The organism is Agrobacterium sp. B1(2019) (genome assembly GCF_008274755.1).
GTDB classification, from domain to species: Bacteria; Pseudomonadota; Alphaproteobacteria; order Rhizobiales; family Rhizobiaceae; genus Agrobacterium; species Agrobacterium salinitolerans.
Window position 1 is genome coordinate 2,781,187 of the sequence record NZ_VTPB01000001.1, and the last position, 115,343, is coordinate 2,896,529.

At 59.4% G+C, this 115,343-nt stretch carries 96 protein-coding genes and 2 riboswitches (2 of these 98 only partly in view); of the genes, 38 read left to right on the forward strand and 58 right to left on the reverse strand.

The features are described from left to right. Together AGR1_RS13885 and AGR1_RS13890 are read left to right on the forward strand one after the other, a co-directional pair. A protein-coding gene (locus AGR1_RS13885) for an HlyD family type I secretion periplasmic adaptor subunit (protein WP_149147155.1) crosses the window boundary here: on the forward strand, positions 1-173 show its 3' end. Its footprint begins 1,141 nt before the window's first position; the window shows 173 of its 1,314 coding nt (coding positions 1,142-1,314); the start codon falls outside the window, past its left edge; it ends in the stop codon at positions 171-173. A gap of 181 nt (positions 174-354) precedes the next feature. Continuing rightward, positions 355-1,296 carry a rhizobiocin gene (locus AGR1_RS13890; protein ID WP_080792359.1) on the forward strand — a complete coding sequence of 314 codons (942 nt, stop codon included), beginning with the start codon at positions 355-357 and terminating at the stop codon, positions 1,294-1,296. A 122-nt stretch (positions 1,297-1,418) separates the two neighbouring features. On the opposite strand, the gene AGR1_RS13895 is transcribed toward AGR1_RS13890, so the two are convergent. Next, positions 1,419-2,696 (reverse strand): MFS transporter, encoded by a 1,278-nt coding sequence (locus AGR1_RS13895; protein ID WP_149147156.1) that lies wholly within the window; start codon positions 2,694-2,696, stop codon positions 1,419-1,421. 424 nt (positions 2,697-3,120) lie between these two features. On the opposite strand from AGR1_RS13895, the gene leuC reads away from it, so the two are divergent. Next, the gene (gene leuC, locus AGR1_RS13905; protein WP_149147157.1) at positions 3,121-4,530 is read left to right on the forward strand and encodes a 3-isopropylmalate dehydratase large subunit; all 1,410 of its coding nucleotides are present in this window, start codon (positions 3,121-3,123) and stop codon (positions 4,528-4,530) included. A 51-nt stretch (positions 4,531-4,581) separates the two neighbouring features. Here leuC and AGR1_RS13910 read toward each other — a convergent pair whose 3' ends face one another. The 7 genes from AGR1_RS13910 to AGR1_RS13945 form a co-directional block, all read right to left on the reverse strand. Further along, positions 4,582-6,042: a M48 family metalloprotease gene (locus AGR1_RS13910; RefSeq protein WP_348640586.1), complete on the reverse strand. Its 1,461-nt coding sequence runs from the start codon at positions 6,040-6,042 to the stop codon at positions 4,582-4,584. Between the two features lie 307 nt (positions 6,043-6,349). Then, on the reverse strand, positions 6,350-7,066 hold the full coding sequence (locus tag AGR1_RS13920) for an ATP-binding cassette domain-containing protein (protein WP_149147159.1): 717 nt from the start codon (positions 7,064-7,066) through the stop codon (positions 6,350-6,352). Then, a complete protein-coding gene (gene thiP, locus AGR1_RS13925; protein ID WP_149147160.1) occupies positions 7,063-8,688 on the reverse strand; it encodes a thiamine/thiamine pyrophosphate ABC transporter permease ThiP in 1,626 nt (541 codons plus the stop codon). The genes AGR1_RS13920 and thiP overlap by 4 nt, the downstream gene beginning before the upstream one ends. Before the next feature lie 19 nt (positions 8,689-8,707). Beyond that, positions 8,708-9,721: a thiamine ABC transporter substrate binding subunit gene (gene thiB, locus AGR1_RS13930; RefSeq protein ID WP_149147161.1), complete on the reverse strand. Its 1,014-nt coding sequence runs from the start codon at positions 9,719-9,721 to the stop codon at positions 8,708-8,710. 39 nt (positions 9,722-9,760) lie between these two features. Then, positions 9,761-9,871, reverse strand: a riboswitch (TPP riboswitch). A 45-nt stretch (positions 9,872-9,916) separates the two neighbouring features. Then, positions 9,917-10,309 (reverse strand): VOC family protein, encoded by a 393-nt coding sequence (locus tag AGR1_RS13935; protein WP_080792330.1) that lies wholly within the window; start codon positions 10,307-10,309, stop codon positions 9,917-9,919. Between the two features lie 95 nt (positions 10,310-10,404). Then, positions 10,405-12,231 carry an ABC-F family ATP-binding cassette domain-containing protein gene (locus AGR1_RS13940; protein WP_080792328.1) on the reverse strand — a complete coding sequence of 609 codons (1,827 nt, stop codon included), beginning with the start codon at positions 12,229-12,231 and terminating at the stop codon, positions 10,405-10,407. Positions 12,232-12,235: 4 nt separating this feature from the next. Further along, positions 12,236-12,889, reverse strand: coding sequence for a thiamine diphosphokinase (locus AGR1_RS13945; protein ID WP_149147162.1), 654 nt, complete (start codon positions 12,887-12,889; stop codon positions 12,236-12,238). Positions 12,890-12,978: 89 nt separating this feature from the next. Beyond that, positions 12,979-13,055, forward strand: a riboswitch (SAM riboswitch). Positions 13,056-13,138: 83 nt separating this feature from the next. Between AGR1_RS13945 and metA the strand changes: the two genes are divergently transcribed. Then, positions 13,139-14,065 (forward strand): homoserine O-succinyltransferase, encoded by a 927-nt coding sequence (gene metA / locus AGR1_RS13950; RefSeq protein WP_080792322.1) that lies wholly within the window; start codon positions 13,139-13,141, stop codon positions 14,063-14,065. Positions 14,066-14,138: 73 nt separating this feature from the next. Continuing rightward, a complete protein-coding gene (locus tag AGR1_RS13955) occupies positions 14,139-15,158 on the forward strand; it encodes an aldose epimerase family protein (RefSeq protein ID WP_149147163.1) in 1,020 nt (339 codons plus the stop codon). 15 nt (positions 15,159-15,173) lie between these two features. Here AGR1_RS13955 and mtgA read toward each other — a convergent pair whose 3' ends face one another. After that, complete coding sequence (gene mtgA, locus AGR1_RS13960) at positions 15,174-15,821, reverse strand: monofunctional biosynthetic peptidoglycan transglycosylase (protein WP_236760877.1); 648 nt, start codon at positions 15,819-15,821, stop codon at positions 15,174-15,176. A gap of 236 nt (positions 15,822-16,057) precedes the next feature. On the opposite strand from mtgA, the gene AGR1_RS13965 reads away from it, so the two are divergent. After that, the gene (locus tag AGR1_RS13965; protein ID WP_080793363.1) at positions 16,058-16,972 is read left to right on the forward strand and encodes a polyprenyl synthetase family protein; all 915 of its coding nucleotides are present in this window, start codon (positions 16,058-16,060) and stop codon (positions 16,970-16,972) included. A 30-nt stretch (positions 16,973-17,002) separates the two neighbouring features. Here the strand turns inward: AGR1_RS13965 and AGR1_RS13970 are convergent, their stop codons facing one another. The 6 genes from AGR1_RS13970 to AGR1_RS13995 all read right to left on the reverse strand — a co-directional run bounded on the left by AGR1_RS13970 (position 17,003) and on the right by AGR1_RS13995 (position 25,539). Continuing rightward, entirely contained in the window at positions 17,003-17,665 is a 663-nt protein-coding gene (locus tag AGR1_RS13970; RefSeq protein ID WP_077985445.1) for an OmpA family protein, read from the reverse strand. A gap of 66 nt (positions 17,666-17,731) precedes the next feature. Further along, positions 17,732-18,982 (reverse strand): flavodoxin-dependent (E)-4-hydroxy-3-methylbut-2-enyl-diphosphate synthase, encoded by a 1,251-nt coding sequence (gene ispG / locus AGR1_RS13975; RefSeq protein ID WP_080792314.1) that lies wholly within the window; start codon positions 18,980-18,982, stop codon positions 17,732-17,734. A 120-nt stretch (positions 18,983-19,102) separates the two neighbouring features. Further along, positions 19,103-20,293, reverse strand: coding sequence for an MFS transporter (locus AGR1_RS13980; RefSeq protein ID WP_149147164.1), 1,191 nt, complete (start codon positions 20,291-20,293; stop codon positions 19,103-19,105). A 12-nt stretch (positions 20,294-20,305) separates the two neighbouring features. Continuing rightward, positions 20,306-21,106 carry a DeoR/GlpR family DNA-binding transcription regulator gene (locus tag AGR1_RS13985; RefSeq protein WP_080792310.1) on the reverse strand — a complete coding sequence of 267 codons (801 nt, stop codon included), beginning with the start codon at positions 21,104-21,106 and terminating at the stop codon, positions 20,306-20,308. Positions 21,107-21,233: 127 nt separating this feature from the next. Then, positions 21,234-24,695 carry a pyruvate carboxylase gene (gene pyc / locus AGR1_RS13990; protein WP_149147165.1) on the reverse strand — a complete coding sequence of 1,154 codons (3,462 nt, stop codon included), beginning with the start codon at positions 24,693-24,695 and terminating at the stop codon, positions 21,234-21,236. Between the two features lie 106 nt (positions 24,696-24,801). Continuing rightward, complete coding sequence (locus AGR1_RS13995) at positions 24,802-25,539, reverse strand: LuxR family transcriptional regulator (protein ID WP_080792304.1); 738 nt, start codon at positions 25,537-25,539, stop codon at positions 24,802-24,804. A gap of 339 nt (positions 25,540-25,878) precedes the next feature. Here AGR1_RS13995 and AGR1_RS14000 point away from each other — a divergent pair, with 339 nt between their 5' ends. After that, complete coding sequence (locus AGR1_RS14000) at positions 25,879-27,645, forward strand: glucan ABC transporter ATP-binding protein/ permease (RefSeq protein ID WP_080792301.1); 1,767 nt, start codon at positions 25,879-25,881, stop codon at positions 27,643-27,645. 543 nt (positions 27,646-28,188) lie between these two features. On the opposite strand, the gene AGR1_RS14005 is transcribed toward AGR1_RS14000, so the two are convergent. After that, entirely contained in the window at positions 28,189-36,684 is an 8,496-nt protein-coding gene (locus tag AGR1_RS14005) for a glucoamylase family protein (RefSeq protein WP_149147166.1), read from the reverse strand. Positions 36,685-37,259: 575 nt separating this feature from the next. On the opposite strand from AGR1_RS14005, the gene AGR1_RS14010 reads away from it, so the two are divergent. Then, a complete protein-coding gene (locus AGR1_RS14010; protein WP_187772142.1) occupies positions 37,260-38,438 on the forward strand; it encodes a M20 aminoacylase family protein in 1,179 nt (392 codons plus the stop codon). 76 nt (positions 38,439-38,514) lie between these two features. Here the strand turns inward: AGR1_RS14010 and AGR1_RS14015 are convergent, their stop codons facing one another. Then, positions 38,515-38,658 carry a hypothetical protein gene (locus tag AGR1_RS14015; RefSeq protein WP_003505150.1) on the reverse strand — a complete coding sequence of 48 codons (144 nt, stop codon included), beginning with the start codon at positions 38,656-38,658 and terminating at the stop codon, positions 38,515-38,517. Positions 38,659-38,887: 229 nt separating this feature from the next. Here AGR1_RS14015 and AGR1_RS14020 point away from each other — a divergent pair, with 229 nt between their 5' ends. After that, positions 38,888-39,991 (forward strand): NAD(P)/FAD-dependent oxidoreductase, encoded by a 1,104-nt coding sequence (locus AGR1_RS14020; RefSeq protein WP_149147167.1) that lies wholly within the window; start codon positions 38,888-38,890, stop codon positions 39,989-39,991. Positions 39,992-39,999: 8 nt separating this feature from the next. On the opposite strand, the gene AGR1_RS14025 is transcribed toward AGR1_RS14020, so the two are convergent. The 4 genes from AGR1_RS14025 to denD all read right to left on the reverse strand — a co-directional run bounded on the left by AGR1_RS14025 (position 40,000) and on the right by denD (position 44,766). Continuing rightward, a complete protein-coding gene (locus AGR1_RS14025; protein ID WP_149147168.1) occupies positions 40,000-40,974 on the reverse strand; it encodes a threonine/serine dehydratase in 975 nt (324 codons plus the stop codon). 112 nt (positions 40,975-41,086) lie between these two features. Continuing rightward, the gene (locus tag AGR1_RS14030; protein ID WP_149147169.1) at positions 41,087-42,871 is read right to left on the reverse strand and encodes an IlvD/Edd family dehydratase; all 1,785 of its coding nucleotides are present in this window, start codon (positions 42,869-42,871) and stop codon (positions 41,087-41,089) included. A gap of 9 nt (positions 42,872-42,880) precedes the next feature. Then, the gene (locus AGR1_RS14035; RefSeq protein ID WP_149147170.1) at positions 42,881-43,783 is read right to left on the reverse strand and encodes an NAD(P)-dependent oxidoreductase; all 903 of its coding nucleotides are present in this window, start codon (positions 43,781-43,783) and stop codon (positions 42,881-42,883) included. Next, positions 43,780-44,766 carry a D-erythronate dehydrogenase gene (denD, locus tag AGR1_RS14040; protein WP_077981325.1) on the reverse strand — a complete coding sequence of 329 codons (987 nt, stop codon included), beginning with the start codon at positions 44,764-44,766 and terminating at the stop codon, positions 43,780-43,782. Before denD ends, AGR1_RS14035 begins: the two co-directional genes overlap by 4 nt. A gap of 215 nt (positions 44,767-44,981) precedes the next feature. Here denD and AGR1_RS14045 point away from each other — a divergent pair, with 215 nt between their 5' ends. The 6 genes from AGR1_RS14045 to AGR1_RS14070 all read left to right on the forward strand — a co-directional run bounded on the left by AGR1_RS14045 (position 44,982) and on the right by AGR1_RS14070 (position 51,506). Then, positions 44,982-46,427 carry an FAD-binding oxidoreductase gene (locus AGR1_RS14045; RefSeq protein ID WP_080792290.1) on the forward strand — a complete coding sequence of 482 codons (1,446 nt, stop codon included), beginning with the start codon at positions 44,982-44,984 and terminating at the stop codon, positions 46,425-46,427. A 117-nt stretch (positions 46,428-46,544) separates the two neighbouring features. After that, positions 46,545-47,261, forward strand: coding sequence for a FadR/GntR family transcriptional regulator (locus tag AGR1_RS14050; protein WP_077981316.1), 717 nt, complete (start codon positions 46,545-46,547; stop codon positions 47,259-47,261). 201 nt (positions 47,262-47,462) lie between these two features. Continuing rightward, positions 47,463-48,623 carry a fumarylacetoacetate hydrolase family protein gene (locus AGR1_RS14055; protein WP_149147171.1) on the forward strand — a complete coding sequence of 387 codons (1,161 nt, stop codon included), beginning with the start codon at positions 47,463-47,465 and terminating at the stop codon, positions 48,621-48,623. 21 nt (positions 48,624-48,644) lie between these two features. Then, entirely contained in the window at positions 48,645-49,175 is a 531-nt protein-coding gene (locus AGR1_RS14060) for a TRAP transporter small permease (RefSeq protein WP_077981314.1), read from the forward strand. Between the two features lie 4 nt (positions 49,176-49,179). Further along, positions 49,180-50,457: a TRAP transporter large permease subunit gene (locus AGR1_RS14065; RefSeq protein WP_080792281.1), complete on the forward strand. Its 1,278-nt coding sequence runs from the start codon at positions 49,180-49,182 to the stop codon at positions 50,455-50,457. 41 nt (positions 50,458-50,498) lie between these two features. After that, positions 50,499-51,506 (forward strand): TRAP transporter substrate-binding protein, encoded by a 1,008-nt coding sequence (locus AGR1_RS14070; RefSeq protein ID WP_149147172.1) that lies wholly within the window; start codon positions 50,499-50,501, stop codon positions 51,504-51,506. Positions 51,507-51,612: 106 nt separating this feature from the next. Here AGR1_RS14070 and acs read toward each other — a convergent pair whose 3' ends face one another. After that, positions 51,613-53,565 (reverse strand): acetate--CoA ligase, encoded by a 1,953-nt coding sequence (gene acs / locus AGR1_RS14075; protein WP_077981324.1) that lies wholly within the window; start codon positions 53,563-53,565, stop codon positions 51,613-51,615. Between the two features lie 230 nt (positions 53,566-53,795). Between acs and AGR1_RS14080 the strand changes: the two genes are divergently transcribed. After that, a complete protein-coding gene (locus AGR1_RS14080; protein ID WP_162927482.1) occupies positions 53,796-54,503 on the forward strand; it encodes a DUF1013 domain-containing protein in 708 nt (235 codons plus the stop codon). A gap of 59 nt (positions 54,504-54,562) precedes the next feature. Here the strand turns inward: AGR1_RS14080 and AGR1_RS14085 are convergent, their stop codons facing one another. After that, the gene (locus AGR1_RS14085; protein ID WP_080792271.1) at positions 54,563-55,222 is read right to left on the reverse strand and encodes a YggS family pyridoxal phosphate-dependent enzyme; all 660 of its coding nucleotides are present in this window, start codon (positions 55,220-55,222) and stop codon (positions 54,563-54,565) included. Positions 55,223-55,415: 193 nt separating this feature from the next. On the opposite strand from AGR1_RS14085, the gene leuS reads away from it, so the two are divergent. Genes leuS through holA form a run of 3 tightly spaced genes read left to right on the forward strand, consistent with a single transcriptional unit; the run spans position 55,416 to position 59,633 of the window. Next, positions 55,416-58,046, forward strand: coding sequence for a leucine--tRNA ligase (leuS, locus tag AGR1_RS14090; protein WP_149147173.1), 2,631 nt, complete (start codon positions 55,416-55,418; stop codon positions 58,044-58,046). After that, positions 58,039-58,584, forward strand: a complete 546-nt coding sequence (gene lptE, locus AGR1_RS14095; protein WP_162927481.1) for an LPS assembly lipoprotein LptE — start codon at positions 58,039-58,041, stop codon at positions 58,582-58,584. Before leuS ends, lptE begins: the two co-directional genes overlap by 8 nt. Positions 58,585-58,595: 11 nt before the next feature. Beyond that, the gene (gene holA, locus AGR1_RS14100) at positions 58,596-59,633 is read left to right on the forward strand and encodes a DNA polymerase III subunit delta (protein ID WP_149147174.1); all 1,038 of its coding nucleotides are present in this window, start codon (positions 58,596-58,598) and stop codon (positions 59,631-59,633) included. Positions 59,634-59,707: 74 nt separating this feature from the next. Here the strand turns inward: holA and fdxA are convergent, their stop codons facing one another. From fdxA to AGR1_RS14125, 4 genes are all read right to left on the reverse strand, one after another. Beyond that, complete coding sequence (gene fdxA / locus AGR1_RS14105) at positions 59,708-60,046, reverse strand: ferredoxin FdxA (RefSeq protein WP_080793355.1); 339 nt, start codon at positions 60,044-60,046, stop codon at positions 59,708-59,710. Between the two features lie 158 nt (positions 60,047-60,204). After that, a complete protein-coding gene (locus tag AGR1_RS14110) occupies positions 60,205-60,621 on the reverse strand; it encodes an RNA-binding S4 domain-containing protein (RefSeq protein WP_149147175.1) in 417 nt (138 codons plus the stop codon). 4 nt (positions 60,622-60,625) lie between these two features. After that, positions 60,626-63,700 carry a helicase-related protein gene (locus AGR1_RS14115; protein WP_149147361.1) on the reverse strand — a complete coding sequence of 1,025 codons (3,075 nt, stop codon included), beginning with the start codon at positions 63,698-63,700 and terminating at the stop codon, positions 60,626-60,628. A gap of 456 nt (positions 63,701-64,156) precedes the next feature. Continuing rightward, the gene (locus AGR1_RS14125; protein ID WP_149147362.1) at positions 64,157-65,401 is read right to left on the reverse strand and encodes a ubiquinone biosynthesis hydroxylase; all 1,245 of its coding nucleotides are present in this window, start codon (positions 65,399-65,401) and stop codon (positions 64,157-64,159) included. Positions 65,402-65,457: 56 nt separating this feature from the next. Between AGR1_RS14125 and tesB the strand changes: the two genes are divergently transcribed. From tesB to AGR1_RS14155, 6 genes are all read left to right on the forward strand, one after another. Beyond that, positions 65,458-66,342, forward strand: coding sequence for an acyl-CoA thioesterase II (gene tesB, locus AGR1_RS14130; RefSeq protein WP_149147176.1), 885 nt, complete (start codon positions 65,458-65,460; stop codon positions 66,340-66,342). Positions 66,343-66,553: 211 nt separating this feature from the next. Next, entirely contained in the window at positions 66,554-66,904 is a 351-nt protein-coding gene (locus AGR1_RS14135; protein ID WP_004444057.1) for a P-II family nitrogen regulator, read from the forward strand. A 29-nt stretch (positions 66,905-66,933) separates the two neighbouring features. Further along, positions 66,934-68,280 carry an ammonium transporter gene (locus AGR1_RS14140; protein WP_121459712.1) on the forward strand — a complete coding sequence of 449 codons (1,347 nt, stop codon included), beginning with the start codon at positions 66,934-66,936 and terminating at the stop codon, positions 68,278-68,280. A gap of 214 nt (positions 68,281-68,494) precedes the next feature. Further along, a complete protein-coding gene (locus AGR1_RS14145) occupies positions 68,495-71,161 on the forward strand; it encodes a DNA translocase FtsK (RefSeq protein WP_187772143.1) in 2,667 nt (888 codons plus the stop codon). A 50-nt stretch (positions 71,162-71,211) separates the two neighbouring features. Next, complete coding sequence (locus AGR1_RS14150; protein WP_162927537.1) at positions 71,212-71,937, forward strand: outer membrane lipoprotein carrier protein LolA; 726 nt, start codon at positions 71,212-71,214, stop codon at positions 71,935-71,937. Between the two features lie 162 nt (positions 71,938-72,099). Beyond that, entirely contained in the window at positions 72,100-72,903 is an 804-nt protein-coding gene (locus AGR1_RS14155; protein WP_080792256.1) for an exodeoxyribonuclease III, read from the forward strand. Between the two features lie 20 nt (positions 72,904-72,923). On the opposite strand, the gene AGR1_RS14160 is transcribed toward AGR1_RS14155, so the two are convergent. Continuing rightward, positions 72,924-73,379: a cyclic nucleotide-binding domain-containing protein gene (locus AGR1_RS14160; protein WP_149147178.1), complete on the reverse strand. Its 456-nt coding sequence runs from the start codon at positions 73,377-73,379 to the stop codon at positions 72,924-72,926. A 147-nt stretch (positions 73,380-73,526) separates the two neighbouring features. Continuing rightward, complete coding sequence (locus tag AGR1_RS14165; protein ID WP_080792252.1) at positions 73,527-74,210, reverse strand: response regulator transcription factor; 684 nt, start codon at positions 74,208-74,210, stop codon at positions 73,527-73,529. Positions 74,211-74,496: 286 nt separating this feature from the next. On the opposite strand from AGR1_RS14165, the gene AGR1_RS14170 reads away from it, so the two are divergent. Further along, entirely contained in the window at positions 74,497-75,000 is a 504-nt protein-coding gene (locus tag AGR1_RS14170) for a L,D-transpeptidase (RefSeq protein ID WP_121459730.1), read from the forward strand. A 72-nt stretch (positions 75,001-75,072) separates the two neighbouring features. Here the strand turns inward: AGR1_RS14170 and AGR1_RS14175 are convergent, their stop codons facing one another. Next, positions 75,073-75,642, reverse strand: coding sequence for a CarD family transcriptional regulator (locus AGR1_RS14175; RefSeq protein ID WP_004444078.1), 570 nt, complete (start codon positions 75,640-75,642; stop codon positions 75,073-75,075). A gap of 542 nt (positions 75,643-76,184) precedes the next feature. Here AGR1_RS14175 and AGR1_RS14180 point away from each other — a divergent pair. Both AGR1_RS14180 and AGR1_RS14185 read left to right on the forward strand, forming a co-directional pair. Next, on the forward strand, positions 76,185-80,945 hold the full coding sequence (locus tag AGR1_RS14180; RefSeq protein WP_149147179.1) for an NAD-glutamate dehydrogenase: 4,761 nt from the start codon (positions 76,185-76,187) through the stop codon (positions 80,943-80,945). A gap of 103 nt (positions 80,946-81,048) precedes the next feature. Then, the gene (locus AGR1_RS14185) at positions 81,049-82,425 is read left to right on the forward strand and encodes an MFS transporter (RefSeq protein ID WP_149147180.1); all 1,377 of its coding nucleotides are present in this window, start codon (positions 81,049-81,051) and stop codon (positions 82,423-82,425) included. Between the two features lie 56 nt (positions 82,426-82,481). Here AGR1_RS14185 and phaR read toward each other — a convergent pair whose 3' ends face one another. Next, complete coding sequence (gene phaR, locus AGR1_RS14190; protein ID WP_003520279.1) at positions 82,482-83,057, reverse strand: polyhydroxyalkanoate synthesis repressor PhaR; 576 nt, start codon at positions 83,055-83,057, stop codon at positions 82,482-82,484. A gap of 243 nt (positions 83,058-83,300) precedes the next feature. Between phaR and AGR1_RS14195 the strand changes: the two genes are divergently transcribed. The 4 genes from AGR1_RS14195 to bfr all read left to right on the forward strand — a co-directional run bounded on the left by AGR1_RS14195 (position 83,301) and on the right by bfr (position 86,407). Continuing rightward, positions 83,301-84,482 carry an acetyl-CoA C-acetyltransferase gene (locus AGR1_RS14195; RefSeq protein ID WP_149147181.1) on the forward strand — a complete coding sequence of 394 codons (1,182 nt, stop codon included), beginning with the start codon at positions 83,301-83,303 and terminating at the stop codon, positions 84,480-84,482. A gap of 171 nt (positions 84,483-84,653) precedes the next feature. After that, positions 84,654-85,379, forward strand: a complete 726-nt coding sequence (phbB, locus tag AGR1_RS14200; protein WP_149147182.1) for an acetoacetyl-CoA reductase — start codon at positions 84,654-84,656, stop codon at positions 85,377-85,379. A 265-nt stretch (positions 85,380-85,644) separates the two neighbouring features. After that, the gene (locus AGR1_RS30155) at positions 85,645-85,956 is read left to right on the forward strand and encodes a (2Fe-2S)-binding protein (RefSeq protein WP_149147183.1); all 312 of its coding nucleotides are present in this window, start codon (positions 85,645-85,647) and stop codon (positions 85,954-85,956) included. Further along, positions 85,922-86,407 carry a bacterioferritin gene (bfr, locus tag AGR1_RS14210; RefSeq protein WP_080792240.1) on the forward strand — a complete coding sequence of 162 codons (486 nt, stop codon included), beginning with the start codon at positions 85,922-85,924 and terminating at the stop codon, positions 86,405-86,407. The genes AGR1_RS30155 and bfr overlap by 35 nt, the downstream gene beginning before the upstream one ends. A gap of 42 nt (positions 86,408-86,449) precedes the next feature. Here the strand turns inward: bfr and AGR1_RS14215 are convergent, their stop codons facing one another. The 14 genes from AGR1_RS14215 to rplU all read right to left on the reverse strand — a co-directional run bounded on the left by AGR1_RS14215 (position 86,450) and on the right by rplU (position 98,630). Next, entirely contained in the window at positions 86,450-86,962 is a 513-nt protein-coding gene (locus tag AGR1_RS14215) for an RNA pyrophosphohydrolase (protein ID WP_080792238.1), read from the reverse strand. A 46-nt stretch (positions 86,963-87,008) separates the two neighbouring features. Next, on the reverse strand, positions 87,009-88,208 hold the full coding sequence (locus tag AGR1_RS14220; RefSeq protein WP_149147184.1) for a divergent polysaccharide deacetylase family protein: 1,200 nt from the start codon (positions 88,206-88,208) through the stop codon (positions 87,009-87,011). A gap of 62 nt (positions 88,209-88,270) precedes the next feature. Continuing rightward, positions 88,271-89,599: a S41 family peptidase gene (locus AGR1_RS14225; protein WP_149147185.1), complete on the reverse strand. Its 1,329-nt coding sequence runs from the start codon at positions 89,597-89,599 to the stop codon at positions 88,271-88,273. Further along, on the reverse strand, positions 89,589-90,986 hold the full coding sequence (locus AGR1_RS14230; RefSeq protein WP_080793348.1) for a murein hydrolase activator EnvC: 1,398 nt from the start codon (positions 90,984-90,986) through the stop codon (positions 89,589-89,591). The genes AGR1_RS14225 and AGR1_RS14230 overlap by 11 nt, the downstream gene beginning before the upstream one ends. Before the next feature lie 159 nt (positions 90,987-91,145). Further along, positions 91,146-91,628, reverse strand: a complete 483-nt coding sequence (rlmH, locus tag AGR1_RS14235) for a 23S rRNA (pseudouridine(1915)-N(3))-methyltransferase RlmH (RefSeq protein ID WP_035265250.1) — start codon at positions 91,626-91,628, stop codon at positions 91,146-91,148. Positions 91,629-91,783: 155 nt separating this feature from the next. After that, entirely contained in the window at positions 91,784-92,227 is a 444-nt protein-coding gene (rsfS, locus tag AGR1_RS14240) for a ribosome silencing factor (protein ID WP_035236703.1), read from the reverse strand. Positions 92,228-92,340: 113 nt separating this feature from the next. Next, positions 92,341-92,964 carry a nicotinate-nucleotide adenylyltransferase gene (locus AGR1_RS14245; protein ID WP_187772145.1) on the reverse strand — a complete coding sequence of 208 codons (624 nt, stop codon included), beginning with the start codon at positions 92,962-92,964 and terminating at the stop codon, positions 92,341-92,343. Positions 92,965-92,967: 3 nt separating this feature from the next. Further along, positions 92,968-94,254 (reverse strand): glutamate-5-semialdehyde dehydrogenase, encoded by a 1,287-nt coding sequence (locus AGR1_RS14250; protein ID WP_187772146.1) that lies wholly within the window; start codon positions 94,252-94,254, stop codon positions 92,968-92,970. Then, positions 94,247-95,416, reverse strand: a complete 1,170-nt coding sequence (gene proB, locus AGR1_RS14255; protein WP_149147186.1) for a glutamate 5-kinase — start codon at positions 95,414-95,416, stop codon at positions 94,247-94,249. The genes AGR1_RS14250 and proB overlap by 8 nt, the downstream gene beginning before the upstream one ends. Continuing rightward, positions 95,413-96,483: a GTPase ObgE gene (gene obgE, locus AGR1_RS14260; RefSeq protein WP_077983635.1), complete on the reverse strand. Its 1,071-nt coding sequence runs from the start codon at positions 96,481-96,483 to the stop codon at positions 95,413-95,415. Before obgE ends, proB begins: the two co-directional genes overlap by 4 nt. 168 nt (positions 96,484-96,651) lie before the next feature. After that, positions 96,652-97,245: a GNAT family N-acetyltransferase gene (locus AGR1_RS14265; RefSeq protein WP_149147187.1), complete on the reverse strand. Its 594-nt coding sequence runs from the start codon at positions 97,243-97,245 to the stop codon at positions 96,652-96,654. Continuing rightward, positions 97,242-97,874, reverse strand: a complete 633-nt coding sequence (locus AGR1_RS14270; RefSeq protein ID WP_003505256.1) for a GNAT family protein — start codon at positions 97,872-97,874, stop codon at positions 97,242-97,244. The genes AGR1_RS14265 and AGR1_RS14270 overlap by 4 nt, the downstream gene beginning before the upstream one ends. 131 nt (positions 97,875-98,005) lie before the next feature. Then, positions 98,006-98,275: a 50S ribosomal protein L27 gene (gene rpmA / locus AGR1_RS14275; protein ID WP_003492686.1), complete on the reverse strand. Its 270-nt coding sequence runs from the start codon at positions 98,273-98,275 to the stop codon at positions 98,006-98,008. 40 nt (positions 98,276-98,315) lie between these two features. Next, complete coding sequence (gene rplU, locus AGR1_RS14280; protein ID WP_003492690.1) at positions 98,316-98,630, reverse strand: 50S ribosomal protein L21; 315 nt, start codon at positions 98,628-98,630, stop codon at positions 98,316-98,318. Positions 98,631-98,959: 329 nt separating this feature from the next. Between rplU and AGR1_RS14285 the strand changes: the two genes are divergently transcribed. Continuing rightward, on the forward strand, positions 98,960-99,400 hold the full coding sequence (locus tag AGR1_RS14285) for a metallopeptidase family protein (RefSeq protein WP_149147188.1): 441 nt from the start codon (positions 98,960-98,962) through the stop codon (positions 99,398-99,400). Positions 99,401-99,418: 18 nt separating this feature from the next. On the opposite strand, the gene AGR1_RS14290 is transcribed toward AGR1_RS14285, so the two are convergent. Both AGR1_RS14290 and AGR1_RS14295 read right to left on the reverse strand, forming a co-directional pair. Beyond that, positions 99,419-99,625 (reverse strand): DUF1737 domain-containing protein, encoded by a 207-nt coding sequence (locus tag AGR1_RS14290; protein ID WP_063951515.1) that lies wholly within the window; start codon positions 99,623-99,625, stop codon positions 99,419-99,421. Continuing rightward, on the reverse strand, positions 99,622-100,533 hold the full coding sequence (locus AGR1_RS14295; RefSeq protein ID WP_149147189.1) for a CoA ester lyase: 912 nt from the start codon (positions 100,531-100,533) through the stop codon (positions 99,622-99,624). Before AGR1_RS14295 ends, AGR1_RS14290 begins: the two co-directional genes overlap by 4 nt. Positions 100,534-100,642: 109 nt before the next feature. Here AGR1_RS14295 and AGR1_RS14300 point away from each other — a divergent pair, with 109 nt between their 5' ends. From AGR1_RS14300 to leuB, 3 genes are all read left to right on the forward strand, one after another. Next, a complete protein-coding gene (locus tag AGR1_RS14300) occupies positions 100,643-100,873 on the forward strand; it encodes a hypothetical protein (protein WP_080792227.1) in 231 nt (76 codons plus the stop codon). Between the two features lie 160 nt (positions 100,874-101,033). After that, on the forward strand, positions 101,034-101,639 hold the full coding sequence (gene leuD, locus AGR1_RS14305) for a 3-isopropylmalate dehydratase small subunit (RefSeq protein ID WP_080792224.1): 606 nt from the start codon (positions 101,034-101,036) through the stop codon (positions 101,637-101,639). Between the two features lie 222 nt (positions 101,640-101,861). Beyond that, positions 101,862-102,974, forward strand: coding sequence for a 3-isopropylmalate dehydrogenase (leuB, locus tag AGR1_RS14310; protein WP_080792222.1), 1,113 nt, complete (start codon positions 101,862-101,864; stop codon positions 102,972-102,974). Here leuB and AGR1_RS14315 read toward each other — a convergent pair. From AGR1_RS14315 to cobA, 3 genes are all read right to left on the reverse strand, one after another. Next, on the reverse strand, positions 102,955-104,199 hold the full coding sequence (locus AGR1_RS14315; protein ID WP_149147190.1) for a cytochrome-c peroxidase: 1,245 nt from the start codon (positions 104,197-104,199) through the stop codon (positions 102,955-102,957). The two genes, leuB and AGR1_RS14315, sit on opposite strands and share 20 nt — an antisense overlap. A gap of 222 nt (positions 104,200-104,421) precedes the next feature. Next, on the reverse strand, positions 104,422-105,738 hold the full coding sequence (locus AGR1_RS14320; protein ID WP_149147191.1) for a cobyrinate a,c-diamide synthase: 1,317 nt from the start codon (positions 105,736-105,738) through the stop codon (positions 104,422-104,424). After that, positions 105,735-106,523 carry a uroporphyrinogen-III C-methyltransferase gene (gene cobA / locus AGR1_RS14325; RefSeq protein ID WP_080792216.1) on the reverse strand — a complete coding sequence of 263 codons (789 nt, stop codon included), beginning with the start codon at positions 106,521-106,523 and terminating at the stop codon, positions 105,735-105,737. Before cobA ends, AGR1_RS14320 begins: the two co-directional genes overlap by 4 nt. Before the next feature lie 57 nt (positions 106,524-106,580). On the opposite strand from cobA, the gene AGR1_RS14330 reads away from it, so the two are divergent. Further along, positions 106,581-107,711 carry a cobalt-precorrin-5B (C(1))-methyltransferase gene (locus AGR1_RS14330; protein ID WP_187772147.1) on the forward strand — a complete coding sequence of 377 codons (1,131 nt, stop codon included), beginning with the start codon at positions 106,581-106,583 and terminating at the stop codon, positions 107,709-107,711. Here AGR1_RS14330 and cobM read toward each other — a convergent pair. The 3 genes from cobM to cbiE are packed head-to-tail and all read right to left on the reverse strand — an operon-like array spanning position 107,666 to position 110,126. Further along, positions 107,666-108,439, reverse strand: coding sequence for a precorrin-4 C(11)-methyltransferase (gene cobM, locus AGR1_RS14335; protein ID WP_149147192.1), 774 nt, complete (start codon positions 108,437-108,439; stop codon positions 107,666-107,668). The genes AGR1_RS14330 and cobM overlap by 46 nt on opposite strands. After that, the gene (locus tag AGR1_RS14340; protein ID WP_187772186.1) at positions 108,439-108,855 is read right to left on the reverse strand and encodes a cobalamin biosynthesis protein; all 417 of its coding nucleotides are present in this window, start codon (positions 108,853-108,855) and stop codon (positions 108,439-108,441) included. The genes cobM and AGR1_RS14340 overlap by 1 nt, the downstream gene beginning before the upstream one ends. After that, a complete protein-coding gene (gene cbiE / locus AGR1_RS14345) occupies positions 108,849-110,126 on the reverse strand; it encodes a precorrin-6y C5,15-methyltransferase (decarboxylating) subunit CbiE (RefSeq protein ID WP_149147194.1) in 1,278 nt (425 codons plus the stop codon). Before cbiE ends, AGR1_RS14340 begins: the two co-directional genes overlap by 7 nt. Here cbiE and AGR1_RS14350 point away from each other — a divergent pair. After that, on the forward strand, positions 110,125-110,907 hold the full coding sequence (locus AGR1_RS14350; RefSeq protein ID WP_149147195.1) for a cobalt-precorrin-6A reductase: 783 nt from the start codon (positions 110,125-110,127) through the stop codon (positions 110,905-110,907). The two genes, cbiE and AGR1_RS14350, sit on opposite strands and share 2 nt — an antisense overlap. Here AGR1_RS14350 and AGR1_RS14355 read toward each other — a convergent pair. The 5 genes in view from AGR1_RS14355 to cobN are tightly spaced (each overlapping or abutting the next) and all read right to left on the reverse strand, a layout consistent with a single transcriptional unit that may run on beyond the window. Beyond that, positions 110,874-111,635, reverse strand: a complete 762-nt coding sequence (locus AGR1_RS14355; protein ID WP_149147196.1) for a precorrin-3B C(17)-methyltransferase — start codon at positions 111,633-111,635, stop codon at positions 110,874-110,876. The two genes, AGR1_RS14350 and AGR1_RS14355, sit on opposite strands and share 34 nt — an antisense overlap. Next, a complete protein-coding gene (locus AGR1_RS14360) occupies positions 111,632-112,399 on the reverse strand; it encodes a precorrin-2 C(20)-methyltransferase (protein WP_149147197.1) in 768 nt (255 codons plus the stop codon). The genes AGR1_RS14355 and AGR1_RS14360 overlap by 4 nt, the downstream gene beginning before the upstream one ends. Beyond that, the gene (locus AGR1_RS14365; RefSeq protein WP_077983649.1) at positions 112,396-113,028 is read right to left on the reverse strand and encodes a precorrin-8X methylmutase; all 633 of its coding nucleotides are present in this window, start codon (positions 113,026-113,028) and stop codon (positions 112,396-112,398) included. The genes AGR1_RS14360 and AGR1_RS14365 overlap by 4 nt, the downstream gene beginning before the upstream one ends. Then, a complete protein-coding gene (cobG, locus tag AGR1_RS14370) occupies positions 113,028-114,380 on the reverse strand; it encodes a precorrin-3B synthase (protein ID WP_149147365.1) in 1,353 nt (450 codons plus the stop codon). The genes AGR1_RS14365 and cobG overlap by 1 nt, the downstream gene beginning before the upstream one ends. Then, positions 114,380-115,343 carry the final stretch of a cobaltochelatase subunit CobN gene (gene cobN, locus AGR1_RS14375; RefSeq protein ID WP_149147198.1) on the reverse strand. It continues 2,387 nt past the right edge of the window, so only the last 964 of its 3,351 coding nucleotides appear in the window; its start codon lies off the right edge, out of view; it ends in the stop codon at positions 114,380-114,382. Before cobN ends, cobG begins: the two co-directional genes overlap by 1 nt.

The window sequence follows — 115,343 nt, forward strand, 5'->3', positions numbered from 1 at the left end:
ATTACGCGCTGCGCATCAAACCCGACAAGGCCGGAATGGGTCATCTGCCCGGCGGGAAATTATATCCCGGCATGCCGGCCGAAGTATTCATACAAACCAGCGAAAGGAGCGTTCTTTCTTATTTTGTCAAGCCGTTCCAGGACAGGCTCAAAAAGACCTTCGTACAGGAATAAGCAGTTTCCATTGCATAATTTTTCGAAAGGAATTTTCGCAACACGTTAAAGACGCACTTTATTCAAAAAAACAATTTCTTATATTGTATTATCATTTTTTACGTATTAAATATTACCCGCAATATTTATTATAAATTTAATTTCAATTCATCGATTTCTCAAAAATTTATGGGAGTGTAAAATGGCGTTAAAAGTAACTTTTGGTAATGGTGGCGCTGCTTCAGTCTCTTCGCTCACCAACCTGGTCGATCAGGAAGCTTATAAGCTCCTCACCGAATCCACAGCACAGGTCAAAAACGGTTCTTCGCTCGACTCCGGCGTGGTCAATGTCGGCGCGGTATCCGTTCCCGGCACCGGCGCGGGCGGCACGGTCGATGTCGGCTATGACCCCAGCTCGAACGGCTTCAAATTTGACGTGTCGTCGGCATGGAATTCGGTAAAGAACGCTCTCGCCCAGTCCGACACTTCTGAAAACCTTATCTTCAAGGATTTCGTTCAGGTCGACGTTCATCTCGGCGGCACCGGTTCTTCCACCGTGGAAGTTCTCAATGCCAAGCGTGGCAACATCTCGACCGGCGCAGGCAACGACACGGTCACCGTCTCTGTCATTTCGAACGACAAGGCTTGGGTAAATGCCTTCAACATCGACACGGGCGCCGGCAACGACACCATCGTGGTCAAGGCGGGCACGGCGTTCGATGGCGGCGTTGCTGCCGGTACCAACGTCGTGAACGGTGGCGCTGGCGTCACCGACGGCAGCTTCACCTCCGTCAAGATCGACGCCGGCGCAGGCAACGACTCTATCGACCTGAGTGGCGTAAACCTCGCCTCCTCGCTGGTAACCGGCGGTAAGGGCATCGACCACATAAAGGCAAGCGGTGGTGCCGATACCTTCGTTTTCAATCTCGGCGACATGGCCAAGAGCTTGGCGACCGACACCATCGAAGGCTTCAACGTCGCCATGGACAAGCTCAAGCTGGTCGGTACGGTACTCGACAACTGGGCGGTGTCGACGATCGATAACGACACCATCCTCACCTACAACGTCACTGGCGAGCACAAGGGCGAAAAGATCGTTGTCGCCGGTGTTCACCTGACCGGTAGCGACTGGTTCACCGCATAATTCTCTCGAAGAGAATTCATTATTTGCCGCTAAAGATGATCGTGGCCCGGAAACATCCGGGCCACGATTTTTTTGCATATGCGACGGTCGGCAACCGCTTCAGATGTCGCAATATTCCAGAATCAGGCCGCTTTGACCTGATTGCCCATTCTACGCGTTGCGATGATGACGAGCACGCCTGCTAGCGCCAGGCAGAAGGCAAGGAAGAACATCGGCGCAATGGTGCTGCCGGTCTCATCCTTGATCCAGGGCACCACGTTCTGCGCCACGAAGCCACCCAGGTTGCCGACGGAATTGATCGCGGCGATGCCGGCGGCCGCACCTGCTCCCTTGAGGAAGCGACCGGGCAGACTCCAGAACACCGGCTGACCGGCAAAGATACCGGCAGCGGCGATGCAGAGGAAGGCGAACTGCAGCACCGGGTCACTGAGCAAGGCCGACATCAACAGGCAAAAGGCGCCGATGAAGGCGGGGCCGACGATATAGGGCGTCTTGTTCTTTGCCTTGTCGGCTGCCAAAGGCACGATGAACAGGGCAACGGCAACGATCACCCAGGGGATGATGTTGATGAAGCCATTGGCGGTGTTGGAAACGCCGAAGCTCTTCACAATGGTCGGAAGCCAGTAGCTGAGACCATACGCGGCCAGCGGGAATCCGACATAGCAAAGCGCCATGAACAGAACGCGCGGATTGACCAGCGCCTTGAAGCCATCCTCTGCATGCTCTTCCATGCCTTTGTTCTCTTGGGCCAGCTGGTTCTTCAACCAGTCCTTTTCATCCCGGCTCAGGAACTTCGCCTTTTCGGGTGTATCGTCCAGATAAAAGAAGGTGACGATACCGGCGATCACCGCCGGAATACCGGTCGCGAGAAACACCCATTCCCATCCGGCATAACCGAGGAAACCATCCAGATCGAGCAGCATGCCGCCGAGCGGCGCGCCGATGGCATTGGCAAGCGCGCTGAAAATCATGAACAGGCCGATCATGCGGCCGCGATAATCACGCGGGAACCAGAGCGTCATCAGGAACAATACACCGGGGAAGAAGCCCGCCTCGCAGAGCCCGAGCAGGAAGCGCAGGATGTAAAACATCGTGGCGTTCTGCGTGTAGGCAAGCGCGATGGTGACGGCGCCCCAGGAAACCAGAATGCGGGCGAACCATTTGCTGGCGCCGAAACGGTTGAGGAACAGATTGCTCGGCACCTCAAAGAGGAAATAGCCGATGAAGAACAGCGAAGCGCCAAGGCCGTAGGCGTATTCGCTGAGGCTCAGCGCATCGACCATCTGCAGCTTTGCGAAGCTGACATTTTGGCGGTCGATATAGGCAATGAGATAGAGAAGGCCAAGAAACGGCATCAGCCGCCAGGTGATCTTCGAGATAAGGGCTTTTTCGGATACCATATGCTTTCCCTCCCTTCGATTTCTCGTCGAAACGCAAATGATAAGGGAACCCATCTATATGTGCGCCGCAAAATAGGCAAGTTGCATTGCACCATAACCATTGACGCCCCCCTGCAAGACAAGACTGTTGAGGCCATTCAGCAATGATGCAGCGCACGTGGAAAATGCCTAACCGTCGCGTTCCGTGCTTTGCGCATTCATATTGCCGTTAAACCGGCGATCTGCTATGAAGGCTGCCATGGGATCTAAATTCGGATGTCTCGCGCAGAATGTTTATGTGCTGCAGGACCACAAGCGTCTGCCGGCACGGTTCTTTGCGCGCGTTTCCGGGGCGCTCACCAGCCGACTTAGGCTCGCCTGACAGCACCGCTGTCCACGCCTTTCTGAACCCTGATTACCCTTTTCCATGACAAGGCATAGAGCCATGAGCGCACCCCGCACCTTATATGACAAGATCTGGGACGACCACGTCGTCAATCGTGACCCGGACGGAACCTGTCTTCTCTACATCGACCGTCACCTCGTCCATGAGGTGACGAGCCCGCAGGCCTTCGAAGGTCTGCGCATGGCCGGCCGCCCCGTGCATTCGCCTGCCCGCACGCTGGCCGTCGTGGACCACAACGTTCCGACCACGGCCGACAGGCTGGAAGGCATCAAGAACGAGGAAAGCCGCATTCAGGTGGAAGCGCTTGCGCAGAACGCCAAGGATTTCGGCGTCGAATATTATTCCGAGCGCGACAAGCGCCAGGGCATCGTCCATATCGTCGGCCCCGAACAGGGCTTCACCCTGCCGGGAATGACGATCGTCTGCGGCGACAGCCATACCTCGACCCACGGCGCCTTTGGCGCACTGGCGCATGGCATCGGCACCTCGGAAGTGGAGCATGTTCTGGCGACGCAGACGCTGATCCAGAAGAAAGCCAAGAACATGCTGGTGCGTGTCGACGGTAAAATTCCTGATGGCGTTACCGCCAAGGACATTATCCTCGCCATCATCGGTGAGATCGGCACGGCTGGCGGCACCGGCCACGTCATCGAATTTGCCGGCGAGGCGATCCGTTCGCTCTCCATGGAAGGCCGCATGACGGTCTGTAACATGACCATTGAGGGCGGCGCGCGTGCGGGTCTTATCGCACCGGATGAAACCACCTTCGATTATATCAAGGACAAGCCGCGCTCGCCGAAGGGCGAAACGCTAGAACAGGCCATCGCCTATTGGAAAACGCTGAAATCCGACGAAGGCGCCCATTACGACAAGGTCGTGGTGCTGGATGCGGCCAACCTGCCGCCCATCGTCTCCTGGGGTTCGTCTCCGGAAGACGTGACCTCCGTTGAAGGCATTGTTCCTAATCCCGATGATATCGAGGAGGAAAACAAGCGCGCCTCCAAGTGGCGTGCGCTTGAGTATATGGGCCTGAAGCCCGGCACGCGCATCACCGATATCGCCATCGACCGCGTCTTCATCGGCTCCTGCACCAATGGCCGCATCGAGGATTTGCGCGCAGCGGCGAAGATCGTCGACGGACGCAAGGTCGCCCCCACGGTCTCGGCAATGATCGTGCCCGGCTCCGGTCTCGTGAAGGAACAGGCGGAACAGGAAGGTCTGGACAGGATTTTCCTCGAAGCCGGTTTCGAATGGCGCGAGCCCGGATGTTCCATGTGCCTTGCCATGAATGATGACCGCCTGAAACCCGGCGAACGCTGCGCCTCCACCTCGAACCGCAATTTTGAGGGTCGTCAGGGCTATAAGAGCCGCACTCACCTCGTCTCGCCAGCTATGGCGGCAGCGGCCGCAATCGCCGGTCATTTCGTCGACGTGCGTGAGTGGCAATAATTGCCGCAGATGGCTTGAACAGCAAACCCCGGAGCGATCCGGGGTTTTTGTTTATTCAGAAATAATCTTCACCCGTTGACCCGGCTGAATGGTGGCCGTGGCGCTCATGGCGTTGATCATGCGGAACATGTCGAGCTTCCGGTCGGTTCCCATCATCCGCGCCGCCATCGTCGCCACGGTTTCACCGGGCTTCACCGTCACCACCCGCACCCTCAGCGGCTTCAGCGAGGCAATTTCCTGCGGCGTCATCTTGCGGAAGCTGGTGCGCAATATGTTGGCGATAGAATCGAGCTGGGTATTGCCCTTCGGCACGGCCGTCAGGAAACGGAATATCTGCTGGCCGACGCGAATGACGGTCACGTCGAAGTCCCATTTATCCGCGCTTGCCCGCGCCGTCGCAGCCTCCAGACCGTTGATCTTCGTTTCCTTGACGGTTTCCGGCAACAGGCCGGCAACCCAGCCGCTGGTCAGGTAATTGGCAAGGCTTGTCTGTTTCGGATCGGCCACGCCGTCGAAACGGATCGCCATATCGCCCGGCCCCGTCGCCAGAACGGCCTCGACCTTATTGTCGATGACGAAACCTTCCGGCACATCGAAACGAATGCCAAGCGTTCCGTGCAGGAATGTCTGGCCACGGACATAACCCTCCTGCGGGCTATCGCCATAAAGCAGGCCGTCTATGCCATCCAGAAACCAGTCGCGACCACGATCCCCGACCTGGCCGTCCTGGCCGAAGGCACGGGCATGACGCCGCGCAAGCTCGATGCGCTGCGGCGTGTTGGGGTGGCTGGAAAGGAAGTCGAGGCTCTGGTCGTTTTCGGGATCGGCAGAGGAGAAGCGCGCATAGGCCGCCATGGAATCCAGAAAACGGGGCGAGGCAAAGGGGTCATAACCGGCCTCGCCCAGCATGCGCACGCCGATCACATCCGCCTGCAATTCCTGCTGGCGCGAAAAGGCCGCGAGCCGCAGCTTGCCGCGTGCAAGCGCCTGCTTGCCGGCGAGATCGCTCGACAGCACTTCGGCAACCACGCGGCTGGCAATCACCTCCGCTTCTTCCCTACGCTGGCGTTCGATGCCGTGATTGGCGGTGACATGGCCCATTTCATGCGAAAGCACGGCGGCCACTTCCGAAGCATCGTTGGCAAGGGCCAACAGTCCGCGCGTCACGTAAAGATATCCGCCCGGCAGCGCAAAGGCATTGATGGCCGGCGAGTTAAGGATAGTGATGCGGTAGGACTGTTGTGGGTTTTCCGAAACGGCCGTCAGAGCGCCGGCAATACGGGCGACAAGCCGCTCCGTCTTGGCGTCACGATATTCGCCGCCATAACTTGCCACGATGCGCGGATGTTCGCGTGCACCCATCTGGGCGCGCGGATCATTCTTCTGCACCTGTTCCACGGTTTGCGGATTATCCGACGGGCGCAGGGTGGACTGGTATGCCGGGCTGAAGAGAGACTGGCACGACGACAGGAACACGGCAGACGCCGTCAGCACGGAACAGGCTGCAACCATCCTGGCCGAACGGCGAAGTCCTGAACGGGAGAAGAACCTCCACTGTGCAGTCATGCTATTTCTCATTCTCTATGCCCGCCCCTAACGTTCCTGATCATCCGTTAATTGCGGACCAGAATAACAGATTCGCCCCAACGGGCGATGAATGCCGAAACGGTAAAAACGATCCATCAAGTCCGGATTATTCCTGAAGAACGCAATAATTCCCATCTTTTCTCGGGCAACAACTTGAAACTCGCAAGTGCAAATTAGCGCCATTGAAGTCATCTAAAGCGATTGCCAGCGGCACACGTCGAAAATAAGGCGATCACCCGTTCAGAAAACTGTCCACCGCCTTCACATTTTGTGTGGCGAAGAAATCTGCGGTCGTGCCGACATAGACAACCCGGCCGCGATCAAGAAAAACCACCTGCTGCGCCAGCTTTTTTATGTCTTCGGGATGGTGAGTAACGATGATCACCGTGTTTTTTGTTTCTCCATGCAAGTCGAGAAGTAGGGAGGTCATACCCGCGCGCAGTCCCGGATCGAGTGCTGCAAAAGGCTCGTCGAGCAGCATGATCGGTTTTTTCCTGACCAGCGCGCGCGCCAGCGCCGCCCTCTGCCTTTCTCCGCCGGAAAGCGTGCCCGGCAAACGTTTGTCGAAACCCGCCAGACCAACACGCGCAAGCCCCATCTCAATCCGTTCCCGGTCTTCCACCCGTAATTTCAGCCCGGGGCTGACACCGAGAGCGACATTGGTGAAGATATCGAGATGTGCAAACAGATTATTATCCTGAAAGATCGATGAGACCGGTCTTTCCGAAGGATCGAGCGCGGTCATGTCCTGCCCGCCAATCATCACACGGCCGGAATCCGGCGCCTCGAAACCGGCGACGAGGTTGAGAAGCGTCGACTTGCCCGAACCGGACGCGCCGACGACGGCGATTATCCGGCTCTGCGGGAATGTGCAATCGAGGTCGAAATCCTGTGTTCCAAGCCGTAGCCTGACCTTGTCCAGTTCAACGGCAAAATCATCGCCTGTCATATGCTCGCCCTTGCTGATGGGGATTGCCGCGCAACACCGCCTGCGGCAAGCAACAGGCAGACGATACCGAGAAGGAAGGCATAACCGGCGGCGTCATTGGTGCGATAGCTGCCCATGCTGCTGTAAACCAGCCATGGCAGGGTGACGAAACTTTCCGACCCGAACAGGGCAACGGCACCTAAATCGCCGAGAGACAGGGCCATGGCGAAGGAAAACGCCATGGCCAGCGGCCGCCACAGAACCGGAAGATCGGCGAACCGCAGCCGCGTCAAGCCCTGAAGCCCGAGACTGGCGGAAAGCCGGCCGGTGCGCAAAAGATGACTGGTGAAAGCCGGTTCCAGCACCCGCATGGCAAGCGGCAAAGCCATCAGCATATTGATGAGCGCCACGAGGACCGGCGCATAGAAGCTGACATCGCCGAAAACCCGCAATAACAGGAACCACCCGCTTCCCAATACGACAGGCGGCACCAAAAGCACCAGCGAAGACCCTGCCCCCAGCATAGCGGAGAGGAAGCGCAGGGGTTGCCCCGCCTGCCGCCTGGAGCCTATCGCCTGGCGCGCGCCGATGATCGCCATGCAGCAGAGCACAACAAGGGCTGCGGACAGTACGGCAATTGCAAGACTGGTCACCGCCGCGCGCAGGAAAATCGGCGCGGACAGAAGGCGCGGCAGATCGGCCCTCAAACCCGAGAAAGCGATGGCGGCAAGCGGCAGGCCGAGCAGCAGAACAGCGAACACGATTGCCACGCCATCCCCAAGGCGGGCGCCGACGCCTTTTCCATCGAAACGGCGAAGGGAACGGCCAAGCGAGGGAATCTCCGCTTCGGCCGACGGCAAAAAGGCAAGAAGGCCGAGCAGAATTGCGGTGAGGGCAATATGCAAAACCGAAAGCGCAATCGCCCGCTGCGGATCGAAATCGAACCGCAGCGCCTGATAGATCGCCACCTCCAGCGTCGTTGCCGCCGGCCCGCCCCCCAAAAGAAGAACGAGCGTGAAGCTGGTGGCGCACAGCATGAAGACAAGCCCGGCAATGCCGGGGACGAGACGCGCGACCGCCGGCCATTCGATAAAACGGAAAATCGAAACCGGACCCATGCCGAGGCTCGCCGCCATGTGCCAATATTCGCCCGGAATGCGCTCCAGCCCGGCCAGCATCAGCCGCACCGAAAGCGGCAGATTGAAAAACACGTGGGCAATAAGAATGCCGGAAAGACCGTAAATACTGAACGGCTCATCTGCCCCGGCAAAAACGAGGGCCGAATTCAAAACGCCCTGCCTACCCCAGATAGTGATGATACCGAAGGCGCCGACGATCACAGGCAGACCCATCGGCACCGCCATCAGCCTGATGATCCAGATCCTTCCCGGAAACTCGCGTCGCCGGCAAAGCGCCAGCGCCACCGGCAGGCCGAGAACAATGGAAAGAAGGGTGGAAAGCGTCGCCTGATAAAGCGTGAAACGCAGGATGCGTAGCGTATAGGCATCCATGATACCGGCAGCGGACGCGCCCGCATCAAAAGAAAGGAGAGCTGCAACGGCGAGCGCCATGAACAGGAAAACGGCGGCAAAAGCCGCCGTTCCGAAAATGATCGACCGCCGGTAATCGCGACGCAGCATCATGCGTGGGTGTGCCCCTTCCTCAATTCATGCTCATGGCGACAAGCCATTCATCGATCCATGCCTTGCGGTTCTTCGCCACCTCTTCCGGAGCCATCAGGAAAGTCTTCTGCGGCGCGACGAGTTTGGAAAACGCCTCCGGCAAAGGCTTAGAGGTCGCCGCGACCGGCATCATCCAGTTGTTTTCCGGAATGGCATCCTGAAAACCTGACGTCAGCGTAAAAGCGAGGAACTGCTTTGCCAGTTCCTTGTGCGGCGCGTTTTTGAGGAGACCGGAAACCTCGATCTGGATGTAATGTCCTTCGGAAAAGGCGGCGGCCTGATAACGATCCGTTTTTTCAGCGACCATGTGATAGGCGGGCGAGGTGGTGTAGGAGAGCACCATCGGCACCTCCCCCTTGGTGAAGAGGCCATAGGATTCCGACCAGCCCGGCGTAACGGTGAGAATGCGCTTCCTGAGCTTTGCCCAGGCCTCGGGCGCCTTGTCGCCATAAACCGATTTCACCCATAACAGCAGGCCAAGGCCCGGCGTGGAGGTGCGCGGATCCTGAATAACGATTTTCTGCGAGGGATCGCCTTCCACAAGGTCTTTCAGGCTCGTCGGCGGGCTTTTCACCGTCTGCGTGTCATAGATGACAGCGAAATGACCGTAATCATAGGGAATGAAAACATCGTCCGTATAACCGCCGGGCACTTTGGCCGCCGATGCATCGATGCCGCTGACATCGAAGAGACCGGTCTGTTTTGCTTCCGCGACAAGATTGGTGTCGAGACCGACGACGACATCCGCCTTGGACCCCGCCCCTTCAAGCTTCAGACGATTGAGCAGCGCCACGCCATCGGCCACGCCAACGAAATTGACCGTGCAATTACAAACCTTCTCGAAGGCCTCCTTCACCTTGGGGCCGGGACCCCATTCGGAAACGAAGCTTTCATAGGTGTAGACGGTCAGTTCCTGTCTATCCTGTGCAACGGCAAGACCGGGCAGAAACAGCGAGGCGGCGACGAGGGAATTCAGGAAACGACGACGGCGCACGGGTATCTCCTCAAAAAAACGATAGGGAAATAGCCGCCTGCGTTAAAGCCGTCTAATCCCTCCGCCGGTATGAACCGGATCAGGTTCTTCGGGTTGGCAAGCCTCTCAGCCTTTTGCAGCCAAGCGCAAAAGACACCCCGTTAGATCAAGATGATGGTGTAATCCCGCCGTCCCCGATTGGCAAGATGGCCGAGGTCAGCCCTGTTCCGTCATATGCACCAGTTCCCAGACATGTCCGTCGGGATCCTGAAAGCTTCCGGCATACATGAAGCCATGGTCCTGCACGGGCTTCCAGCTGCTACCGCCGGAGGCGAGCGCCGTGGCGATCATCCGGTCGATTTCCTCCCTGCTTCCAGCGGAAAGACAGGTCAGAACCTCGGTGGTTCGCGTCGCATCGGCAATGTCGCCGTTGATGAAATCGCGGAAACGTCCTTCCTGCAGAAGCATCACGAAGATATTCTCTTCCACGATCATGCAGAGTGTGTGGTCATCTGAATATTCCGGGTTGAAGCTGAAACCGAGAGCAGTAAAGAAGTTTCTTGACGTCTCGATGTTCTTGACCGGCAGATTGACAAAAATCATGCGCATTTTTCAACTCCTCCAAGCGAACGTCGGCATAGAACGGCAATTCTGCTTTTCTGTCAAAGGCCGAAGGAGGACGGGCAAAGGAAGGACTGATGCCTTCAGCCCTCCAGTTCCTCGCGAAGCATCTCCAGTTCCAGCCATTCTTCTTCCATGACTTCCAGCTTGTCGCGCAGCTTCGACATTTCCTGCGCCAGCGTGTTGAAAGCTTCCGGATCTTTTGTGAAAAGTTCCGGATCGGCCATGCGCTGCTCGCGTTTTGCGATTTCGCTTTGCGCCTTCTCCATCTCCTTAGGCAGATTTTCGAGCGCAAATTTCTGCTTGAAGGAGAGCTTGCCCTTGGCCTTTGAAGTATCCTGCGACGCAGATGCCGAAGGTGCGGCTTTCGCCTTTTCCTGTTTCTCAGCCTTGCGCTTTTCTTCCGCCGCACCCTTGCGCTGCGCCATCATGTCCGAATAGCCACCGGCATATTCGATCCATCGCCCGTCCGGTTCATCCGGATTGACGGGCGCGATGGTGGAGGTGACGGTGCGGTCGAGGAAATCGCGGTCGTGGCTTACGAGGATAACCGTGCCGGAAAAGCCCGCAACGATTTCCTGCAGCAGGTCGAGCGTTTCGATATCAAGATCGTTGGTCGGCTCGTCGAGGATCAGAAGATTGGTCGGCCGCGCCAGAATGCGCGCCAGAATAAGACGCGCGCGCTCGCCGCCGGAAAGGTTGCGGATCGGCGTGCGGGCCTGTTCCGGCTGGAACAAAAAGTCTTTCATATAGCCGGTAACATGCTTCAATTCGCCGTTGACCAGCAGGTTTTCACCACGCCCATCGGTCAGATAATGCGCGAGCGTATCGTTGGGATTGAGATCCTCGCGTTTCTGGTCGAGCGTCGCGATTTCCAGATTGGTGCCAAGCTTCACCGTGCCGCTATCTGGCTCCAGCTGGCCGGTGAGCATTTTCAGAAGCGTGGTTTTACCGGCGCCGTTCGGTCCGACGAAGCCGATGCAATCGCCGCGATGGACGCGCAGCGAAAAGGGCGCGACGATCACGCGCTCGCCGTAAGCCTTGGTGATGGCGTCGGCCTCGATGACCAGCTTGCCGGATTCCCGCCCTTCCGTGACGGTCGCCTGCACGGAACCCTGCGGCCCCTTGTGGCCGCGATATTCCGCACGCATCGCCTGAAGCTCACCGACGCGGCGCATGTTGCGCTTGCGCCTTGCGGTCACGCCGTAACGCATCCAGTGTTCTTCGCGCTCGATGGCCTTGCCGAGCTTGTGCTGCTCCAGCTCTTCCTCTTCCAGAACCTTGTCGCGCCATTCCTCGAAATGGGCAAAGCCACGATTGAGACGGCGGGACTGGCCACGATCGAGCCACACGGTCGAGGTCGAGACCTTCTCCAGAAAGCGCCGGTCGTGCGAGATCAGCACCAGCGCACTGCGCGTCTGCTGCAGCTCGCTTTCAAGCCATTCGATGGTGGGCAGATCGAGATGGTTGGTCGGCTCGTCCAGCATCAAAATATCGGGCTCAGGCGCCATGACGCGGGCAAGTGCCGCACGGCGCGCCTCGCCGCCGGAAAGGCTCTCCGGATTTTCCTGTCCGGTAAGACCCAGATGTTCGAGAAGATAGGTCACGCGATAGGGATCGTCACCCGGCCCAAGCCCCGCTTCCGCATAGGCCTGCACAGTGTCATAACCGGCAAAATCCGGTGCCTGTTCCAGATAACGAATGGTGGCGGCGGGATGCCGGAAAACCTCGCCCGACTGCGCCTCGACGAGACCCGCGGCGATCTTCATCAGCGTGGATTTGCCCGAACCGTTGCGTCCGACAAGGCAGATACGGTCACCGGGCTCCACCTGAAGATTGGCGCCGTCGAGCAGCGGGGTCACGCCGAAGGTCAGCTTGATGTCATCGAGTTTCAAAATTGGGGGTGCCAAGGCGTCAGGCTCCGGTCAGGTCATAGGGTCGGGCGAGCACGATGGCTTTTCCGCTTTTCAGCGAGAAATGCACAGGGCCGCCATTCGCGACATTGGAAATAGTGCGGGACGAACCGAAAGCAAGCGCGAAATCCTTCAGCGGATAACGCACATTGCCGATATCGAGCCCCTCAAGGGCGGTAAATCCGGCAACCGAGAACAGCGATCCGGCTGGCAGATCAATGGTGAGCGGACCGGCAAGCAGCGGCCTCGCCTCTTCTTCACCGGAGGTCAGCGTCACCTCGAAACCGCGCTCCGCAAGCGCTACGGCATAAAGAAGGTGCTGAAGCGCATGGTCGCTTCGTGCGCCGCCAAGCGCCCCCACCAGCAGCAGCGAATGCGCACCGCGCGAAAGTGCCTCGGAGGCCGCGATCTCACCATCTGTCACTGCCTTTGCCGCCGGATAGGGCTGCCGCGTCACATCGGGCCAGGCGTTGAGCAGCTCTTCACTGGCGGAATCGAAATCTCCGACCCACAGTTCAGGCGTAAGACCCAACGGCGCGGCATGGCGCATGCCGCCATCGGCCGCAATCACGCGGCTATTCGCAACTGCCCGTTTCAGACGATCGGTCACCGTGACATCGCCGCCAAGCAGAATGGTGAAGCACTCTTTATCCATTCCCTGCCTTATCGCACCTCCGCCAAAAAGGGAAAGCAGAAACCCGATGAAATCAGCCTATATTGATTTTCGCCGGCTTCGGGATTATGAAACCCCTCAGTGGTGATTTGCCGACCGGCTTGCAGCCACTTTAAAGAAGTCGCTAAAGGGTCGAGGAAAAGGGCAATTTCCTGGGACCGGTTGCGATTTCGCTGCCGGTTTTTTTGTTTTCGCAACGTTCTTTACGCGACCCGGAAAAGAGAGTTCGACATGCCGATCAAGATTCCCGATACGCTTCCCGCCTTTGAGACCCTCGTTCATGAGGGCGTGCGGGTCATGACCGAAACGGCGGCCATCCGGCAGGATATCCGCCCGCTCCAGATCGGGCTTCTCAACCTCATGCCGAACAAGATCAAGACGGAAATCCAGATGGCGCGCCTCGTCGGCGCCTCGCCGCTGCAGGTGGAATTGTCGCTCGTCCGCATCGGCGGCCATCGCGCCAAGAACACGCCGGAAGAACATCTCCTCTCCTTCTACGAGACGTGGGAGGAAGTGCGTCACCGCAAGTTCGACGGTTTCATCATCACCGGCGCTCCCATCGAGCTGCTGGAATATGAGGACGTCACCTACTGGAATGAAATGCAGAAGATATTCGAATGGACCCGCACCAATGTTCATTCGACCCTCAACGTCTGCTGGGGCGCGATGGCCGCCATCTATCATTTCCATGGGGTGCCGAAATACGAGCTGAAGGAAAAAGCTTTCGGGGTCTATCGCCACCGCAACCTTTGCCCCTCCTCGATCTACCTCAACGGCTTTTCGGACGATTTTCAGGTTCCTGTATCTCGCTGGACGGAAGTTAGGCGCGCCGATATCGAAAAACACCCCGACCTCGAAATCCTGATGGAATCTGAGGAAATGGGCGTGTGTCTGGTGCATGAAAAGGAAGGCAACCGTCTCTATATGTTCAATCATGTCGAGTATGATTCGACCTCATTGTCCGACGAATATTTCCGTGACGTGAATTCCGGCGTGCCCATCAAGCTGCCGCATGATTATTTTCCGCACAATGATCCGGAACTAGCCCCGCTCAACCGTTGGCGCAGCCATGCCCATCTGTTTTTCGGCAACTGGATCAACGAAATATACCAGACGACGCCCTACGATCTCGAATCCATCGGCAAACTCGCTGCGTAAATTGCGGATTGCGAATTGCCGGAAAATGACGCAACGTCCGCCGGCAATTCATGGCAATCGGGAGAATGACGTTATGAGCGACGCGGCGGTGCGGGAGAATTTCGGTTTCACGGCGACCGGCGAAAAAGTCGAACGCGTCACCATCTCGAAAGGCGGGCTGACGGCCAAGATCATCACCTGGGGCGCCGTTATTCAGGATCTGCGTCTTGAGGGCCACCAGCCGCCGCTCGTGCTCGGCTTCGACAAGTTCGAGGACTACAAATATTCCTCCTATTTCGGCGCCACCCCCGGCCGCAACGCCAACCGTATTGGCGACGGCCGGTTCTCGATCGACGGGCACGAATACCAGCTGGAGCTCAATGAAAAGGGCGTAAGCCACCTGCATGGCGGCAGCGACGGTATGGGCAAACGCAACTGGATGCTGATGGAACATGGCGAAAGCCATGCGGTTCTGCAGATTATCGACCCCGATGGCCGCGCCGGTTACCCCGGCAATTGCACGGTCACAGCTACCTATACGATCCTCGACGGCGGCGTGCTTTCGGTAGTCTATGAAACGGTGACCGACCAGCCGACCATCGCCAATGTCTGCCAGCATTCCTACTTCAATCTTGATGGCGCAGACACCGCGCTTGGACATGAGATCAGCATCGCGGCTGATTTTTACCTGCCCACCAATGACAAGCAGATACCGACGGGCGAAATCCGCTCCGTCGAGGGCACCGTCTTCGACCTACGCCACCCGACACCAATGCGGCGCAAGGAGAATGGCGAGCAGGTTCTCTATGACCATAATTTCTGCCTGTCGCCAGAGCGCCGCGCCAAGCGCAAGGTCGCCCGCGCCTATTCGTCGGCCTCCGATATCGCCCTTGAGGTTCACACCACCGAACCCGGCGTGCAGTTTTATTCGGCCTTTAAACTGGATGTTCCGGTTCCCGGCCTCGATGGCCGTCACTATGGCCCCTTTGCCGGTTTCTGCCTGGAAACGCAGATATGGCCGGACGCCGTCAACCACGCGGATTTCCCGCATGCCATCCTGCGACCAGGCGAAACCCTGCGACAGGAAACCAATTATATTTTCAAGAAAGGCTGATGCGGCGCGCCGGGGTCAATCCAGCACACAGCCGACATAGCCACCGGAGGCGCGGGCGCGCCGTTCGATGAGGCCAGAAAGCCGTTGCAGCCCGCGTCCCGGCTTGCTGGCGACGCGGTCGATTGGATTGGGTAATGACACAGCCAGCAGCGCCGCCTGACGGGAGCTGAGTTTTGCGGCCGGCACCTTGAAATGGTGCTGGGCGGCAGCCTCGATGCCGTAAATTCCCGGTCCCCATTCCGCAACGTTGAGATAAATCTCCATCATCCGCTTTTTCGACCACACGAAATCGGCGGTAATCGCCAGCGGCAATTCCAGCCCCTTGCGCAAAAACGAGCGGCCATTCCATAAAAACAGGTTCTTCGCAGTCTGCATCGGAATAGTGCTGGCGCCGCGGGTGGACGCCCCCTCGAGCGCATCGCTGACCACAGACTGCATCTGGTTCCAGTCCACACCGCCGTGGAAACAGAATTGCCCGTCCTCGGACATCATCACGGACTGCACAAGGCGCGGCGAAATATCCTCAAGCGGCACCCAGCGTCTGTCATAACCCTGCAGAGTGACCATATCGGCCAGCATCAGCGTCGAAACAGGCCGGATGAATGGCAACGCATAAACCGGAATCAACAGATAGGGCAGAATCAGCAAAACCAGCATGGTCATGACGATACGCTTTGCCAACGTGCGAAAATCCACCTTTGGACTGCTCCGGTCTTCCGCCAGCACGGCGTAATCTGCGTCGCTTTCAGGCGTACTGCTCAATATTCTTCAAAGCCCCGCACCAATTGAAGCCTTTCATAGTCCATTGCCGCCTTCAAGGCGAGTCCGGTCAAATAGTTGCACCTCTGGAACCACGAAAAGGTTTGCCTGCATTCGCGCGGCATGCCAAAGAGCGCGGCATGGACGCTGCGATGACAAATTTCGAAACGAAGCTGCGCGAAAACGCGGCAAAAACCGAAGCCCTGCTTGGCCGCCTGCTTTCCGGCGAAGCCCGCGCGGAGGAGATCACGCGCCCGCAAAACCTGCTCGACGCCATGCGCCATGGCGTGCTGAACGGCGGCAAACGCCTGCGGCCCTTCCTCGTCATCGAAAGCGCTGCCCTTGCGGGCGGGAATGCCGAAGCCGCCCTTTATGTCGGCGCAGCACTCGAATGCCTCCATTGTTATTCGTTGGTTCATGACGATCTGCCGGCCATGGACGATGACGACCTGCGCCGCGGCCAGCCGACCGTGCATCGCAAATTCGATGAGGCGACCGCTATTCTCGCTGGCGACAGCCTGCTGACGCTTGCCTTCGATATCATCGCCTCGGACGAAAATCCGCTCGCGGCGGAACGCAAGGCCGCGCTCGTGCTTGCGCTTGCCCGCGCAGCCGGCATAGGCGGCATGGCTGGCGGCCAGGCGCTCGATCTCGCTGCGGAAAAGAAAGCACCCGATGAAGCCGGCGTCATTACATTGCAGGCTATGAAAACCGGCGCACTGTTGCGTTTTGCCTGTGAAGCGGGCGCTATTATTGCTGGCAGCGACGTTTCCGAAAGGCAAAGGCTGCGTCTCTTCGGCGAAAAGATCGGCCTCGCCTTCCAGCTTGCCGACGACCTTCTGGATTTGACGGCCGACGCCGCCACCATGGGCAAGGCCACCGGAAAAGATGCCGCTCGCGGCAAGGGAACGCTTGTGGCGTTGCGCGGCGAAGACTGGGCACGTCGCAAACTGCAGGAGCAGGTGGTGGAAGCCAGCGAACTCTTGGCCCCTTATGGCGAAAAGGCCGCGATTCTCATCGCGGCCGCCAGATTCATCGCTGAACGAAAAAGCTGAGCGGCTTCCGCTCAGCTTTTCATCACCCAATCAGCCCTTGAGCGGCGAAATCAGCACTTCGACGCGACGGTTCTGGGCGCGGCCATCCGGCGTTGCGTTCGAGGCGATCGGCTGCGACGGGCCGAAGCCGAGCGTCGAAATACGGCGCTGGTCGACGCCGCGCGCGCCGAGATAATTGGCGACCGATGCGGCACGACGTTCCGAAAGGCCCTGATTGTAACCGGCGCTGCCGGTGGAATCGGTATGGCCGTTGATGTCGATGAGCGTGCGGTTGAACTTGTTCAGCACGATGGCGACAGAATCGAGCGTCTGATAGAATGGCGGGATGACCTGATCCTGGTCCGTCGCGAAGGTGATGTTCGACGGCATGTTGAGAACGATGCTGTCGCCACGGCGGGTAACCGAAACGCCGGTTCCCTGAAGCTGGGCGCGAAGCTCTGCTTCCTGGCCATCCATGTAATTGCCGATGGCGCCGCCGGCGAGCGCGCCGATGCCCGCACCGATGAGCGCTGCATTGCGGCGACCGGTCGGCGAACCGCCGACAGCCAGACCACCCAGAGCACCGACCACGGCGCCGATGCCGGCGCCGCCCGCCGTGTTCGAAATCTTCTGCTCACCCGTATAGGGATCGGTGGTGGTGCAGGCAGAAAGATAGGTCCCGCAAAGGGCGACGATCGCGATTTTTTTGATCATGTGTTTTGATGCTCCGAGAGGTTCAGGAGGTATGACAATGGAATTCCGGCCTTTTCACGCTACTCTTTACTCCGCCGCATCTTTCCGGCCAAAACGCTTTTCGATGTAATCGATCACAAGCGCTTCAAAATCGGCGGCGATGTTGGGACCACGCAGGGTCAGCGCCTTTTCGCCATCGATAAAGACGGGCGCTGCCGGGCTTTCGCCGGTTCCGGGCAGCGAAATGCCAATATCGGCATGTTTGCTTTCACCGGGGCCATTGACAATGCAGCCCATGACGGCGACGTTGAGCGCCTCGACGCCGGGATATTTCTCACGCCAGACCGGCATGTTCTTGCGAATATCGTTCTGGATGTTCTGGGCAAGTTCCTGAAAGACGGTGGACGTGGTGCGCCCGCAGCCGGGACATGCCGCAACGACCGGAATGAACTGGCGAAACCCCATGACCTGCAGCAGTTCCTGCGCCACCTGCACCTCACGGGTGCGGTCGCCATTCGGCTCCGGCGTCAGCGAAACGCGGATCGTATCGCCGATGCCATGCTGCAAGACGTAACCCATCGCGGCGGACGAGGCGACGATGCCTTTCGAACCCATGCCCGCTTCGGTCAGGCCGAGATGCAGGGCGTGGTCGGAGCGTTCCGACAGCATGGAATAAACGGCGATCAGGTCCTGCACCTGGCTGACCTTGGCCGACAGGATGATGCGGTTGCGCGGCAGGCCGATCTCTTCGGCAAGCTCGGCGGAAATCAGCGCCGACTGCACGATGGCCTCACGCGTGACCTGACGGGCGGAGAGAGGGAAGCCTTGCTCCTTGTTCCTGTCCATCAGCGTCGTCAGAAGTTCCTGATCGAGCGACCCCCAGTTGACGCCGATTCGCACCGGCTTGTCGTAACGGATCGCCATTTCCACGATCTCGCCGAACTGCTTGTCCTTCTTGTCCTTGAAGCCGACATTGCCCGGATTGATGCGGTATTTGGCCAGCGCCTCGGCACAGGCAGGGTGATCGGCGAGAAGCTTGTGACCGATATAATGGAAATCGCCCACAAGCGGCACATCAAGCCCAAGACGCAGCAACCGCTCGCGGATTTTTGGCACGGCGGCCGCACTCTCGTCGCGGTCGACGGTTATGCGCACGATTTCCGAACCGGCGCGGAACAACGCCGCCACTTGGCTGACCGTGGCGTCGATATCCGCCGTATCGGTGTTGGTCATCGACTGCACGACGACGGGCGCGCCGCCACCGACGATGACACCGCCCACGTCTACGGCGACGGATGCGCGGCGGGGCTTGGGATCGTAATCGGCATGTGACGTCATGGCGGTCTCTGGAGCTTGCAGCAAGGTCTGGCAATTGAGGTGAAACAGGCAAGCCGGCTTGTCAACACCCAACGCATGAGAGCTTCTACTTTACCGCAATCATGGCAAAATTCGAGACGCCTATTCCTTGCCCGCGCCATCCGCATGGCGGGCGAGCCGCGAAAGCAGCAGAACCACCACATGCAAGAGCGGCAAGGCGATGAAAACGCTGGCAAGGCCTGTATGCTCGGCAATGAAGCCGATGGCCGATGGCGCCACCAGAATACCGGAATAACCCATGGTAGTGACCACCGAGAGACCAATGCCAGGCGCCAGTCCCGGCATGTTGCCGGCGGCGGAAAAGGCAATGGGCACCATGTTGGAAATGCCGATACCGGCAATCGCGAAGCCGATGATCGCAATAGTGGAATTTCCCGCAAGACCGGCAATCATAAGACCGATAATCGACATGGCCGAACAGAAGCGCAGGGTCGCCACGGCGCCGAAGCGGTCACGCACCAGATCGCCGGCAAACCGCATCGCCGCCATGGTCATGGAGAAGGCCGCGAAGGCGAAACCGGATTGGGACACTGAAGCTCCAAGCTCATTGCGCAGATAAAGTGCACCCCAGTCGAGGATAGCGCCTTCCGGAATCATCGAGAACAGCGCCATCAGGCCGATGATCCACGGTAGCGGCGTCAGCGGCAGACCGCCTTTCGGGCGTTCCTCCTCCGGATGCGGACGATCCGCAAGGATGCGGGGCCACGCAATGACCAGCAGCACGAGCGCGATGACGGTTAGCGCGATTGCATGTCCCTGCACGCCGATGGCCGTGATGAGATAACCGCCAAGACCGGCGCCGATCAGACCGCCGAGGCTCCAGAAGGCGTGGCACGACGACATGATGGCACGGCGCATATCCCGTTCCACCGCCACCGCATTGGCGTTCATGGCGACATCCATCGCCCCCGTCAGCCCGCCGAACAGAAACACCGCAATCACCCCGGCCCACACCGTGCCCGCCCAGGAAATGAAAAGCAGAGTCGGCAAAAAGATCGCCGCAGTGACGAGGCTCACCGCACGTGAGCCGAAACGGGCAATCTGCGAACCGGCAATCGGCATGAAAACCAGCGAGCCGATGCCGAAGACCAGAATGATGAGGCCAAGCGCGCTCTCACTGAGGGACAGGCGCGCCGCAAATTCCGGAATCTTGGGTGCCCATGATCCCATCATGAAGCCGTTCATCAAGAACAGCAGGGAAACGCCCAACCTGTGCCGGGTCAGATAGGACGAGCGTACGGCCGTCGGCGAAAATGTCGTGGGGCCATTCATCGGCAATATCCTTCAGACTTGACCATGAGAAAGCTGAGCGACGTCATCATCGCCGCAATAAACCTGTACGCCCTTTGCCGACAGCGCCTCGACGAATGCGCGGTCGGCATCCTGCTCCAGCACCAGGAAAAGAAGTGGGGAGAAATCATGCACATGGAAAGCTGCCCTGTGGCCGAGCTTTTCCGTGGTGATGGCAGCGACAATCCGCTGGCTGGCGCTACAGGCGAGCCGCTTGAATACCGCATCTTCGAAAACATCCGCCGACAGACCCGTCTCAGCCGCAACGCCGCAGACACCGAGAATGCAGAGATCGGGCCGCATCAGTTCGAGCTGCCGAAGCGCCATGGCGTCGATCGCAGCACCTACGGCCGGATCGACCTTGCCCCCGATCAGCACCAGATCGATGTCGGCCCGCCCCGTCAGTTCAGCGGCAATGGCGGGTGTATTCGTCACCACCGTCAGGCTGAGCCCGGCGGGAAGCGCCCTTGCAATGGCGAGATTGGTGGACCCGGCATCAATGAAGACGACCATGCCCGGCTCGAGAAGCGGGACAACGGCGCGCGCCAGCAGGGCCTTGCGGTCCGCATCCTCGGCAATGCGCGTTTTCAGCGGCACCGTCTCGCTGTCGGAAAGCAACGCCCCACCATAAACCCGTAAACATTCGCCACGGGCCGCCATCTCACGCAGGTCGCGGCGCACGGTGTCTTCGGAAACGCCGAAATTCTGCGCGAGATCCTGCGCCAGCACCCGACCGCTTTGCCGCAACTGCGCAAGGATGAGCGCCTGCCGCTCGCTGACAAAATGATCGCTCATCGAAACCCATGCATAAACAAGAATAAACGTGCAAGAACATGCATATTTGAGTTTTTACGGTTACGCAATAAAAAACGCCCGCCGAAGAGGCGGGCGTCTGACATTGCATCGATGATCAGATACGGCTTTATTCCCCGTAAGCGATCAACAAATCCTTCGCATCGATCTGATCCCCGGGGCGCACCAGAACTTCGGCGATCTTGCCGTCGCGTTCGGCGTGAAGCGCGGTTTCCATCTTCATCGCCTCGATGGAAAGCAGCACGTCGCCGGCCTTGACCTCTTGGCCCTGGTTGACGAAGACGCGGCTGATCACGCCCGGCATTGGCGCGCCGATATGGACGGCATTGCCGGGTTCGGCCTTGCGGCGCACGGCGGAGCCGGAAGCGCCATGGGCGCGATCCGGCACCTTGATGCGGCGCGGCTGACCATTGATCTCGAAGAACACAGTCACCATGCCCTTGTCATCAACGCCGGACGAAGCCTGATTGACGACGACAAGCGTCTTGCCGCGCTCGAGATCGGCAAACAGCTCTTCGCCATCTTCCATGCCGTAGAAATAGGCATGGGTCGGCAGCACGGAGACCGGACCATATGTCTCAGCGGTCAGCGCGAAATCGGTGAATACCTTCGGATACATCAAATAGGATGCGAACTCGAAGTCATCGACCTTGCGCTCCAGCTTGGTCTCGATCACCTTCCGTTCGGCATCGAGATCGGCATCTTCCAGCAGCGAACCCGGACGGACGGTATAGGGCGCTTCGCCCTTCAGCGCCTTTTTCTGCAGGGCTGCCGGCCAGCCGCCCGGCGACTGCCCAAGATCGCCCTTCAGCATCGACACCACCGATTCCGGGAAAGACACTTCACGATCAGGGTTTTCAACATCGGCAACCGTCAGATCCTGGCTGACCATCATCAACGCCATATCACCGACGACCTTGGAAGACGGCGTCACCTTGACGATATCGCCGAACATTCGGTTGGCGTCGGCATAGGCCTGCGCCACCTCGTGCCAGCGGCTCTCAAGCCCCAGCGAACGGGCCTGTTCCTTGAGGTTGGTGAACTGGCCGCCCGGCATTTCATGCAGATAGACTTCCGAAGCCGGTCCCTTGAGATCGCTCTCGAAGGCGGCATACTGGTTGCGCACAGCCTCCCAGTAGAAGGAAATGCGGCGGATCCATTCGGTATCGAGACCCGTATCGCGTTCCGAGCCCGCCAGCGCCTCCACAATCGAGCCAAGGCAAGGCTGCGACGTATTGCCGGAGAAGGCGTCCATTGCGGCATCCACGGCGTCGACACCGGCATCCACGGCCGCAAGAACGGTCGCGGCGGAAATGCCCGAGGTATCATGGGTGTGGAAATGAATCGGCAGACCGGTCGCCTCGCGCAGCGCCTTGAACAGAACCTTGGCGGCAGCCGGTTTCAGCAGGCCCGCCATATCCTTGACGGCGATGATATGGGCGCCTGCCTTTTCCAGCTCAACGGCGAGGTTGGTATAATATTTGAGATCATATTTCGGACGCGCCGAATTCAACAGATCGCCGGTGTAGCAGATGGTCGCCTCGCAGAGCTTGTTCTCCTCGGCGATTGCATCCATCGAGACGCGCATATTCTCCACCCAGTTCAGGCAATCGAAGACGCGGAAGAGATCGACCCCGCCCTTTGCAGCCTGACGGACGAAGTATTTCACGACATTGTCGGGATAGTTCTTGTATCCAACGCCGTTCGCGCCGCGCAGGAGCATCTGCAGCAGCAGGTTTGGCGCGCCTTCGCGGATCAGCGCAAGGCGCTCCCATGGGTCTTCCGTCAGGAAGCGCATGGAAACGTCGAAGGTCGCCCCGCCCCAGCATTCCAGCGAGAGAAGCTGCGGCAGCGCCTTGGCGTAAACGCTGGCGACACGGGCGATATCATGGGTGCGAACGCGGGTGGCCAAAAGCGACTGGTGCCCGTCACGCATGGTCGTATCGGTAACCAGAACGCGTTTTTCATTGCGCATCCAGTCCGCAAAGCCTTTCGGGCCAAGCTTGTCCAGCAGTTGTTTGGTGCCATCGGGCGTCGGCGCGTCGATATAAGGCACGACCGGCTTTGCCGCCTTTTCAGAGGGCTTAGCACGACCCTTGGTTTCCGGGTGGCCGTTGACAGTCACATCGGCAAGATAGGTCAGGAGCTTGGTGGCGCGGTCCTGACGCTTGACCTGCGCGAACAGTTCCGGCGTCGAATCGATGAAGCGGGTCGTATAGGTGTTGTTGCGGAAGCTGTCGTGACCGATAATGGCTTCGAGGAAGGTGAGGTTCGTTGCCACGCCTCGAATACGGAATTCGCGCAGCGCGCGATCCATGCGGTTGATCGCTTCATCCGGTTGCGGCGCCCAGGCCGTTACCTTGACGAGCAGCGGATCGTAATAACGGGTGATGACAGCGCCGGTATAGGACGTACCGCCATCCAGACGGATGCCGAAGCCCGAGGCGGAACGGTAGGCGGTGATACGGCCATAGTCCGGAATGAAATTGTGTTCCGGGTCTTCCGTCGTGATACGGCACTGCAGCGCATGGCCGTTGAGACGGATGTCCTCCTGGCGCGGTACGCCGGATTCCGCCGTGCCAATGGCAGCGCCTTCGAGAATATGGATCTGCGCCTTGACGATATCGATGCCGGTCACGACTTCGGTGACCGTGTGCTCCACCTGGATGCGCGGATTGACCTCGATGAAGTAGAATTTACCGGTATCGGCGTCCATCAGATATTCGACCGTGCCGGCACCGATATAGCTGGTCGCAGCGGCGATCTTCAGGGAGTAGGCGGCCAGCTCCTGGCGCTGCGCTTCTGACAGATACGGTGCAGGCGCGCGCTCGACCACCTTTTGATTGCGGCGCTGGATCGAACAATCACGCTCGAACAGATGCACGACATTGCCATGCGTATCACCGAGAATCTGGCTTTCGACGTGACGCGCACGCTCGACCAGCTTTTCCAGATAGACCTCATCCTTGCCGAAAGCGGCCTTCGCCTCGCGCTTGGCCTCCGTCACCTCGCGGGCGAGATCCTCTCGTCTGCGGATGGCGCGCATGCCGCGTCCGCCGCCGCCCCAGGAGGCTTTCAGCATGACCGGATAGCCGATTTCCGCGGCCATGCGCTCCACTTCCGCCATATCGTCGGGCAGCGGATCGGTAGCGGGAACAACGGGGACGTTGACCGAGATCGCCAGATTACGGGCAGCCACCTTGTTGCCGAGCTGGCGCATCGTATCCGCCGTCGGCCCGATGAAGGTGATGCCGGCCTTGTTGCAGGCCTCCACGAATTCGGGGCTTTCAGACAGAAGACCGTAACCGGGATGGATCGCGTCCGCTCCGGAAAGCTTGGCAACGCGAATAACCTCCTCAATCGAAAGATAGCTCTCGATCGGTCCCATATCCTTGGCGAGATGCGGCCCCCTGCCGACCTGATAGGATTCGTCCGCCTTGAAGCGGTGCAAAGACAGCTTGTCCTCTTCCGCCCAAATCGCAACGGTTTTAATCCCAAGCTCGTTCGCTGCCCGGAAAACGCGGATCGCAATTTCGGATCGGTTGGCAACAAGTATTTTCGATATTTTCAAGACGGTCTCCCCACACGCCAAAACAAAATTTCTGCTGCACTGCGGAATTAAGCAGCAAAACCCTGTCTTGGAAAGAGCAATTCCGGCGAGAACTGTCCTGTTTACGCTAGCTCAGCAAACCATGGCGAAAAGCAAGCGCTACGGTGTGCTGTCGGTTCTTGGCGCTGAAACGGCGCTGGATTCCGTTGATGTACCAGTCGACCGTGTGGTTGGAGATCGATAGTTGGCGTCCAATTTCGGTGGAAGTCATGCCGTCCGCCATCAGCGTCAACACCTCCATTTCGCGCCTCGTAAGCTCGAGAGCGGAAACGTTAGGGGCATTGCTGAAACCATGGGCCTGCCCGGAAAGATCGAGAAGGCGCCAGAACACGGCACGCGTGGCCGCATCCAGTAACTCCACCTGCAAAGAGGGCAATTGCCGATCCTGGCCGCCAATGAACACCGCACCGATGAAACCCGCACGGCCGTGCACGGGAAAGGCGTAACCACCCTGCAGGCCGTACCGGCCGGCATCGTGGAAAAACACGCTCGCCCTTTTGCGATGCATCGCACGCGGCAGCCCCTCCAGCGCTTCCTTCCACTGAAATGGCTTGTGCACCATGCCGATCACCTTGCGGACGGGATCGACAAGATTGTATTTTTTTGCCCTGTAGACCTCCAGCCAGCCTTCGGGCAGGTGCTGCGCGAGGATGTGTCCGGTGGAGGCGAGCTCACCGGTCATCCGCCTGCTGACGAGAAAATATTCGAAACCGTATTCGCGAATGAGCGTTACAAATTCGGAACGAACGCGGTCGGCGCTTCCCGCCTGGTAACACGCAGAGATGAAGTGAAGAATATCATGCATAAAGACACGTGGTCCGGAGCTTGGCTTGAAGGGAATGACACGAAGGACATGGTCCCGCGATGACGTCATGTTACTCGGGCGCCGGTCGGTTGAGATTGAACATATCGTCGTTAGCAATCCCTGAAACGAAGATGCGAAATCTTGTGACGGCAGGCCCCCGGAAACATCGGGTTCGGTTTTTTTCGGTTCGCACGCGCGGTCGATTTGTTAAGCCGCCATTCAGACAGAAAGAGCGATAATTACACAAATTTCGCCGTCTCATGCAACCTTGCTAAAGTAACTTGCCTTGAGGCCGAACAAACAACCGCTCGAAAAAGACGCTCGGACTGGATTGAAAATTTGACCTTGTTTCAGGTTTACACACGCGCGCTGCGCTATCTGACCGTTCATAAATGGCGGGTGACGGTGGTCGTCATCGCCAACGTCATTCTTGCAGCGATCACCATCGCCGAACCCGTGCTGTTCGGCCGGATCATTGACGCCATCTCTTCCGGCACCAATGTCGCGCCCATACTCATTCTGTGGGCGGCTTTCGGTGTCTTCAACACCGTCGCCTATGTGGCTGTCGCCCGCGAGGCCGACAGGCTGGCCCATGGCCGGCGCGCGTCGCTTCTGACGGAAGCCTTCGGGCGCATCATCTCGATGCCGCTCTCCTGGCACCATCAGCGCGGCACCTCCAACGCCCTGCACACGCTTTTGCGCGCCAGCGAAACGCTGTTCGGCCTGTGGCTCGAATTCATGCGCACGCATCTGGCCACCTTCGTCGCACTGGTGCTGCTTGTGCCGACCGCCATGTCCATGGACCTGCGCCTCAGCTTCGTGCTGATCGGCCTCGGTATCGTTTATTGGTACATCGGCAAGTGGGTGATGAGCCGCACCAAAGACGGTCAGGCTTCGGTCGAAGAGCATTATCACAGCGTTTTTGCCCATGTCAGCGACTCCATCAGCAACGTGTCGGTGCTGCACAGCTACAACCGCATCGAGGCCGAAACGAAAGCGCTGAAATCTTTCACCGAAAAGCTGCTGAGCGCGCAATATCCGGTGCTGGACTGGTGGGCCTTCGCCAGTGCACTTAACCGCACGGCCTCCACCGTTTCGATGATGATCATCCTCGTCATCGGCACCGTGCTTGTGAAGAACGGCGAGTTGCGCGTTGGCGATGTTATCGCCTTCATCGGTTTCGCGAATCTCCTGATCGGCCGTCTGGACCAGATGCGCCAATTCGTGACGCAGATTTTCGAAGCCCGCGCCAAGCTCGTGGATTTCTTCGTGCTGGAAGATTCCGTCAAGGAACGGGAAGAACCGGGCGATGCGCGCGAATTGTCGAATGTCTCCGGCACCGTGGAGTTCCGCAACATCAATTTTGGTTTCGCCAACACCAAGCAGGGTGTTCACGACGTTTCGTTCACGGCCAAGGCCGGCGAGACAGTCGCGATCGTCGGGCCGACGGGCGCGGGCAAGACCACGCTCATCAATCTCCTGCAGCGGGTCTATGACCCCGATTCCGGCCAGATCCTTATCGATGGAACCGATATTTCGACGGTAACGAAAAATTCGCTCCGCAACTCCATCGCCACGGTGTTTCAGGATGCGGGCCTGCTGAACCGCTCCATTCGCGAAAACATCCGCCTCGGCCGTGAATCGGCCACCGATGCGGAAGTGGTGGAAGCAGCGGCAGCCGCAGCGGCGACAGATTTCATCGACAGCCGCATCAACGGCTATCTGACCCAGGTGGGCGAGCGCGGTAACCGCCTGTCCGGCGGCGAGCGCCAGCGCATCGCCATTGCACGCGCCATCCTGAAAAACGCCCCCATTCTGGTTCTCGACGAAGCGACCAGTGCGCTGGACGTGGAAACGGAAGCACGGGTGAAGGCCGCCGTGGACGCGCTGCGAAAGAACCGTACAACCTTCATCATCGCCCACCGTCTTTCCACCGTCCGCGATGCCGATCTCGTCCTGTTCCTCGATCAGGGCCGGATCATCGAAAAGGGCACTTTCGATGAGCTAAGCCAGCGCGGCGGACGCTTTACCTCGCTGCTGCGCACCAGCGGCCTGCTGACGGAAGACGAAAACCAGCAACCCCGGCCAAAGGCTATTGCCTCCTAAGGGTCTGGCTGACGGAATGAAGACAGGGCGGACAGCATGTTGTCCGCCCTTTTTCTTTGTGCGCTTCCCGACGACCCCACCAGATCACAGGTCGCCTATCGGAGAATTCCGGTCAAGGAACTTGCCAGCCAGAAATCAATCTGCGTGACGCTCGTCTTCCGTGGGCAGCGCGCCAGCCAACACGACAACGTTAACGAAAGAATGGCGAGCAACGCCAATAGCGCAAGTTCTGCGAAAGATGCGCTGAATTGCTGGATAATTCCCGTCCGATCGACCGACTATTCGCGACTGCTGCTTTTCTCGAAAAGATTGACGAGACAGTCCGCACCGGACGATCCGGCACCGCGCCATCGAAGCCTTCGCCAATATGAACCTATCTCGGCGCTGCAAGGCCTTCCAGCCAACGCTGCGAAGGAAGCCCAGGCTTCTGTGCCATGATCCGACCCATAAGCTCAGTCGCAGGCCGGGGTAGCCCCATAAAGATTCAGGCCCCCGCGTTACCACGGGAGCCTGAGTTTAAAGGCGAACGGAGACCTGATCGTCTTAGTCGAAGGGAATCACCCGATCATCTGCCGACAGGGCCTTACCATCGACGGAAACGGAGACTGCCGCCGTATCTGCCTTGCGGCTGACGACGATGTCCTTTGCCTTCCCGTCGAGCGTGATCTTCACCGAGAAACCGCTCCAGTCCTCTGGCAGCGACGGCGAAATATGCAGCTTTCCGTCGGTGCGGGTGATGCCGAGAATACCCTCGACGGCCGCACGATAGAGCCAGCCGGCAGACCCCGTGTACCAGCTCCACCCGCCGCGGCCGGCGTAGGCGCCTTCACCGTAGACATCCGCAGTCACCACATAGGGTTCGACCCGATAGGTTTCCGACGCCGCCGCGTCGAGCGCATGATTGACGGGGTTGAGCAGCTGGAAGCAGTTCCATGCCTCCTGCGCACGACCCTGCTTGGCAAGCGCAAGAACCACCCAGGTCGCCGCATGGGTATATTGCCCGCCGTTTTCGCGCACACCCGGCGGATATCCCTTGATGTAGCCCGGATCATGCGGCGCACGCGAGAAGGGCGGCGTGAACAGCCGGATGATGCCGGTCTTTTCATCGACCAGATGCGACATGACCGCATCCATCGCCTGCTGCGACCGAGCCTCTTCGCCTTCGCCGGAGAGAATGCTCCAGCTCTGGCCGAGCGAATCGATCCGGCATTCCTCACTTTCGGACGAACCTAGCGGTGTGCCGTCATCGAAATAACCGCGCCGGTAATAGCTGCCATCCCAACCCGCTGTTTCCAGCGCATTGCGCAGCCTTTCCCGATGCGACGACCATTTGGCGACGCGGTCGTTATCGCCACGCTTTTCCGCAATCTCGATGAAATCGCGCAAAGCGCCGGACAGGAACCAGCCGAGCCAGACGCTCGTGCCCTTGCCGCCAACGCCGACACGGTTCATGCCGTCGTTCCAGTCGCCGCCGAGGATCAGCGGCAGGCCATTTTCGCCAGTGCGATGAATGGCAAGATCGAGCGCCAGCGCCGCATGTTCGTAGAGCGTGACGGACCTGTCGCTCGTCTCCGGCTGGAAGAAGGCATCATGCTGGCCGGGCATCAATGCCGGCCCCTTCAGGAAGGGAATGCTTTCATCGAGGATAGCGACATCGCCTGTGGCCGACACATACTGGTTGATCGCATAAGCGAGCCAGACCACATCGTCCGAGATAGTCGTGCGGACACCGGCACCAGTCAGCGGCAGCCACCAGTGCTGCACGTCGCCTTCCGGGAACTGGCGACCGGCTGCGCGCAGGATCTGCTTGCGGGCAAGCTCCGGCTGGTAGAGCAGGAAGGCCAGCGTATCCTGAAGCTGATCGCGGAAGCCGAAGGCACCGCTCGACTGGTAGAAGGCCGTGCGCGCCAGAATGCGGCACGCCAGCGCCTGATAGGGCAGCCAGTTGTTGATCATGTGGTTGAAGCCGGCATCGGGCGTGGAAACCTGCAATTGGCCGGTAAAGCCCGTCCAGAACGCCTTGCTCTCATCCAGCACCGTCGGGAAGTCCGCCTTGCGAACGTCGTTTACCAGCGCTTCGGCCTCTTCCGCACTGTCGGCATCGCCGAGAATGAAGGTCATGTGCCGTTCTTCGCCGGGCTTAAGGTGGATTTCCTGCATCAGCGCAGCGCAAGGGTCACCGTCGACCTCGGTGCTGCCGCTGAGTGCGGCACCGGATACGATACCCTGCGGCGCCTGCGCCGACCCGAAGCGGCCGATGAATTCCCGGCGGCTGGTGGTGAAGCCGCTGGCCTCGCTATCGAGTGTCAGGAACGCGGTGCGGGCGCTATAGTCGATGCTGTAGGGGTTCGACGCGAAGATCGCGTTGTTGCCCGCATCATGCCTGCTCAGAATGAACGGCGCGGATTTCTGGCCGTTATTGCCGAGCACCCACTCCACATAGGCATAGACCTTGAGACGGCGGCTTTTCGAACCCTTGTTGCGCACGATGACCTGCGAGAACTTGACCGGTTTTTCGCGGTCAACGGTCTGCGTCAGCTCGACTTCGAGCGTATCCGCCACGCCGGTGAGGACGGAATAACCAAGACCATGGCGGGTTTCGAACATGGCTTCCGGATCGCGCGACAGCGCGGCACAGGGCGTATAGAGCTTTCCTGTTTCCACGTCGGCGACATAGAAGGCCTCACCCGGCCGGTTGATGACGGGATCATTGGTCCAGGGCGTCAACTGGTAGTCACGCGAATTGCGGCTCCAGCTGAAACCGGCGCCTTCGGCCGAAATATGGAAGCCGAAATTCTCGTTCGAGATAACGTTGATCCATGGATGCGGCGTGGACTGCCCGCCATTCAGGCGCACCACATACTCCTGACCGTTTTTGGCAAAGCCACCGAAACCGTTCCAGAAATCGAGATCGCCCGCATCCTCGACCGGCTCCGCAATCGGGAAGGCCGGCACGGGCAGACGGGCCTGCGCGACATCAGAAGTGCCGTCAGGACCGCGATTGGCCGCAAACAGCGAGACCGCGCGGTTGATCTGGTCGACGATCTTGCCGTTGCGCACATGCAGCACGACACGGGAAGCCGCGAGAAGCGCGCTCCAGGTCTCTTCGTCCATCAGGTCGCGGCGAACGGAGAAGACGTGCGGGCGACCGCCATCGGCAGGATTGATGCGGCGCTGCGTCTCGGAAATATGATCGAGCGCATGCTGCATATCCTGCGCATAGGACGCAGCCCTTTCGTTGACGATGACGAGATCGAAGATCACGCCACGCGAACGCAGATATTCATGGGCGCTCAGCGCCTCGCGGGCAATATCCATGTCCATGTCGTCATTGATGCGCAGGCTGAAGATCGGGAAATCGCCCGAAATGGCAAGCGGCCACAAGGCACGCTGTGAGGCCAGCCCCGTTTTCAGCGTTTCCGAATCCGCACGCAGATGCATGTCCGGATAAGTCAGATAACGGCCAAGATGCTGGAATGCGGCCGCCTGCTGCGAGGTCACACCCACATGGCGCATCTGCACCTGCGTGCGCGTCCAGGCGTGCACGAGTTCATGCGCGAAGGCGTCCGGGTGACGGTAACGGTCGATCGCCTTGTCGACTTCCTCGCGGCTCGGCGCGGCAATCGTCCAGAAGATCACGCTCACCTTCTTGCCCGCCGGCACGCGCACGGTGCGGCGTAGCGACAGGATCGGATCAAGCGTGAAACCGTCGGTGCTGGAAAGCGTCGCACCGGCATCGAATGCCGCCGCTTCACGCAGCGACCGTCCGCGACCGATGAACTTGGCGCGATCAGTCTCGAACTCCGTCGGGCGCGACGGGCCGGCATTGTCGGCGGCCAGATGCGCGATGACGGTGCCGGGCTCGTTCGGGCTGCGGCGGTTGCGCCAGGCGCGGATAACATCGCCGCGGCGGCCGATTTCCGTCTGCACAAACATACGCGAGAAGAGCGGATGGGCGTTGTCATCATCCTCCGAGGCAATGACCGGCTCCATATAGGAGGTCACTTCGATATAACGATCCTCAGAACCGACGTTCAGTAGGGTGACGCGGCGGCCTTCGGCATCGTGCTCGGTGGCGACGATGCACTCGACCACGCTCTGCAGATCACCGGTGGTCTTGTGGAACTCGGCCTTGTCGTCGGTGAAGATCGTCTTGGTCTTTTCGCCTTCGACGACGCGCGGCTCGGCCGTTGCACTCCACCACTGTCCATTGGTGGTGTCGCGCAGGAAGATGAAGGTGCCCCACCGGTCATCGGTCGGATCCGCCTTCCAGCGGGAAATCGCCTGCCCGTTCCACTTCGAATAACCCGCACCCGTGGAGGTAAGCATGGTGGAATAATGACCATTCGAGAGGAACACCACTTCGCGATCGCGCACCGCCGGATCGGCGATGGAGCGCACTTCCGCACGCAGGAGGTCCGCCTGTTCCTTGCCGGGGGTTTCCGGCTCGTATTTGGCGCTCATGACCGGCACTTCGCGCGGCGCCTTTTCCTGCAGCAGCAGTTCGGCCGCCTCGATCACCGGATCGGAATGGAAGAGTTCGCGCAGCACGCCGTCAAAGGCGACGTTGGCGACGGCGGCAATCGACATGCCGTGATGGTGGGCATAATAGTTGTAGACCACCGCGCAGACTTTACCGTCCGGAACGCGTGTCGGCGTGAAATCCACCGCATCGTGGAAACCATACTGGCCAAGCGCGCCAAGCTTGCGCAGCTTGTCGAGGTTTTCGAGTGCACCATCCGGATCGTACTGGCTGGCGAGGATCGACGCATAAGGCGCGATCACCGCATTCTGGCCAAGGCCGCGCTTGAGGCCAAGCGTCGGAACACCGAAGTTGGTGTACTGGTAGTTCATGTTATGATCGCGCGCATTAAATGCCGCTTCGGAAATGCCCCATGGCGTGCCGAGGCGGCGACCGTGGTTCATCTGTTCCTTGACGATCAGATTATTGGTCTGGTTGAGAATGCCACCCTGACGCTCCTGCATGACGAGCGGCGGCATCAGATATTCGAACATCGAACCCGACCAGGAGACCAGCGCACCCTGCGCGCCGATCGGCACGACCTGACGGCCAAGACGGTACCAGTGCTCGGTCGGCAGATCGCCCTTGGCGATGGCGAAGAGGCTGGTCAGGCGGCATTCGGAAGCCAGAAGGTCGTAGCAGGCCTCGTCGAGCTCCTTGCTTTCGACGCGGTAGCCGATCGACAGAAGACGGCGATCCTTGCGGTAAAGGAACGTGAAATCCATCGAGAAGGCGAGGTTGCGGCTACGGTCGCGCAGCGATGCGAGACGCTGACGCAGCGGCTCCATGTTGGTGAGGTCGATGGCGCTGTCTGAAATATGCGCCTCGCAGCAATCGACGAGCAATTGCGCCCAGCGCGTCACTTCCGCGCTCTGCGCGGATTTCACCTCGTGATCGACGTTGGTGGCGAGTTTCTGGATATCGCGCGCAAGAACCGCGAGATTGATGACACGGATCGAGGCGAATTCATGCTCGCGCTTGACGGAAGCAAGAGCGTTCGAGAAGCCGATGATGCGCTCTTCAAGCCGACGATGCAGCGGTCGCAGGTTCTTGCGATCGTCCGGCAGAGCCTTCAGCGTTTCGCGCAGAATGCCGGCAAGATCACCAATACCGTCCAGATTGCCCTGAAGATGCGCGGACGGCGCCTCCGCCCAATCGCGGCAGGCAGACGAAACAGCAATCAGATGACCGGCGAGGTTGCCGCTGTCCACTGCCGAAACATAGCGAGGCCCAAGCGTCTGCAAGGTGTCGGTATGATACCAGTTATAGAGATGGCCGCGATACTTCTCCATCTTCTCGACGGTCTGGATCGTGTTCTCGATCCGCTCCAGTGTATCGGCAAAGCTGATCCAGCCGAACTGGCGCGCCGAGATGATGGAAAGCAGATAGACGCCGATATTGGTGGGAGAGGTACGCGAAGCGACAATCGGCTCCGGCGTTTCCTGGAAGTTGTCCGGCGGCAGGTGGTTTTCCTGCGGTGTCACGAAGGTCTCGTAATAACGCCAGGTGCGACGCGCGATCTTGCGAAGTTCGAAGGAGACATGCTCCGAAACGAACAGCCGGTCTTCGGTTTCAGCCGATTGGCTGACATACCAGGCAACGGCCGGGGACAGAACCCAAAGAAGCGTAAAAGGGATACCGATCAGGAAGGCGTTGTCGCCCGGTAACGACGCAAACAACAGCCCGAGCATGGCCACCACCGGCGCATGCCACATCTGGCGGTAATAATCGACGATGCCGCCCTGCGCGCTCGACTGCATGCTGGCGGCGGTGCGCCATTCCAGCATCAGCTTGTGGCTGACGAGCAGGCGGTACAGCGAACGGGCAATCGCATCCGTCATCATGCAGGCGGCGTCGGCGATGAAGACGATACGCAGCGCAACCTGTGCGTTAGTCGCGCGGATTTCGGACCAGATGGTGTGGAAATGCGCCTGCGGCACGATATCGGTGGAGCGCGGCACGAGGCCGGAGAGCAAGGAAAGCGTGGGGGCTACGAACAGCGAGAAGATCAGCAGGATCTGCCAGATCAGCGCACCGAGCGGATCCATGAAATACCAGCCTAGGATCGAGGCGAAGAACCAGGCGATCGGCGTGAGCGAGCGACGCAGATTGTCGACCATTTTCCAGCGGCCGATGGCGGTAACGCTGCGGGCACGATCAAGGATAAAGGGCAGAAGCTGCCAGTCGCCGCGCGCCCAGCGATGCTGGCGCGACACTTCCACCTCGTAGCGGGTCGGGAAGTCTTCCACCAGCTCCACATCGGTGACGAGCGCGCAGCGCGCAAACGAACCTTCGAGCAGGTCGTGGCTGAGGATGGAGTTTTCCTCGATACGGCCCTTCAGCGCCGCCTCGAAGGCATCCACATCGTAAAGACCCTTACCGGTAAAGGTGCCTTCAGACGTCAGGTCCTGATAGACGTCGGAAACGGTAAAGACGTAAGGGTCGATACCGCGATTGATCGAGAAGACGCGCTGGAAGACGGAGGCATCCTTGCCTGTCGTTAGCGATGGCGTCACACGCGGCTGCAGCAGACCGTAGCCTTCGACAACTCGTCCGGATTCCGGATCGATCCTCGGGCGGTTGATCGGGTGGTGCATCTTGCCGACGAGCTTGGTCACCGCATCGCGCATCAGGCGCGTATCGGCATCCAGCGTCATGACATATTTGACATCGGCCGGCACGATGTTCGCACCGCCAAGGAAGGTCGTATCCTTGTCGCCGCGCAGTAGCATGTTCAGCTCATGCAGCTTGCCGCGCTTTCGCTCCCAGCCCATCCAGCAGCCTTCGGCCGGATTGTAGAGGCGGCGGCGGTGCAGCAGGTAGAAGCGCGTCTTGCCGTCAAAGGCATAGCGGCTGTTCAGCGCCGCAAGCTCGCGCTTGGCATAATCGAGAATTTCGAGATCGTCGTCGGACTGTTCATATTGCGCATCCCGCCAGTCGCCCACCAGCGAGAAGTAGATCTCGCCATGCGGATTGGCGAGATAATGCACCTCGATATTGCGCATCATCTCGTCGACACTGTCGCGGCTGGTCAGCATGCAGGGCACGGCGACCAATGTGCGTGCATCCTGCGGGATGCCGTTCTTGAACTCGTATCCGACAAGCCGGAACGGTTTCACGAAGAAGGTGACGAGCGTGTTGAAGAGGCCGGTTGCGCCTTCGGATGCCGGCAATGCGAACATCAGCAGGAAGGCGGTCACAACATACCAGGGCATACCGGCTTGCGCCAGGAACCAGCCGACGGCGAGCATGGCGAGCGCGGTGATCAGCAGCACCGGCGCCGCAATCGCGAGCCAGTTGAACTTGCGCATGGCCCGGACAATATGCTGCGACACCAGGGGCCGGTACCCCAAAGCCTTTTCGAGTTCGAAGCGACGCTGGCCCACAAGCACGGAGCCGACATTGACGGGGTGGTTTTCATCCGCCGCAGAACGCGTGTCGATGCGCGCCATTTCCACAGCCGCGCGCGCAACTTCAACCTCGGTCTTGGGAGAACGGCGCGCCAGAAGCTCGATGGTGTTGCGGTAGGTGTTGCGCGAACCGAAATCGAGAACCTCGTAGTCGGTCTCTTCGCGCAGGACCTTGTCGATATGGCTGACTTCCTCGAACCACACCGACCATTCGGTATCGTCGATTTCACGCAGGCTCTTAACGATGTTGCCCATCGTCACATTGCCGGATGCTAAGCGATTATGTTCCGACATCATGATGTTTTCGGCGTCGGTACCGGCAGCATGAAGACGCTCTTCAAGCCAGGCAACGGCAAAACCTGAGGTCTGCGAGCCGTTCCTCAGACGATAAAGGAACTGCGTCGCGAAAGTCGGGTCGTCGACCAGCGAATCGACCTGCTTGAGAAGCGCTGCCGAGGCTTCCGCATCGTTGAGGCGGATGATTTCATCAACGACTTCATTCGCCTTCTGGCGCATGCGACGCGAACGTTCCACACGGATGGAGATGCGGCGAAGATTTTCGATGAGCACAAAACGGATGATCGACGGCAGGGCCCACAATTCGCCGATCTGCAGCGTCTTTGACGTCTGGTAGCCATCCACCAGCGCCGTCATGTTCTCGCGCGAAACCGTGCTGTGGGTATGGGCGACATAAAGCCAGCCGAGCGCCACAACCCGCGGGACAGTCACCCCGCCAACCGTCATCGTCGGCAGCTGGCGATAGAACTTGCGCGGAAAATCGCGACGGACCTCCTGGATCGCCTCTTCGATGACGTAATGGTTGTCGAGCAGCCATTCCGCCGCCGGCGTTATCGTCGCGCCATTTTCCGCATCGACGGCAGTCGTACGATAGACCCTGAGGATTTCCTTCTCGTTCTCGCGGTGACGCTCGAAGAAATCGAACTCCATGAAGCCGGGAAGGCTGTCGGCGCCATCGCGCGAAAGCGCGGCGCCCGCATCATGCAGTTCCTCGACCGTCATATAGGACGCGCGGATCGAATCGTTGTGATCGATCTGCTTCGTCTCTGAATCACGGGCGGCGGCGGTCGGGGTAATATGAAATGACATCGGGCTCGTATTCTGAACTTTATGGAAACTGGTTCAACTTGACCGGCAATTCGTCCGTGGCGGGAACACACACGAAAATCGGGCCACGCTATATTTATGACTTATCCTGAACCTTCGGTGAACCGGACTGGACGCTGTGCGGAACGGATCGTCAAGCGCAGAACATCCGCAGGTACATCATGCTGCAGCGTCATTATTCCGGGATGTGTGCAAAGCTGGAGATCGACGCGGACGGGACGCTTTCGATGAAGAGAAGAAAGCGGCGTCGTTCGGCCCGGCGTTGCCGTTCCGACCGGATCTCGCACCCTCCCCGATGGCGAAAATTGTTCGCGCAACGTCCGATAATCCCCCGTTGACAACCTGAAAGGCAACACGAACCGAGAAGGTCCGCACCACATCCGAAAGAAGCTAATGCCCCAGGACGTCAATAGTTCCATGCCACCTGTCGCGGCACGATGCAAGTGCTGAATTTCGGCGCGTTTCAGGGCAGGCCACGCCCCTTACGCATGGCTGCATATGCTGCTATGTCATTTGCAAAAGGCGCCGGAAAAACGGCCGAAACCGGGACTTTAAAAATGACCAGACAGACCGCAAATCTCGCATCCTTTGCCAACCATATGCCGGATGTGGTGGCCATTCGCCGCCACCTGCACCGCAATCCCGAAATCGGCCTTTCGGAATTCAAGACGTCGGATTTTATTGCCGAACAGTTGGCGGCGCTGGGCTACGAGATCACGCGGGGACTGGCCGGAACGGGTCTCGTTGCTACCATGCGCAATGGCGACAGCACCCGCGCGCTCGGCATCCGCGCCGATATCGACGCCCTGCCGATCCACGAGGAAACCGGGGTGGATTATGCGAGCGCCAATCAGGGCGTGATGCACGCCTGCGGCCATGACGGCCACACGGCCATGCTGCTCGGCGCGGCGAAGATCATTGCCGAACGCAAAAATTTCAACGGAACCGTGCATTTGATTTTCCAGCCTGCGGAAGAGAATTTCGGCGGCGCCCGAATCATGATCGAGGACGGGCTGTTCGAGCGATTTCCCTGCGATGCGGTTTTTGCCCTGCATAATGATCCCGGTGTACCCTTCGGGCAATTCGTGCTGCGTGACGGGCCGATCCTTGCCGCCGTCGACGAGTGCAAGATTACCGTCAACGGCTACGGCGGCCACGGCGCCGAACCCCAGGATGCGGCCGACCCCATCGTTGCCGGGGCAAGCATCATCATGGCGCTGCAAACCGTGGTGTCCCGCAATATCCATCCGCAATTATCGGCGGTCGTCACTGTTGGCGCGTTCCATGCCGGTGCTGCCAGCAATGTCATTCCCGAAACGGCGGAAATGCTGCTGACCATCCGCTCCTTCGATCCGGGCGTGCGCGACGAGCTGGAAAAACGCATCCGGGCGATAACCGAAGGCCAGGCCGCCAGCTACGGCATGAGCGTCACCATCGACTATGAGCGCGGATATAACGCAACGATCAACCACAAGACGGAAACGGACTATGTCGCCGATCTCGCCCGGCGTTTTGCCGGGGCTGACAAGGTGGCGCAGATGCAGCGGCCGTCGATGGGCGCGGAAGACTTCGCCTATATGCTGGAGAAGCGGCCCGGCTGTTATTTTTTCCTCGGCACCGCGCGCACCGATAACGACCCGCCGCTGCACCATCCGAAATTCGATTTCAACGACGATATACTGCCGATCGGAACCGCATTCTGGGTCGATCTGGCGGAAGATTACCTGAAGGCCTGAATGGGCATGAAAAAGGCCGGTCGGAGGAGCGACCGGCCTTTTATTCTCAAATTACCTGATGAGACAATCGGGAGGATCAGGGAACGAGACCGAAGATGACGGCAGCGACAAAAGCCACACAGACGCCGACAAGAGCCGCATGAACCGAATCTTTCCAGTTACGCGGCGACTGGGGCTGCGAGACAAAGTCTTTTACTTTTCCTGCCTTGGAATAAGACATTGTACACTCCCTTCCTGCTCGGCCCTTCAAAGCGGGCATTGCTTATCTCGCTTGTAAAATAGCTTCATTCCCCACTGTTTCAGTAGAGATAAAATTCCATAAGATTGGCGCATCGGGAAAAATACCGATTGCGACTTGCCCACCGGCAAGCATCAATCTACCCATGGCGCAGGATCAGCGCGGCGGAGGGCATCTCCTCTCAAAACCACTGGCGGGCACGGAAAACACCATGACGGATATCGACGCCATCATCATCGGAGCCGGGGTGATAGGGCTGGCGACAGCGCGTGAACTGGCGATACGTGGCCTTTCCGCCATTATCCTCGAAAGCGGGAAGGAATTCGGCTCGGCCACCTCCTCCCGCAACAGCGAAGTCATTCACGCCGGGCTCTATTATCCAGCCGGAAGCCTCAAGGCCCGACTTTGCGTGGAGGGCAAGGAGCGGCTTTACGCCTTCTGCCAAAGCCACGGCGTTTCACATCGCCCCTGTGGCAAGCTCATCGTCGCCACCCGCGATGAAGAGGTGGCCATGCTCGCCGCTCTGCGCGAAAAAGGCATAGCTAACGGCTGCGACGACCTTGAGCTGATCGATGCGCGACAGGCGCTCCTGCTCGAACCCGCACTCGCCTGCGTCGCAGCCCTGATATCGCCCTCGACCGGTATCATCGACAGCCATGGTTATATGCTGGCGCTCCTTGGAGACGCGCAGGATCACGGCGCTGCCCTTGCCCTGAACGCACCCTTCGAAAAGGCGGAAGTGATCCGCGATGGTTTCCGGATTCACGTCGGCGGCGCAGAGCCCACCAGCCTGACATGCCGGCTGCTCGTCAATTCCGCCGGACTTGTTGCACCGATGGTGGCGAGGAAGATCGAAGGAGTGCCGGACGATGTGATCCCGCAGGCGCGTTTCGCCAAGGGCAGCTATTTTTCGCTGGCCGGCAGGTCGCCCTTTTCACGGCTGATCTACCCCGCGCCGCACACCCACGGTCTCGGCGTGCATCTCACGCTCGATCTCGCTGGCCAGACCCGTTTCGGGCCGGATGTGGAGTGGGTGGACACAATCGACTATGCCGTCGATCCCCGCCGCATGGAGGGTTTTGGAGACGCTATAAGGCGCTATTGGCTGGATCTTCCCGATGACGCGCTGATCCCGGCCTATTCCGGTATCCGGCCGAAGATTTCCGGCCCGGACGAGCCGGCCATGGACTTTCGCATCGATGGGCCGGAAACGCACGGTCTTGCCGGCCTCGTCAATCTTTTCGGCATAGAAAGCCCCGGCCTTACCGCCTCGCTGGCAATTGCCGGGGAGGTCGCGGCACGGTTCGAGGCCTGATGTCAACCTCAGCCGAAACGGGACAGCGCGCTGGCCATGATCTGCGGATCGACATTGCCGCCGGAAGCAACTGCGATCACCGTTTCGCTTTCCAGTTCATCGCCATGAAATAGCCCCGCCGCCAGGGCCACCGCGCCGCCGGGTTCAACAACAATCTTCAGCCGGTTGAAAGCGAGAACCGCCGCCCGCAGCGCCTCATCTTCGGTCACGACGACGCCTTTCCCGCAAAGCCCCGCCATGATCGGGAAGGTGATATTGCCGGGCTGCGGCGTGACGATCGCATCGCAGATCGAACCCGAGGTCGTGGCGTTACGCTCGATCCTGCCGGAGGCAAGGGAGCGGGCCACATCGTCGAACCGTTCCGGTTCTGAAGTTCTGACCCTGTAGTTCGGCGCTTTCGCCGAAAGCGCAAGGGAGACGCCGGATGTGAGGCCACCGCCACCGCAAGGCACCAGAACCTCCGCCGCATCGATGCCCAGTTCCGCGCCCTGTTCAGCAATCTCCAGTCCCACTGTTCCCTGCCCGGCAATGACCAGCGGCTCGTCATAGGGCCTTATAAGCGTCAGCCCACGCTCGTTTGAAAGGCGATCTCCAATGGCATCGCGATCTTCGTTCGCCCGGTCATAAAGCACGACCTCTGCGCCATAAGCGCGGGTATTTTCGATTTTGATCTTCGGCGCGTCCGACGGCATGATGATAACGGCAGGAACATTGTGCAGCTTCGCGGCAAGCGCCACACCCTGCGCATGGTTGCCGGAGGAAAAGGCGATCACGCCCTTGGCGCGCACTTCCGCCGGAAGGCCGGAGACGGCCGACCAGCCGCCGCGAAACTTGAATGAACCAGTTCGTTGCAGGCATTCAGCCTTCACGAACAGCTTTCGCCCGGCAATTTCGTCCAGAAAAGGGGATGAAAGAAGCGGTGTACGAACCGCATGGTTGCCGATGCGCCCACGCGCGGCTTCTATCATCGAAATATCTGTCATGTCATGCCCCTGTGATGCGGATTTGCGGGTACATTAAGAGGTCGCACTCAATTGCGAAACCGCCTGGAAAAGAAAAATCCCCGGGCATGGCCGGGGATTTTGTCCTATGCGATCAATGATTGTGCCGGGGCATCTTCTCGGCGATCCGGAGGAAATCTGCGGCCCCTTCCAGAACCGCGCCATCCGAAAGCTGGGTTACGGATTTACGATAGATGCGCTGCCATGGTGTCGCATCCGCGGGAACAGCGGGAATGCCGTCAGCCTTGCGCGCTTCCAGCTCCGCCGCCGCCACCAGCGCATTGCACTCGCCTTCATTAAAATCGATGCGGATCACGTCGCCCGTGCGGAGCCATGCTAGTCCGCCGCCTGCCGCGCTTTCCGGCGAGGCGTTGAGGATGGACGGGCTGTCCGCCGTTCCCGACTGCCGGCCGTCACCGATCGTCGGCAGGCTGGTAATGCCTTTTTTCAACAGGGCATCCGGTGGCTGCATGTTGACGACCTCTGCCGAACCCGGCCAGCCGAGCGGCCCCGCACCGCGAATGACGAGAATAGTACGCTCATCGATATCGAGGGACGGATCGTTGATACGGGCGTGATAGTCTTCCGAACCGTCGAACACCACACATTTGCCCTCGAAAATTCCCTCGCGGCCCGGCTCGCTCAGATAGCGCTGGCGGAATTCCGCCGAGATAACGCTCGTCTTCATGATGGCGAAATCGAACAGATTGCCCTTGAGAACGAGGAAACCGGCCCGTTCCTTGAGCGGCTTATCGTAGGGCAGGATCACGTCACGGTCGGTGGATTCCCGGCCTTCCAGATTTTCCGCCATGGTCTTGCCGGTTACGGTCGGACAGCTTCCATCGAGCTTGCCCGCGTTGAGAAGCTCCCACATGATGGCGGGCGTGCCGCCGGCGCGGTGATATTTCTCTCCCAGCCATTTACCGGCCGGCTGGACATTGGCGATGAGCGGAATGTCGTAGCCGTGAACCTGCCAGTCCTCCTCGCGAAGCTCCACGCCCGCATGTTTCGCCATGGCCGCCAGATGTGGCTGGGCATTGGTGGAGCCGCCAATCGCCGAATTGACGCGGATCGCGTTCAAAAACGCCTCGCGCGTCATGATGTCGGAGGGCTTGATGTTCTCGACAACCAGCTCGACGGCACGGCGGCCGGTGCGATAGGCCATCTGGCCGCGTTCACGGTAAGCGGCAGGGATCGCGCCGCAGCCGGTGAGCGACATGCCGAGCGCCTCCGCCATGGCATTCATGGTGGACGCGGTGCCCATGGTGTTGCAATGGCCGACCGAAGGCGCGGATTCGAGCGCCGCCTGCAAGAATTCCTCGCGGGTGATTTCGCCAGCACCGTATTTACGGCGCATGCGCCAGATGACGGTGCCAGAACCGACCAGATCGCCGTCATGGTAGCCGTCGAGCATCGGCCCGCCGGATAGAACGATGGCAGGAATATCCACCGTGCTTGCCGCCATCAGCGCCGAAGGCGTGGTCTTGTCGCAGCCCGTGGTCAAAACGACGCCGTCGAGCGGATAACCGTAAAGCACTTCCACAAGGCTGAGATAGGCAAGATTGCGGTCGAGCGCCGCTGTCGGGCGCTTGCAGTTTTCGAACATCGGATGGGTCGGAAACTCGATAGGAATGCCGCCTGCGTCACGAATACCGTCCCGCACCCGCTTGACCAGCTCCACGTGGACGCGGTTACAGGGCGTCAGGTCGCTGCCGCTCTGGGCGATGCCGATGACCGGCTTGCCGGAGCGCAACTCTTCCGGCGTCACGCCGTAATTCATGAAACGCTCCAGATAGAGCGCCGTCATGTCGAGATGGTCGGGGTTGTCGAACCAATCCTGCGACCGCAAACGGCGCATCGGTGTCTTGTCGTCGCTCATGAATCTGCCTCAGCCCCGTTCCCGGTTGTTTAGTTTTTCGAGGTAAAGCAGGATGCCGCTATGGTCGATATCGGCGCCGCCGTCACCGACGAAGTCGTCGAATTCCCGCGTCACCTGCTGCGTCAGCGGCAGGTTGAGAGACAGATCCTTCGCCGTCGCCAGCACGCCGTTCAGATCCTTGAGCTGGAACTTGGAGGGACCGCCCGGCACGAAATTGCGCTTCACCATGCGGTCGCCATGCAGCTCCAGGATCCGGCTTTCGGCAAAACCGCCGCGAATGGCGTTGCGGAACCCTTCACGCGATGCGCCGCCCGCTTCCACCAGCATCATCGCCTCGGCAACCGCGCCGATGGTGATGGCGACGATCTGCTGGTTGGCGAGCTTGCACAGTTGGCCGGCACCCGAGGGACCGACATAGGTGAGCCGGCCCATCGGCGCGAAAACATCGGCAAGACCCGAGATCAGCGTCTCGTCCCCACCGGCCATGATGGCGAGCGTACCGGCCGTCGCGCCCGGCACACCGCCGGAAACCGGCGCATCGACGTGATGGATGCCCAACGACTGAAGCCGGGAGGAATGTTCTCGCGCAATCGGCGGCGCAATCGAGCTGCTGTCGATCACGACAGCACCCTTTTTCAGCGCTTCGGCCATGCCGGCCTCGAAAAGCACCTCGCCCACGGCCTTGCCGTCGCTCAGCATGGTGATGACGATATCGGCGCCCCAGGCTGCCTCCGCCGGCGATGCAGCGACGACCGCGCCATCGGCAACAAGCGCCTCGGCCTTATCGGCGCTACGGTTCCAGACGGTGACCGAAAAGCCGGCGCCCAGCAGACGCCGGGCCATCGGCCCGCCCATCAGGCCCGTGCCGATAAAGGCGACTGACCGCTTCTTCTCCTCCCCGCCAGCACTCATTTCAGTGAACCTCCCAGTTCGTCCTCGATATGAACCTGAATGATTTCTTCGAACGAGCTTTCAGCCGTAAAGCCCAGTTCACGGGCGCGCTTGGCTTCGAAACCGGGGGCCCAGCCTTCACACATGCGCATGATCATCTCATTCGGCTCGCGGCGGATGAGGGCAACGGCCTTTTCGCCGGCGACCTTGCGCAGCGCTTCGATCTGCTCGCCGACGGTGGCGCTGAGGCCTGGCATCGACAGGTTGCGACGCGGGCCGACCTTTTCCACGTCAATCGTTGCGCCATGGATGAGGAAGCCGACGGCGGAACGCGGCGAAGCGTGCCAGTGGCGAATGCTCTCAGGCACCGGCAGCACCGCTTCCTGGCCGACCAGCGGCTCGCGCAGAATATTGGAGAAGAAGCCGGAGGCGGCCGCATTCGGCTTGCCAGGGCGGATGCAGATGGTCGGCAGGCGAATGCCGATACCATCGAAGAAACCGCGACGGCTGTAATCGGAAAGCAGAAGCTCGCAGATCGCTTTCTGCGTGCCGTAGCTGGTCAATGGCGTGGAGTGGAACTCGTCCGGGATCGGATAGGGCAGCGGCGCGCCGAAGACGGCGATAGACGAGGTGAAAACCACGCGCGGCTTGTAACCGTCCTTGCCGTTGGCGATGCGGATGGCGTCGAAGAGATAACGCGTGCCATCGAGGTTGATGCGGTAGCCCTTGTCAAAATCGAGTTCAGCTTCGCCGGAGACGATGGCGGCAAGGTGGAAGATGACGTCCGGCCGGACTTCGACCAGCTTTTCAGCCTCTCCCGGTGCGGAGAGGTCGGCCGCGCGCGCATCGACAGCACCAGAAAAACCGGTAGGCGCTTCAGGCTGGAACACGTCGATAAGCGTGAATTTCTCGACCGGCTTGCCGCCCAGCGATCCATCCTTGACAAGACGCTGCGTCAGCTTGCGGCCAACCATGCCTGCGGCGCCGATAATTGCGATATGCATGTCTTCCTCCTCTTTGTCCCGACCATTCTCCCGAGACCGAAAAAACATCATCGGCCGACCGACCGATAAATTAGCTTGTAAGGTTGTCTGATAACCTTATATGATCGAGTTGAAAATAGTATTTTTTTACAAACTGGAAAAAGCAAGGGTGCCGACAAAATCAAGGCACGCCCCTTGCCCGGGCACTTTAGGGCGGATTGGACGGAGAAGGTGAAATGACGATCGTGAGTGAACACGATATCGAGGAACTGCGGTTCTCGCTGAAGAACAGGCTGGGCGCAGCTTTGCTGCTGACATCGCAAGAGGACATGCTGCGCTATTGCCGCGACTGGCATGGCGACGTCACCAGCTCGGCCGTGGCCGTTATCCGTCCCCGTTCGACGAAGGAAGTTTCCGACACGGTCAGCGCCTGCGCCGAACTCGGCCTCTCCATCATCCCCCAGGGCGGGAATACCGGTCTGGTGCTCGGCGGTATTCCCGATGCCCCCAGGCGTCAGGTCGTATTGAGCCTCGAGCGCATGAACGCCATCCGCACCATAGATAGCGACGATTTTTCCGCCGTCGTGGAAGCCGGCTGCATTCTCTCGGAATTCAAGGATGCGGTTGAGGACAAGGGCATGTTCTTCCCGCTGTCGCTCGGCGCACAGGGCAGCTGCCGCATCGGCGGCAACGTCTCCACCAATGCGGGCGGTATCAATGTCCTGCGCTACGGCATGACCCGCGAACTGGTGCTGGGTCTGGAAGTGGTCCTTCCAGATGGCACCATCTGGAACGGGCTTTCGACGCTGCGCAAGGATAATCGCGGCATCGATCTGAAGCAGCTCTTCATCGGCGCGGAAGGAACGCTCGGCATTATCACCGCCGTTGCCGTCAAGCTTTACCCAAATCCTGAACATGTCGAGACGGCGTTGCTCGGCCTTGATTCGCTGGATGACGCCATCAAGCTTTATCGTCGCGCCCGCCGCGAATGCTGCGACCTGATGTCCGCTTTCGAATTCATGCCCCCCGTCGCCTTCACGCTGGCGATCGAAGCAATCCCCGACCTCAAGATGCCGATTGCGGGTGACTATCCCGCCTATGTGCTGATGGAAATCTCAGGTTCCGGCCTGGTGGACACGGCCGACCTGATGGGACGCTTCCTCGAGGGCGTGATGGAAGACGGGCTGGTGCTGGATGGTGTCATCGCTTCTTCACGGGCACAGGCGCAATCGCTGTGGCTGTTCCGCGAAGGCATGAACGAAGGCCAGGCGCTGCGCGGCGCACATATGCGCACCGACATTTCCGTGCCCCTGTCGAAACTCGCCGCTTTCGTGGCAGAAGCAGAGGCGGAACTGGCGGAAAAACTGCCGGAGTGCCTGGCGGTTTCCTACGGCCACGTCGGAGACGGCAACGTCCACCTCAACGTGCTGCCGCCGAACGGTTCGACGCCGGAAGAGCGCGAAGCATTTATCTACAAGTCCAAGACACTCGTTAACGAGGTCCTCGACCGCTACGTCGGCAGCATCAGCGCCGAACACGGCATCGGCCGCCTGAAACGCTCTGATTTCGAAAGCCGGCTATCTGATGTGCAGCGCCGGATGATCACGGGTCTGAAAAACGCCTTCGACCCCGATTTGCGGATGAATCCCGGTTGCCAGATAACCCTGCAACCGGATAGCTAATCGAGGAACGGCGGAGGCGGCTGAAAGCGCCGCCTTAGAAAACCCCGCGGACGGCGAAGGAGGAAGTCGCCTGCCGCGGGAAAACGAACCAATCGTTTCTGTGGAACGGGAGCAACCATGACGCTGGAGTTCAGTCAGATCCATCGCAACGACCATCTGCCCGGCCGGATCGCTGCGGAGATTGCGCGCGAAATCAATGATTCGAAGCTCGGACCGGGCGACAGGCTGCCAACCGAACATGTTTTGGCAAAAACCTTCGGGGTCAGCCGTTCGGTCATCCGAGAGGCGATCGCACAATTGCGCAACGAAGGTTTTGTCGAAACGCGGCAGGGCGTGGGCGCATTCGTCACCGATCCCCGGCAAAGACTGTCCATCAGAATCGAGCGATCGCGGCTGAACGATCCGGAAAATTTCCGCGATCTTTTCCAGCTTCGCATGCCGCTGGAAATAGAAGCAGCCGGGCTGGCCGCACTGCACCGCAGCCCGCAGCAGCTGACGCGGCTGGCGGCAGCTTTGGAAAAGATGAAAACCGCCGATGATTGGTCGACGGAAGGCGTCGCGGCCGATCTTGACTTTCACCGCATTCTGGCGGAAGCGACTGAGAACGAATATTTCCTGATGTTCCTCGGCTTCATCGCAGAACGCATCAGCTCCGCCATAAACATTGCTTTTTCGCGTGCGGTTTTTGGTGAAATTCTCGAGGTGACGATCGCCGAACATGTGGCAATCTACGAGGCCGTCGAGAAGGCCGATGCCACAGCCGCCAAGAACGCCATGCGCAAGCACCTGATCGGTGCCGCAAGTCGGGTCAATCTCGAACTCGACATCTTCTGAGCCGCAAATGAGCAGGCCAGCAAAGCTATAGGACAGGTTTACGATTTTCCGGTAATTGAGACACGGAACACGATAATTTTGTCGGCGGAGCCGCTAGACTCGTAGCAAAAGTCATACTAAGAAGAATGGGATTAAGTTGTCAGACATCCAGACAATAAGACCGCAGGAGGCGGCCTGTAGGATGCTGAAGGGGAGAACTACATGACCGGAAAAAGGTCCATCGACGCTGCCGCAATTTTGCCTGAAGATTTCGAAAACGCGCTGCTCGTCGGCCGCGTGTGGTCGAAAAGCGAAGACGGCCCCTGCCCTGTCCTGCTGAGGGGCGGTGTGCTTTATGACCTCACTTCGATTTCCCCAACCATGTCCGAACTTCTGGAAAAGACGGATCTGGTGCAGAGGCTCGCCGACACCGGCGCTCTTGTCGCACTTGGCGCGCTGGAAGCGTTTCTGGACGGTTCCGCCGGCGAACTCCTTGCCCCCAACGACATTCAGGCCGTCAAGGCCGCCGGTGTCACGTTCGCCGACAGCATGCTGGAACGCGTGATCGAGGAGCAGGCCAAGGGCGATCCGCTGCGCGCGCAGGAAATTCGCGGACGGCTGGCGCCGGTTCTCGGCGACAATCTCAAGGGACTTGAGGCCGGCTCCGAAAAAGCTGCCGAAGTGAAGAAACTGCTCCAGGAAATGGGCCTCTGGTCGCAATATCTGGAAGTGGGCATCGGCCCGGATGCGGAGATATTCTCCAAGGCGCAGGCCATGGCTTCTGTCGGCTGCGGAGCGCTGATCGGCGTTCATCCGAAGTCGCAGTGGAACAACCCGGAGCCGGAAGTGGTGCTCGCCATCACCTCAGACGGCCGCATCGTCGGCGCAACGCTCGGCAACGACGTCAACCTGCGCGACTTCGAAGGTCGTTCCGCCCTGCTGCTCAGCAAGGCGAAGGACAATAACGCATCCTGCGCGATCGGCCCCTTCATCCGCCTGTTCGACGGAAACTTCACCATTGAAGATGTGAAGAGGTCGCAGATCTCGCTTCTGGTCGAGGGTGAAGACGGTTTCACCATGACGGGCGTCAGCCCCATGGAGGCGATCAGCCGCACGCCGGAAAATCTTAGCTCCCAGCTATTGAACCGTAACCACCAATATCCTGACGGCGCCGTCTTCTTCCTCGGCACCATGTTCGCGCCGGTGAAGGACCGCCATGGCCCAGGCCTCGGCTTCACCCATTCAAAGGGTGACCGTGTCGAAATCTCCACGCCCAAGCTCGGTAAGCTGATCAACTGGGTCACGACGACGGACGAATGCCCGGAATGGACGTTCGGCACCGCGGCCCTGATGCGCAACCTGGCGAAACGAGGGCTGCTCTAGATATTTCTTCGGGAGGGGAAAATGCAGAAGATCATCAATCTCTTTTACCGGATTCTCGAAATCATTCTCGTCCTGCTGCTTGCCGGCATGGCGATCATGGTCTTCGTCAACGTCGTCATGCGTTACACGATGAATTCGGGCATAAACGTCTCGGAAGAATTGTCACGCTTCTTTTTCGTGTGGCTCACCTTCACCGGCGCCGTCGTCGCCTTCAGGGAACATGGTCACATGGGTATCGAAACCATGGTGATGTTCCTGTCGCGCCGCGGCCGCATCCTCTGCATGATCTTATCAAACATTGTCATCCTCACCTGTTCCGCCATCTTCTTCTGGGGGACGTGGAAACAGTCTGGCATCAATGCCAGCATGCATGCGCCAGTCACCAAGCTATCGATGATCTGGGTCTACGGCATCGGCATGTTCACCGGCGCCCTGATGTTCATCATCGCGCTGGAACGTCTGTACCGGCTCGTTACGGGCCGCGTGACGGAAGACGAAATCGCCCAGTTCGCGGGCGAAAACATGACGATCGAACAGCTTTCGGAGCGCTGATACCATGACACTTCTCGTTTTTGTCGGCTCTCTGCTCGGCGCTATGGCGATTGGCGTTCCCGTCGCTTTCTCGCTGATGTTCTGCGGCGTTGTGCTCATGTGGTATATGGGCATGTTCAATACCCAGATCATCGCCCAGAACATGATCGCCGGCGCGGATACATTCACGCTGCTCGCCATCCCTTTCTTTATTCTGGCCGGTGAACTGATGAACTCCGGCGGCCTCTCCCGCCGTATCATCGATTTTGCGATCGCCTGCGTCGGTCATATCAGGGGCGGTCTCGGGATCGTCGCCATCATGGCGGCCATCATCATGGCCAGCATCTCCGGTTCGGCCGCAGCCGATACGGCAGCGCTTGCCGCAATCCTCATCCCGATGATGGCGAAGGCCGGTTACAACGTGCCGCGCTCGGCAGGTCTCATTGCTTCCGGCGGTATCATCGCTCCGGTCATCCCCCCCTCCATGGCCTTCATTGTTTTCGGCGTTGCCGCCAACGTCTCGATCACCCAGCTCTTCATGGCGGGGATCGTACCGGGCCTGCTGATGGGCCTTTCATTGGTCGCAACCTGGTTGTTCGTCGTCCGTAAGGACAACATAACGCCGCTTCCGAAGACCACGGCCAAGCAACGCATGCGGGCTACAGCACGTGCCGGGTGGGCGCTCGGTATGCCGGTTATCATTCTCGGGGGGATCAAGGCCGGCATCATGACTCCGACAGAAGCCGCTGTCGTGGCCGCTGCCTACGCCCTGTTTGTCGGCATGGTGGTCTACCGCGAACTGAAGCCGAGTGAGCTTCCGCATGTGCTCCTGCGCGCAGCCAAGAGCACCTCGATCATCATGTTCCTGGTCTGCGCCGCACTCGTCTCCGCATGGCTTATCACGGCTGCAAACATTCCGAACGAGGTTGTCGGTTATATCGAACCGCTGATCGACCGTCCGATATTCTTGATGTTTGCGATCATGGTCCTGATCCTGGTCGTCGGTACTGCGCTCGACCTGACGCCCACCATCCTGATTCTGACGCCCGTTCTGATGCCGATCATCAAGCAGGCGGGCATCGACCCAGTCTATTTCGGCGTCCTCTTCATCATGAATACCTGTATCGGTCTCATCACGCCCCCTGTTGGCGTCGTGCTGAACGTCGTCAGCGGCGTCGGCAGGGTTCCGTTGGGCCGCGTCACGGCGGGCGTACTGCCTTTCCTGCTGACACAGGTCGCCGTGCTGTTCCTTCTGGTGATTTTCCCGGACATCGTCCTCGTACCGCTGCATTATCTCCGTTAACCCGCAACCTGCTTCTCGCAAACAATCCAAGGGAGGATATTATGAGAAAGCTTCTTCTGACCACCACGGCAATCGCTTTCGCAGTTGGCGCTGCTGCCCCGGCAATGGCCGAATTCAACAGCCGCAACATCCGTGTTTCCAACGGCATCAACCAGGACCATCCGGTCGGTAACGGCATCAAGGCCATGCAGGCCTGCCTCGACGACAAGTCGGGCGGCAAGCTGAAGCTGACCGCATTCTGGGGCGGCGCGCTCGGCGGCGACCTTCAGGCAACCCAGGCCCTGCGCTCCGGCGTTCAGGAAGCGGTCGTGACGTCCTCGTCGCCGCTGGTTGGCCTCATCCCGTCGCTCGGCGTCTTCGACCTGCCGTTCCTGTTCTCCAACGCCAAGGAAGCCGATGCCGTCATGGACGGCGCCTTCGGCGACATGATGAACAAGAAGCTGGAAGAACAGGGCCTCGTAAATCTGGCCTATTGGGAAAACGGTTTCCGCAACCTGTCGAACTCCAAGCGTGCCGTGAACAAGTGGGAAGACTTCTCCGGTCTCAAGGTTCGCGTGATGCAGAACAACATCTTCCTCGACACCTTCCAGAACCTCGGCGCCAATGCAACGCCGATGGCCTTCGGCGAAGTCTTCTCGGCGCTGGAAACCAACGCGATCGACGCGCAGGAAAACCCCTATGTGACGATCGACACCTCTAAGTTCTACGAGGTGCAGAAATACATCACCGAGACCAACCACGCCTATACGCCGTTCCTCTTCCTCTTCTCCAAGCCGATCTTCGACAGCTACACGCCCGAAGAACAGGCCGCCCTGCGTGAATGCGCGGTCGTCGGCCGCGACGAAGAGCGCAAGGTCATCCGCGAGCTGAACCAGAAGTCGCTGGAAAAGATCAAGGCGGCTGGCCTCGAAGTGAACACGCTGTCTCCTGAAGAACAGGCGCGTATTCGCGAAAAGTCGATGGTTGTCTACGAAAAGCACAAGGCTGAAATCGGCGCCGATATCGTCGACGCCGTTCTGGCGGACCTGAAGAAGATCCGCGGCCAGTAAGCCTTACTGAACACAACTAAAAACACCCGGAGGTTCCGCCTCCGGGTGTTTTTGTTTGTGAAAATCGCCAATAGAAAAAAGGCTGCCGAAGCAGCCTTTCAACAGATCACGCCGTACGGTTCTGCCGGTTGGCGATGAGGTCGTCGACAACAGCCGGATCGGCGAGCGTCGACGTATCTCCCAGCGCACCAAAATCATCCTCGGCGATCTTGCGCAGGATACGCCGCATGATCTTGCCGGAACGGGTTTTCGGCAGGCCAGGCGCGAACTGGATTTTATCCGGTGTCGCAACCGGGCCGATTTCGTTGCGGACGTGTTTCACCAGCTCCTCGCGCAATGAATAATCGCCGTTCTGGCCCGCCATCAGCGTGACATAACAATAAATGCCCTGCCCCTTGATGGGATGCGGATAACCGACAACGGCGGCCTCCGAAACAAGGTGATGCGACACCAGCGCCGATTCCACTTCAGCGGTGCCGAGGCGGTGGCCCGACACGTTCAGAACGTCATCCACGCGGCCAGTGATCCAGTAATAACCATCCTCGTCACGACGGCAGCCGTCACCGGTGAAATATTTGCCCTTGTAGGTGGAGAAGTATGTATCGACGAAGCGCTGGTGATCGCCATAGACGGAGCGCGACTGGCCCGGCCAGCTGTCGATGATGCACAGATTGCCGTCCGCCGGTCCTTCCAGCACGTTACCCTCGGCATCGACCAGCTGCGGCTGCACGCCGAAGAACGGCCTTGTGGCCGAGCCGGGTTTCAGATCGGTCGCGCCCGGCAGCGGCGAAATGAGAATGCCGCCGGTTTCCGTCTGCCACCAGGTATCGACGATCGGGCTCTTGTCCTCGCCGACCACATGGTAATACCACTCCCAGGCTTCCGGATTGATCGGCTCGCCGACCGTGCCGAGAAGCCGCAGGCTGCTGCGCGAGGAGCGCTTCACGAACTGGTCGCCCGCCCCCATAAGCGATCTGAGCGCTGTCGGGGCGGTATAGAAGATATTGACCTTGTGCTTGTCGATGACTTCCCAGAAGCGGCCCTGATCCGGGAAGTTCGGAACGCCTTCGAACATCAGCGTCGTCGCGCAATTCGCCAGCGGCCCGTAGACGATATAGGAGTGGCCGGTGACCCAGCCGACATCGGCCGTGCACCAGTACACCTCGCCGTCCTTATAGTCGAAGACATATTCATGCGTCATCGACGTATAAACGAGATAGCCGCCCGTGGTGTGCAGCACTCCCTTCGGCTTGCCGGTAGAGCCGGACGTATAGAGGATGAACAGCGGATCTTCCGCACGCATCTTCACCGGCGGGCAATCCGGCTTCACGGTAGCGATTTCCTGATGGTACCAGATGTCACGGCCTGGCGCCCAGCCGGTCTTGCCGCCGGTGCGGCGTACCACCAGAACCTTGTTGACGATGACATATTGCTTGGCGGCAATATCGATCGCCTTGTCGGTGTTTTCCTTGAGCGGGATCGGTTTGCCGCCGCGCACGCCTTCATCGCAAGTGATGACGAAGGTCGATTCGCAGTCGACGATACGGCCGGCCAGCGCTTCTGGCGAGAAGCCGCCAAAGACGACGGAGTGCACTGCACCGATGCGCGCGCAGGCAAGCATCGCATAGGCCGCTTCCGGAATCATCGGCATATAGATCGTGACGCGGTCACCCTTCTTGACGCCGTGCTTCTTCAGCACGTTGGCCAGACGGCAGACATAGTCATAGAGCTGGTTATAGGTGATCTTCTTGTCGATATAGGGGTTGTCGCCTTCCCAGATGATCGCCGTGCGCTCGCCATGCGTCTTCAGATGCCGGTCGATACAGTTATAGGAAACGTTGGTCAGGCCATCCTCGAACCACTTGATCGGCACGCGCCCCTTGAACGACGTGTTCTTGACCTTGGTATAAGGCTTGAACCAGTCGATCCGACGGCCGTGCTTGTCCCAGAACTTTTCGGGATCCTCGACGCTCTCCTGGTACCATTTCTGGTAACGCTCATTATCGATGAGCGTGCGGGCTTTCGCCGACTTGAGCACCGGGTAGATTTTGGCAGACATGAACTCCTCCTGGAACCGGGTATGGCTTCTGACGCGGCCCGAGACTCCCACCTCAGGCTTGTGTTGAATTCATAGCAGTTCAAATGCACACGGCAATTAGACAAAGGTCATTTGTTTCGCAAAGAATTGCAATTATGATGCAATCCGGTTATAGAGCGGCAATATCCCGGAAATCAGTGGTTGATACCACGCCCGCGACACCGGCGCGGACGGACAGAAGGACTGTATCTATGGCTCAACAATTGCTCATGCCAAAGGCAACGGCTGTATGGCTGGTTGACAACACCGCGCTGTCGTTCGATCAGATCGCTACGTTCTGCAAACTGCATCCGCTCGAAGTCAAGGCAATTGCCGACGGTGAAGCCGCACAGGGCATCAAGGGCCTCGACCCTATCGCGACCGGGCAGCTTTCCCGCGATGAGATCGCCCGCGCGGAAGGCAACCCGAACCACAAGCTGAAGCTTTCCGAGCCGAAGGTGCGCGTTCCCGAATCCAAGCGCCGCGGCCCGCGTTATACGCCGGTGTCCAAGCGTCAGGACCGCCCGAACGCCATTCTCTGGCTCGTGCGCAACCATCCTGAACTGAAGGATGCGCAGATTTCGCGCCTCGTCGGCACCACCAAATCCACCATCGAGCAGATCCGCGACCGCACCCACTGGAACTCGGCCAACCTGACGCCAATGGACCCGGTCACGCTCGGCCTCTGCAGCCAGATCGATCTCGATCTTGAAGTCGAACGCGCCTCGCGCGGCCGTCCGCTGCCGACTGCCGAAGAACTGGATAACACGCTGCAGCCGGCAACGGCGACGGAAGGTCTGGACTACAGCTTCCAGCGCGAGGAAGACGAGCAGATCGACGCCGATGCGGTCTTCAAGAAGCTCAGCTCGCTGAAATCCACGCAGAAGGACGAAGACGAAGACGAGGACGATCACTACTGATCGGACGTCTTTTAGAATTTAAAAACCCGGCCTCAGCGCCGGGTTTTTAATTTGCAGCCTTATCGCGCACCGAAGATCGCCGAACCCACACGAACACTCGTCGCGCCGAATTCCACGGCAGTTTCGAAATCGCCCGACATGCCCATGGAAAGCTTCTCAAGCCCACATTGTTTGGCAAGCTTCGCCAGAAGCGCAAAATGCGGGCCCGGATTTTCATCCGCCGGCGGAATGCACATCAGTCCTTCGACCTGCAATTTCAGCTCATCCCGACAAAGATCCACGAAAGCTACGGTCTCACGCGGGTCGATACCCGCCTTTTGCGGCTCAAGGCCCGTATTGACCTGCACATAAAAACGAAGGCTGCGACCCTGTTTACTGCATTCTTCGGCAAGCGCGCGGGCGATCTTCTCCCGGTCAACACTTTGCACCACATCAAACAGCGCCACGGCGTCCGCCGCCTTGTTGGACTGTAGCGGGCCAATCAGATGCAACTCGATATCAGGCGTCTTCTGCTTAAGCGCCGGCCACTTGCCCTGCGCTTCCTGCACGCGGTTCTCGCCGAACACGCGCTGGCCCGCATCGATAACCGGCTGGATCGCCTCCGCGTCGAAGGTCTTCGAGACCGCGACGAGGGCAACATCCGCCGCCTTGCGTCCGGATTTTTCCGCAACATCGGCAATGCGCTGCCTGACATCCTCAAGACGTGCTTCGATTTCCATCACAAGACCTTCATTTGAACCATTCGCAACGCTAACTAGCCACCGATTGCCTTGATGCCAAGCGCCTTTAGCACCATTTGAGGCACGCTGGCCAAGATTGAACGTCCGAACGTCCCGCCAAACTTGACGCCCCGGTCGTTTCATGGTGAAGGTCAGCGCACATTTTTCCCCTCGATACCCGGAATTTTAGACAATGGCCATCGAACGTTACAATCCTCGCGACGCCGAGCCGCGCTGGCAGCAGAAATGGAACGAAGACAAGGTTTTCGTCACCGACAACAGCGATCCGCGCGAGAAATATTACGTTCTTGAGATGTTTCCCTATCCTTCGGGACGCATCCATATGGGCCATGTTCGCAACTACGCCATGGGCGACGTCGTCGCCCGCTATAAGCGTGCCCGTGGTTTCAACGTCCTGCATCCGATGGGCTGGGACGCCTTCGGCATGCCTGCCGAAAACGCGGCGATGCAGAACAAGGTTCACCCGAAGGACTGGACCTACCAGAACATCGCCACCATGCGCGGCCAGCTGAAATCCATGGGCCTGTCCTTGGACTGGACCCGTGAATTCGCAACCTGCGATGTGGAATACTATCATCGCCAGCAGGCGCTGTTCGTCGACTTCATGGAAAAGGGCCTGGTCTACCGCAAACAGTCCAAGGTCAACTGGGACCCGGTCGACCACACCGTTCTGGCCAACGAGCAGGTGATCGACGGCCGCGGCTGGCGCTCCGGCGCGCTGGTAGAACAGCGCGAACTGACGCAATGGTTCTTCCGCATCACCGATTTTAGCCAGGACCTGCTGGACGAGCTGGATACGCTCGACCAGTGGCCGGAAAAAGTGCGCCTGATGCAGAAGAACTGGATCGGCCGTTCCGAGGGCCTGTCGCTGCGCTGGCGGACGGTTGCCGACACGGCGCCGGAAGGTTTCTCCGACATCACCGTCTATACGACACGCCCCGACACACTATTCGGCGCCTCCTTCCTCGCCATTGCTGCCGACCACCCGCTGGCGAAAGAGCTGTCGGAAAAAAATCCTGCCATCGCCGAATTCTGCGATGAATGCCGTCGCCATGGCACATCTCTGGCCGCGCTGGAAACGGCTGAAAAGAAGGGCATCGATACCGGCGTCAAGGTCGTCCATCCGCTGGATCCAACCTGGGAACTGCCGGTCTATGTCGCCAATTTCGTGTTGATGGATTACGGTACCGGCGCGATCTTCGGTTGCCCATCGGGTGACCAGCGCGATCTGGATTTCGCCCGCAAATACGGCCTGCCGGTCGTGGCCGTCGTCGCCCCTGAAGGTCCCGATGCCGCAAACTTCACCATCGATGATACCGCCTTCACCGATGACGGCGTGATGATCAATTCGGGCTTCCTGAACGGCATGAAGACGGCTGACGCCTTTGAGGCGGTCGTGCAGAAGCTTTCCACGCAGACGCTCGGCAATACGCCGCAAGCCGAGCGCAAGGTCAATTTCCGCCTGCGTGACTGGGGCATTTCCCGCCAGCGTTATTGGGGATGCCCGATCCCGGTCATCCATTGCGAAGTCTGCGGCGTCGTGCCTGTTCCGAAGAAGGACCTGCCGGTCAAGCTGCCCGATGACGTGACGTTCGACGTGCCCGGCAACCCGCTGGACCGGCACCCCACCTGGCGCCATGTCTCCTGCCCGCAATGCGGTCATGACGCGCGCCGCGAAACCGACACGATGGACACCTTCGTCGATTCCAGCTGGTATTACACCCGCTTCACCGCGCCGTGGGAAGACGCGCCGACCGACCCGAAGGTCGCCAATCACTGGCTGCCGGTAGATCAATATATCGGCGGCATCGAGCATGCGATCCTGCATCTGCTCTATTCGCGCTTCTTCACCCGCGCCATGCGCGAAACCGGCCATGTCGGCGTCAAGGAACCCTTCAAGGGCCTGTTCACGCAGGGCATGGTGGTGCACGAGACCTATAGCCGCGGCGAAGGCACGGCGCGCGAATGGGTGCCGCCTGCGGAACTGCGGATCGAGGAAACCGACGGCGCACGCCGCGCCTTCCTGCTCTCGTCCGGCGAAGAGGTGAAGATCGGCTCCATCGAGAAGATGTCGAAGTCGAAAAAGAACGTAGTTGACCCGGATGACATCATCGCATCCTACGGCGCCGATACCGCACGCTTCTTCGTCCTGTCGGACTCTCCGCCCGATCGTGACGTCATCTGGTCCGAAGCCGGTGTGGAAGGTGCAAACCGGTTCGTCCAGCGCGTATGGCGAATCATCGGCGAAGCGGCGGAAGAGCTGCGAGCCGTCCAGCCGAAGCCTGCGACCGAAGGCGAAGGGCTGGCAGCCTCCAAGGCGGCCCATAAAACGCTGAAAGCTGTGCAGGAGGATCTGGACAAGCTCGCCTTCAACAAGGCCATTGCCCGCATTTATGAACTGGTTAATGCACTCGCCGGTCCGCTTGCGGATGTCGCTGCTGGCGGCAAGTCTAATGACGTCAAGGCGGCAGCGCGTGACGCGATCGAAATCCTGATCCGCATCATCGCCCCGATGACGCCACATCTGGCGGAAGAATGCTGGGCGGCACTGGGCAATGAAGGTCTGGTGGCTGAGACGCCATGGCCAACCTTCGTGCCATCGCTGGTCGAGGAAAACGACGTGGTCATGCCCGTGCAGGTCAATGGCAAGAAGCGCGGCGAATTGACAATCGCGCGCGATGCGGATCAAGATGCGGTCCGCACGGCTGCCCTTGCTCTGGATGCCGTCAAATCTCTTCTTGCCGGCGGCGAGCCCAAGAAAGTCATCGTGGTTCCGCAGAGGATTGTGAACATTGTTGTCTGACGTTTTTTCGAGATGGAGCCGCGTCGCGGCAGCAATTTCCGTCGTGATGATGGCTGGCCTTCTGGCGGGCTGCCAGGTGCGCCCGCTCTATGGCGAGGCTTCCGGCACCAAGGAAAGGCTGGCGGCCGTCAGCGTCTCCGATATCGGCGGCAGGGCCGGGCAGGAAGTCCGCAATCAGCTGATCTTTCTAATGTCTGGCGGCGCAGGCCAACCGGCCACGGCTCAATACAACGTCAAGGTTTCCGTAAGCTCGAGCGCCACCTCGACGGAGGTGCAGAATTATGACCTGACGACCCGCGCGAACAACAATTACGATGGTCCTTACCCTGGTCGTGTCGTGATGAGTGGTCAATATGTGCTGACGCGGGTTTCCGATGGCCAAATCCTGCGCTCCGCACGTCGCAGCGTGACGGCGCAGGTGGACCTGCCGCAGCAGGAATTCGCCAAGATCCGGGCAACTCGTGACGCCGAGAACCGTGCGGCCCGGGAGCTGGCTGAAATCATCCGCACCGATATCGCCGCCACCCTCGGCCGCTGAGAGCGGCAGCCGTGACGGAGATAAAGTCCCATGAATTTGAGCGCTTCGCCGAAAATCCGGCGGAGCGCTTTCGTGTTTTCGTGCTTTACGGCCCGGATCGCGGTCTCGTGTCGGAACGCGCAGGCGTCATCGCCAAAAAGACCGGTATCGATCCCGATGACGCTTTCGCATCGCTGAAACTGACCGCATCCGATCTGCAGGGCGACCCCGGCCGTCTACTCGACGAGGTGAATGCCATCGGCCTTTTCGGCGGCGAAAAACTCGTCTGGGTTAAAGGTGCTTCGTCCGAAAAGGCGCTGGTGGACGCCCTCCAGATTCTGGCGGAAACGCCGCCGGAAGCGAGCTTCCTCATCATCGAAGCAGGCGACATCAAGAAGGGTACGGGACTGCGCAAGATCGCAGAACCGGCGCGCTCCATCGCAGCCATCCCCTGTTATGCCGACGATGCGCGCTCATTGAACGCATTGATCGATCAGGAACTCTCCGCCGATAATCTGCGTATTGCGCCGGCCGCACGGCAGAGGCTGATCGAATCTCTCGGCGGCGACCGTATCGCCTCGCGCAACGAAATCCGCAAACTGGCGCTCTATTGCCGTGGAGCCGACGTGGTCGAGGAGGACGATGTACTGGCGATCATCGGAGACGCCAGTACAGTTTCCGCCGACGATGCTGTCGACGCCATTCTGAAAGGCGACAGAAGCGCCTTCTTCCACGCAACGCAGAAGATCGTCTCTTCGAAGACCCCGATCTTCCTCGTCCTCCAGGGATGCCTCAAGCAATTCCAGTTGCTCGACCAGATGCGGGCCGAAATGGATGAGAAAAAACTACAGGCCGGTCAGGTCATGCAGACACTTGGGCGCCACATCCATTTCCGCAGAAAACCCATCATCGAAAGAGCGCTGCGGACGTGGCAGCCAGCGGCGATCGCCCGCGAGATGAACCGTCTGCAGGCCGCTATCCTGCAAAGCCGTCAGCGGCAAAGCCTGGAGGAAAGCGTGGCCCTTCTGACATTGCTGTCGACCACGCTGCAATCCGGCCGCGGCGGATGACGCTCAGCAAAAAGCCCTCGCAGCAGCAGCACGAGGGCTTTTTAAATCATGGTTTCGCCGTCAGGCCGTAAAAATCAGTCGCCCTGGCCGGGTTCGGCGGAGAAATAGAGATCGAGCTTACCTTCGACGCCGTCCATCTCCTTGGCTTCCGGCATCGGGTCACGCTTGATGGTGATATTAGGCCAGATCGCCGCATATTCGGCATTGATCTTCAGCCATTTGTCGAGACCCGGCTCCGTATCGGGCTTGATGGCTTCGGCGGGACATTCCGGTTCGCATACACCGCAATCGATGCATTCGTCGGGATTGATCGCGAGGAAATTTTCACCCTCGTAAAAGCAGTCGACAGGGCAGACCTCAACGCAATCGGTATATTTGCAGCGGATGCAATTGTCGGTCACGACATATGTCATGATGAACTCCAGAATATGCAGGCCGGGTCTGTGGGCTTCGGAACACAAGCCGTCGCCCGGAATTCAGACAGGGCAATTTCGCAAGTGACGTAATGCCTTTGCTTACAGATAGCAAGGATAAACAATTCTGAAAAACGGGTGTGACCCGGAGGTTTATTCTAATCTTTGCTTCCGTCGCTGTCAGACAGAAACCTGTCGAGCGCCCTGCGCTCTTTTTTGGTGGGACGCCCGCTGCCCGGCTGGCGCAACGCCTGCTCGAGAGGCGTCATACTGTCGGAAGGTTCCCGTGGCGGCGTCTCGTCCTCATAGAGAAGTCTGGCTTCCTCATAGGGTCCACGCCGTGTTCCGCCGGACTTGACGACGAGTACCTTGTCCATCCGCTCGAAGCCGATCTCCAGCCTGTCCCCCGCCTTCAGCATGTGGCTGGGCTGGCGGACGGCAACGCCATTGACCTTGACGTGGCCCGACTGAATGTAGCTCTGGGCCAGCGAACGGGATTTGGCCATGCGGGCAAAGAACAGCCACTTGTCCAGACGCTGACGCGTGCTTTCCAGTGGCTGTTCGCTGCTTCCCATGGGCTTACTTCTTCAGCTGCTCCTTGAGAGCAGCGAGCTTTGCGAAAGGCGAATCCGGATCGAGCGGCTTTTCCTTGCGCGGCGGCTTGGCTTCGAAGCGCTGCTGACCCTGCGGCTTTCCACCACGGTCATTGCGTTCCGGCCGGTCCTTGCGCTCCCCGCGATCGTGACGATCGTTGTTGCGGTTGTTGCCACGGTCCGGACGTCCGCCATCGCGCTTGCGCTCGCCGTCGCCGCTGCGATTGGCAGCCTCGCGATTTGCACCGTCACGATTGTCGCGACGGCCCTCACCGCGACGCTCGCCCTGTTCGCGCGCTCCTTCACCACGGCTCTGACCGCGATTGCCGGGACGACGGTTTTCGCCACGCTGATTTTCATTGCGACCACCCGGACGCCACAGAAGAACGGGCTTGGGCTCGGCGGTCTCAGCGCTTTCCGGCGCAGCCTCGGCTGCGACAGCCTCTTCGCTGGTAGCCACCGGCGCCTCGACAGCTTCGCCTTCGACAGCAGCCGCCGTCTCGGACACCTGTTCTTCGGAAGCCGGCTCGTGTTCCTCGGTCTCGACGCTTTCCTCTTCAGCCGGCGCCGCTTCTGCGGCAGCCGGAGCAGAGGCACCGGCGTGGCTGGCGAGGAAGGCCTGTGCCTCTTCAGCCGTCACCTGATCGGCGCGGTAACCGAGACCCTTCAGAATCTCTTCCATATCGTCAAGCGTCGCGCCGAGAATGGAAAGCATGGCGGTCGTCGTCGTGAAACGGCGACCGTCATAGGCGCCTTCCGGACGCGGCTGCTGACCGGGTTTCCACTGTAGCAGCGGGCGGATGAGATCGGCCAGACGCTCGAGAATGTCGATACGTACGGCGCGCTTCCCGAGGAAACGGAAACCGGCGAGCTTGTAGAACATACGCTCGAAGCTGGCATCGGTGACGACCGAGGTACGGCCTGCGGCCAGCACCGGAATGAGATCGCCATAACCCGGCTTGCCGAGGCCATCATTTTTCAAAGCCCAAAGCAGCGTCACAAGCTCCGCCGGAGCGGGCTTCAGAAGTGCGGGCAGGAAAACGTGATAGGCGCCGAAACGCACGCCATAACGGCGCATGGAAGCACGCGCATCCTGATCGAGCGACTTCACGTCCTCGGCGACGTCGCGGCGGAACAGCACGCCAAGATTTTCCACGAGCTGGAACGCCAGGCCCTTCGCCAGACCCTGAAGGTCTTCGGCGCGGGAAATATCGTCCAGCGGCTTCAGCACGGTCGCAATCTGGTGATTGACGAAACGCTCGACGCGCGCCAGCGCGTGATCACGGGCATTGCCGTTCAGCTGTTCGTCGGCAAGCAGGATCACCCGCGGCTTCATGATGTTGTCGCCGGCCGAAAGCCGGGCAACCGGCTCGCCCAACCAGCGAACCAGACCATCGGAGCTCAAAGCGAGATCGCCGTTTCCACTGGCATGCAGACGCGCGGCGCGCGCCTCGTATTCGAGCGCGAGCGCTTTTTGCGCCGCAGCCTGCACGGCCTTCTGATCCGGCCCTTCCATTCCCGGCACCGGGGTAAACCGGAACCCGGCCAATTGGCCGACGTGATGTCCTTCTACGAAGACATCACCATTTACACTGATTTCAGCTTCAAGCATCGCATTCTCTCTCAGGCGCCTCATGAGCACAGATGTCCTGCGATCAACAAAGCGTTTCGTCAACCTTTCATGTAGCGCATCGGACAATCGATCCTCGATTTCCCGAGTCTTTTCTTGCCAGTGTGTCGGATCGGCAAGCCATCCTGGGCGGTTCGATACATAAGTCCATGTTCTGATCTGCGCAATCCTCGCAGACAAGGTATCGATCTCCCCATCCGTGCGGTCGGCGCGGCGCACCTGCTCGGCCATGAAATCCTCGTTCACCGCCCCGCGCTTGACGAGATCGAAATAGAGCGTGGAGATGAGGTCGGCATGCTGTGCGGGGGCGATGCGGCGATAATCGGGCAGCGCGCAGGCCTCCCAGAGTTTTTCCACCCGCACATCCGTCGTGGTCACGTCGATGATTTCAGGATAACGCGACAAATATTCCAGCGCCTGCTGGTCGATGGCCGGCAGGGCGCGCGAAAGCCCCTGGATCGTCGGCGCGGCGTCAAGGCTCGCGCGCAGATTGGCGATGGAGGAAAAATCGAAATTTTTCGTCCGCCATTGCAGCACCTTCACCGCGTCAAACTGGTGGGTTTCGATCCGCTCCACCAGCTCATCGTCGAACGGATCGACACGCCCCGTCACGCCAAACGTACCGTCGCGAAGATGGCGGCCAGCGCGGCCGGCGATCTGACCGATCTCGCCGGGATTGAGATTACGGAACTGATAACCGTCGAATTTGCGGTCCTGCGCAAAGGCGACATGGTCGACATCGAGGTTGAGTCCCATACCGATGGCGTCCGTTGCGACAAGATATTCGACGTCGCCCGACTGGTAGAGGCCTACCTGCGCATTGCGCGTGCGCGGCGAAAGCGCGCCCAGCACCACAGCCGCGCCGCCGCGCTGGCGGCGCACCAGTTCAGCGATGGCATAAACCTCATCGGCGGAAAAGGCGACGATCGCCGTGCGTTGCGGCAGGCGAGTAATCTTCTTTTGACCCGCATAAAAGAGTTGAGACAGGCGCGGCCGCTCGACCACGGTTATTCCCGGCAGCAGTTTTTCAAGGATAGGGCGCATCGTGCCCGCGCCGAGCAGCAGCGTTTCCTCCCGCCCGCGCAGATGCAGCACCCGGTCGGTGAAGATATGCCCGCGTTCGAGATCGCCCGCCAACTGCACCTCGTCTATCGCGACGAAGGCGGCCGTCGTCTCACGCGGCATGGCTTCCACCGTGCAGACGGAGTATTTGGCTTTGGGAGGCGCGATTTTTTCTTCGCCGGTAATCAGCGCCACATTCGGCGCGCCCACCTTTTCCACCAGACGGGTATAGACCTCCCGCGCCAGAAGACGCAGCGGCAGGCCGATGACACCGCTGCCATGCGCCACCATCCGCTCGATCGCGTAATGGGTCTTGCCGGTATTGGTGGGGCCGAGAACGGCCGTGACACCGCGGCCGCTCAGGATCATGGGGCGAAAATTCAACGTACTATCCGCGAATCGACTTCATCTGCTTGCTTTGCCGCCCGACATTGCTGATGGGCCGCAGGCCTCACACATGGCAACGCCCGCAGCCAAAGGCAATAGGCCTCACCCGCAAAGTGGCGCGGGGCGACCAGTCGACGGAATTTTCCTTTCAGATTCAGCCAGTTGAACAAATAAAAAGAATCCGGCAAAAATGAAATCGATTCGGCTGCGGAACAGTCTGCGAACGAATCGAATACGAATCGCTGACTCGATGGGATTCAGCTTTTGTTCTCCGCAATATCTGGTTGGTCAGGGCGCAGACCATACCAGATTGTGAATCCGGATAAGTCCTTGGCCGGATTCGGCTTTACGGCAAAGCCACCGGGCAGAAAATTCCGGAATCGGCTGTCAAGCGGCAATCCCGGAAAAACCGATCCGAAACATGCACGAAGGGTCGGATCAGAGCGCCTCGCCGGCCAGCAGACGCGGCGCATTCGCATCCGTCGTGCCGGCCGCCTGACCGATGAAATAGGATTTGAGACCCGGCAAACGATCCACGACCCCGAGACCGAAATCGCGCATGATACGGATTGGGCCAATATCGTTGGAGAAAAGCCGGTTCAACACATCGGTCGTCACACCCATCCGCAACGTGTCGAAACGACGCCAGGACTGATAGCGCTCCAGAACGTTGAGTGAGCCGATATCGAGGCCGAGACGGTCGGCCTCGACCACGGTTTCGGCGAGAGCCGCCACGTCCTTGAAGCCGAGATTGAGGCCCTGCCCGGAAATCGGGTGAATGCCGTGCGCCGCATCACCCGCAAGCGCGAAACGCGGCGCAACGAAAGAACGCGCCAGCGTCAGTCCCAATGGGAAAGCGCGGCGGGGGCCGACCGGACGAAGAGGACCGAGCTTGTGACCGAACCGGCGTTCCAGCTCTTCCTCGAACACCAGGTCGTCGGAAGCCACCAGCCTGTCGGCATCGGCCGTGCGTTCGGTCCAGACGAGCGAAGAGCGGGTTCCCTTCAGCGGCAGGATGGCGAAGGGGCCCGATGGCAGGAAATGCTCTTCGGCGCAGCCCTCATGCGGCCGCTCATGCTCAACGGTCGTCACGATACCGGACTGATCGTAAGCCCAGTGCACGGTCTTGATTCCGGCCAAATCCCTGAGCGCGGAGCGAACGCCGTCACAGGCAATCAGCAATCGCGCTTCGAGCGTCGACCCGTCGGAAAGGCTGACGGCCGTCGATTGCGGCCCCGCGACAAAATCGGAAACACTGAGACCATGGCGGATTTCTATGCCAAGGCGTTCGCACAGGCCCCGCAACGCCCCTACCAGAGCGACATTCGGAACCATATGGGCAAACGGCCTGCCTTCTTCCACGGCGCCGTCGAAAGTCAGGAACACAGGACGCACCGGATCGGCGGTCTTCGAATCGGTGACGATCATCTTGTGTATTGGCTGGGCTTCCGGCTCGATCTCGTTCCATATGCCGAAAACATCAAGCATCCGGGTGGCCGCTGCGATGATGGCGGATGCACGAACGTCCTTTGCCCAGACATCCTCGGGAGCGGCCTCAACCACCTGCACATCGAGATGCCGGGCCGCCTGCTTGATTGCGACAGCAACGGAAAGACCGACATATCCGCCGCCTGCCACCACTACGTCCAGCATCGCGCTTCTCCTCAAATCTTGTGCACGCATCATCCGGGCACTATAGACCATGTGACGTATTCCTACAGCCAGAGCAGGCCGAAAAAATGTCGCATCCCTCGCAAACGTCAGATCCGATAGCAAATCTCATCGCCACACTCGATCTTGAGAAGCTGGAAGAGAACCTGTTTAGGGGCGAAAGCCCGCAGATCGGCTGGCAGCGGGTTTTTGGCGGCCAGGTCATCGCGCAGGCACTGATTGCCGCGCAAAGGACCGTGGATGACGACCGTTTCGTGCATTCGCTGCATGCCTATTTCATGCGTCCCGGCGATCCGCTGGTGCCTATCGTCTACCAGGTGGAACGCATCCGCGACGGCGCGAGCTTCTGCACACGCCGCGTGGTCGCCATTCAGCATGGCAAAGCCATTTTTTCCATGTCGGCGTCGTTTCAGATTTTCGAGGATGGTTTCGACCATCAGATCGAGATGCCGGATGTAACGCCGCCCGAAAAGCTGATGAGCGAAGAGCAGATGCAGGCGGCCTTCCTCGCCAAGGCGCCCGCTTCAATTCGCAAATACTGGAGCAACAAGCGGCCGATCGAGATAAGGCCGGTTTCGCTGACCCACTATATCTCGAAAGAAAAGCTGGAACCGCAGCAGGATATCTGGGTCCGCACCGTCGGCGACGTGCCGGATGATCCGCGTCTGCAGTCGGCCATTCTCGCTTATCTCTCGGATATGACCCTGCTCGACACCTCGCTCTACGCCCATGGAACAACGATCTTCGATCCCTCCATTCAGGTGGCTAGCCTCGATCACGCCATGTGGTTCCATCGCCCCTGCCGTCTGGACGACTGGCTGCTTTACACACAGGACAGCCCCAGCGCTTCCGGCGCACGCGGTTTGACCCGTGGCAATATTTTCACCAGACAGGGTGAACTGGTCGCCTCCGTGGCGCAGGAGGGTTTGATCCGCAAAAGGGCAAATGATTAAATAATGTGCTTTTTTCTAAAATCGCACATTTAATAGACGCAAATTTTGGCGACAAATGCTCCTTTTTCAGACGTCTTTCATATAAGTTTTATATTTCAATAGGTTAGATACACACTCAAAACTGGCACGCCCTTTGAATGTATGTCCGCAGTCGCTGTTACTGATCTGCCAGCGGCAGGAGAGTCGGCTCCGTGCCGAGGACAAACAAAGGATGGGAAACCAGATGAAAATTGTGATGGCCATTATCAAGCCGTTCAAGCTGGATGAAGTGCGCGAAGCGCTCACCGGCGTCGGCATCCAGGGCCTGACCGTGACCGAGGTAAAGGGTTACGGACGCCAGAAGGGGCATACCGAGATTTATCGCGGCACGGAATATGCGGTGAGCTTCCTTCCCAAGCTGAAGATCGAGATCGCAGTTCCATCCGACGTCGTCGACAAGGCCGTTGAGGCGATCGCGTCTGCGGCAAAGACCGGGCAGATCGGTGACGGCAAGATCTTCGTTTACTCTATCGAACAGGCCGTGCGCATCCGTACCGGCGAAACCAACACAGAAGCGCTTTGAAGCACGGCTGACAGGGGAGTTTTCTAGCTATGCAACTCAACAAGTTTTTGACGCTCGGCAAGCTGGGCGCCGCAGCGGCGGCCCTGATGGCTCCGGCCATCGCCTTCGCCCAGGACGCCGCGCCGGCAGCAGCCGCAGCACCCGTTCCGGAAAAAGCCGACACCGCATTCATGTATGTCGCGACGATCCTCGTGCTTTTCATGATCATTCCGGGTCTGGCCCTGTTTTACGGCGGCCTCGTCCGCACCAAGAACATGCTCTCCGTTCTCATGCAGTGCACGGTTGTCGGCGCAGTCATGATGCTCGTCTGGGTCATCTACGGTTACTCCTTCGCCTTTGGCGGCGGCACCGGCCCCTATTTCGGCGGCTTCGGCAAGCTGTTCCTGTCGGGCGTTTCGCTTGACAGCACGTCCGCGACCTTCTCCGAAGGCGTGGTGATCTACGAATACACCTTCATCGCCTTCCAGATGACCTTTGCGGCCATCACGCCGGCGCTGATCGTCGGCGCCTTTGCAGAACGCGTGAAGTTCTCCGCCGTCATTCTGTTCACCATCCTGTGGGCCACCTTCGTTTATTTCCCGATCGCTCACATGGTATGGGACGCAAACGGCCTGATCTTCGGTATGGGTGCTCTCGACTTCGCCGGCGGCACCGTTGTTCACATCAATGCCGGTATCGCAGGCCTGATCGGCGCGATCATGGTCGGCAAGCGCACTGGCTTCGGCAAGGACATGATGGCCCCCCACTCCATGACGCTCACTCTCGTCGGTGCAGCCATGCTGTGGTTCGGCTGGTTCGGCTTCAACGCCGGTTCCAACCTCGAAGCATCGGGCGGTGCGGTTCTCGCAACCATGAACACCTTCCTCGCAACTGCGGCCGCCATCGTTTCCTGGTCGCTGGTTGAAAGCTTCACCCGCGGCAAGGCCTCCATGCTGGGCGCCGCTTCGGGCATGATCGCCGGCCTCGTCGCCGTCACCCCCGCCGCCGGCTCCGTCGGCCCGATGGGCGCCATCGTTCTCGGCCTCATCGTCTCGCCGATCTGCTACTTCTTCGTCTCCGTGGTGAAGAACAAGTTCGGTTATGACGACACTGCCGACGTCTTTGGCGTCCATGGCATTGGCGGCATCATCGGCGCTCTCGGCACCGGCATCTTCACCTCGCCGCTGCTTGGCGGCACGGGCAAGGAAGACTTCTCCATCGCCTCGCAGCTCTGGACGCAGTTCGTCGCCGTCGCCATCACCATCGTCTGGTGCGCCATCGTCTCCGCGATCCTCTACAAAATTGTCGACGTGATCGTTGGTCTGCGGGTTCCGGTCGAAGCCGAACGCGAAGGTCTCGACCTTGCAACCCACGGCGAAGCCGCCTACCACTCCTGATATCCGGGAAAAGGGGTTCTCCATCCCCTCTCCCAAAAGAAGGCCCGCTCCGGCGGGCCTTTTTCTTTGCCGTAAAGCCGAAGCGCCTCAAAAAACCGCATGGTTAACACGGCATTAACCAGCAAGCGGTTAGTTTTCCCTGTCAATCCGGGATCAGGTCTCCTGCCGGATCTTGCCGAAACCATAAAACGACGGGTTCAGGGACATGGGCAGAATGCATTCTCCGACATTCGATGGTCGTCACACGCGCTTCGTGTTGACGGCGTTTTTCGTGCGTCAGATCATGGCTCTCGCCGGTTTCGCTCTGTTGGCCACGATTGCACTGGGCATCGCAGCGCTCGCGACATGGAATGTCGCGGATCCGAGCCTTTCCTATGCGACAGGAAACCAGCCCACCAATCTTCTGGGCTATGGCGGTGCGATTTTCGCCGATATCGTGATGCAGTTCCTCGGGCTTTCCGCAATCATCTCGCTCCTGCCCGTCATCGCCTGGGCGATCGCGCTTATCGCCGGCCACAAATTCCACCGCATACCCGCTCGCCTCGTATCCTGGGTCGCAGGCGCCATCGTCTGCGCCGCCTCGCTCGGCTGCTTTCCGGCCCCCGTGACATGGCCGCTGCCGAACGGCATAGGCGGCGTCATCGGTGACATGATCCTGCGTTTTCCCGCCCTTTTCATCGGTGCTTACCCCACCGGCACGATCGCCACGGTACTGGGTGTCATATTTGCGGCGCCCGCCGCATGGTTGATGCTTTTTGCCGCCGGTGTCGTTGGCGGTCTGGATGACGAGCTGGAACGCGAAGAAGCGGCTCCCGTCGCCACCAGCAAGGCCCGCGCAGCCCGTGAGGCCGAGGAAGATGACGAAGACGACGGCGAGGGGTTCTTCGCCAATATGCTCGCCTTCGGCGCGCTGGCGCACTACTGGTATATCACCCAGGCGCGCTTCCGCCGCCTGTTCGGTTTGAAGTCTAGATCCCTGAACGATGAATTCGAGCATCCTTATGACTTCAACGAATATGAATTCAGCACGCTGAACGAACCCTCACGCCTCAAGACCGCGATCAACCGCCTCGACCAGCGCGCAGAACCGTCTTTCGAAGAACGCGCCGCATCGCGTCGCCAGATGTCACCTCCCTCCATCGCGCTCAATCATGACGAGGACATGGATGACGAACAACCCTTCGACGCGGATGGACGCCGGCTACCGGACGGCATTCTCTCCGACGACGAAACCGACCAGAAATTCACCGCCAGACAGGCACCTGGACGCGGGCAGACCAGAATAACCGCCCCTTCCGCACGCCCGAAACCCAGCGAACGCGTGGCGCGCGAAGCCCAAGCCTCCTTCATCGCCGCCGACGGTTTCCAGCTGCCAACCGTTCACCTTCTGGCGGAGCCGAAAAATGTCGTGCGCGACAATATGCTGAGCGAGGAAGTGCTGGAACAGAACGCCCGCCTTCTGGAAGGCGTTCTCGAGGATTTCGGGGTCAAGGGCGAAATCATCCATGTCCGCCCCGGCCCGGTCGTCACGCTTTACGAACTGGAACCGGCGCCCGGCATCAAATCCTCGCGCGTCATCGGTCTTGCCGATGACATTGCCCGCTCCATGAGCGCGATTGCCGCCCGTGTCGCCGTCGTTCCCGGCCGCAACGCCATCGGCATAGAACTGCCGAACCAGACGCGCGAAACCGTGTTCCTGCGCGAACTGATCGGCAGCCGCGATTTCGAAAACAGCAAGGCCAAACTCGCCATGGCGCTCGGCAAGACCATCGGCGGTGAACCCGTCATCGCTGATCTTGCCAAGATGCCGCATCTGCTCGTCGCCGGCACCACCGGTTCGGGCAAGTCGGTCGCCATCAACACCATGATCCTGTCGCTGCTTTACCGCATGTCGCCGGAACAGTGCCGCCTGATCATGATCGACCCGAAAATGCTCGAACTGTCGATCTATGACGGCATTCCGCATCTGCTCTCTCCCGTCGTTACCGATCCGAAAAAGGCCGTCGTGGCGCTGAAGTGGACGGTGCGCGAGATGGAAGAGCGCTACAAGAAGATGTCGAAGATCGGCGTGCGCAATATCGACGGCTTCAACAGCCGCGTACAGCAGGCGCTCGACAAGGGCGAAATCCTCACTCGCACGGTGCAGACCGGCTTCGACCGCCAGACCGGCGAGGCAATCTACGAGACGGAAGAATTCGATCTGAAGCCCCTGCCCTACATCGTCGTCATCATCGACGAGATGGCCGACCTTATGATGGTCGCCGGCAAGGACATCGAAGGCGCGGTGCAGCGCCTGGCGCAAATGGCGCGCGCCGCCGGCATCCATGTTATTATGGCAACCCAGCGCCCCTCCGTCGACGTCATCACCGGCACGATCAAGGCAAACTTCCCAACCCGCATCTCCTTCCAGGTGACGTCGAAGATTGACAGCCGCACCATCCTTGGAGAGCAGGGCGCCGAACAGCTGCTCGGCATGGGCGACATGCTCTATATGGCAGGCGGCGGGCGCATCCAGCGCGTACACGGTCCCTTCGTTTCCGATAACGAGGTGGAAGAGATCGTCGCCTATCTGAAGACGCAGGGCGCACCGGAATATCTGGAAGCGATTACCGAGGAGGATGACGAGGAAGGCAATGGCGGCGGCCCGGCCGGCACCGGCAATTTCTCCGATTCCGAAGACCCATACGATCAGGCCGTGGCCGTCGTGCTTCGAGATGGCAAAGCCTCCACCTCCTACGTGCAGCGGCGCCTTGGCATCGGTTACAACCGCGCCGCCTCGCTGATTGAGCGCATGGAGCAGGAAGGCATCATCGGCCCCGCCAACCACGCTGGAAAACGCGAAATCCTCGTGCCAACGGAAGCAGACATCATCGAGCGGTAATGTCCGCAACCAAGCGGGGCGAAGAAGCGTTGTTACACGCTTTCAACGTCATGAAGCCGCCGCCTTTTATGCGGACAATCGCCGCGATGAAGGAGAATAGAATGAACGACCTCACCACCGGCGAAACGGCCAACGCAAACACACCGCAAAACGGCGTGACGCGTCGTGGCGTCCTGACGGCATTTTCCATGGCCGCAATCATGGCCAGCCTTTCTCCGCTTGACGCTTTCGCCCAGGCGGCCGGCAATACCGCGACAGCGCAGAAAATCGCCAATCACTTCTCGTCGGTCAAAACCATGATGGGGGAATTCGTCCAGTTCGGCCCGCGTGGGGAACAGACCGGCGGAAAATTCTACATCGAACGCCCCGGCAAACTCCGCTTCAATTATGAAGACCCCTCGCCCATGCGTGTCATCTCCGACGGCAAGAACGTCGTCATCGGCAATATGAAGCTGAAGACGTGGGACCTTTATCCGCTTTCCAAAACGCCCCTCAGCCTGCTTCTTTCCGACAAGATCGATCTCAGTAACCAGAAGGTCCGGAACGTGAAGGAAGAATCCGACCTGACCACCATCGTACTGGGCGACAAGAGCGTCTTCGGCGATTCCACCATTACCCTGATGTTCGATCCGAAGACCTTCGATCTGAGGCAATGGACCACGACCGACGCCCAGAACAAGGACACGACCGTCATGATCTTCAACGTCCAGACCGGCGTGAACCTTGATGAGCGTGTCTTCAGCATCAATTACGAGGAAGTCCGCAGAGGCGGCTGACACATAAAAGCCGGTGGAAATTTTTCGAGAGGCGGCCCTGCGGTCGCCTTTTTCATTTTACCGCTAAAATACATTCCCGTTTTCGTCGCGATGTTATAAGCCTGCGCCCCGGAAACTTGTCCCGAACCGTGCGGTTTGCGGCAATAAAAGCGGAGCGGATGCATGTCGTTTTCGATAACCACCTGGAACATCAACTCGGTCAGGCTCAGAATGCCGATCGTTGAGCAGTTTCTGGTACGCTACAAACCGGACATTCTCTGCCTGCAGGAAACGAAATGCCCGAATGGCGAGTTTCCGATGAAGCCGCTGAAGGCGCTCGGTTATGAGCATGTCATCATCCATGGCCAGAAGGGCTATCACGGTGTCGCCATCGCCTCGAGGATTCCGCTGACTGAAGATCACCGACAGGACTATTGCGGTATCGGCGACGCACGCCACATTTCCGCAATTTTTGAGGTCGGATCGCGTCGCGTGCGGCTGCATAATTTCTACGTTCCGGCTGGCGGCGACGAGCCGGATCGGTCGATCAACCCGAAATTCGGCCACAAGCTCGATTTCATCGAGGAAATGAAGGCACTGCGCGCCGATGGCGTGCCCGGCACCTCCTCCATTCTCGTCGGCGACCTCAACATCGCGCCGCTCGAAAATGACGTCTGGTCGCACAAGCAGCTTTTGAAGATCGTCAGCCATACACCCGTCGAAACCGAAGGCATGCTGGATATCATGAGGAAGGGCAACTGGCTCGATCTGATGCGCCTGAATGTGCCGGAGACGGAAAAGATCTATACGTGGTGGAGCTACCGCGCCAAGGACTGGGAAGCGGCTGATCGCGGCCGCCGCCTCGACCATATCTGGTCTTCGCAGGACCTCGGTTCCTCGCTCGAAAAAATTGATATATTGCGCGAGGCCCGCGGCTGGAACCGGCCATCCGACCATGTTCCCGTCACCGCCCATTTCCGGTTCTGAACAGGCGGAATTGTCCGGCGTCAGGCGAAGCGGTTCTGCAAACGGGCAGCACCCGCCGCAAGCAACGCGATATTGTCGCGAATACGCGCCGAGACTATATCGGCAACCTCCGGAAATTCCTCCACCAGCCGGTGGAAGAGGATGCGCGTTATGCGGATGACTTCGGAATCCTCCACTGCCACGGCAGTGAACTTCCGTTCGCAGAGCGTGAAAAGCGCCAGCTCCGAAAGCAGCGCCCCCTTGCCCGGCGTCGCCTGCAACACGGGCTTGCCATCCCGCCCTGCCGTGAAAAGCTCGAAATGGCCAGCCGTCACCGCAAAGGCGCATTCGGCCGGTGAGTGCTCCCGGAACAATGTCTGCCCGGCCGATACACGGCGGCGCTCCGCACCGAAGGCGACAAGCCGCAGCTGGTCATCGCTGAACCCCGCAAATAACGGCACTTGCCCCAGCAGAATGATATCGTCGGTCAAGGCCATGTCGATCGTTACTCCGGAAAAACGCCTGCACCACTATAGCGGTTTTCCAATATCGGTCCTCAAAATACAAGCTATTAGAACGCCGCGCGCCTTTTCGGACGCGCAGCATGAGCTTTGGACATATGAAAGGTGCAAAGAGGCCGCTACTCAGGGAACGATCTTGTATCCGCCGTTCTCGGTAACCAGAATTTCAGCGTTCGACGGGTCGCGTTCGATCTTCTGGCGCAGACGATAGACGTGTGTTTCCAGCGTGTGCGTTGTCACCCCGGAATTGTAACCCCACACCTCTTCCAGCAGGACGTCGCGGGTAACGACGGTGCTGCCGGCGCGGTATAGATAACGGATGATCGCCGCTTCCTTTTCCGTCAGCCGGATTTTCTTGCCGTCCTCCGTCGTCAACAGCTTCTGGCTGGGCTTGAACTGATAGGGACCGACGGTGAAAACCGCGTCCTCGCTCTGTTCGTATTGACGTAGTTGCGCCCGGATACGGGCCAGAAGCACAGCGAAACGGAAGGGTTTCGTCACATAGTCATTCGCCCCGGCTTCCAACCCAAGAATGGTATCGGAATCGGTATCGTGCCCGGTCAGCATGATGATCGGCGCCTTGAAGCCGCCCTTGCGCAACAGCTTTACCGCCTCGCGGCCGTCCATGTCCGGAAGGCCGACATCCATGATCAGAAGATCGACCTGGGCGGTCTTGGCGGTCTGCATGGCCTGTGCGGCATTGGCGCCGTTGAGCAGCGAGAATTCCTCATAAGGAGACAATTGCTCAGTCAGCGTCTCCCGAAGATCGTCGTCATCGTCCACCAGAAGGATAGTGCGAGCCGTCATTCGGATTCTCAGCCTTTCTTACTTTAGCGCATCGGCCCAAAAATCAGGCTCGATTTTCGAGAAGCACGATGCGTAGTTTAAAAGAGTTAGAGCGTCCCTTATACATCCCAAAAGACGCCCGGCGCTCTAATTATCAGCCAATTCAGCGGTTTGCCGATGAAAGGTCAACCCATTGCCACGATATAACGAAGTGCTATGACTTCACGTTAAATAACCTGCAAAGCAAAATCTCGTGAAAAACATGAGCAAACAGCCCGTAAGACAAAGTAAACGCGCATCGACGCTCATGGTTCGGCCGGCCCCCTCGAAAATCAGTCGCGCCATAGTCCAACTCGGGCACCTCAACTTTCCCGCGGCGATCGGCCGCAACGGCCGCACCGCATTGAAACGCGAAGGAGACGGAAAGTCTCCCATCGCCACCATCGGCCTGATGCACGGGTTTTATCGCGGCGACCGCCTTCCCGGCATCGCCACGACACTTCCGATGCAGCGAACACGCAAGTCCATGCTGTGGTGCGACGAGCCCCGTAGTCCCAATTACAACAGGCTGGTCAAGGCGCCCTTCGCCCCGAGCCATGAAGAGATGATGCGGAAGGACAACCTCTACGACGTCTGCCTGGTACTCGATTGGAACATCACCTCGAGAAGCCGCAACCGCGGTTCGGCGATCTTCATGCATCTTATCAGACCGGGATATGAGCCGACCGCAGGCTGTGTCGCCCTCCATCCCCGTGACATGCGGCGCATCCTGCCGCATCTGCGCAAAGGCACGAAAATCCGCATCCTGTGAATTTCAGACCGCAACCGGGCAACAAAAAACCCGCCGTCAAGGCGGGTTTTTTTAGAGGGAAAAAGCCGGTTGTTAAGCGGCTTCGTCCTGAGAATCGTCCTCTTCGACGGCCTTGCCACGCTTGGGCCCCTTGGCAAGGTTCACTTCCACGAGGCGAACAGCCTCGGTTTCGGACATCTTGTTGACGGCGGCGATTTCGCGCGCCATGCGGTCGAGAGCAGCTTCATAAAGCTGACGCTCGGAATAAGACTGCTCAGGCTGGTTTTCCGCACGGTAGAGATCGCGCACAACTTCCGCAATCGCGATGAGATCGCCGGAATTGATCTTCGCATCATATTCCTGCGCGCGGCGCGACCACATGGTACGCTTCACACGCGCCTTGCCCTGCACCACTTTCAGCGCCCGCTCGACAAAATCGCCTTCGGAAAGCTTGCGCATGCCGATGCTGACGGCTTTGGCGACGGGAACTTTAAGACGCATCTTGTCTTTTTCGAAATCAATGACAAAAAGCTCAAGCTTCATGCCGGCGACTTCTTGTTCCTCGATGGCAGAAATGGTACCGACACCATGAGCGGGATACACAATCGCTTCACCGGTTTTAAAGCCGTGATGTGCTGGAGATTTCTTCTGCTGGGTCGTCATTCGTTCTAAAAACTCCCTGTTACATACCCGGGGATGCCGGGGTTGGGTCGGTCAGGCCCTGATGAGACGGGGGGAACCGTCAGGTGACTCCGCACTGGTCCAGCCGTGCACGCAAAAACACACCTACCCGTCTTGCGGGGTTCGATAACGTAAACGCTCGATATGTCACGGAAACCGCGTGCAAAAGAGGTGTTGCTTTCGTGGTGTTTTTGGGCACACAAATGCCACGCTGTGGATCAGTGTCGTTGGTGTACCACAAAAATAGGTGCAAATCAATAATTTGCTTCAACCGTGGCCGCAACATCACATGGCGGCCCGAGAACCGCCTAAAAATTAGCCGCAAAAATACTGTCGTCTGCTTCTAAACCGAGCCTTACGATAAAAGAAGCAAAAAAATTTCACTTACCGGATAAAGAAACACGATAGCCTCTTAAACTCTTCGTAATTCCACGCCAATATCCGATTCGACTGAAAAGGCAAAATCCGCAAATTGGCGATGCTTTTTTATATTAAAGTGTGATTTTTGGAGGAATCCACGTCAAATGGGCTACAGAAACAATCCAAAACGCGAAAAACAGATCGAAAAAGCGCGCCAGCAGGCAATTGCCGAAAATGTCCAATTTCTTGATCCAGGCATTCTTTATGGAAGGGCAAGTACCGACGATATAGAATATTATTCCGCAGAGATGCTGGCTGCGAGCGCCGCTCACAGTTTCGAGGCGCTTTCGCACTGGACCGGAGACGCTCCTCATATCAGCATTTCCCAGGTGGAGGGCGTTTCACCGCGGGATATTCCGGTAACGGTCCTGACCATTATCGGTCGCAATATGCCTTTCCTGTACGATTCTGTCATGGGCGAGGTCACCAGCACCTATCGAGGTCTTTACCTCGCGGTGCATCCGATACTGGTACGCGACGAAAGCGCGCAGGCGGGCTATCGTCTTGCGGAACCCGAGGATGATCCCGCTGAAAACGTCAGCCTCATCCAGCTGCATATCGCCCCACTCACAGCGCAGGCCGCAGCGGCGCTGGAAGAAAGGCTGCGTTTCGTGCTGACGCAAGTCCAGTTCGCCTATCGCGACTGGCGGCCGATGCTGGCGAAACTCGATGAGGCGCTGGATGAATTGTCCAAGCGCGGTTCGTCACGGCGCAAGACCGAGCGTGCGGAAGCCGTCGAGTTCCTCAACTGGCTTCGCAACGACAATTTCACCTTTCTCGGCATGCGTGACTACACTTATTCCGGCAAGGGAAAGAACGCGAAGATCGAGCGCGGTGACGGCGTCGGTCTCGGCAGCCTCAGCGATCCGGATGTACGCGTGCTGCGCCTCGGCAAGAACGCCGTGACGACGACGCCGGAAATCCTCGCCTTCCTCGACGGCCCGGATTTCCTCATCGTCACCAAGGCCAACGTGAAGTCCATCGTGCATCGTCGCGCCTATATGGACTATATCGGCATCAAGCGCTTCGACGAGGACGGCAATGTCATCGGCGAACTGCGCATCGTGGGCCTCTTCACCGCCACCGCCTATACGCGCTCGGTCAAGCAGATACCGCTGCTGCGCGCCAAGGTCGCGGAAGTCGAGCGGCATTTCGGCTTCGATCCGAACAGCCATTCGGGACGTATTCTGCAGAATACGCTCGAAGCCTATCCGCGTGACGATCTCTTCCAGATCGAGACCGATCTTCTGATCCGCTTCGTCGAGCAGATTATGGAATTGAGCGACCGGCCGCGCGTGCGCGTGCTTGCACGTATCGACCGTTTCGACCGTTTCGTTTCGGCCATCATCTTCGTTCCGCGCGAGGAGTATAATTCCTATGTACGCGAGAAGATCGGAGACTATCTGAGCAGGGTCTATGACGGGCATATTTCCGCCTACTACCCCGCCTTCCCCGAAGGCGCCGTCGCCCGCGTCCACTTCATCGTCGGCCGCACGGAAGGCAAGACGCCGCGCATCGCCCAGGACAAGCTCGAAGACGCCGTCAGCGACATTGCGGCGCGCTGGATAGACCATTTCGTCGCCCTCTCCGAGCCGGGTGCACCGGTGCTGGAGGTCGATCAGGCTTATCAGGAAGCCTTCACGCCGGAAGAAGCGATCGGTGACATGCCGGATATTCTGGGCGCCGCGAAGGGCGAACCGGTCCGCATCGAATTTTACCAGCAGGAAGGTCAATCAGCCGACACGCTGTCGCTGAAGATTTTCCACCGCGACGGCCACCTGCCGCTTTCGCGCCGCGTGCCCTTGCTCGAAAATCTCGGATTCAACGTTATCAGCGAGCGCACCTTCGATATCGGCGTCGTTTCGGACGGCGAAAAGCGTGACATCGTGCTACACGACATGGAACTGTCCGTCGGCAAGGGGACGACGCTCGATCTGGCGCATTATGGAGAGAAACTCGAAGAAGCGTTCCTCGCCGCCTTCTCCGGCAAGGTCGACAATGACAACTTCAACCGCCTGATCCTCGCCTGCGGCCTGACCGTGCGCGAAGTCTCCGTGCTGCGCGCCTATGCGCGTTACCTCCGCCAGACCGGTATCGTCTATTCACAGGAGCATATTTCCGAAACGCTCTATAAGTATCCGGCGATTTCCCGCAATATTTTCGCGCTGTTCAAGGCCGGCTTCGATCCGTCCGTCGACGAAAAGAAGCGGCTGAAGAAACTCGCCGAAATACACAAGGCAATCGAAGCGGCGTTGAGCGGCGTTCCCAATCTCGATGAGGACCGCACGCTCAGGCGTTACGTCAACGCCATCGACGCGACGCTGCGCACCAATTACTTCCAGAAAAATGCCGATGGCACGCCGCGTGACCTGCTGGCATTCAAGTTCGATCCCAAGCATCTGGACGGCCTGCCCGACCCACGGCCTTTCCGCGAAATCTTCGTCTACGGAACAGAAGTCGAAGGCGTGCATCTGCGTTTCGGCAAGGTCGCGCGCGGCGGTCTGCGCTGGTCGGATCGCGGTCAGGATTACCGCACGGAAGTGCTCGGTCTCGTCAAGGCGCAACAGGTCAAGAATGCGGTGATCGTTCCGGTCGGCGCCAAGGGCGGCTTCTTCCCGAAGAACCTGCCGGCCGGCGGCTCCCGCGACGAAGTCTTCAATGCCGGCCGCGAGGCCTACAAGACCTATATCCGCACCCTGCTGTCCATCACCGACAATATCGTCGACGATGCCATCGTGCCGCCAGCCGACACGCTGCGCCTCGACGGTGACGACCCCTATTTCGTCGTCGCCGCCGACAAGGGAACGGCAACCTTCTCCGATACGGCGAACGGTCTTGCCCGTGAGGCCGGTTTCTGGCTGGACGACGCCTTTGCATCGGGCGGTTCCGCCGGTTACGACCACAAGAAGATGGGCATCACCGCGCGCGGCGCCTGGGAAACGGTAAAGCGGCATTTCCGCGAAATGGACACCGATATCCAGACAACGCCGTTCACCGTCGCCGGCGTGGGCGACATGTCCGGTGACGTTTTCGGCAACGGCATGCTGCTTTCGGAAAAGATCAGACTGATCGCCGCCTTCGATCACCGCGATATCTTCATCGATCCCGACCCGGATACCGACGGATCCTTTACTGAGCGCAAGCGGCTTTTCGAACTGCCGCGTTCCAGCTGGCAGGATTATGACCGTTCGACCCTCTCGGCCGGCGCGATGATCATCTCGCGTGCCGAAAAATCGGTGACACTGACGCCGGAAGCCGTGGCCGCCATCGGTCTCGATAAATCCGTCGCCACACCCTTCGAGATCATGACCGCCATCCTGAAAGCGCCAACCGATCTTCTGTGGTTCGGCGGCATCGGCACCTACATCAAGGCGGCGGTGGAAACCAATGCCGAGGTGGGTGACAGGGCGAACGACCCCATCCGCGTCAACGCAACTGAGCTGCGCGCCAAGGTCATAGGAGAAGGCGCCAATCTCGGCATCACCCAGAAGGGGCGCATCGCCTATGCGCTTTCGGGCGGGCGATGCAATTCCGACGCGATCGACAATTCGGCCGGCGTGAACTCCTCAGACGTCGAGGTCAACATCAAGATCGCGCTTGCCTCCGCCGTTAACAGCGGTCGCCTGACGATGCCGAAACGCAACCAGCTTCTCGCCTCCATGACGCCGGAGGTGGCGCAGCTGGTGCTGCGCAACAACTACCTGCAATCGCTCGCGATTTCGCTGACGGAGCGGCTGGGGCTCGCCAACCGCGAAGAACTCGGCCGCCTGATGAGCGCGCTGGAGGCGACCGGACAACTGAACCGCAAGGTCGAGACCCTGCCGGACAATGCCGAATTCAGCGAAAGATACGCCACCGGCAAACCGCTGACCCGGCCGGAAATTGGCGTGCTCCTCTCCTATGCCAAGCTCACTTTGTTCGATGCATTGGTGGCAAGCCCGCTTCCGGACGAACCCTATCTCCAGCATCTGCTGGTCGATTATTTCCCGGCCAAGATGCAGAAGAATTATGCGGACGACATCAAGGCGCATCGTCTGCATCGCGAAATCGTCGCGACCGCGCTCGCCAATGCCGTCGTCAATCGCGGCGGCCCGGGCTTTGTGCAGAAACTTGCCGATGCGAGCGGCCTTCTGGCGGCCGACGTCGTCAAGGCGGCGGTGATCGTCGAGGATGGTTTCGGTCTCAAACGCCTGTGGAGCGAAGTCGACGCGCTGGACGGCAAGGTCGGAGGGGAAGTCCAGAACGGGCTTTATGCCATGATCACGCGCATTTTCTCCGACGCGAGCAGGCTTTACCTGCAAACCGGGAGCGCAGGTGCGGCCGCGGGTGACATGGCGACCGAAATCGAGCGACTGAAAACCGCAATCAAGACGCTGTCGCCGGCAGCGGCGAAGTATCGCCGCGAACTCGGCGTGACGGAAATCGATGGCGTTCCTTCCGGTCTTCTGGAGGAACTCGATACGCTTTCCCTGCTCGTCTATGTGCCAGAGATCATGCGCATCGCCGAAAGCGCTGGCACAACGCTCGCCCGCGCTGCCGAAAGCTATGCCACCGTCTCCTCGACCTTCCGTGTCGCGCGCCTCTTGGATGCAAGTCAGCGCATCACCCCGGCGGATCATTATGAGAGCCTGGCTCTCCTGCGCAGCCAGGACCAGATTTCCTCGTCGCGACGCCGGATTGTTATCTCCGCACTAACAGAATATGCCAAGGAGAAGGATCCGGTTCAGGCTTGGTATGCGGCGGATCGCGTGCGGGTCAACCGCATCGTCTCCGAACTCGGCGCACTCAGCGACAGCGGTGATACCAACCTTGCCCGTCTGACGGTCGCGGCCGGGCTGCTTGGCGATATCGTTCAGGTACGCTGATCGGCAGCCTCAACAACGCCATCCGGGTCCCCCGGATGGCCCCAGACAAGGCGCATGCGCCTGCATCGCACATTTTATTCCTGATTTTCCGATAGGACGATGAATGACTGTCCCTTCCCCAAATGCGGAAACAGCGGTTGCCAAACGCGGCATCTGGGGCTGGGTGATGTTCGACTGGGCGGCGCAGCCGTTTTTCACGGTCGTCACGACCTTCGTTTTCGGGCCTTATTTCGTCGCACGGCTCACCGATGATCCGATTTCGGCGCAGGCGACATGGAGCAACATGGCGACGGTGTCGTCGATCATCATCGCCCTCTTCTCCCCCATCCTCGGCTCCATCGCCGACCAATCCGGCGCACGCAAGCCCTGGATCGCCTTTTTTGCCGTCATCAAGATTGTCAGTCTCTTTTTCCTCTGGTTTGCCGCGCCCGGTTCGCCGCTCATCCTTCCAATCGTCTGCATGATCCTCGCTTCCATCGCGGCGGAATTTTCCATCGTCTTCAACGATTCCATGATGCCGCGCCTGACCAACCCACAAAATGTCGGGCGCATTTCCAATCTCGCCTGGGGGCTCGGTTATCTCGGCGGCATGGTGGTGCTGATTGCCGTAGTGACGCTTCTCGCCGCCAATCCACAGACCGGCGTGACCATCGCCGGAATCACGCCTCTTTTCGGCCTCGATCCCGCAACCGGCGAGGACGCCAGAATAACCGGCCCACTCGCCGCACTCTGGTATCTCATCTTCATTCTACCGATGTTTCTTCTCACTCCCGATGCTGAAAAGGGTCTGCCCTTTGCCGCCGCAATCCGCTCGGGATTGGGGGAACTGAAGATCACGCTGCGAGAACTGCGCTACCGCCCCATGCTGTTGCGGTTTTTGATTGCGCGCATGCTCTATCAGGATGGTGTCAATGGCGTTCTCATTCTGGGCGGAGCCTTCGCCGCCGGCATGTTCGGCTGGGCGACGATGGAAATCGGCCTCTTCGGCATCCTGCTCAATGTCGTCGCCATCGCCGGCTGCTTTGCCGCCGGGCGCGTCGACCAGAAACTCGGCTCGCGCATCACCATCCTTATCAGTCTGGTGCTTTTGCTGCTCGCCACGCTCGGAATCGTCTCGACGGAAAAGGCCTCGACGCTGTTTGGCTGGATACAATTATCCACGGCGGACAATGGCGGCATCTTCGCGACAGGCGCGGAAAAGGCCTATCTGCTCTATGGCGTTTTGATCGGCCTCGCCTTCGGCCCCGTCCAGGCATCGTCCCGCTCTTATCTCGCCCGGAATATCACCGTGGCAGAAGCGGGCCGTTATTTCGGCATCTACGCGCTTTCCGGACGCGCCACGAGTTTCATGGCGACACTGTCATTTTCCATAGCAACCTATATAAGCGGCTCCGCCCATATCGGCATGGCCACGCTTATCCTATTTCTGGGGGCAGGTTTCCTGCTCCTGTTGCGCGTGCCGGAAACAACGGCAGGCTAAGAGCCAGAAGCAAAAGCCGATGCGGTTTGCTGAAACCGGTCATCGGCCCGACAGGATCAAAGCTGATCGAGCTTTTGCTGCAATGCGCGCAACTGCGCCTTCAGCTCATCGATTTCGGATGCATTCGGCTTGCGGGTTTCCTTGGGCGCCTGCGGCATTGCGAAAGGTGTGAAACCCTGCATCGCCTGCCGGAACAGTTCCGTATTGCGGCGGATCTGCTCTTCCATCATTTGTAGCGGCGCCTGAAAATTGCGGGCAAGCGAACCATCGCCGAAAGCCTTGGCCATATGCTCCTGCATCTGGCTCTGCTGATCGGAGAAGGTCTTCATAGAATGTTCGAGAAATGTCGGCACGACCATCTGCATCTGGTCGCCGTAATAGGAGATCAATTGCCGCAGAAACGCCGTTGGCAGCAAGGTATTGCCGGTTTTGGCTTCCTGTTCGACGATGATCTGCGTCAGCACCGCATGCGTGATGTCTTCGGAGGACTTGGCATCCTGAACCTTGAAGTCCTCGCCGCGTTTGACCATCTGCGCCAGATCATCAAGCGTCACATAGGTGCTGGTGCCGGTATTGTAGAGCCGCCGGTTGGCGTATTTTTTAATGATTGTTTCGCCGTCGTGTTTCGCCATGCCCGCCTCCTCGCGATGATGGTATTTTCTTGTTTTTTGGTGATATTGCTCTTCCCGGCGCAAAGTGTATGCGCAAAACGAGCCCTCTGACAAATGTTTTGTGCATCGCAACAGTTTGTTTTTTGCGCAGCAATTTTCCGCAAGATTTCGGCGTGATTTAGCAACATCTTTTAAAGCAACTTTCGCCATTTGACTTGTATTGAAAGCTTTGCCAGTCTCCGCCCGCAAGTGAGGAGAAAACTGATGACCCTGCCTTCAATCGTGATTGCCAGCGCCGCGCGCACAGCCGTCGGCTCTTTCAATGGCCACTTCGCCAATACGCCAGCCCATGAGCTCGGGGCGACCGTCATCAGCGCCGTGCTGGAGCGCGCCGGTGTCGCGGCGAACGAAATCGATGAAGTCATTCTCGGTCAGGTGCTGACGGCAGGCGAAGGGCAGAACCCGGCGCGGCAGGCTGCCATGAAAGCCGGCATTCCACAGGAAGCGACCGCCTTCGGCCTCAATCAGCTCTGCGGCTCCGGCCTGCGCGCCGTGGCCCTCGGCATGCAGCAGATCGCCACCGGCGACGCGAACATTGTGATTGCCGGGGGGCAGGAATCCATGTCCATGGCGCCCCATTGCGCCCATTTGCGCGGCGGTGTGAAGATGGGCGATTTCAAGATGATCGACACCATGCTGAAAGACGGCCTGACCGACGCCTTTTACGGTTATCACATGGGCATCACCGCCGAAAACATTGCCCGTCAATGGCAGCTTTCCCGTGATGAGCAGGACCAGTTCGCCGTCGCATCGCAAAACAAGGCCGAAGCCGCGCAAAGCGCCGGCCGTTTTGCAGATGAAATCGTGACTTTCACGGTGAAGGGCCGTAAAGCCGATATCGTCATCGATACGGATGAGCATATCCGCGCTGGAGCTTCGCTGGAAACCATGGCCAAGCTGCGCCCCGCCTTCGACAAGGAAGGGACGGTCACGGCCGGCAACGCTTCCGGTCTGAACGATGGCGCCGCCGCCACGCTTTTGATGTCGGAGCAGGAAGCAGGAAAGCGCGGCATCAGGCCGCTCGCCCGTATCGCCTCCTGGGCGACAGCGGGTGTCGATCCGCAGATCATGGGCACCGGTCCCATTCCCGCCTCCCGCAAGGCGCTGGCCAAGGCCGGCTGGTCGATCGGCGATATTGGTCTTGTGGAAGCCAACGAAGCCTTTGCGGCCCAGTCCTGCGCTGTGGTGCGCGAACTTGGCCTTGATCCCGCTATCGTCAACGTCAATGGCGGGGCGATTGCCATCGGCCATCCGATCGGTGCCTCCGGCGCGCGCGTCCTCAACACCCTGATTTTCGAAATGCGCCGCCGTAACGTGTCCAAGGGTCTTGCAACGCTCTGCATCGGCGGCGGCATGGGCGTCGCCATGTGCATCGAAGCACTCTGAAACCGCCTCACGACTTGCCAAAAAGCAATTCCGGTTCAGCGCGCAATAGGGTAGAAGCGGCCTCCCATTGGCCGCATTTCTGTGGCCGGTGAGCACGACGAACAAGTTCTGCAAGATATGGAAGCATCCTCGCATATGCAGGCGCTTCAGTGACAGGTCATGGAGGCCGATATGAGCCGGGTTGCGTTGATTTCCGGCGGGACGAGCGGCATAGGCGCCGCAATCGCCCGCGCCCTGCAGGCGGCCGGCTACCGGGTGGCCGTCAATTACGCCTTCACGACGGACAGGGCGGAAGCATTCCAGAAAGAAACCGGCATCCCCGCTTTTCAATGGGACGTGCGCGACTATGACGCCTGCGTCAATGGCATAGCCAGGGTAGAAGAGACCTTCGGTCCCGTCGAGGTGCTCATCAACAATGCCGGCATCACCCGCGATGCGATGTTCCATAAAATGTCGCCGCAGCAATGGCGCGAGGTGATCGACACCAACCTCACCGGCGTGTTCAACATGACCCACCCCGTATGGCCGGGCATGCGCGACCGCGGCTTCGGCCGCATCGTCAACATCTCCTCCATCAATGGCCAGAAAGGTCAGGCGGGACAGACCAATTATTCCGCCTCCAAAGCGGGCGACATCGGCTTCACCAAGGCGCTCGCCCAGGAAGGCGCCAGCCGTAACATCACCGTCAACGCCATCTGCCCCGGCTACATCGGCACGGAGATGGTAAGAGCGATACCGGAAAAGGTTCTGACTGAGCGGATCGTGCCGCAAATTCCCGTAGGACGGCTGGGTGAACCGGAAGAAATCGCGCGCTGCGTTCTGTTTCTGGTTTCTGACGAGGCCGGCTTCATCACCGGTTCGACCATGACGGCCAATGGCGGACAATATTTCGCCTGAGGCTGTCGATCCGGCCTTCTCGTCCGCGTGAAGCTAGTAAACTTTTTGTGATGCCGTCTTCAGTGTTTTGCTGCGCACAAAAACTTGAAGATGAAACACCGGAAAGACAAGAAACCTAAACCAATGAAAATACGATAGTTTTCGTATAGTTTAGAATGAGTCTAGAAAATTCCGAGTTCCTAAACGAGAGGTTTTTCTTGACATTTGCTGTCCTGTTTTGGTTTAAGAACGAAAACAACGTGTTGCGTCATACAGGCAGTCCATCATGCTGGTTTGCAGCTGCAATTACATCACTGATCATGAGATCAAGGACGTCATCAACGAACTCCTCGACGAGGACTGTTGGCAGCTCATCGTTCCCGCAAAAGTGTATCACGCCATGGAAAAGCGCGGTCGCTGCTGCGGCTGTTTCCCCTCCGTTGTCGATCTGATCATCAAAACCACAGAAGAATATCACGACCGTCGCCACTCGACGGAGGCCGATGTTTTTGATTTTATGTTCCGCCTAAAGCGATTCCACGAAGAGAATAGGAGAGCGGACATTGAAAGGCGACAAAAGAGTCATCGAGCGGCTTAACGAGGCGCTTTTTCTCGAACTCGGTGCAGTAAATCAGTACTGGCTTCACTACCGTCTTCTGAACGACTGGGGATACACCAAGCTCGCAAAGAAAGAACGCGCTGAATCCATCGAAGAGATGCAGCACGCCGACAAGCTCATCGACCGCATTATTTTCCTCGAAGGTCATCCAAATCTTCAGACGGTTGCCCCTCTCCGCATCGGCCAGAACGTGAAGGAAGTCCTGGAAGCAGATCTTGCCGGGGAATATGATGCGCGCGCCTCCTATAAGCAGTCCCGTGACATCTGTCACGAAGCTGGAGACTATGTCTCCATGAAGCTGTTTGAGGCGCTGCTGATCGACGAGGAAGGCCATATCGACTTTCTCGAAACCCAGCTCGAACTGCTCGGCAAGATCGGCGAGGAAAAATACGGCCAGCTCAACGCCGATTCCGCCAACGAAGCGGAATAAGCACTGGCGACAAAACAGAAAAGGCGGCCTTGGCCGCCTTTTTTATTTACCGGAAAGGTGCCGGAACTCCGCCACGACCTGTTCGTATACCGCACGCTTGAACGGTACGATGAGTTCCGGCAGGCTTTCCATCGGCTTCCAGGCCCATGCGTCGAATTCAGCCGTATGCCCGGTCGGCGGCGGATCGATCTGGATCTCGCTTTCGTCGCCTTCGAAGCGGAACGCAAACCAGCGCTGCGCCTGCCCGCGATATTTGCCCCTGAGACCGATACCGATCAGTTCAGGTGGCAGGTCATAGTGAATCCAGTCGCTCGCCTCCCCAAGCAGGCTCACCGTTTTCATGCCTGTTTCTTCGTAGAGTTCGCGAATCGCGGCCGTCAGAGGCCGCTCACCATCATCGATGCCGCCCTGCGGCATTTGCCACAGATGCGGTGAGCCGTCATATTCAGAATTGCCTTCCTTGATGCGCCGGCCGGCCCAGACAAGGCCTTCGGCATTGAGAACCATTATCCCCGCGCAGGGACGGTAAGGCAAATCTTCTGCTTTGATTGTCATGGGAAACCCGCACTGTCTGAGTGCCAGAAATGGCCGCACGCAAGGTTTACTGCCCTGCCTGCCCGGAAACAAGCGCAGAAACACCGACAATCTCGATGCCGCGCCCGCCAGCCTCACGCGACCATTTGGAGATCGCCGCAACGCTTTCATCAAAAGCCGAAGCTACGCCGATCGCCTGGCCGTTACGCCGTGCAATTCGCTCCAGTTCATCCAGCTTGCGTAGAATGGCAGCTTCGGTGACTTCGCCATCAAGCAGAATATCGGCAAAACCCTGTGGGGCGGAAATCGCCTTGGCAATACCGCCACTCAGCGATTGCGCTGAAGAGCCATCATCCAGAAACAGCAGGCCACGCTTGCCAATGTCGCGCATGACAGGCTCCAGCGCCGCCTGCTCGGCAAGGAAACGCCCGCCGAGATAATTCATGACGCCGGTGTAATTGGTGATCTTCGCCATGGAGCGATGCAGCCGGTCGATGTTGACCTTGGCGGGATCACCCGCCAGCAGCGTGTCAGGGCCGGGATTGGTGCCTGGATAACCGAAAGGCTCAAGCGGTATCTGCAGAAGGATTTCATGCCCCTGTCGGCGCGCTTCCTGCATCCAGCGCTGCAAGCTGTTGCCGCTGGCGGCAAAGCCGAGCGTCACCTCCGGCGGCAGCTCGCGGATCGCTTTTTGCGACCCCGTCTGGCTGAGACCGAGCCCGCCGACCACAATCGCCACCCGGGTGCCGCGTGCGCCAGACCAAGGCCGTGCATATTGCTCCATCGGCCGCAAACCGTCCGCGCCGATGACCGGTAATTTTCCGAATGCGGTTTCTTCCAGCAGTTCCTCATTGGGTCGCATCGCCATGCGCGGATCCTGGCCATAGGTTTGGCCGCTCATCAGCACCGGCCCTTCACCCTCACGCGAGCGGGGAGAGTAAACCGATACGACATTGCCATCAGGCATCGTCTCGCGACTGATCTTGGCGCCCGAGCGACCGCCTTGCGGCTGGAGACCGGCGGCATCGCCGGGAGCCATTACATCGGCCGGTGCGATTTCTGGTGTTTTTTCGGCAAGCTGACGTTGTTCCTCCGGGCCGCTCGCCGTCTTCTGCAAATTGCCGGGCGAAAGCGCCGTATAGACGGACAAGCCGCCGACTGAGAAAACCGCAAGCACCGACAAAGCCACAATGACGGAAAAGCGCCGGTTGATACCGGCGCTTTTTTTCTGACGACCCAGAAGCGGTTTTCGCAGGTCCGAAGGCAATGAACGATCCGTCCAAACGGTTGGGCAATAGAGACAATGCGCCGGCTGACCGGCGAACTATCTTACTGCTTGTTGACCACAGCCTTTTCCGGATTCGGCGGGAAAGACGGATCCGTCTTGGTGCCGCGCAACAGGTCCAGAGCATAGTTGAGCTGGATGTCGTCCTTGGCTTCCGGCGGAACATAAGCGGAGGAACCCGAGCCTTCATCGGTTTCGCTCTGTCCCTTGATGTGGCCTGAAAGACCGGATTCACCTTCGGTGGTCACCTTGCCCTGCAGCTCAGGCGGCAATGGCTGCTCTACCTTGATGTCAGGTTCAATGCCCGTACCCTGGATCGATTTACCCGACGGCGTGTAATAAAGCGCCGTGGTCAGGCGCAACGCGCCCGCTTCACCGAGCGGAATGATCGTCTGGACCGAGCCCTTACCGAAGGAGCGCGTACCGACCACGGTCGCACGACGCAAATCCTGCAACGCACCCGCGACGATTTCCGAAGCCGAAGCCGAACCGCCGTTGACGAGCACGATCACCGGCTTGCCATCGGTCAGATCACCGGCCGTCGCATTAAAGCGACGGGTCTCGTCGGGATTACGGCCACGGGTCGAAACAACTTCGCCGCGCTCGAGGAACGCATCGGAAACATTGATCGCCTGATCGAGCAGACCACCCGGGTTGAGGCGCAGGTCGAGCACGTAGCCCTTTAGCTTGTCGGCCGGCACTTCAGCCTTGATCTTCTTGATCGCCTTTTCGAGGTCGTCATAGGTCTTTTCGGTAAAGGAGATGACGCGCAGATAACCGACATTGTCACCCTCGACACGGGACTTGACGGCCCGCACGGCGATGACATCGCGCATGAGGGTGAATTCGAGCGGCTTGTCGGCGCCCTTGCGGATGATCGTCAGCTTGATCGGCGTCTTGACCGCGCCGCGCATCTTCTCGACCGCCTGCTCCAGCTTCAGGCCACGAACCGGCGTACCGTCGATTTCCGAAATGAAGTCGCCGGCCAGAATGCCCGCGCGGGAAGCCGGCGTATCGTCGATCGGCGTGATGACCTTGACGAGCTCGTTCTCCATGGTCACCTCGATGCCAAGACCGCCAAATTCACCCTTGGTCTGGGTGCGCATGTCGTTGGCATCCTTGGCATTCATGAAGCTCGAATGCGGATCGAGCGAGCTCAGCATGCCGTTGATTGCGTTTTCAACCAGCTTCTCGTCATCCGGCGGCGTTACATATTGTGCGCGGACGCGCTCGAACACGTCGCCAAAGATCGACAGTTCCTTATAGGTCGAAGGCCCGGCCGCCTGTGCCGGCATGCTCGCCGAATAAATCACGCTCATCGCCGTGGCGCCCATAAGCCCACCGATAAGGAGAAGCGAAACCTTACGAATCATTGTGCGCCCTTCCGGTCTTTTTTGCGGTCCACCACGGTTGAGAATCAACCGGCACACCATCTTTCCTGAACTCAATGTAGAGCGTTGGCCTGTCGGTTTCCAGCGCCAATGCTGCTGCACTCGCTACTCTTTTTGCACCCATGGAGGCGATGGGCTCTCCGGAGAACACGAACATTCCCTGCCGTGTCCTCACATTGTCCATGCCCGTCATCACCACATGATATCCATCACCCGTATTGAGGATGATCATCCGGCCATAACTGCGGAAATCTCCGGCAAACACCACGAAGCCGTCTGCAGGCGCCGTCACGATCGCTTCCGGTCCGCTCGCGACGACAATTCCCTTGGAAAAGTGGCCCGTTCCGTCCGCATCGCCGAAGCGTCGCAGCACATCGCCGGTAACCGGCAGCTCCAGCTTTCCCTTCAAACTCGCGAAGGGATATGCGGGCGCAATACGGTTTTTATCGGGCATTCCGGCTTCAGCCGCGGCGCGCTCCTTTTCGCGTTCCGCCTCCGAAAGACGGGCCAGGCGCTGCTCTTCCGCCCGCGCCTTTTCCATCGCCTCCCGCACCGAGGTAATCTCGCCTTCAAGCGAACTCACAAGCCCCTCAAGGCTCGTCGCCTTGCTTGCAAGCTCTTCGGATCGCTTGCGTTCCGCCTCCAGCTCCGCCGCCGTCTGCGTATTCTTGCGATCGTTTTCAGCAATCAGCAGGTCGAGGCGTTTTTCCTCTTCCAGACTTGCCGTCATCATACCCGTAAGATCGTCCTTTTCGCGAGCGATTGCCTGCCGGACATCGGTCAATTCTTTGAGAGCGGTGACTAGCTTGTCGGTTTCACCACGAATGCCAGGCACGACTGCGCCGAGAAGAATGGCGCTGCGAACCGAAGCAAGCGCATCTTCCGGCGAAACAAGAAGGGCAGGGGGCGGATTTCTGCCCATGCGCTGCAATGCGGCCAGAACCTCCGCCAGCACACCGCGTCTTTCCCGCAATGACGCCCTGACGCTATCCTCGCGAACCGAAAGCTTGGCCAGACGATCCTCACCGTCGCTGATCTTGGCCTCCAGCGCCTTGCGCCGGGCAGCCGATGCGATCAACTCCTCACGGATGCGTGCGCTGTCCTGATTGAGGGAAGCGATACTGTCCTCAAGCTTCCTTGTCTTGTCTTCCGAAAGACCGATGCTGTCGACCAGTTCTTCCAGATCCTGCCGGTTCTGGTCGCGGCGCTTCTCCAGCGTCTGCAGCGCATCCGGCGACGTATCATCGCCTGCGGCCGGAACCGCGCCCGCATCGTCCCGCGAATAAGTTGGACCGATCCCCATCACAAAAGCAGCAATAACCGCGCCCGCAAGGGCAGCGTGCCGTTTTCGTTGAGGCCTGTTGTCCATGTGAACTTTCTTTGATGCCGAAGCAGAAGCGCCGATATTAGGGATTTTGCCGCGATCTTCCAAGAGGCCCTGGAAAGGCCGCCACCAAAGCCGTGCGCTGTCAGCGGTGTCGCGGAGCTTCATGTTGAAATTGAGACAATTATCCGAATCGAAATCCGATCAAACGCGATGATAGGGATGACCGGAGAGGATTGTGACGGCGCGGTAAAGCTGTTCGGCAATCAGGATACGAACGATCTGATGCGGCCATGTCAGCTTGCCGAGATTGAGAACGGCCGTCGCCTTGTCGTAAAGCGCAGGATCGAGCCCGTCTGCCCCGCCGATGGCGATCACGAGGTCACGCTTGCCGCTATCGCGCAAATCGCCAAAAAACGAAGCAAAGGCGGGACTGTCCAGCGCCTTTCCCCGCTCGTCCAGCAGGACGAGGGCAGCACCATCGGCCAGATGTTTTTCCAGCATCGCAGCTTCTTCGCGCTTGCGGGTCTCCGCATTGGACGCCCGACTTTCGGCAACCTCGATCACTCGCGAAAACTCCAGCCCGATCGCCGGGCCGGTCTTTGCCAGACGCTCGATATAACGGGCCGCAAGATCCTTTTCGGGGCCGGATTTCAGCCGTCCCACCGCAAAAATTGAAATCCGCATCGCAAACCTGCATTCGTCGTGACCCAACAGGGTCTCTTAACAGCACAGCCTGCGGATTCCTATGCAGCCGGTCTGATTTCCGGCCAGAGACACCGTTTCCGAAGTCAGATATGATCTTCGGCAAAAGCGATGCACTCGCTCAAAGGCTCACCGCATCAATGCAGCGTCTCTTCCGGCATATCCGGCGTCGCCCACATTTTTTCAATGTTGTAGAAAGCGCGGATTTCCGGACGGAACACATGAACGATGATATCGCCGGTGTCGATCAACACCCAGTCGCCGGTCTCAAGACCTTCAACGCGGGCGTTTCCGAACCCTTCATCCTTCATGTCCTTGAGAAGATGCTCGCAAATCGCCGAAACATGCCTGTTCGATCGCCCGGAGACCACGACCATGTAGTCCGCAAGCGCCGATTTTCCGGCAATGTTGAGAGAGACGATATCTTCAGCCTTGGAGTCCTCGAGGCTCGCGAGGACGGTTTCGAGGGCATGGCCGGCGGCATCGGCGCCACTGTCCTGGCCCTTCGGGATAGCAACAAATGCTCTTCCCTTGGCGTGTACTGTTGTCAGAGGTTTTCCTTTCCAAGAATGACAAAACAGGCACTGGCGACGCGATTCTCTGCGTCACACAATAAAGGTGGCATCAAAGCATTAACTTTTCAAGATATGGACCCATCGACACCCGGCACATACATCATTTGTGATCGAAGGCGTCATTTACGACCGTTGCGCAACGCCGTGGAGCTGAGCGTCGAGCGCGGACCGTGAATGAAAACCCAGGCAGGTGCCGCTTTTTTCCACAAAACGCCGGCATCGTCCTCATCCACCCGTGCATGGCTGAAGGCCTGCGCCATGGTGGAGGAGAGATAAGAGAGCGTGGAACCCGGCCGATCGATCACGGCGATCGGGAATGTCTCGGCGATCCGCCGCCATTTCTGCCAGCGATGGAAGCCTTTTAGATTGTCCGCTCCCATGATCCAGACAAAACGGACATGCGGATTTTTCGCCTTCACCTTGGCAAGCGTATTGGCCGTATAGCTCATCCCCAGTGATTTTTCGAAAGCCGTCACCTTGATGCGTGGATCATGGACCAGCTTTTCGCAGGCGGCGATGCGGTCTTCCAGAGACGCCAGCTCCGAGCGGCTTTTCAGAGGGTTGCCCGGTGTGACGATCCACCAGAGCTGGTCCAGACCGAGCCTGCGCAGCGCAATCTCGGCCACAAGCGCGTGACCCGCATGCGGCGGATTGAAAGAACCACCGAACAGGCCGACGACCATGCCCCGCTCGACATGCGGCATGGTGAGATAACGTCTGTCGAGGCGCTTGTCAGCCGGCAAATATCAGGTCCGTGTCTGGCCGGTGCCATGCACCCGGTATTTGAACGAGGTGAGCTGCTCGACGCCAACCGGGCCCCGCGCATGCATCTTGCCCGTGGCAATGCCGATTTCAGCACCCATGCCGAATTCGCCGCCGTCTGCGAACTGCGTCGAGGCATTGTGCAGAAGAATGGCCGAATCGAGTTCGTTGAAGAATCGCGCGACCACATCGGGATCCTCAGCGATCACCGCCTCGGTGTGGTTGGACGAATAGGTGCCTATATGCTCGATCGCGCCCGAAATACCCTCCACCACGGCGACCGAAATGATCGCATCGAGATATTCGGTGCGCCAGTCCTCTTCCGTTGCCGGTGTGAGACCCGACACCACGTCGCGAACGGCCTGCGAACCGCGCACTTCGCAGCCAGCTTCGATCAGGGCTTTGACCAGAGGCGTAAGATGCGTGGAAACGGCAGCGGCATCCACCAGCAGCGTTTCAGCAGCTCCACAAATACCCGTGCGGCGCATCTTGGCATTGACGACGATACGTTTCGCCATGTCGAGATCGGCGGATTTGTCGATGTAGACATGACAAATACCTTCCAGATGCGCGAAGACCGGCACACGCGCTTCCGACTGTACCCGTGCCACGAGGCTTTTGCCGCCGCGTGGCACGATGACGTCAACCGTACCGTTCAGGCCGCTGAGAAGTGCGCCGACGGCCGCACGGTCGGTCACCGGCACCAGCTGAATGGCATGCTCGGGGAGACCGGCGATCTTCAGGCCTTCCACGAGGCAGGCATGGATAGCACGCGATGAATGTTGCGAATCCGAGCCACCGCGCAGGATGACGGCATTGCCCGCCTTGAGGCACAAAGCGCCGGCATCCGCCGTCACATTCGGGCGGCTTTCATAGATCACACCGATGACGCCGAGCGGCGTGCGCACGCGCTCGATCTTCAGCCCATTCGGACGATCCCAGGCGGCGATGACTTCGCCGACCGGATCAGGCAGCGCCGCAACCGAACGGATGCCTTCGGCAATACCGGCGATCCTCGCATCGTTGAGGGTCAACCTGTCCACGAAGGAAGCGGCAAGGCCCGCGCTTTCCGCCGCGGCCAGATCTTTCCTGTTGGCGGCAAGGATCGCATCTCTGGATGCCTCAATGGCGGAGGCCATGGCAAGCAGCGCGCGGTTCTTCTGGTCTGCGCCGGCAATGGACAACGGTCGCGAAGCACCTTTCGCCTGAGCGCCGATGGTGATCATCAGCGCGTCAATATCATTGCTTTGCTTCACGGCCTGTTCAGGCATGGACCTCATCCTTCTCTGCATTTTTAACTTTGACGGCGGCGCCCGTCATGACCAGATCGTCACGATGAATCATGGCCGCCCGCCCGACATAACCGAGTATCGCTTCGATCTCGTTGGACTTGTGACCGATGATAAGACGCGCCTCTTCAGCATCGTAACCCGCAAGACCACGAGCGACTTCACGGCCTTCCGCACCGATAATGGCAATTGCATCACCACGGCCGAAATTACCCTTCACCAGTCGCACCCCCGCCGGAAGCAGGCTTTTTCCGGCATAAAGAGCCTTTTCCGCACCGGCATCCACATGGATTTCGCCGGCCGGCTGCAATTGCCCGGCAATCCAGGTCTTGCGCGCCGTCACCGGCGTGCCCGAAGGCGCAAACCATGAGGAGCGCGCGCCGCTTTCAATAGCCTTCAAGGGATTAAGCGTCTTGCCGGAAGCGATAATCATGCCGCAGCCGGCAGCTGTCGCGATCTTGCCCGCATCAATCTTGGTACGCATGCCGCCCCGTGAAAGCTCGGATGCCGCACCGCCTGCCATGGCCTCGATTTCGGGCGTGATATCGCCAATCGTTTCAAGGAATTTCGCGTCCGGATCGAGATGCGGCGGAGCCGTGTAAAGCCCGTCAATATCCGAAAGCAGCACCAGAAGATCGGCGCCCGTCATGGTCGCCACACGCGCTGCCAGACGGTCATTGTCGCCATAACGGATTTCGGTGGTCGCCACCGTGTCGTTTTCATTGATGATCGGGATGGCGCCGATCTTCAGCAACTGGTTGATGGTGGCGCGCGCATTGAGATAACGGCGACGCTCTTCAGTATCGGAAAGCGTCAAAAGAATCTGACCGGCAACGATCTCATGCCGCGACAGGCTTTCCGACCATGCCCGCGCCAGCACGATCTGGCCAACCGCCGCCGCCGCCTGGCTTTCTTCCAGCTTCAATGCACCGGAGGGCAGGCCAAGCACGGTGCGGCCAAGCGCGATGGCGCCCGACGACACAACCTGCACATCTGCGCCATTTTTCTTCAGCGCGGCGATATCCTCGCAAATGGCGTCGAGCCAATCTTTTTTGAGACCGGTCTTCCGGTCCACCAGAAGCGCCGACCCGATCTTGATGACGATCCGGTTATGGCTCGCCAGCGGCTTGCGCGTCAGGCTCATAGGCGGTCGTCCTCTTCCTCGGCCTCGCTGTCCTCATGCGGCATCGACCGGTCCGGCAGGGCGGTTTCGCCGCCATTGCTCGCCGACACGATAATATCGCGAAGGGCGCGCAGCGCTTCCGTCATGCCGATATGGGCGGCAGCGGAGAGAAGGAGCGGGGGACGGCCGCAGGCCTTCTCCAGTTCCTTGGCCTTCTTTTTCAGCTCTTTTTCATCCAGCACGTCGATCTGCGACAGCGCCACGATTTCCGGCTTGTCAGTCAGCCCGCCGCCATAAGCGTCCAGCTCGGCCTTGACCGTCTTATAGGCCTTGCCGACCTTTTCTTCCTGTGCAGAGACGAGGTGCAGAAGCACGCGGGTACGCTCCACATGGCCGAGGAAACGGTCACCGATGCCCACACCCTCATGCGCGCCTTCGATGAGGCCGGGAATATCGGCCAGCACGAATTCACGGCCATCGATGGTCGCGACGCCCAGGTTTGGGTGAAGAGTGGTGAAGGGATAGTTGGCGATCTTCGGCCGCGCACGGGTGACCGTCGCAAGGAACGTGGATTTACCCGCATTGGGCAGACCGACGAGACCGGCATCGGCGATCAGTTTCAGGCGAAGCCAGACTGTCTTTTCCTCGCCCGCGAGGCCGGGATTGGCATGGGTGGGAGCCTGATTGGTGGACGACTTGAAATAGGCATTGCCGAAACCGCCATTGCCGCCGGCGGCAAGACGAAAGCGTTGGCCTTCCTTCGTAAGGTCGACGATCAGCGTCTCGTTATCTTCTTCAAAAATCTGCGTACCGACCGGCACCCTCAGCACCACATCTGCGCCCTTGGCGCCGGTGCGGGTCTTACCCATGCCGTGCTGTCCGATAGAGGCCTTGAAATGCTGCTGAAAGCGGAAGTCGATCAGCGTGTTGAGGCCATTGACCACCTCAACCCAGACATCGCCACCGCGTCCGCCATCGCCGCCGTCAGGGCCGCCGAATTCGATGAATTTTTCGCGCCGGAAGGAAACGGCGCCCGCGCCGCCGTCGCCGGACTTGATATAGACTTTTGCTTCATCGAGAAATTTCATCGGACTGCCGTTCTATCGGTTTGCGGACGCAACAATCTTGCCGGTGCGTCGAACAAAAATATCGTCGTTTCGAATACAAGCGCTTCTTCACGAGGTCAAAGACTATCGTGCGGGAAGCCCATGCGCGAGACAAGACCGGTTTGGATCAAACCGGCCTTGCAATACTCCTCAGGTACGATGCGGCTGAATAAAATCTTCAGCCGTAATCATCGTACCGATATGCGCCACCATGGTGGCGCGCGCCGTGGCGTAGACCTGGTGGCAGCCGGTCACCCGGAAGCCGAGTTTTTCCTGCACGCGCAGCGAAGCGGGGTTATCCGCAAACACACCGGAATGCAGAACCACTCCGGGCATGCGGCGGAAGAACCGCTCGACCACGGCGGCCACCGCCTCGGTCATGTAACCCTTGCCCCAGTAGAAGCGGTTCAGCCAGTAGCCGAGATGCCACTCGCCGTGCCGCAATTCCACCGAGACGACGCCGATCAGGGTATCGTCGCCGCTGGTGATGGCGAAATCCCAGTCGGGCAGCGTGCCGGACGTCCGCAGCACCAACCATTCCAGCGCATCCTGCTTGTGGTAGGGCGCGGGAACGCGGGCCAGCATTCTGGTCACGGCGAAATCGCCAAGCGATTCCGCAATGCTGCCGGCATCGGAAAGCCGTTGCGGCCGCAGCACCAGACGCTTTGTCTCGATGACAGGGCAGGGGCCGGGCGGCGCTACGGGCGTGGCGGCGCGGCGGCGGGTAAGCTCTATCGTACTCATCCCATGTCCCCCCAGCTCTTCAGCGAAACCCAGGTCTTGCGGTCCAGCCTGTACCATTCGACCGGCACCATACCGCCAAGCGCCAGCGAACCGACCATGCCGGAACCCTGGAACTGGAATCCGCATTTCTGGATAACGCGCCGCGACGCGATGTTGGTGACCCGGCAACGGGCGTCGATCTGGTCGATTTCACGCGTGCGGAAGGCCATGTCGATCAGCGCATGCGCCGCTTCCGTCATGTAGCCGCGGTTCCAGTAGGGTTCCCCCAGCCAGTAACCGATCTCCAGCGTCTTTTCGTCTTCCTGGGGTTCGAGCGCGCAGCAGCCAAGAAATTCGCCATTGTCCATGCGGGTAATCGCATAGACGCACTTGCCAATCTCGCCAGCTTTGGAGCGTCGCACAAAATCCGCGGCGTCTTTGGCCGTGTAGGGGTGCGGCATACGCGACACCATGGTCGCGATATTGGCATTGTTGGCAAGATGGGCAAGGGCGTCGATGTCTTCTTCGTGGGGCTTGCGTAAAACCAGCCTCTGCGACAGTAAAACGGGGCAATCGCTCCTCGACCGATCGGGCCTCGGCCGTTCCTCGGGTGACCGTGATTGGTCAACCCTCAACAATTCAGCTTGCATGGTTCAGTCCCTCCTTGGGGTTAAAGAAAAAGGGGAGTTGGGTGGTGCCCCATCTCCCCTGTTTTCTTGACTGAACCTGATACGTCTCAGCCGGGTCGATGGGACACCGGCTGCATATGACGCTTACCGGCTTATTCTGCGGCTTCCGCTTTCGGAGCCACGGATACGAATACGCGGCCGTTGGCCTTCGTACGGAAGTTCACGTTACCTGCGGTCAGTGCGAAAATCGTGTGGTCCTTGCCGATGCCAACATTGGCGCCCGGATGCCACTGCGTGCCGCGCTGGCGCAGAATAATGTTGCCTGGAATGACAGCTTCGCCGCCGAACTTCTTTACGCCAAGGCGCTTGGATTCGGAATCGCGACCGTTACGCGAGGAACCGCCAGCTTTTTTGTGTGCCATTGGAGTTCTCCTTTAAACCTTGTTTCCCGTGTCGCGCCGATTAGGCAGCAACGATGTCCGTGATGCGGACGACAGTGTGATGCTGACGATGGCCGCGCGAACGCTTGGAGTTCTGACGACGACGCTTCTTGAAGGCGATGACCTTCTTGCCGCGGTTGTGCTCGACAACTTCAGCCTTGACGATGGCACCCTTGACGAAGGGAGCACCGAACTTGGCGTCGGCACCTTCGCCAACAACGAGAACTTCGGTGAATTCTACAGTTGCGCCTGCCTCTGCTTCCAGCTTTTCGATGGTCAGCACGGCGTCGGCCGCTACGCGGTACTGCTTACCGCCGGTCTTGATGACTGCGAACATTTTTTATCCTTTCATGTTCGTTCCGGCTCTGCCCGCAAATGCAAGCTGGCCGTCTTTTTATCAGTCGGAGTAGCGGAAATCCGTCAGGGCCGAATGCCCTTTGAATGTCTGCCGGTGAAACCGCCATTTGAAAGGCGGCATAAACAGAAGGCGCACTACGCCATCAATTTGGGTGCCGATTACGCGAGACGCCGGTTTATGTCAAGATGAAGACGGTTTGAAAAGTAACTGTAATGCCGAGAATTTCATGCTTTTTCGGCAGGTGCGGCAGTCAGGTCTCGAAATTTGTTCAGCAAGTGTTTATATGGGCCTTCCAACAAGGAGCAGAAATGGCCCGCATAGACCAGACCGACGATTGGCGGGACCGCCACGCGCCGACACTTTCCGCCTTTGAGTCGCTGGCGATCGAGGCATATGGCCACCTGCCGGAAGAATTTCGCGCACTGACCAAGGATCTCATCATCGAGATCGCCGATTTTCCGACCGACGATGTGTTCGAGGACATGGCGCTCGAAACGCCCTTCGATCTTCTCGGATTGTTCGAGGGTCGCGGCATCTCCGAACGTTTCACGATGGAAACGGGCGAGATGCTGAACCGCATCACGCTCTATCGCCGTCCCATTCTCGATTATTGGGCCGAGAACGAGGAGACGCTGGGCGATATCATCACCCATGTCCTCATCCACGAAATCGGCCACCATTTCGGCCTGTCGGATGACGACATGGAGCGGATCGAAGAAAGCGCCGACGAGGCCGCCGCCGATCGCTGATCGGGGCGGCTGCCGTAGCTATTGCTCGCCGAGCTTCATGTCCGGATGGTATTCCTTGCCCTCGACCACCTTGGTCACGGCCTGGCCGCAATGCATGACGCCGGCTGCAGCGTTAAACGCGTAGCTTGGCGAACCCGCCAGTTCCCAGCCCTTGTTCAAGGCTTCGGTAACGCGATGACAAAATTTGGCGTCGTCGGGACCGGTGATGAAACGATAGACCTTCACGTCTCTTTTTCCTTTCTTGCCGCGATGATATCGGCCATGGCGACCAACCTCTCGGCTTCCGCCACATGCAGCCGCTCGATCATGCGTCCATTCATGTTGATGACGTTCAATTCCACAGATTCGGGCTCCGCGAAAGCGGCAATGATCTGGCGTGCGTCGCTTACTGCCGCCTCATCCGGACCGAAATGACGGTTGGCAGCTTCAATCTGGGCCGGATGGATCAACATCTTGCCGTCGAATCCCATCCCCCGCCCCTGGGCACATTCCGCCTCGAAAGCGGTAATGTCGCCAAAATCATTCGACACGCTGTCGATGACATCAAGACCGTAGGCGCGTGCGGCAAGCACGACCTGCATCATCCAGGGAATGAGGTAGGTGCGTCCTGGCGCGGCCGGAACCCGGGTTTCGCTGCGCAGATCGTTAAGACCGATAACAAAGGCAGCAAGCCGCGAATCCGGCGTATGTGCGGCATCAGCGATTGACGCGGCGTTCAGCACACCAAGCGGCGTCTCGATCATCGCCCAGATTTTCAGCGCCTCAGGCGCATCGGCCTCGGACAGAAGATCTGCCAGATCATGGATGGCAGCAGGCTGCTCCACCTTCGGCAGCAGCACCGAATCCGGCTTGCAGGAAAGGACAAGCTGCAAATCCGCTTTTCCATCCGGTGTCGAAAGCGGATTGATGCGGATAATGGCTTCTCGAAGACCGAAAGATCGCTTGGAAAACAATTTTTCAAGATTATCCCGCGCCTTCCCCTTCATCCCGGGAGCAACGGAATCCTCGAGATCGAGGATGAAGCCGTCACAGTCGAGCACCGGTATTTTCGCCAGCGCGCGTTCGTTGATCGCTGGTACCGAAAGGATGGAACGGCGGGGTCTTACAAGAATATTTTCGGAAAAATTGACCATGCCGCACTTGTGTCAAGCTTTTGTGACATCTGCAAGCTGACAATCCACTGAATCCTCTTGCAAGCCGGAAGAAGAAGGCCCACATTCGTCTGGAAAGAAAGGTTGAATCATGCAAGGCATCCGTTCATTTTTCATCGCCGCATCCGGCATCGCAATTCTGGCCATGGCTGCTCTTTTCACGGCATCGCTCACGGTCGCTTTCATCGGTGTGCTTGTCGTTCTCAGCGCTGCCCGAATTTTGTCGGCGCGCCTGAAGCCAGCTCCCATTCCGGTCAAGACCCGCAACCAGCGCGACATGCGCGTCTGGAACGACGGCAAGGGCACCATTATCGATCTTTAAGATCGATTAACCGGGAAAAACGCCGGTGCGCCACATATGGCGTACCGAAGAACGGGTGTTTGCGCTTCTAAAGTTCCGCGTTTTAGAGTATTTCGAGCCCTGAACGTCGGGAAGCCGCTGCTGGCTCTGAACCTGTCATCGGAAATACGGAAAGCGACAGATGGAAAAATTCACCAAGCTGACGGGCGTTGCCGCGCCCATGCCGGTGGTCAATATCGACACCGATATGATCATTCCGAAAGATTATCTGAAGACCATCAAGCGCACCGGCCTTGGCAAGGGCCTCTTCGCCGAGTCGCGTTATCTCGAGGATGGCTCGCCCAATCCGGATTTCGTGCTGAACAAGCCCGCCTACCAGAACGCCCAGATTCTTGTCGCGGGTGACAATTTCGGTTGCGGCTCCTCGCGCGAACATGCCCCATGGGCGCTTCTCGATTTCGGCATCCGCTGCGTGATCTCCACCAGCTTCGCCGACATCTTCTACAATAACTGTTTCAAGAACGGCATCTTGCCCGTTGTCGTCAGCCCGGAGAACCTCGAAAAGCTGCTGGACGACGCCTCGCGCGGCTCGAACGCCGTTCTCTCCATCGATCTGGAGCGCCAGGAGATCAGCGGCCCCGATGGCGGCACGATCAGTTTCGAGATCGATGAATTCAAGCGCCATTGCATGCTGAACGGTCTGGACGATATCGGCCTGACGCTCGAACATTCAGGCGCTATCGACACGTTCGAAAAAGCGAACGCCTCGGTCCGCCCCTGGGCCTGACCACATTTCCGCTCTTCAAAAAAGCCGATCCCGTACCAAACCGTACCGGATCGGCTTTTGCTTTGCTTGAAAAGCCCCTGAGGCGGAGATAAGAAGCCTCCGATCCCGTCCGGCCGCGATACGACTTCTCATGTGCAGGACGGAAACGAGTTTGACGCCGCGCTCGCCGCAATCGAAAACCCTTCATGATGTTTTCCGGCGCGCCGCCCAAGGAGGGTTCTCATGACAGTCCGTTCGCTTTTCCTGCTACCCGGTGATGGTATCGGCCCCGAAGCCATGGCTGAGGTCCGCAAGCTGATCGAATATATGAACAGCGCGCACAATGCCGGTTTCACCGTTTCGGAAGGCCTCGTCGGCGGTTCGGCTTACGACGCCCATGGTGTGGCGATTTCCGATGCGGATATGGAAAAGGCGCTTGCCGCCGATGCAATCCTGTTCGGCGCTGTCGGCGGCCCGAAGTGGGATGGCGTGCCCTACGAGCATCGCCCGGAAGCGGGTCTGCTGCGTCTGCGCAAGGACCTCGAACTTTTCGCCAATCTGCGTCCCGCCATCTGCTACCCGGCACTTGCCGCCGCCTCGTCGCTGAAGCCTGAACTGGTCGAAGGTCTCGATATCCTCATTGTACGCGAACTGACGGGCGGCGTTTATTTCGGTGAACCGAAGCAGATCATCGATCTCGGCAACGGCCAGAAGCGCGGCATCGACACGCAGATCTACGACACTTTCGAAATCGAGCGTATTGCCAGCGTCGCTTTCGAACTGGCCCGCACCCGCGATAACCGCGTCTGCTCGATGGAAAAGCGCAACGTCATGAAATCAGGTGTGTTGTGGAACCAGGTGGTCACCGAAACCCACGCCGCCAGGTTCAAGGATGTTCAGCTGGAGCATATGCTGGCCGATGCCGGCGGCATGCAACTGGTGCGCAAGCCCAAGCAGTTCGACGTGATCGTCACCGACAACCTTTTCGGCGACATGCTCTCCGACGTCGCCGCCATGCTCACCGGCTCGCTCGGCATGCTGCCGTCCGCTTCGCTTGGCGCCCCTGACGCCAAGACCGGCAAGCGCAAGGCCATGTATGAGCCGGTCCACGGTTCGGCCCCGGATATTGCCGGCAAGGGCATCGCCAACCCCATCGCCATGATCGCGTCCTTCGCCATGTGCCTGCGTTACTCGTTCAACATGGTGGATGAGGCTACCAAGCTCGAAACAGCAATCGCAAACGTGCTCGACAAGGGCATCCGCACCGCCGACATCATGGCCGAGGGCAGCCGCCAGGTCGGCACCTCCGAAATGGGCGACGCGGTTCTTGCCGAATTCAAGGCGCTTTCGGCGTAACGCCTGACGAAACCGGCTGGGCAGTCGGCGTGTTCGTCTGCCCATCTTCCTTCGGCAGAAGATGCTCATATCTTTTGTCAGTCAGTGTCTTCAGAAAGGCGACAATGGCGTCCACACGCTTGTCGTCCAGTGCCGGCGCGGATGTCAGTTCTGCGATGGCGATATTTTCAGGCACTTCCGGCGCATCCCACGTCTTGCCCGTTTCCGGATTGATCTGGCGGCTCGGCTTCTTGCTTTTATATTTCACGTAAAACAGCACCACCGTGCGCAAATCCTTGAACACGCCATTGTGCATGTAAGGACCGGTGACGGCGACATTGCGCAGCGTTGGCACCTTGAATTTACCACGCTGGGCGGCATCGCCGGCAACTTCAGGATTTTGCGCCAGTCCCAGATCGATCGCGCCCGGTTTGGAGCCGTTTACGGCCCGGACCGATGTATTGGCGGGAACGCCGATGTTGAAATATTTGTGGTTGGTGAAAAGGCCGTCTTCCAGGCCCTTGGCGCCACGGATTTCATGGCATGTATTGCAATTGGTGAATTGCGTCGACGAAATCAGAACGCGGCCCAATTCCTCCTGATCGGTCAACTTTTCTTCGCCGCTCAGGAAACGGTCATATTTGGAATCGAAGGTCGAAAATTCATCCGAGCGCTCAAAGCTCGCCAGCGCCTTCGTCATCGCGGCATAGGCAGTGTCGTCGCTCGCAAAAACATCCTTGCCGAACTGCGTGCCGAAAGCCGCGACATAATCCGGGTTTTCCCTGAGCCGTTTGACGACCGAGGCCTTGTCCGGCATGCCCATTTCGAGGGGATTGAGCGGCGGACCGCCCGCCTGATCTTCAAGCAGGGAGGCGCGGCCATCCCAGAACTGCCCGCCGACATACTCTCCCGCCGCATTCCTGCCGAATGGCGGCGTAAACCTAGCATAAGCTGCAGTCGGCGCGTTGCGGTCGCCCAGCGAAATCCCATCGTCGCCGACAGATACGTCCCGCCCGACCTTGTCGCTCTCCCGCGCATCGGAAAAACCGGCAGCCTGCATATGGCAGGTGGAACAGGACATGGTACGGTTCATCGAAAGATTGGGATCGTCGAACAGCGCCGCACCGAGCTTTTCCAGCGTTGCGTAATCTTCACCGCCGTGGGCAGCCGTGCCGTCGGCGCCCAAAGGGGCCAGCAAAATGGTCGCAGCGAGAGCGGCAGAGACAAAAAATCCGGGTTTCATCATTGGCAGGCACGCTCGATATAAATGCGCGAGGGCAGGTTCGGACCGGGAAATATGAAGCGGCTTTCGATCCGGCTGCGCTTCACCGAACATAGATCACGGCAGACAACGCCGCTCTTCCATGCCCTATAAAGAAATCTATAGCACTTTCCCGTGGGCCAAGCCTACAAACTTTCGCAGCTTTGTCCACTTTGCCGCAGGTCCACGGGCAACACCCGGAAACGATCAACCGCCTCTGGCGATGGCGTGGAAAAAAGTCCCCGAGACAAATCCTCTCCTGCCGCCCGATGGCCCGAGCGGACGACCCTGCCCGTCAGCAATCCGGGCGAAGGGCTGATCGCGGCCGGGATCGGTAACCCGCGCATAATGGAATTCATGGCCGCGCAGAACATCCCCCGCCGTTCCGAGCGGTCCGCTTGCCGCAATTGTCGCCTGCCGATAGCCGAGATTCATCTTGCGCGTCGCAAAGCTGGTGGCATGCGACAGAAGCCCGGTCATGGCATGGGTCACGCCATCCGCATCTTCCAGCGCCTCGCCGAGCACCATATAACCGCCGCACTCGCCATGAACAGGCTTTGTCGCAGCAAAGCGGGCAAGGCCTGTCTTGAAACCAGCCGCATCCGCAAGTTTTCCGGCGAAAAGCTCGGGATATCCGCCCGGCAGCCAGCAGATATCGCAGCTTTCGTCAGGCGCCTCATCCGCGAGCGGCGAGAAGGGGACGATCTCGGCCCCCGCCGCCTGCCAATGCTTCCTGAGATGCGGATAAAGGAAAGTGAACGCTGCATCTTCCGCCAGCGCAATGCGCTGGCCGGGCGGTGCAATCGCCGTATCTACAGAGCCGGAAGGCACATTCACCGGCGCGGCGAGACAAAGCAGGGCGTCTAGATCGACGGATTTTTCCATCGCATCCGCCAACCGTTCGATATGCGTATTGATTTCCGGATGTTCGCTGGCCTGCACCAGCCCCAGATGCCGTTCGGGCAGGATGAGCGAAGGATCACGCAATACGCAGCCAGCAACGGGAAGGCCGATTCTTTCAATGGCTTCCGTGCACAGCGTCCGGTGTCTTTCGCTGCCCGCCCGGTTGAGCACCACCGCTGCCACGGCAACGGCCGGATCGTAGTGGGCAAAACCATGGGCGACGGCAGCGGCCGTCTGCGACTGGCCGGACACATCGAGCACCAGCAGCACGGGAATGCCGAACAGCCGCGCCAGATCCGCCGCCGAACCCGTGCGATTTTCCGCAACCGGAATACCGTCGAACAGCCCCATGGCGCTTTCGATCAGAACAAGTTCCGCGCCATCGGCCTGCTGCGAAAACAGATGCCGCAGCAAGTCCGGCCGCATGGCCCAGCTATCCAGATTAAGGCCTGATGTGCCGGTGGCGAAGGCATGGAAACCGGGATCGATATAATCCGGCCCCGTCTTGATGCCACGCACCTTGATACCGCGTCGAGCAAATGCCCGGAGCAGGCCGATAGTCACGCTGGTCTTGCCTGAGCCTGAGCGCGGCGCGCCGATAATGATCGCCCGCGCTGTCATGAGCCTGAAACTCCAAGACGCGCCCGCATCGATACAATCTCGCCGATAACAATCAAAGCCGGCGCTTCAAAATTTTCCCTGATTGCATCGTCAGCTATGCTTTCCAAAGTGCCGATGAAAATTCGCTCCTGTGCGGTCGTCGCAGACGTGATGACGGCGACCGGCGTTTCGCCGGAACGGCCGCCTTGCATCAAAAGACCGGCGATCGTACCGATGTTCTTCAGCCCCATGTAAACGACGATGGGTTCGCGTGTTTTCGCCAGCCCCAGCCAGTCCAGATCCTCTTCCGTGCCCGCTGCGTGGCCCGTGGCAAGAGTTACGGCGCGGCTGATGCCACGCATGGTGGCGGGGATGCGGGCGGAAGCAAGCGCGGTGAACGACGAGGTCATGCCCGGCAATATGCGAAACGGAATGCCGGCATGGACAAGCGCCTCGGCCTCTTCCCCGCCACGCCCGAAAATAAACGGATCACCGCCCTTCAGCCGCAACACCTTTTTGCCTTGGCCGGCAAAATCGATCAGCGAAGCGGTAATGTCGTCCTGCGTTGCGGAGGGCTTGCCACCTCTTTTGCCCGCGAACACAATCTCCGCCTGCGGACCAAGCGCTATGACTTCGTCGCTCACCAGCGCATCGCGCACGATGATATCGGCCTGAGACAGCGCGAGCGCCACTTCCAGCGTCAGATAACGCACATCGCCCGGCCCGGCTCCCGCGAGCCAGACGTGACCGGCCTCAAAGACCGGACCTTTTGCGGCGATGCTGTTTAAAATCTGCGGTATCGACATTTTTTTGGCTGCTTTTTAACGATGACGGAAAAAGCCGTCCCGGCTATAGAAATTCATATGGATACGGATGGAAAGACCCTTCGCCGCGGCTGGACCACGGGCACCTGCGCGGCGGCCGCCACGAAGGCGGCCTGCGCTGCCCTTTTGACCGGCGAATTTCCTTACCCTGTCGAGGTCGAACTTCCAAGCGGCGCGAGGCCCGCATTTTCCCTCGCCACCGAGGAAAAGGGTGAAAATTTCGCCCGCGCCGGTGTCGTCAAGGATGCGGGTGACGATCCCGACGTCACCCATGGCGCGCTGATCGAAAGCACGGTCAGACGAGGTCAACCGGGAAGCGGTATCATTTTCAAGGCCGGTAAGGGCGTGGGCACCATCACCCGGCCGGGCCTGCCCCTGCCGCCGGGAGAACCCGCCATCAACCCCGTACCGCGCAAGATGATCGAAACCGCCATTCACGAAGTGGCTGGCGGAGAAGCCGATTTCGAGGTGGAGATTTCCGTCCGCGATGGCGAAAAACTGGCGGAAAAAACCCTGAACGGCAGGCTCGGCATCGTCGGCGGCATTTCCATCCTTGGCACCACCGGCATCGTCATTCCCTTTTCCTGCTCGGCGTGGATTCACTCCATCTGGCGCGGCATCGATGTGGCGCGCGCCACCGGCTGCACCCATCTGCTGGGCGCCACCGGCAACACCTCCGAAAAAGCCGGGCAGGCGCTTTACGATCTTCCGGAAACCGCGCTTATCGACATGGGCGATTTCATCGGCGGCATGCTGAAATACCTGCGCAGCCATCCGGTCGAGCGGGTGACTATCGCGGGCGGCGTCGCCAAGATGACCAAGCTCGCCCAGGGAATGCTCGACGTGCACTCCAAAAAGGGATTGGCCGATCTCGATGCGCTGGCGGCATTGGCGAGGGAAGCCGGAGGAAATGAAAATATCGCCATTGCCATCCGTCAGGCCAACATGGTCGCGCACGCCTTTGAGCTGGCCGAACGCGCCAAGATAGATCTCGGTGCGATCGTTGCTGAAAAAGCCTGGGTGACCGCAGCGGCAGCGCTGAAGACGCCGGCCATTGCGCTTGATATTCTGGTGTTTGATCGTCAGGGCGCGCTCAAGGGGCGCACCGCCTCCACACCGTCGCATCAGCCCTTCGCATCTTCCTTCGGAGATCGGAACCGCCGGATATAGTCGGTGCTATAAAGCGCGCTTTCACGAAAATCCGTCGAGGCAAGTCCACGTCCGACGAAGATCAGGGCCGTCCGCTCCACCGGTTCGGCTGCGAGTTTTCCCTCAATGTCGAACAGCGTTCCCCTGATAACCCGCTCATCCGGCCAGGAGGCGCGAACGACGATGGAGACCGGGCAATCCGAACCGTAAAGCGGCGTCAGCTCTTCCACCACTTTGCCGATGGCATGAATGGCGAGATGGACGGCGAGCGTCGTACCCGTCGCACCGAAAGCCTTCAGCGTCTCACCCTCCGGCATCTTCGATGCGCGCCCCGAAATGCGGGTCAGCACAAGGCTCTGCGCCACTTCCGGCACGGTCAGTTCCCGCTGCAAAGTGGCGGCGGCGGCGGCAAAGGATGGCACGCCGGGGGTGACGGTATAATCCAGACCCAGCCGCTTCAGACGGCGAATCTGCTCGCCCATGGCGCTCCAGACGGAAAGGTCGCCGGAATGCAGCCGCGCCACATCCTTGCCGGCCTCCGCTGCGGCCACAAATTCCGCCTCGATCTCATCCAATGAAAGCGCGGCCGTATCGACGATGCGGGCGCCCGGCGGGCAATATTCGATGAGCGCTTTCGGAACCAGCGAGCCAGCATAAAGGCACACCGGGCAGGCGGCGATAAGATCGCGCCCGCGCACCGTAATGAGATCGGCGGCGCCCGGACCGGCGCCGATGAAATGAACCGTCATTATTGTTCTCCTTGTTCGATGGCGCTGCTGCTTTCCTGCGGGGCATCGTCAGTCGTTGCGATGGCCACCGTGACATCGCCAACCACAAGACGCGGCGCAACCAGCCTTGCATTCTCTCCGGCGGCGGCAAGCGCCGCCGCTTCGCTCATACTTGGCGAGCCGGCATGATCAAGGCTTGCCTGTGAATATGTCATTGTTTTCGAAGCAACCGCCTCGAGCCGCTCCTGCGATACGATTTCAAGCGACAGCGACAGGCTTTTCACCGCTTCCAAAAGACCGGCTTCACCGGCTTTGAGCGGCGCGGTCGCCAGACATTCCGCTGTCATGCCAAAAGCACGTTCTGCGGCACGCACGGCGGCAATGAAAGCAGCGGGACCCGTGCCTCTGCGACAACCTATGCCAGCCACGGTCACCATGGCTTGGTCCAGCTCCATTGCGTCACCGGCATTGCCGGACGCCAGCCCGACATGGAACCGACAGCCGCCACCCGCGACACATCCAGACGGATCATCGATCCGCCGTGCCGCGCATGGGCGGCAAGCAGAATGGCCTCCATTTCCAGCGTTACCGCATTGGCGACCAGCCGCCCGCCGGGTTTCAGGGCCGCCATAGCCCCCTCAAGCACACCCTCTTCACTGCCGCCGCCGCCAATGAAAATCGCATCCGGCTTGGCCAAGCCTTCGAAAGCCGCAGGGGCCGCGCCGATCATGACCTCAAGCGCCGGAACACCGAAAGCTTCGGCATTGTGAGCGATACGCTCCGCCCTTTCCGGGTGTTGTTCTATGGCGATGGCTCGGAGCGAATGGTGCGACAGCATCCATTCTATGCCGATCGAACCCGAACCGGCACCGATATCCCACAGCAACTCGCCCCGCCGTGGGGCAAGAGAGGAAAGTGTCACGGCGCGGATTTCACGTTTGGTGATCTGCCCGTCATGTTCGAACAGGCTGTCATCAAGTCCACATGTGAAAGGCAGAACGCGGGCGCCCTCGGCCGCGACGACGTCAATCGCCACCACATTCAGCGGGTCGATGTCTTCAAACGAGAAATCTGCCGCCCTGACCTGCCGCCGTCTCTCCCGATCTCCACCCAGGGCTTCGAGCAAAATGAATTCCGACTGGCCGAAACCGAGATCAGACAGCAAATTTGCAATCAAAGCCGGCGCATGCGCGTCAGACGTCAGGGCGATGACGCGCGCACCCGCATGGAGATGCGGGCGCAGAAGATCGACGGAACGGCCATGCAACGAAACGCACTCGGTTGATTGCAGCGCCCAGCCAAGCCGCGAGGCGGCAAGCGAAAAGGCGGAGGGCGAGGGATGACAAACTGTCTCGTCCGTCTCGATTTGCCGCAAAAGCGTGACGCCGACGCCGTAAAAAAACGGATCGCCTGACGCCAGCACACAAACGCGCCTGCCACGCAGCGCCACAACATCGCTCATCTCAGTGTCAAAGGGCACCGGCCAGCGCCGGGCTTCACCGCGAATGGCCACGGCCGCCAACTCCAGATGGCGTTTCCCGCCGAAAACCACCTCGGCCGCTTCAATTGCCTCAATTGCCTTGCTGCCCAGTCCTTGCAGCCCGTCCTCACCTATGCCGACGATGGAGAGCCACGGCTTTTCTTTCTTTTCGGTGGAAGCCTCATTTTTTGTGGAAGCCTGGCCCGTTCCGGAATATTCAGACGTCATGACACGCTCCATACTCATCCTTGGCGGCACGGCGGATGCCCGGATACTGGCGGGCAGGCTGGCGCAGGAATCCTGCGACCGTATTCTCCTCTCCATGGCCGGCAGGACGCTCTCGCCGGTGGAACAGCCAGTGCCGATGCGCAGTGGCGGCTTCGGTGGTTCTAGCGGTCTTGCGGATTTCATTCGCACCGGAGATTTCGATATTCTCGTGGACGCCACCCATCCCTATGCGGCGAAAATTTCCGCCAATGCCATTGAGGCAGCGCGGCTCGCCAGAGTTCCGCTGGTCGTCCTTTCGCGTCCTGTCTGGCAGCGCCAGCCGGGTGACAGGTGGCATGATGTCGACACTGTCGAACAGGCTGTCACCGCGCTCGGCAGCGAAGGCAGACGCATATTTCTGGCTTTGGGAAGGCAGGAGCTTCTTCCTTTCGAAACCGCGCCCCAGCACAACTATCTCATCCGCAGCGTCGACCCGGTAGAACCGCCACTGAAACTGCCGCATGCGCGCTATATTACCGCGCGCGGCCCCTTTGCGCTGGACGACGAAATCCGCATGCTGGAAGAAAACCGCATCGAGACGGTGGTCTCGAAAAACTCCGGTGGCAGCGCGAGCTATGGCAAGATCGAAGCAGCGCGACGGCTCGGCCTTCCGGTCATCATCATCGACCGGCCGCGGCAGCAAAACGACGCGCGCCTGAATGACGTGACGGTGCCGGACATTGCCGCTGCGCTCACCGCCATTCGCCATCAGCTCTCTCTTCTCGAAAAACGCGGCGAATAAACCAGCGGTTCCTTGCCGGAACGTTCGATCAGACGGGTTTCAACCGAGCCGACGATGATGCAGGTAGCCATATCCGCCATATCGCTCGAGGCTTCCGAAAGAGGCACAACCCGAATGCGCTCATCCGTGCGGCCTGCCGCGCGACCGAAGATCACCGGCACCGAACCGGGCAAATGCGCCCGCAACAGATCAAAAGCGGTACCGAGCTGGTGCGGCCGCGCCCTGCTGACGGGATTATAGAACGCCATCACAAAGCCTGCTTCCGCCGCCGCGATCAGCCGTTTTTCAATGATGCCCCAGGGTTTCAGATTATCCGATAGCGAAATGGCGCAGAAATCATGGCCAAGCGGCGCGCCGGCTCTCGCAGCGACCGCCAGCATGGCTGTCACACCCGGCACGACGGAGAAATCGATATCGCGCCATTCGGCGGGGCCGCTTTCGATCGCCTCGCAGACCGCCGCCGCCATGGCGAAAACGCCGGGATCACCGCCCGACACCACGCACACCTTGCCGCCGGAAACTGCAAGCCGCAGAGCCTGCTCGGCGCGGGAAATCTCCTCGCGATTGTCTGAAGCGTGGCAACGCTGGTCCGGCCGAAGCGACAACCGCTCAATGTAAGGGAAATAACCGAAAAAATCGTCCGAAGCTTCAACGGCAGCGAGCGCTTCCGGCGTTATCTGGGCCTGATTGCCCGGGCCAAGACCGACGACGACGAGCCTGCCGGTCATGGCTTTTCACCTGCAGAGGGTCTTGTTTTCCAGCCGGGAACCAGAACCAGCGAAAAATATGGAGCAGGCGACGTATCGCGATCGACAAGCCGCACCGCATGGCTGTTGGCCATGGTGCCGCGCTCGACATAAAGCGCGTCTTCAAGCTTACCGGCCTTTTCCAGGGCCCGGCGAATCTTCGGCAGGTTGCGCCCCACCTTCATGATCACTGCGCCGTCAGTGCCGGACAGACGTTCCGTCAGAACATCTTCGCCGAGCGTACCGGGAAGCACGCTTAAAATATCGTCGCCTTGCACCAGCGGCAGTCCAGCCATGGACCAGCATCCCGACATGGCGGTGATGCCAGCCACGACCTCGGCGGGATAAGACGGCGCCAACCGCAGATGCAGGTGCATATAGGAGCCATAAAACAGCGGATCGCCTTCGGAGAGCACGGCAACGTTTCGACCAGCTTCGAGATGCACGGCAATATCCTTCGCCGACTGATCGAAAAAACCCGCGATGGCATCTCTGTATTCATCGCCGTTTTTGTCGCTTTCGACGGTTACCGGGTAAACCAGCGGCATTTCCAGCGTGCCCGGACGAATGAAGGCTTCGACAATACCGCGACCATTGCCGCTGCTTCCCTTTTTGCAGAAGAAGGCGAGAACATCGGCACTTTCGATGGCACGCACGGCTTTCAGCGTCAAAAGCTCCGGATCGCCGGGACCGGTGCCGACGCCAACAAGCTTGCCCTTGGGATGTTCAAGGAGTGCCGCGCTCAAAGGCCTGCCCTCGCAACCGCGTTGATCGCAGCGGCGGTCATGGCCGAGCCGCCTAGACGCCCCTTGACGATGGCGTAGGGAATAGCGAGCGAACTTGCCTCCAGTGCGTCTTTCGATTCCGCCGCACCCACAAAACCAACGGGCATGCCAATGATGGCGGCCGGGCGGGCATCGCCTTTTTCCAGTATTTCGAGGAGATAGAACAGGGCGGTTGGTGCATTGCCGATCGCGACAAGCGCGCCATCCAGCTTGTCCGCCCACAGATCAAGGGCGGCGGCGGACCGTGTGTTGCCTATCCGTTTCGCAATATCGGGCGTGCGAGCATCGCGAAGGGTGCAGATAACCTCATTGCCGGCCGGAAGGCGCGCGCGCGTCACGCCATGCGCCACCATCTCAGCATCGCAGAGGACAGGCTTGCCAGCGAGGAGGGCGGAACGCGCAGCGCCAACGAAATCGGGTGAAAAGCGGAAGTGGCTTGCCGCCTCCACCTGGCCACAGGCATGGATCATACGAATGGCGATATCAGCCTGTTCGTCGCTGAAGGCGGACAGATCCGCTTCTTCACGGATGATGGCGAAGGAGCGTTCATAGATCGCATTGCCATCGCGAATATAGTCATAGTCGGTCATCAGTCATCCTGTCGAAGCGCCGCGCCGATTACTCCCGTGCCCAGACGGGCAAGAAAGGTGGCGGCGTTTTCTCCGGGCTTATGTTCTTTTTCGTAAAGACGGGCAAGCCGCGAAAGCGCCGTCCTGCGATGCTGAAAAGGTAAAATCCCATTGGGCACGTCGCCGGCGCGACCCGAAATAAAAAATGCCAGGCCCTCAGCAGTGCCGGAAAACGTCAGAAGCGCCGGTCCGGGATGGGCGCATCCCTTGCCACAGCCGGAAATATGAAGCGTGAAAGAGCCATCCAGCAGGGAAGGGCATTCTTCAGCCGCAAAGACGGCCAGCTCATGGGTCGGAAAGAAGGCAGACCCGCATCTGGGTGCCCCCGAGCACACGGCAACGGAAGAGCGCGCGTCCCCGAGAGCAGTGATAATACCCGTCTCGCCCGCCACCGCAAGCAAATCGCGGCAGACCGTAGAAGGGCCGAAGAATAGCAGGCTATGGTTCGGCGATGGCCGCAGGGTTTTGATGCCGAGCGCATTGGCCTGCTCACAGAGCTTCGCCAGATCGGAAGCCGGGAGTTGCCCAAAAGCAGGGGCGATGCCGACAGCAAAGCGATCCACTCCCGTCGTCATCAGCCCCAATGGCAGAGACGTGTCCGTGGGTTGATCAGCAATCTCGCCCGCCAGCAGGCGATCTCCGCAGATCGATCTCGTCGCTGCATCATCCAGATCGCGGCCGCGGGCAAGCGGTCCTTGAGCAGCCAGATGGACGAGCAGAGAGACAACTATATCTGGCGCCGCGTGCGTCTCGATCAACCCTGCCCTCAGCGCCTTCGGCTGCGACCCGCCAAGCATCAATTGCCAAAGGGTTCTGCCACCCAGAGACGCCGCCTTCAGGCGAATATCGGCCAGCAAACCATCCAGGGACAGGCGACCGCCACCATCAATGACGACCGACATCTTGGCGGCGAGTTTTTCATGAAGTTGAAGCCTGTCGGCTTCTCGCCGAATTGCTGCGGCAAGCGGGCGGGCATCGACAATTTCCGTATCATCCCGACCGGCGAGAGGCGAGGTCTCTATCGCAAGTCCGTGACGAAGCGGCAGGTCCAGCGCCAGTACCTCCTTCTCCAGCGCAATCGCACTGTCGGGCGTCAAACCGCGAAACTGCATCCCGCCGCGTGCGGTGATGTCGATCAATCCGTTGCCATGCCGCTCAGCAAGATGGCAAAGCGCCACCATCTCGCGCGGCGATATATCAGCCTCGAAAGCAATTCGCGACAAAAACCCGTCGCCTGTCCGCATGGGGGCGGAAAGGGCGGGGCAGACGCCACGGCGGCCAAACGGCTGAGCGGTATCGGCGGCAGCGGCCATCACGCCTTTCTCCTTTCGGAAAACGGCAGGATCAGCATTTCCAGTTCGGCATCAACCGCGTTGCGGCGGCTATGCCACAACCCGCGACGGCGCGCGGATAAAAAGCGTTCGGCCATGACCCGCGCAGCTGTCGGGTTTTCCCGCAGAAGAAAGTCACGCACGGCCTCGTCGCCCAAATAGGCGTCGTAGAGGCATTCGATCAGAGATGAGGACACGACATGCGTCGTCTCCGCAAATCCGATCAGGCGGTCAACGGTTTCAAGCAGTTCCGCGGCACCGCGCGGCCCATGCCGCATCTGGCCGGCGATGAAGCGCGGGTTGACGGCGCGTGCCCGCACCACACGCGTCAGCGCCTGCGAGATCGTCCGCGCACGCGGGCGGGCCGGATCGGTCGTATCCAAGGCAACGATATCGGCAATATCTCCGAGCGCAGCCTTCGCAGCGGAAAAACCGCCAATGAAGGCGACATCAGACGAACCGTCGAGCAAATCCCGACCGGGATCATCGCCGGTATGAACGAGAAGATCGGCCCGGCGCACCAACTCGGTAAAGCCGGCATCCTCAACGCTGTCGAGTCCATCGGCGCCGCCAAAAGCATGGTTTGCGGCCTCGAGATATGCCCGCCCCAGCTCCTCGCGTTCATCCCAGGTACCGCTCGCCAGCTTTTCCTCGATACCGGCACCATAGGTGCCGGGCGCAGAACCGAAGATGCGCGCCGGGATATGCCCGAGCGCTGCGGCCTCCTCCGCAAGCGGATTATCGCCCGGTGCTTCATTCCTGCGCGCGACGGCTTTGGTGGCGGCGTCGAGAAGCGCGATCAGCGCCGGAAACATGTCGCGGAACAGGCCGGAGATGCGGAACGTCACATCAACGCGCGGTCGCCCGAGGCTGGCGGGCGGCAAAACCTCGATACCGGTGACACGGCCGGTAGCGGGGTCATGCATCGGCCTTGTCCCCATCAGA

Coding starts and splice junctions, on each gene's coding strand:
- AGR1_RS14340 (WP_187772186.1), bottom strand. CDS start 108,855: ATGGTGACCGTGGCTGGCATAGGTTGTCGCAGAGGCACGGGTCCCGCT.
- ispG (WP_080792314.1), bottom strand. CDS start 18,982: ATGACGTCACATGCCGATTACGATCCCAAGCCCCGCCGCGCATCCGTC.
- rlmH (WP_035265250.1), bottom strand. CDS start 91,628: ATGCGGATTTCAATTTTTGCGGTGGGACGGCTGAAATCCGGCCCCGAA.
- AGR1_RS14215 (WP_080792238.1), bottom strand. CDS start 86,962: ATGACAATCAAAGCAGAAGATTTGCCTTACCGTCCCTGCGCGGGGATA.
- AGR1_RS14170 (WP_121459730.1), top strand. CDS start 74,497: ATGGTTCGGCCGGCCCCCTCGAAAATCAGTCGCGCCATAGTCCAACTC.
- AGR1_RS14005 (WP_149147166.1), bottom strand. CDS start 36,684: ATGTCATTTCATATTACCCCGACCGCCGCCGCCCGTGATTCAGAGACG.
- cobA (WP_080792216.1), bottom strand. CDS start 106,523: ATGTCGATACCGCAGATTTTAAACAGCATCGCCGCAAAAGGTCCGGTC.
- cbiE (WP_149147194.1), bottom strand. CDS start 110,126: ATGACGTCTGAATATTCCGGAACGGGCCAGGCTTCCACAAAAAATGAG.
- AGR1_RS14025 (WP_149147168.1), bottom strand. CDS start 40,974: ATGACAGATATTTCGATGATAGAAGCCGCGCGTGGGCGCATCGGCAAC.
- leuS (WP_149147173.1), top strand. CDS start 55,416: ATGGCCATCGAACGTTACAATCCTCGCGACGCCGAGCCGCGCTGGCAG.
- AGR1_RS14030 (WP_149147169.1), bottom strand. CDS start 42,871: ATGAGCGACGACAAGACACCGATGCGCCGTTTGCGGTCGCAGGATTGG.
- rpmA (WP_003492686.1), bottom strand. CDS start 98,275: ATGGCACACAAAAAAGCTGGCGGTTCCTCGCGTAACGGTCGCGATTCC.
- AGR1_RS14330 (WP_187772147.1), top strand. CDS start 106,581: ATGGATACGGATGGAAAGACCCTTCGCCGCGGCTGGACCACGGGCACC.
- leuD (WP_080792224.1), top strand. CDS start 101,034: ATGGAAAAATTCACCAAGCTGACGGGCGTTGCCGCGCCCATGCCGGTG.
- AGR1_RS14010 (WP_187772142.1), top strand. CDS start 37,260: ATGACCAGACAGACCGCAAATCTCGCATCCTTTGCCAACCATATGCCG.
- AGR1_RS30155 (WP_149147183.1), top strand. CDS start 85,645: ATGCTGGTTTGCAGCTGCAATTACATCACTGATCATGAGATCAAGGAC.
- AGR1_RS14135 (WP_004444057.1), top strand. CDS start 66,554: ATGGGAAACCAGATGAAAATTGTGATGGCCATTATCAAGCCGTTCAAG.
- AGR1_RS14080 (WP_162927482.1), top strand. CDS start 53,796: ATGGCTCAACAATTGCTCATGCCAAAGGCAACGGCTGTATGGCTGGTT.
- acs (WP_077981324.1), bottom strand. CDS start 53,565: ATGTCTGCCAAAATCTACCCGGTGCTCAAGTCGGCGAAAGCCCGCACG.
- AGR1_RS14265 (WP_149147187.1), bottom strand. CDS start 97,245: ATGAGTACGATAGAGCTTACCCGCCGCCGCGCCGCCACGCCCGTAGCG.
- cobG (WP_149147365.1), bottom strand. CDS start 114,380: ATGGCCGCTGCCGCCGATACCGCTCAGCCGTTTGGCCGCCGTGGCGTC.
- AGR1_RS13955 (WP_149147163.1), top strand. CDS start 14,139: ATGAGCGACGCGGCGGTGCGGGAGAATTTCGGTTTCACGGCGACCGGC.
- AGR1_RS14350 (WP_149147195.1), top strand. CDS start 110,125: ATGACACGCTCCATACTCATCCTTGGCGGCACGGCGGATGCCCGGATA.
- AGR1_RS13995 (WP_080792304.1), bottom strand. CDS start 25,539: ATGCATGATATTCTTCACTTCATCTCTGCGTGTTACCAGGCGGGAAGC.
- AGR1_RS14150 (WP_162927537.1), top strand. CDS start 71,212: ATGAAGCCGCCGCCTTTTATGCGGACAATCGCCGCGATGAAGGAGAAT.
- AGR1_RS14115 (WP_149147361.1), bottom strand. CDS start 63,700: ATGATCCTGAGCGGCCGCGGTGTCACGGCCGTTCTCGGCCCCACCAAT.
- AGR1_RS14230 (WP_080793348.1), bottom strand. CDS start 90,986: ATGGACAACAGGCCTCAACGAAAACGGCACGCTGCCCTTGCGGGCGCG.
- AGR1_RS14300 (WP_080792227.1), top strand. CDS start 100,643: ATGCAAGGCATCCGTTCATTTTTCATCGCCGCATCCGGCATCGCAATT.
- AGR1_RS14060 (WP_077981314.1), top strand. CDS start 48,645: ATGCAGAAGATCATCAATCTCTTTTACCGGATTCTCGAAATCATTCTC.
- AGR1_RS14175 (WP_004444078.1), bottom strand. CDS start 75,642: ATGACGACCCAGCAGAAGAAATCTCCAGCACATCACGGCTTTAAAACC.
- AGR1_RS13985 (WP_080792310.1), bottom strand. CDS start 21,106: ATGAGCGATCATTTTGTCAGCGAGCGGCAGGCGCTCATCCTTGCGCAG.
- thiP (WP_149147160.1), bottom strand. CDS start 8,688: ATGATGCTGCGTCGCGATTACCGGCGGTCGATCATTTTCGGAACGGCG.
- metA (WP_080792322.1), top strand. CDS start 13,139: ATGCCGATCAAGATTCCCGATACGCTTCCCGCCTTTGAGACCCTCGTT.
- AGR1_RS14145 (WP_187772143.1), top strand. CDS start 68,495: ATGCATTCTCCGACATTCGATGGTCGTCACACGCGCTTCGTGTTGACG.
- AGR1_RS14315 (WP_149147190.1), bottom strand. CDS start 104,199: ATGATGAAACCCGGATTTTTTGTCTCTGCCGCTCTCGCTGCGACCATT.
- AGR1_RS14125 (WP_149147362.1), bottom strand. CDS start 65,401: ATGCGTGCACAAGATTTGAGGAGAAGCGCGATGCTGGACGTAGTGGTG.
- mtgA (WP_236760877.1), bottom strand. CDS start 15,821: ATGACCATGCTGGTTTTGCTGATTCTGCCCTATCTGTTGATTCCGGTT.
- AGR1_RS13965 (WP_080793363.1), top strand. CDS start 16,058: ATGGACGCTGCGATGACAAATTTCGAAACGAAGCTGCGCGAAAACGCG.
- AGR1_RS14185 (WP_149147180.1), top strand. CDS start 81,049: ATGACTGTCCCTTCCCCAAATGCGGAAACAGCGGTTGCCAAACGCGGC.
- AGR1_RS14085 (WP_080792271.1), bottom strand. CDS start 55,222: ATGGAAATCGAAGCACGTCTTGAGGATGTCAGGCAGCGCATTGCCGAT.
- proB (WP_149147186.1), bottom strand. CDS start 95,416: ATGAGCCTGACGCGCAAGCCGCTGGCGAGCCATAACCGGATCGTCATC.
- AGR1_RS14110 (WP_149147175.1), bottom strand. CDS start 60,621: ATGGGAAGCAGCGAACAGCCACTGGAAAGCACGCGTCAGCGTCTGGAC.
- AGR1_RS13920 (WP_149147159.1), bottom strand. CDS start 7,066: ATGACAGGCGATGATTTTGCCGTTGAACTGGACAAGGTCAGGCTACGG.
- AGR1_RS14365 (WP_077983649.1), bottom strand. CDS start 113,028: ATGACCGACTATGACTATATTCGCGATGGCAATGCGATCTATGAACGC.
- AGR1_RS14225 (WP_149147185.1), bottom strand. CDS start 89,599: ATGATTCGTAAGGTTTCGCTTCTCCTTATCGGTGGGCTTATGGGCGCC.
- obgE (WP_077983635.1), bottom strand. CDS start 96,483: ATGAAATTTCTCGATGAAGCAAAAGTCTATATCAAGTCCGGCGACGGC.
- AGR1_RS14250 (WP_187772146.1), bottom strand. CDS start 94,254: ATGCCTGAACAGGCCGTGAAGCAAAGCAATGATATTGACGCGCTGATG.
- tesB (WP_149147176.1), top strand. CDS start 65,458: ATGTCGCATCCCTCGCAAACGTCAGATCCGATAGCAAATCTCATCGCC.
- fdxA (WP_080793355.1), bottom strand. CDS start 60,046: ATGACATATGTCGTGACCGACAATTGCATCCGCTGCAAATATACCGAT.
- AGR1_RS13970 (WP_077985445.1), bottom strand. CDS start 17,665: ATGATCAAAAAAATCGCGATCGTCGCCCTTTGCGGGACCTATCTTTCT.
- AGR1_RS14055 (WP_149147171.1), top strand. CDS start 47,463: ATGACCGGAAAAAGGTCCATCGACGCTGCCGCAATTTTGCCTGAAGAT.
- AGR1_RS14045 (WP_080792290.1), top strand. CDS start 44,982: ATGACGATCGTGAGTGAACACGATATCGAGGAACTGCGGTTCTCGCTG.
- AGR1_RS14285 (WP_149147188.1), top strand. CDS start 98,960: ATGGCCCGCATAGACCAGACCGACGATTGGCGGGACCGCCACGCGCCG.
- AGR1_RS14035 (WP_149147170.1), bottom strand. CDS start 43,783: ATGAGTGCTGGCGGGGAGGAGAAGAAGCGGTCAGTCGCCTTTATCGGC.
- leuB (WP_080792222.1), top strand. CDS start 101,862: ATGACAGTCCGTTCGCTTTTCCTGCTACCCGGTGATGGTATCGGCCCC.
- AGR1_RS13910 (WP_348640586.1), bottom strand. CDS start 6,042: ATGGTTGCAGCCTGTTCCGTGCTGACGGCGTCTGCCGTGTTCCTGTCG.
- AGR1_RS14065 (WP_080792281.1), top strand. CDS start 49,180: ATGACACTTCTCGTTTTTGTCGGCTCTCTGCTCGGCGCTATGGCGATT.
- AGR1_RS14270 (WP_003505256.1), bottom strand. CDS start 97,874: ATGCAAGCTGAATTGTTGAGGGTTGACCAATCACGGTCACCCGAGGAA.
- AGR1_RS14050 (WP_077981316.1), top strand. CDS start 46,545: ATGACGCTGGAGTTCAGTCAGATCCATCGCAACGACCATCTGCCCGGC.
- AGR1_RS14180 (WP_149147179.1), top strand. CDS start 76,185: ATGGGCTACAGAAACAATCCAAAACGCGAAAAACAGATCGAAAAAGCG.
- AGR1_RS14160 (WP_149147178.1), bottom strand. CDS start 73,379: ATGGCCTTGACCGACGATATCATTCTGCTGGGGCAAGTGCCGTTATTT.
- leuC (WP_149147157.1), top strand. CDS start 3,121: ATGAGCGCACCCCGCACCTTATATGACAAGATCTGGGACGACCACGTC.
- AGR1_RS14320 (WP_149147191.1), bottom strand. CDS start 105,738: ATGACAGCGCGGGCGATCATTATCGGCGCGCCGCGCTCAGGCTCAGGC.
- AGR1_RS14355 (WP_149147196.1), bottom strand. CDS start 111,635: ATGACCGGCAGGCTCGTCGTCGTCGGTCTTGGCCCGGGCAATCAGGCC.
- rplU (WP_003492690.1), bottom strand. CDS start 98,630: ATGTTCGCAGTCATCAAGACCGGCGGTAAGCAGTACCGCGTAGCGGCC.
- AGR1_RS14195 (WP_149147181.1), top strand. CDS start 83,301: ATGACCCTGCCTTCAATCGTGATTGCCAGCGCCGCGCGCACAGCCGTC.
- phbB (WP_149147182.1), top strand. CDS start 84,654: ATGAGCCGGGTTGCGTTGATTTCCGGCGGGACGAGCGGCATAGGCGCC.
- AGR1_RS14165 (WP_080792252.1), bottom strand. CDS start 74,210: ATGACGGCTCGCACTATCCTTCTGGTGGACGATGACGACGATCTTCGG.
- AGR1_RS14155 (WP_080792256.1), top strand. CDS start 72,100: ATGTCGTTTTCGATAACCACCTGGAACATCAACTCGGTCAGGCTCAGA.
- AGR1_RS13895 (WP_149147156.1), bottom strand. CDS start 2,696: ATGGTATCCGAAAAAGCCCTTATCTCGAAGATCACCTGGCGGCTGATG.
- AGR1_RS13935 (WP_080792330.1), bottom strand. CDS start 10,309: ATGCGCATGATTTTTGTCAATCTGCCGGTCAAGAACATCGAGACGTCA.
- AGR1_RS14020 (WP_149147167.1), top strand. CDS start 38,888: ATGACGGATATCGACGCCATCATCATCGGAGCCGGGGTGATAGGGCTG.
- phaR (WP_003520279.1), bottom strand. CDS start 83,057: ATGGCGAAACACGACGGCGAAACAATCATTAAAAAATACGCCAACCGG.
- AGR1_RS14295 (WP_149147189.1), bottom strand. CDS start 100,533: ATGGTCAATTTTTCCGAAAATATTCTTGTAAGACCCCGCCGTTCCATC.
- AGR1_RS13890 (WP_080792359.1), top strand. CDS start 355: ATGGCGTTAAAAGTAACTTTTGGTAATGGTGGCGCTGCTTCAGTCTCT.
- AGR1_RS13980 (WP_149147164.1), bottom strand. CDS start 20,293: ATGAATGGCCCCACGACATTTTCGCCGACGGCCGTACGCTCGTCCTAT.
- AGR1_RS13945 (WP_149147162.1), bottom strand. CDS start 12,889: ATGGATAAAGAGTGCTTCACCATTCTGCTTGGCGGCGATGTCACGGTG.
- AGR1_RS14070 (WP_149147172.1), top strand. CDS start 50,499: ATGAGAAAGCTTCTTCTGACCACCACGGCAATCGCTTTCGCAGTTGGC.
- AGR1_RS14140 (WP_121459712.1), top strand. CDS start 66,934: ATGCAACTCAACAAGTTTTTGACGCTCGGCAAGCTGGGCGCCGCAGCG.
- denD (WP_077981325.1), bottom strand. CDS start 44,766: ATGCATATCGCAATTATCGGCGCCGCAGGCATGGTTGGCCGCAAGCTG.
- cobM (WP_149147192.1), bottom strand. CDS start 108,439: ATGACGGTTCATTTCATCGGCGCCGGTCCGGGCGCCGCCGATCTCATT.
- AGR1_RS14015 (WP_003505150.1), bottom strand. CDS start 38,658: ATGTCTTATTCCAAGGCAGGAAAAGTAAAAGACTTTGTCTCGCAGCCC.